Origin of the sequence: Dysgonomonas sp., assembly GCF_035323175.1 — a bacterium.
Classification (GTDB): Bacteria; Bacteroidota; Bacteroidia; order Bacteroidales; family Dysgonomonadaceae; genus Dysgonomonas.
The window spans coordinates 230686-346028 of sequence record NZ_DAOKYH010000002.1 but is presented as its reverse complement, the minus strand read 5'-3'; the positions used below and the strand labels follow the sequence as shown (position 1 = coordinate 346028).

The window sequence follows — 115343 nt, the reverse complement described above, 5'->3', positions numbered from 1 at the left end:
AATAAAGTTTTACTGTTGTTTCCATAATTATAGTAAATTAAAGTATATGTAATTATTTATTTTATTCGTTGTCCTTTTCCGGATACCTGAGCCGGAATAAATATAAGTTTATGTAAAATAATGAGGAGTGTTATTTTATCTTACTGGCATTCTCTATATTGGTGTTAACGAATACAATACTAAAAATAATTATTGAAACGAACAAATATTATAATATCTTTTCACTTTTAGGCATAATGATTATAGTATCAGCGTAAAAATAGAAATTAATAATCAAACCTTCTATAATATCTGATAAAATATTTTTTCTTCTCGAAGCTTAATGCATAGATATTGTAGTATATCTATTTTAACTTATGGCGCGAGACGCTCAACTTCCCAAACCCCATCTTCAAGCACATATTGTATTCTGTCGTGCAGTCTGTTGCTGCGTCCTTGCCAGAATTCTATAAGATAAGGTTTAACAATATATCCTCCCCAGTTTTGAGGACGTACTATATTTTTGTCTTTAAACTTAGATTCATATTCTTTTATCAGTCCTTCCAAGTATTTTCTGTCGGGTATCGCACGGCTTTGGGGTGATGCCCAAGCTCCCAACTTGCTCTTTGCCGGACGGACTTCGAAGTAAGAGTCTGATTCTGCATCTGAAGTTTTTTCAACAATACCTTCTATTCTTACTTGTCTTTCCAATTCATTCCAAACAAAAGTTAAGGCACAGTACTTGTTTAGTGTAATTTGATAAGCTTTCTTGCTATCATAATTAGTAAAAAAAACGAATCCTTGTGGTTTAATCTGCTTGAGTAGTATCATACGCGAAGATGGTTTCCCATCGGGAGTAGCTGTTGCCAGATTCATCGCATTTGGTTCAAGGGCTTTCGCTATAATAGCTTCGTTAAGCCATTGTTCGAACATATCCATTGGGTCGGATAGGACATCGCTCTCGTCTAGTGTTTTTAAAGTAAAATCTCTTCGTATATTAAATAAATCTGTCATAAATTATGGTTAAAATAGTAGTGAGTTTATTATTGTATATATAACATAACAAAAAAGCAGTCTTTTTGTTGTTTTTTATTTCTTTTTGGTTGTTAAGGTTGTGATATATAATTTATTACATTTTTATTTTGCTCTTTGTTTATCATCTTTTTTTTGTTAAAAGGTGACAAAAGTGACACATTTTACTTCCCTTTATCTTGTCACTTTTTCTACTTCAGTATTCGTAAATATTATTTGCGGAAAGCTTGTGTATAATAAGATAATAGTTGTGTATAAAAATGAAAAATCCTCACTGACATCACGTCTGCGAGGATCTAGATCAACTAAAAAAACTATCCAATAGAAAAGTTATGCCAAACAAAGTGTATTAATATTTTTCTTTTGTCTCTTGCTGTATCTGTTGCATTGTTCACAGACACTATATCCTAATAATATTCCTAATATAAAATCTTCTTCAGGTGTTAATAAGTTCAAGGGTTTGTCTCCACATATTGCGTTGGCTACTAAGAGGCATTCCTCTTTGCCGAAAAAGACATTTATATTACCGTTTTTCAGATGGCTTATTTTATAATTAATCGAGTTTTTTCCCAATTTCCATCTGACTTTATCTTCATATTCTCCGGGTAGTGTACAGAGTACCAAGCTGCGCACCCCTTTTTTGTATTCGTAAATCAGGTGAAAGAAAACACGCATATTGATTTACTTTGTTAAATTGCTTTTTTAAGGTCTTCTGTCCAAATTGCAATGCGTTGATCTGTAAGGTTCGACTCGTTGTCGTTATCGATGAGCAAACCAAGAAATTCGCCGTCAACAACAGATTCAGAACTGTCGAAGGTATATCCCTCTGTGCTTACCTTACCGATTAGCTCGCAACCTTTACCCTTTATTACGCTGTATATTTTTGATAGGGCGTCGCCAAATGTATCGCTATATGAAGATGAATCACCACATCCAAACAGAGCTACTTTTTTACCATTCAGATCGGCAGCCTTTACTTTGTCGATATAGTATTCCCAATCGTCTTGAAGGTCACCCAATCCTAATGTTGAAGAACCGAATAATATTACATCGTAAGCTGAAAAGTCTGTATTTGCCTTTGATACATCATGTAAGTCAGCCTTGCTTACTTCCAGTTTTTTTGCTATTTCTTCCGCTACTTCTTGTGTGTTGCCGGTTGTTGAGCCGTAGTATATTCCTATTTTTGACATTCTGATAAATTTAAAATGATTAAATATCTAATTTTCTGTTTACAAAGTAATGACAACCAAGAAATGTATACAATACCAAGTAATAATGATATTTATGTCACTTTTTCACTATTTATAAGTAGGAATCATCGGTTGATGTAAGATTATCAGTTATATAAACAAAAAAAGCAGCCTGATTATCAGACTGCTTTCTCTATGTTTTAAACTTGTTTCTTAAGCTTCTGCTTTAGGAAGTACAGAAACAAATGATCTGTCGTTTCTTTTTTTGCGGAAAACCACTGTACCATCTACAAGAGCAAATAATGTATGGTCTTTACCAATACCTACATTTTCTCCCGGATGATGAGTTGTTCCTCTCTGACGAACTATGATGTTTCCTGCTTTTACAACTTCTCCACCAAATGCTTTAACGCCCAATCGTTTACTTTCCGATTCACGGCCGTTTTTCGAACTACCTACACCTTTCTTGTGTGCCATTGTCTTCTGTTTTTAACTGATTAAGCAATAATTTCTTTTACTATAACTTCTGAAAATTGTTGACGGTGACCGTTTAGTTTACGGTGTCCTTTTCTTCTTTTCTTGTGGAAAATAAGAACTTTATCCCCTTTTGCTTGAGAAACAACCTCAAGAACTACTTTTGCACCATTTACAGTCGGTGTACCTACTGTTACTGTGCCGCCGTTGTCAACTAATAATACTTTATCGAACTCAACTGTTGAGCCATTTTCTGCATTGATTCTATGAACAAACAACTTTTGGTCTTTTTCAACTTTCATTTGTTGTCCTTGAATGTCTACAATTACGTACATCTGTTTTGTTATTTACAGGTTATGTGCCTGAGGCGAACCGTTTTATATACAGTTTCTTGTTAGCCTATTAGCAATCGGGTGGCAAAGATAATCAATCGCTACTAAAAATTCAAATATTTGTGGAAAAGATTATCGTATTTCTTTGATTTTTAATTCACCTGTCAGGTCATTAGGGATTGTTGCGGGGTCTACTCCCATAATGGTAACGATGTTTCTAATGTCTTGTGAGGTTACCTTACGGTAAGTAGTGAGGGTGTTAGGCGTTATAAGGTATTTACTAGCCGCAGTGCCTCCATGCAATGAACTTTGTATAAATATGGAGTCTCCTTTAGCTTCATATGCGTCGGTAGACTCACTGATAAGTCCGTCAGAGCCCGAAGATCCTTTTTTTCTGATCGTAGTTTTTACATTTAATTCAGTAAAAGCTCTGGTTGTTTGATTTTCTTTTAAGTCCAGACTGAAAACAGTATTTAGCATATTGTCAAAGCTGGAATCGGATGTTTTTATTGTCTGCTCGCGCATTAGCCATTCGCCCTGTAAGGTTACGGCTTCCTCCTCGTTGTCTCCGCATGATGTCATCAAAGTGCAGGCGGTTAGTAAAATTGTAAAGGATAGGATGAAATTCTTCATTGTAATGTGTTCGTTATGCAAATATTTGTGGTGCAAATATATACATATTTTACTTAATTATATATAGCTCACGCTTTTTATAAGATTTTAAAACCGAAATTAACAAAAGTGTTTAGTTTGTTGTATTTTTAGTTTTGTTATCATAATGAGATTTAATAGTGTTTTTTATTAACAAAAAGTCTTATTTATTTTTTATTTACGAATAAAATGATATAAATTTGCCAGACTGTTCAAATTTTAAACAAAACAGGTGATAAATATATGTGTGGATTTGTAGGAGCTTTTGATTTAATACAAGATATAAGCGTTTTGCGGGGGCAGGTTCTTCGCATGGCAAAAAAAATCCGTCACCGCGGTCCGGATTGGTCGGGAATATATTGTGGTGAGAAATCTATTCTTGCTCACGAAAGATTGTCTATTGTAGGAGTAGACTCTGGTAAACAACCTCTTTATAGTAAAGATGGTAATTTGGTTTTGGCTGTCAATGGTGAGATCTACAATCACAAAGAAATAAGAAGTCGCTATCCCGACTACGAATTTCTTACACACTCAGACTGCGAAGTAATCTTGGCTTTGTATAAAGATAAAGGGGTTGATCTCTTTGAGGATTTAAATGGCATCTTTGCTTTTGCGCTTTATGATGTTGAAAATGATATTTGTCTTATTGGGCGTGATCATATGGGTATAATTCCTCTTTATATGGGGTATGACGATCACGGACAATTTTATGTGGCAAGCGAATTAAAGGCTTTGGAAGGTGTTTGTCCCAATGTGCAGGAATTCTTACCCGGTTATTATATGTGTAGTGCCGAGGGGAATGAATTGAAACGTTGGTATAAACGTGACTGGATGGAGTATGATAATGTAAAAGATAATGAATCTGATGAAAATGAGTTGAGAGTAGCTTTGGAGAGCGCTGTGCATCGCCAATTGATGTCGGATGTTCCTTATGGTGTTTTACTTTCAGGAGGATTGGATTCGTCTATAATATCAGCTATCGCAAAACGATATGCAGCTCGCAGAATAGAGGATGATAACCAGACCGAAGCTTGGTGGCCTCAATTGCATTCATTTGCTGTTGGGTTGAAAGATTCTCCGGACTTGGTGGCCTCAAAAAAGGTGGCAGAGTATATCGGAACAGTACATCATGAAATAAATTTCACGGTCGAAGAGGCTCTTGATGCCCTCAGTGATGTGATTTATCATATCGAAACCTATGATGTTACTACCGTTCGTGCATCTACCCCTATGTATTTGTTGGCTCGTTTTATAAAATCGATGGGAGTGAAGATGGTGCTTTCCGGCGAAGGTGCAGATGAGTTGTTTGGTGGTTACTTATATTTTCATAAGGCTCCCGATGCAAAAGCTTTTCATGAAGAAACCGTACGGAAGTTGGATAGATTGCATTTGTATGATTGCTTGCGTGCGAATAAGTCGTTAGCTGCATGGGGTGTAGAGGGGCGTGTGCCTTTTCTCGATAAAGAATTTATGGATGTTGCTATGCGTTTAAATCCTCAGGATAAAATGTGTGGTAATGGTAAAATAGAAAAATATATATTAAGAAAAACATTTCAGGATTATTTGCCTGAAAGTGTTGCTTGGAGGCAAAAAGAGCAATTTTCAGACGGAGTTGGCTATAATTGGATAGACTCGTTGAAGGAAATGGCTGAAAAGAAAGTCTCAGATAAGCAGATGATGCATGCTTCGGAGCGTTTTCCGATCAATCCTCCAATGTCAAAGGAAGAGTATTGGTATCGCACAATGTTTGAAGAACATTTCCCATCAGCTTCGGCTGCTCATACCGTTCCGTCCGTTCCGTCCGTCGCCTGCAGTACGGCTGTGGCGCTGGAGTGGGATGCGTCTTTCAAGAATAGAGTTGATCCGTCAGGTAGGGCGGTGAAGGCTGTTCATGCAGAAGCATATGATAAATAGTATATTTTAAGGAGGCAGTTGCCTCCTTTTTGTTTTATTGCTATCGGTAAAATAAGAGAAATGAAAAACAATTGATTATCGTGATTGTTTTTATTTCGAAATTAAGTTTTGATTCGAGAGGAATAATGGCATATAGTTGAAAAGGATGTTGTGTGAGAAGTATTTTGTTGCAGAATTTTTGTAAAGAGCATTAAAGAGACGTGATATTAAATATAAACCTATCATTTGTAAATCAATTAAACCTTCATAATGTCTTTATGTTTTGTTTTTAAGTTGAAAATAAAACAAAAAGATTTTTTTGTTTTATTAAAGATGAAAAAATGTTATGGATTTCTTGCAAAAACGAATAATTTGTATGAAATTTGTCCCTTGAAAAGATAAAGTAAAAAAAGACGAAATATAGAGAATGAAGAAGTTGAAATTCACCAAAATGCACGGCGCGGGCAATGATTATATCTATATGAACGGATTTGTTCAGGAGATAGAAAATCCTTCAGCATTAGCAATCCGCCTTAGCAATCGTAATTTTGGTATTGGCTCGGATGGTTTAGTGCTTATATTGCCATCTGAGAATTCAGATTTTAGAATGCAGATGTTCAATTCCGATGGTTCTGAAGCCGAGATGTGTGGTAATGCTTCTCGTTGTGTAGGGAAATATGTATACGACAACGGATTGACAACAAAAAAGGAAATTGCGCTGGAAACAAAAGCCGGCGTTAAATATATAACTTTACTGGAGGGAGACGAAAAAGCTCGTAAGGTGACAGTGGATATGGGTGAGCCGATCCTTGATCCTGTACAAATTCCGGTGAAGGTGGATAAAGAGCCTGTACTTAATTTCCCGTTGGATATCGATGGCAAAATATGGGAAATATCTTGCGTGTCGATGGGGAACCCTCATGCGGTTGTTTTTACAACAGGAATAAAAGAGCTTGATTTGCCTGTAATAGGACCTAAGTTTGAAAAACATCCGATATTCCCTCGAAAAACAAATACTGAGTTCATTGAAGTCGTTGATCGCAAAACGTTGAATATGCGTGTGTGGGAACGTGGAGCAGGAGAGACTCTGGCTTGTGGCACAGGAGCCTGTGCTGCGGCTGTTGCTGCCATACTGAACGGATATTGCGACCGTAAAATAACAATTCACCTGATAGGCGGAGATCTCGAGATAGAATGGGATGAGCAAAATAATCACGTGTATATGACCGGTGAGGCTGTGACAGTTTTTGAAGGAGAGATTTTTTAATACTGCGGCCATATAATAGAAGAACCCGAAATTATTAATATATAAAAATGGCATTCATAAACGAAAATTATACTAAACTACCGGGAAGTTACTTGTTCTCGGATATTGCAAAAAAAGTAAATGAATTTAAGGCCGCCCATCCTGAAGCCAATGTTATTCGTTTGGGAATCGGTGATGTTACAAAACCTCTACCTTCGGCGATAATAAACGCAATGCATGCCGCTGTAGATGAAATGGCGAATGCATCTACTTTTAGAGGATACGGACCTGAACAAGGGTACGACTTTTTGGTAAATACAATTGTAGAAAATGATTATAAAGCACGTGGCTTGGATATTTCTGCTGACGAAATATATGTAAGTGATGGCTCTAAAAGTGATACAGGTAATATCGGCGATATTCTTGGACTTGATAATATTGTTGCTGTTACAGACCCTGTTTATCCTGTTTACGTAGATACAAACGTAATGGCTGGCCGTGCAGGAGAATTGCAGGCAAATGGCAAATGGAATAAGCTTGTTTATATTCCATGTACATCGGAGAATGACTTTATTCCGTCATTGCCGACAGAGAAAGTAGACATCGTTTACTTGTGTTATCCTAACAATCCTACAGGTACTACATTGACGAAAGATCAATTGAAAGTATGGGTTGATTATGCTCTCCAAAATAAGGTACTTATCCTATTTGATGGCGCTTACAAAGAATTTATTACCGAAAGTGATGTTCCTCATAGTATATACGAGATAGAGGGAGCACGAGAAGTGGCTATCGAGTTTCGTAGTTTTTCTAAAACTGCCGGATTTACAGGTACTCGTTGTGCTTATACCGTTGTGCCTAAAACTGTGATGGGATACACCAAAACCGGAGAAAAGATTTCTTATAATAAATTGTGGAACAGACGCCATACTACTAAGTTTAACGGTGTTCCATATATTATTCAGCGTGCAGCTGAGGCTTGTTTTTCAGCTGAAGGTAAAAAGCAGATAAAAGATATCATCGACTATTATATGAATAATGCAAAGATCATTCGTGAGGGTCTCGCTTCCGAAGGATTGCAAGTATATGGTGGTGTAAACTCTCCTTATATTTGGGTAAAAACTCCAAAAGGAATGACATCTTGGGGATTCTTCGATTATCTATTGAATGATTTGCATGTTGTAGGAACTCCAGGTGTAGGTTTTGGCCCTAGTGGAGAAGGTTATTTAAGGTTAACGGCATTTGGTACTTTAGAAAATACCAAAGAGGCTGTTGGTCGATTAAAAAAGATTTCTATTTGATAAATCCTATATAAACTCAATAAAAGTAAATTTATGACAAAGTTACGTTTTAAAGCAGTAGCACTGGCCTCAGAGCGAAAGCCTCTTGAGGTAGAGAAACCTAAAAGTAAAACTTCAGAGTATTACGGGGAAAAGGTGTTCAATCGTAAAGCTATGACCAAATATCTTTCGAAAGAAACTTTTAAAGCGCTTAATGATGCAATTGAAAAAGGACAATCTGTAAATCGTAATCTGGCAGAGCATGTTGCAGCCGGAATGCGTATGTGGGCTCTGGAAAATGGTGTAACACACTATACTCACTGGTTTCATCCGTTGACAGACGGTACTGCCGAAAAGCATGATGCTTTTGTTGAACATGATGGTAATGGTGGACTCATTGAAGAATTTGAAGGAAAGCTTCTTGCTCAGCAAGAGCCTGATGCTTCAAGTTTTCCGTCGGGAGGTCTTCGTAATACATTCGAAGCACGTGGTTATTCTGCTTGGGATCCATCATCTCCTGCATTTATTGTAGGCGAAACATTGTGTATTCCTACTATCTTTATCTCATATACAGGTGAGGCTCTTGATTATAAGACTCCTCTGTTGAAAGCTCTTGCTGCGGTAGATAAGGCTGCAACAGGTGTCGTTCAGTATTTTAATGAAGATGTAACAAAGGTAATATCTAACCTTGGATGGGAACAAGAATATTTCCTTGTTGACGAAGACTTGTTTATGGCTCGTCCAGACTTAGCTTTGACAGGAAGAACGCTGATGAGTCACGAAAGTGCAAAAAATCAGCAGTTGGAAGACCACTACTTTGGTTCAATCCCTGAACGTGTTCAGCGTTTTATGAAAGAGCTTGAGTACGAATCGTATGCTTTGGGCATTCCTGTAAAAACTCGTCACAACGAAGTAGCTCCAAATCAGTTTGAGCTGGCTCCTATATATGAAGAATGTAATCTTGCTGTAGACCACAACCTTTTGGTTATGTCTGTAATGGATAAGGTGGCGCGCAAGCACTCTTTCCGTATCCTATTCCACGAAAAACCATTCAAGGGAATCAACGGTTCGGGTAAGCATAACAACTGGTCTCTTGCTACAAATACAGGAATCAACCTTCTTTCTCCGGGTAAGGATAAAGTTGAAAACCTTCGTTTTATCACATTTGTGGTGAATATCTTGGCTGCTGTTTATAAGAATAACGGCCTGTTGAAAGCTTCAATATCTTCAGCTACAAATGCTCACCGTCTTGGTGCAAACGAAGCTCCTCCTGCTATCATATCAGTATTCTTGGGTACTCAGGTTAGCGATATTCTTGATAAGTTTGAGAAGAGCTCTGTAAAAGATGCTATCGTTGTTGACAACAAGAAGCAGATTAGTTTAGGTGTAGGTCAAATTCCTGAAATCCTTTTGGATAATACAGACCGTAACCGTACTTCTCCATTTGCATTTACTGGAAACCGTTTCGAGTTCCGTGCTGTGGGTTCTTCTGCTAACTGTGCTTCTGCTATGACAGCCTTGAATGCTTCTGTTGCAGAACAGCTAAGAGTGTTTAAAGACGAAGTTGATGCGCTAATCAGTAAAGGCAAATCGAAAGAAGAGGCTCTTTACGAAGTATTGAAGAAGTATATCAAAGAATCTCGTTCTATCCGTTTCAATGGTAATGGATATAGCGAAGAATGGAAAGCAGAAGCTAAAAAACGTAAATTGGATTGCGAAACAAGCGTTCCTGTTATCTATGATAGCTATACTTCAAAACAAAGCATCAAAACATTTGCCGGTATTTTATCTGAAGTAGAGCTTCATGCTCGTAACGAGGTGAAGTGGGAAATGTATACAAAGAAAATCCAGATAGAATCGCGTGTATTAGGTGATTTGGCTTTAAATCATATCATTCCTGTAGCGATTTCATACCAATCTATATTGTTGACAAATGTTTCTAAGCTAAAAGACATCTCTGATGACTACAAGACTCTTGGTGCAGAACAAATCCGTTTGATAGAAAAAGTATCTACGCATGTGAATGCCGTGAACGCAAAAGTTCATGAAATGATAGATGCTCGTAAAGCGGCTAATAACATTGAGAGTGAACGTGAGAAAGCTGTTGCTTATCATGATAATGTAGCTCCGTATTTGGACGAAATCCGCTATCATATCGACAAGCTTGAATTGATTGTTGATAATGAAATGTGGCCATTGGCTAAATATAGAGAATTATTGTTTATACGATAATTAAACATTATAAAGAAAAGAAGTCCCGATCTCTAACGAGTCGGGATTTCTTTTTTTATACAGGGCTTTGATCTTGCGGGTATAAATATGAAATAAAACAGGCTGAATTATTTATTTCGGGGTCTTTAATTTGCTTCTTTTTATGTTCTTTTGTTAAATAAAATCGATTAAATATAGATTTTTTATTAAAAAGGTGCATTTTTAAATCAAAAAGAAAATTTATTAAAGCGAAATTCGTACATTTGTCATTGTAAATAAATTAGGATAGAACCCGAAAATTCTTTCATTCACATATCAACTATTGACTATGCAAGATTTAAGATCAGCAATACAGCACGGACTATATGACCCAAACTACGAACACGATGCGTGTGGGGTAGGTATGGTGTTGCATATGAAGGGTGCAAAATCACATGCTATCGTTGAAAATGGTCTCCGTGTATTGGAGAACATGACTCACCGTGGAGCAGAAAACGCCGATAATAAAACCGGTGATGGTGCCGGTATTATGTTACAAATACCGCACGAGTTTATACTTCTACAGGGGATACCTGTCCCCGAGAAAGGGCACTACGGAACCGGATTGGTCTTCTTACCGAAGGGTGAGGCTGAGATGGAATCGTGTATGATAACTCTCACGCAATATATCGATAAGGAAGGCTTGAAGCTTTTGGCTGTTCGCGATGTACCTGTCAATAGTGAAATATTGGGAGAGATGGCAAAGTCGAATGAGCCTCATATAAAACAAATATTTGTGCTCGGAGAAGAAGGTCTTTCTCAGGATGAATTAGAGCACAAACTCTATTTACTTCGTAAGAAAATAGAAAAAGAAATATTCAACTCTAAAATATTTTCATTAGAGACTAAGCGAGCTTTCTATATTGTCAGTTTATCTACAAAGCGCCTTATATATAAAGGTATGTTGTCGTCTGAGCAACTTCGGCATTATTATCCTGATTTGCTGAATCCGCATCTGACAAGTGCGATCGCTTTGGTACACTCACGTTTCAGTACCAACACGTTCCCTACATGGGATTTGGCACACCCATTCCGTATGGTGGCTCATAATGGTGAGATCAATACGATAAAGGGTAATCGTTTGTGGATGGAAGCCCGTGAGAGCATATTGAAATCAGATTTGCTAGGGAATATCAACGACTTGTGGCCAATTGTTCAACCATTTATGAGTGATAGTGCGTCATTTGATAATGTGTTGGAATTCCTTGTTATGTCAGGGAAATCACTACCTCATGCAATGGCAATGATGGTTCCCGAATCGTGGAACGATCAGAATCCGATATCTGATGACTTGAAAGCTTTCTATGAATACCATAGCTTGTTTATGGAGCCTTGGGATGGACCGGCTACACTATTGTTCTCGGATGGACGTTATGCCGGAGGATTGTTAGACCGTAATGGTCTGCGCCCTGCCCGTTATTTGATAACTCATAATGACGTTATGGTTGTTGCTTCCGAAATGGGGGTATTGCCATTTGAGCCTTCTGAAATAAAAGAAAAAGGTCGCCTTCGTCCCGGTAAAATACTAATGGTAGATACCGAAAAAGGAACAATACAATATGATGCAGAGCTGAAGGAAAATCTTGCAAAAGCATACCCGTATCGTGAATGGCTATCTAAGAACCGTATTTCATTAGATGACATATCTTCGGGGCGTGCACCAAAATATAGCGTGGATAACTACGATAAGCTGCTGAAAGTTTTTGGATACTACAAAGAAGATATAGAAAAGATAATGACGCCAATGGCTGTGGAAGGCAAAGAGCCTACTGCATCTATGGGAAACGATGCGCCTGTAGCTGTTTTATCTAACAAGCCACAGCGTTTATTTACATATTTCCGCCAATTATTTGCTCAGGTAACAAACCCGCCTATCGACCCTATTCGTGAAGAGCTGGTAATGTCTCTTGCCGGATATATTGGTTCACTTCATAAAAATATACTCGAACCAATGCCGGAGCATACCAAGATGGTTGGGCTATCGAATCCTTTCTTATCAAACAGGGAGCTAGATTTGCTAGTGCATCTTGGTTATAAGGGCTTTAAGGCGGAAATCATTCCAATGCTGTTTGATCCGAAACAAGGTGGAGCCGGACTGGAAAAAGCGATAGAACAAATGTGTCGCAATGCAGAAAAAGCTGTAGATAGCGGTAGTAACTATATAGTACTTAGCGATAGAGGGGTAAATCCGGATAATGCTGCCATTCCTTCATTATTGGCTGTTTCGGCAGTCCATCATTATCTGATCGAACGCCGCAAGCGCATGCAAATAGATATAGTGGTAGAATCGGCAGAACCACGTGAGGTGATGCACTTCGCTTTATTGTTTGGTTATGGAGCTAATGCCGTGAATCCATATTTGGCATTAGCGGTGATAGAAGATCTTGTTAAAAAAGGAGATATTCACTTAGATTTTCATACAGCCATGAAGAACTATGTGAAGTCTATAAATAAAGGCTTGTTGAAGACCATGTCGAAAATGGGTATCTCTACACTGAAAAGCTATATTGGCGCTCAGATATTCGAAGCTGTGGGTATCAGTACCGGAGTTATCGATAAATACTTTAAAGGGACTACATCTAAGATTGAAGGTATTGATATCAATGATATAGCAAGCGATACAATCGAGGCCTTTTATGAGGCTTTTGAGAGTGACTTTATCGACCCGTCATTAGTAAGTCAGGGTATATACGCATGGCGCCGCAATGGTGAATATCACGCATGGAACCCTGAAACGATAATGAATCTTCAGATGGCTACACGTTTGGGTAGTTATAAGAAATTTAAAGAATATACCGACTCTATTGATAAAAAAACGGAAAAGATATTTTTGCGTGATTTCTTAGATTTTGATCCTTCTAAGAATCCGATTGATGTTTCTGAAGTAGAACCTGTGTCAGCTATTACAAAACGCTTTGTGACAGGAGCCATGTCTTTTGGTTCTATCAGTCGTGAAGCTCATGAAGCAATGGCTGTAGCAATGAACGCTATCGGTGGTAAAAGCAATACCGGAGAGGGTGGTGAGTTACCTGAACGTTTTGCTACCAATGCCCGTTCTTCTATTAAGCAAGTTGCTTCCGGTCGCTTTGGTGTAACAACAGAGTATTTGGTTAATGCAGATGAATTACAAATAAAAATAGCTCAGGGTGCAAAACCCGGAGAAGGAGGACAGTTACCGGGCTTTAAGGTTGATAAGATTATTGCTAAGACTCGTCACTCAATCCCCGGAATCTCTCTGATTTCGCCTCCTCCTCATCATGATATATATTCAATTGAGGATTTGGCTCAGTTGATATTTGACCTCAAAAATGTAAATCCTGCTGCTCAGATTAGTGTAAAATTAGTATCTGAAAGTGGCGTGGGAACAATTGCTGCCGGTGTTGCCAAAGCTAAAGCGGATCGTATCGTCATCAGCGGATGTGAAGGTGGTACGGGTGCAAGTCCCGCAAGTTCGATTAAGCATGCCGGTCTTCCTTTAGAAATTGGTTTAGCGGAGGTTCAACAAACGTTAGTACTGAATGGGCTTCGCGGTCAGGTATACTTACAAACAGACGGTCAGCTAAAAACCGGACATGATATCATTGTTGCGGCAATGCTTGGGGCTGAAGAGTTTGGATTTGCTACAAGCGCATTGATTGTATTGGGATGTATAATGATGCGTAAGTGTCACTTAAATACATGTCCTGTAGGTGTTGCTACACAAAACGAAGAGCTTAGGAAGAAGTTTATGGGACGCAGCGAGTATCTTATCAACTATTTCAATTTCTTAGCAGAAGAAGTACGTGAGCATTTAGCTGCTTTAGGGGTGAAATCACTTGATGAAGTAGTAGGGCGTGCCGATTTGTTGAAATATATGAAGAGTGACGCAAATAAGAAAGTTGAAAAACTAGATTTGTCTCGTTTGATGTATTTTCCTGTAGAAGCAAAAGAAAATGCGATTCATCGTATAAAAGATCAGGAACATAAGTTGGATGATGCGCTCGATATTTCATTGATCACTACATCTCGTATGGCTATCGATAAAGCCATGCCAACGGTAATGACCAAAACAATAAAGAATACGAACCGTACTGTGGGAGCTATGCTTTCGGGTGAGATAGCAAAGAAATATGGCAATGCGGGTCTTCCTGAAGATACTATACAATTTACATTCACAGGTTCGGCCGGACAAAGTTTTGGTGCATTTCTTGCGCATGGTGTAACCTTCAAGTTGGAAGGTGATGCAAATGACTATGTGGGTAAGGGTTTGTCGGGTGGTAAGATTATTATCGTGCCGCCAACAACATCGACATTTAAGCCTGAGGAGAATATTATTGCAGGTAATACATTGCTATATGGTGCTACATCGGGCGAAATATACATCAATGGACGAGTAGGAGAACGCTTCTGCGTACGTAATAGTGGCGCTGTCGCAGTTGTTGAAGGTGCAGGAGACCACTGTTGTGAATATATGACAGGAGGTCGTACTGTAGTGCTTGGCAAAACAGGACGTAACTTTGCTGCCGGTATGAGTGGCGGCGTGGCTTATGTATATAATATAGATGAAGATTTTGATTACTATTGCAATATGCAAATGGTAGAGTTGACACTGATAGAAGATACTTACGATAGCCGTGAACTTCGTCAGTTGATAACCAATCATTATAACTATACAAATAGTCCTCTGGCTAAATATATTCTTGATAACTGGAATACGGAAGTGGAGAAATTTATGAAAGTGACTCCGATCGAGTATAAGAAAGTGTTGCAAGATGAGAAATTGGAAGCTATTAAGAAAAAAATAGCACAAGTAGAATTTGATTATTAAAAGGAGGAGTACGAATCATGGGAAATCCAAAAGCATTTTTAACAGTAAAAAGAAAAGACGCAGGGTATCGTCCTGCTCAGGAGCGTATTCTCGACTTTGGTGAAGTAGAACAAACACTAAATAGCGAAGATCGACGTGAACAAGCGTCACGCTGTATGGACTGTGGCATTCCTTTTTGCCACTGGGGATGTCCACTGGGAAATAAGATGCCTGAATGGCAAGAATATATATATAAGGGAAATTGGAAGTTGGCAGCAGAAGTATTGATGCAGACAAATGACTTTCCTGAGTTTACAGGACGTATTTGTCCCGCACCATGTGAAAAATCGTGTGTGCTTTCTATACACCGAGCACCTGTAACTATCCGCGAAAATGAAGCATCGGCTCTTGAGCACGCTTTTGGGGAAGGATTTATTCAACCTAAAGTTCCGGCTCATCGTACGGGTAAAAAAGTAGCCGTGATAGGCTCCGGTCCCTCAGGTCTTGCTGTTGCTAATCAGCTAAATCAGAAAGGACATGAAGTAACAGTGTATGAGAAGAGCTCTCATATCGGAGGTTTGCTTCGTTTCGGTATTCCTGACTTTAAGCTGAATAAAAATATTATCGATCGCCGATTGAAGCTAATGGAGGCTGAGGGGGTTAAGTTTGTAGTAAATACAGAGATTGGTAAAGAAGTGAAAGGTAAAGACATCTTGAAAGATTATGATGCTGTATGTGTGGCTATAGGCTCGCAAGTGCCTCGTAATCTTCCTGTCGAAGGACGTGAGTTGAAAGGTGTTTACTATGCTATGGAATACCTTACAGCGCAGAATAAGCTGATCGCAAAAGAGTCTGTTCCGGCCGATCAGGTGATTGATGCCAAAGGTAAGAATGTGCTTGTTATTGGTGGTGGTGATACGGGTTCAGACTGTATCGGGACCGCAAATCGTCAGGGCGCAGCGAATATATTGCAAATAGAAATATTACCTAAACCGGCAAAGCTGGAAGAAATAGAAAATCCTTGGCCTAATCCATTTCCGGTAGTACTGAAGACTTCTTCCTCTCACATGGAGGGTTGCGAGCGTCGCTGGGCGTTAAATACTAAACGCTTTATTGGAGAGGATGGTAAATTGACAGCCGTAGAACTTGTAGAAGTGGCTTGGGGGAAAGACGAGAATGGTCGCCATGTTATGAAAGAAGTTGGGCAGTCAGAGATTCATAAAGTAGATCTTGTGTTTCTTGCCCTTGGATTTGTTCATCCTATACAAGAAGGCTTACTGCAAGAATTGGATATAAAAACCGATGATGTTCGCCGTAATGTAATGACAGATAAGAATCGGGCTACAAATGTATCAAAGGTCTTTGGAGCAGGAGATTGCGTAAGCGGTCAATCATTAGTGGTAACAAGCATCGCATCGGGACGTAAGACAGCTCAACATATTGATGAGTTCTTGAGTTCAAAATAGGCATTGTTAATAATCGTTTAAAGTTAGGGGCGCATGTCTTTTTTTGTTAAAAATGAGGGTAGGACTCTATAAGTAATCTTACCTTTATGTCAACAAAATATAGACATGACACAAATTAACTCTATTATTAATTAAAATTCCTAATTATGAACAAAAAACTTATTTGCTTATTGATGTTTGTTTTTTCATTAAGTCTTGCTTTTACAGCTTGTAGCGATGATGACGATGATAAAGTAGATTATGCTAAGGAAGTAGCTGGTACTTATACTGGCTCATTAACATTGAAAATACCTGTGATGGAGATTGATGAAACTATTGCAGATAAAAAAATAGAATTGACGAGAATTTCCGACAATAAGGTAAATCTTAAACTTAAGGAATTTTCATATGGTACATTAACTTTAGGAGATATTCCTGTTGATGAAATTACTGTAACAAAGGATGGAAGTACTTATAAACTCGCAGATACATCAAAAAACATTGATTTGTTAGGAGGTCTTATGACCGCAACTGTTGCGATTTCTTCATCTACAGTAAAAGATGGTAAGCTAAATATGACCATTAAAGTAAACAATGTTAAGCAGGGTGGAAATGACATGCAATTAGGTGATATGAATATTGCATATTCAGGTTCAAAATAAAATAGAATCTTGTTAATTAATCTTTTTATTATATTTAGAAGGCGGTTTCTGGAGACAGAAATCGCTTTTGTTTTTAATAATTTTCTATCTTTATGTCAAGAACTTATTAATGTTATGTTTAGAGTAGTTGGCAGATGTGTTCCTGTCTTTATATTACTGGTTATCTTATTATCTTCCTGTGGTACACAAAAACCACAAGGCAAACTTTTATACGATCCTCGTGAGGTGGCTGAGCTTTCCTCTAAACTGGGTATTGGATTAAGTAATATTGATAAAGATGATGATCGTAATATGCCTCTTTATGCCGAAGTTTCGCAGTGGCTGGGCGTTCCTTATCGTTATGCAGGGTTGTCGAGAAGAGGGCTAGACTGTTCCGGTTTTGCTTATCTTATTTATCAGAAAGTATATCGGAAATCAATACCTCGTTCTACGACAGATCAGTCGAAAATGAAAATGCATAATGTATCTAAAGGAGGTTTAGAGGCGGGCGACTTCGTTTTCTTTGCCACCTCGGGTAGAAATAAAATAAGCCATGTCGGTATTTATTTAAAAGATGGACGTTTTGTTCATGCCTCTACGTCCAATGGTGTAATAGTAAGCCATCTGGATGAGGAATATTATAAACGCACATGGAAGAAAGGCGGCAGATTAAAAAAATAGCTCACTAGAACTTAAAATTCTATAAAACTTTTGCAAAGTTCCTGTTTTATTAGACTGATTTTCCTATTTTTATTCGGCTAAAAAATAAAACAGCATGTCAATTTCGAAACGGATACTAGGAATATCAACATTTTTGTTAATGTGCTCCATGGCTTTTACGCCGGTTTCTGCTGTTACACCAAAGAAATCAAAAGCAGGGAAAAAGAAATCAAAAACGAGTGTATCTCATACTCCCAAATCGGTGAAAGTGGTACAGTCTTCACAAAATATGTCTGTAACAACAAATACTGGGGATAAGGTTTCCTTACCGGTATTTGATAAAATATTTGAGAATTCTAAATATAATGTGCCAAGCTCAGACGCTTTGTTAGCTGATGCAGGTGCTAGTGCTGCAGTCTCTATGGAAGTAATGAGACGCAGAATGATAGAACAAAAAGAAATGCAAGAGCTTTCTTCTCAATTGGGAATATCGATTAAAAATCCTGACAATTTAGATTTGTATCGTGAGGTAGCAGATTGGCTCGGTACACGTTATCGTAGAGGCGGCATGAGCCGCAAAGCTGTAGACTGTTCCGGTTTTACAAATATTATATATAAAACTGTATTTGGACAGCAGTTGGATAGAGTTAGTACAACAATAGCAAAGAATGTAAAAGAAACAATCACCAATAAAGAGGATTTAGAACCGGGCGATATGGTGTTTTTTTCTACTTTCAAAAAGAAATATATTAATCATGTAGGAGTATATATCGGCGATGGTAAATTCATTCATGCGTCGATAAAAAAAGGAGTAATAGTAAGCTCTTTGCGCGAAGGATATTATAGTACTGCATGGCGTAAAGGTGGAAGAAACTGATAGAAATAACAATAAAGAATAATATAGAGGGGATACGCAAGTATCCCCTTTTGTTGTTTTTATAAGTTTAATTGTATCGTTATAGAAATGCAACATAAATATTGTATCTTTGAAATAATGATTACATATAACTATCGACAAATATGAGAAAGAGACTAACAATAGCCCTGGTGGCACATGATCACCGCAAAGCGGATATGGTAGAATGGTGTTATTATAATTCTGATTTCTTGTCAAAACATCAATTGGTTTGCACCGGAACAACAGGAACTCTTATTAAAGAGGCTTTTGAAGAAAAAGGAATAAAAGCAGATATCACACGTATGAACTCGGGTCCATTGGGTGGTGATGCTGAGATTGCTGCCATGGTAGTGCGCCATGAAGTGGATTTGGCTATTTTCTTGATAGATGATTTAAATCCTCAACCCCATGAAGCCGATATAATGATGTTGCTTCGCCAATGCCGTGTTCATAATGTGCCAATTGCTTGTAATCGCTATAGTGCAGATCTAATGATCACAAGTACATTGTGGGACGATGATGATTATACACCTACTTTGCCTCGATACGAAATTTTTGATCGAAGTAAATTTGATGCAAGTTTCAGAAGGAAAAAAGACTAAAAATAGAAAAAGGTAAGCTTATAAAGACTTACCTTATTTTTTATCTGCGAATCGGAGGGTTTCCACTTTTTCTAGTCTGCTTACTAATTCGTCGTATTGAGCTTTTCTTATCTGTAGTATCATGCTACAGTTCATATCGAAATCTTGATGTAAAATTTTAGGTTCCATATCTTTTACCAGTCGCATCACATCATTCATATATGGATACTCGAAAGTGAATGCTATTTCCAAGTCTACTGTTTTTTCTATAATCTCTGCCTCGGCAATAGCTTCTGCCGCTGCTTCTCTGTAGGCGACAATGAGCCCGCTTGTACCTAGTTTTATTCCGCCAAAGTAACGGACTACAGCAATTAAGATATTTGTAAGATCATTCGAGTTTATCTGCCCTAGTATTGGCTTACCTGCTGTTCCGGATGGTTCTCCGTCGTCATTCGATCTGAATTCCTTCCGATCGGCTCCTAGCATATATGCCCAGCAAACATGTCGAGCGTCATAATATTCTTTACGAAGCTTATCTATTTCATTTTTGGCTTCTTCTGCAGATTGCACAGGAATGGCATAAGCAATAAATTTACTCCTTTTGTCAGTGTATATTGCTTTCGATAATTCCGTTATTGTTCTGAAAGTATCTTCCATAGACTACAAAGATACAAATTATGAAATAAAGCATTCTTTAGACAAAGTAATAATTAATGACAGAATTTCCGAGCAGAATGATATCTGATGCTCTAAAGATTTCAGATTGTATAAAATGAGGTGAAAGATAGGTAATGCTTAAAAGTGGGACATTTTGATTGATAATCAAGGATAAATATTTTAGAAACCGGTATAAAATAGGAATGGTTGTCTCACGACAACCAATCTTCACTCCTAACCATAAATCTAATACCATGAAAAATACTTTACAAAAGTATGTATAATTTTTCATAAAACAAACTTAATGATATGAAAAATATAATTTTAACATTAATATAATTTTATTGTTTCGTTTTTAGAATCAAAATGTAATATATTTGTTTCCGTAAATAGTTAGTCTAAATTATAACTATCTGAGTCTTTGGCTCGAAGAATCGCATAAGAGATATTAACTATTTATATGGAATTTAAACATCGGGTTTTTATGAGTAAAACCTTACAAATATTTATATTTGTTATTAGTATGCTTGATTGATAAATAGATCTTATTATTCATTAGATACTTAATTAGCTCTCTAATTCTATAGTATAAATTTAGATTGTAATTGTTACAAAGCTGACACAGAGAGGTTAAGTTGTAATTAAAAGATTGTCCGCTTCAAGATTTTTTTTATCATTTAAAGAATAAATTTAGCAAGTATCTAAAAAACATTATGGCATAGTTTTTGTTTCAATATTATAAATAGGTATTTTATTTTAATCTAAAAGGCTATTAGAAATAAAGCTTATATTTGCAACATACGCAAAGAACATCAAATAAGACGGTTATGGAAAATAATTTTTCACAGAGAGTTCGCAAAATCATGGGGTATAGCCGTGAGGAGGCCGGACGTCTTCAAACCAATTATCTGGCACCCGAACATTTGATGCTTGGTATACTTCGTAATGCAGAAGGATTGGCCATACAGGCATTAAAGGATTTTGGAATAGATTTGGTTGAATTAAAAGATAGTATTGATAATAATATATTAAAGCAGCAGGAAGATGCATATCCAAACAGTGAAGTCGTATTAAGTAAAAGTACTGAAAAGATTTTAAAGATGAGTATACTTGAAGCCAGGCTTACAAAAAGTCAGGAAACTGACTCCGAGCACTTACTTCTTGCCATTCTTAAAGATCATGACAATATAGCGGCGATGCTGTTGGAAGAATATCATATGGATTATAACGGAGCTTTCACTTATATAAAAAGTATGGGTGATATAATGCATGAAAATAAAAAGCAGTCGCCTCGTATGGGCGCCGACTTTACAGATGATGACGATGAGGATGATGAACCAATAAGCAGTGGAAACTCGAACGTTGGCACACAACAACCTCGTCAGGCTACAGATACACCTGTACTCGATAATTTCGGTATAGACATGACGAAGTCGGCTTTGGAAAATAAGCTAGACCCAATTGTAGGCCGTGAAAAAGAAATTGAACGTTTAGCTCAGATTCTCAGCCGTCGTAAGAAAAACAATCCTATATTAATAGGAGAACCGGGGGTTGGTAAGTCTGCCATCGTTGAAGGTTTGGCATTACGAATCGTACAGAAAAAAGTATCTCGAGTATTGTTCGATAAGCGTGTTATTGCCCTTGATATGGCTTCGGTTGTAGCCGGGACCAAATATCGTGGACAATTTGAAGAACGAATAAAAGCTATTTTGAACGAGCTATCAAAGAATCCTAATATTATATTGTTTATTGATGAGATACATACTATAGTCGGAGCGGGTGGAGCTACAGGCTCACTGGATGCTGCTAATATGTTGAAACCGGCTTTGGCCAGAGGCGAAATACAATGTATTGGTGCAACTACTCTCGATGAATATCGTAAGAATATAGAAAAAGATGGAGCTTTAGAACGTCGTTTCCAAAAGGTGATGGTAGATCCTACTACAGCAGAAGAAACACTACAGATATTGCATAATATCAAAGAGCGTTACGAAGAGCATCACAATGTGAAATATACTGAAGGTGCACTTGAGGCTTGTGTAAAACTCACCGATAGATATATTACAGATCGTAATTTCCCCGATAAAGCTATCGATGCTTTGGATGAAGCGGGTTCACGTATGCATATTGCAAATATACAGGTGCCTGTAGAAATTGAAGAAATCGAGAGCGAACTCAAAAATGTGATAGAGCAAAAAGGGGAAGCAGTAAAAGCCCAGAAATATGAGTTAGCTGCGAGTTTCCGAGATACACAACGTCAATTGATGGCTAAGCTTGACAAGGCTGAAGTAGACTGGAAAGCATCGTTGAAAGAGAAACCCGAAACAGTAGACGCCGAAATGGTGGCTGAGGTGGTTTCTATGATGTCGGGAGTTCCTGTTCAACGTATTGGTGAATCGGAAGGCTTGAAGCTTGTAGGTATGAAAGATAGCCTCAAAGCTGCTGTAATTGGGCAAGATGAGGCTGTAAGTAAAATCGTAAAAGCTATTCAGCGTAACCGTATAGGTCTTAAAGACCCTAACCGTCCGATTGGTTCATTTATGTTCCTTGGGCCTACTGGTGTAGGTAAGACTCACTTAGCTAAGAAGATTGCAGAACAATTGTTTGACTCTGCTGATGCCCTTATCCGTATAGACATGAGTGAATACATGGAGAAATTCAATGTATCGCGTTTGGTCGGAGCACCTCCGGGATATGTGGGATACGAAGAAGGCGGATTGTTGAGCGAGAAAGTACGTCGCAAACCTTATTCTGTAGTACTGCTTGATGAGATAGAAAAGGCACATCCAGATGTGTATAATATCTTGTTACAGGTGATGGACGAAGGTCACTTGACAGACAGTATGGGACGTAAGATAGACTTCAAGAATACGATACTGATTATGACCTCCAATGTAGGTACACGCCAGTTGAAAGATTTTGGAGGAGGTATCGGTTTTAATAAGCAATCTGCGGCCAACAAAGAATTCTCCAGAGGTGTGCTTCAAAAGGCATTGAATAAGTCTTTTTCTCCCGAGTTCTTGAATCGTGTAGATGATATAATAACATTCGATCAGTTAGATAAGTCTTCTATCGAGAAGATCATCGATATAGAACTAAAAGGTTTCTATAAACGTATGTCGGAGCTAGGATATACTATCGATCTAAGTCAGGAAGCGAAGGATTTCCTTACAGACAAGGGGTATGATGTGCAATTTGGCGCTCGTCCGTTGAAACGTGCTATTCAGAACTACGTGGAAGATGAGATTGCTGAGTTAATCCTTTCGGGTGGAGTAGCAGAATACGGGACTATAACTTTTGAAGTAGATAAAGAAAAAGATAAATTGAAAGCAATAGCAAAATAAATTTTCTTAAATATTTTTTGAAAGGGGAGTGGATATATCCACTCCTCTTCTTTTATACAATATATAATCTTATATTTGGATATATTAAAGAATTACTATAATGAATCGGATAAATATTATTACACTGGGAGTAAAAGATGTAAAAGCCTCTTGTGCGTTTTATAAGAAGCTTGGTTTTGCAACTCCCAATACAGAAGACAATCCTGCAATTGTCTTTTTTAATAACGGCGGGACAAAATTAGCGCTTTACCCTTTGAAAATGTTAGCTGAGGATATCGACAGTTCAGCTACACCTCAGCTAAATACAGGGTTTTCGGGATTTACATTGGCATATAATGCAAAATCGAAGGAAGAAGTAGATACTATCTTTGCCGATGTAGAGAGTTTTGGCGGTAAGGTAATAAAAAATCCCCAAGCTGTTTTTTGGGGAGGTTATAGCGGATATTTCCGAGACTTAGACGGATATTATTGGGAGGTTGCTTATGCTGAATCTTGGCAGTTCGATGAAAATGATATGCTCCTTATAACAGAGTAACTTATTATAAGTTTCGAGCATGTCGCATCAACTCTTCTCTTATAATAGTGAGCTTTAAGTTTACTATACGATCCGCTTTTTGAAATTCTTCGCTGTCGTCAAGCTTTTTGTAGCGGCGAACAAACTCGTCCAGGCTATCGGTGTCTGAATATCCTTCGAAAATGATATCCTTAGCATCTTTTGCCTTTCGGATTGTTTCTGCGGTCTCTTTCAATGGAGGGATCAACAGCAATGTATCCAATACTATATTGAGATAAGAGAAGTCTAATGACAGCCCGAAGTCTTTATCTTCAATAAGTCTTAGCCATTGATATATCAAACTGATATTCTCTTTAGTTACTCCCTCTATAAGTGTATAGTTCTTGTCGAAAAGATCTTCCCTAATAGCCGATACTGTTCTGTTGAAATCGTACTTTTCTGCTTCATAATACTTATTAGCCATTTCTTCGTCACAGCCGGTAAGAGATTGGATTTCCTTTATCGATTTAGCTTTGAATAGGTAGACACATTTTTCTACATCATTATCATTATCTTTCAGCATTTGTATGGCTTCACCCATTGGTATGGGAAGTATTTTTCTAAGCTCTATGATCTTTTCTTTCATCTGTTTGTTTTTTACCCAACAAAGATAAAAAGCTATTGTTATCTTTACAAATAATAAAAAAGTAAGGATATGAACACGCGATTTGATATGCTGTCAGCAATATACAACGACACGAAGAATGAAAAGTACGATTATGCAGTGCAGCCATGGGGTGCTACCGAACCTCATAATTATCATTTACCTTATATGACAGATTGCTATCTGGCTCACGATTTGTCAGTAGATGCGGTCATTAAGGCATACGAAAAACAAAACGTGAAAGGCATGGTATTACCTGTAATACATCTTGGCTCGCAGAATCCGGGGCAAAGAGAACTACCTTTTTGTTTGCATGCCGGTTATGACACGCAAAAAGCCATACTATCAGATATCGTCTCTTCGCTGAACTATCAAGGCATACATAAGCTCATTATTGTAAACGGACATGGTGGAAATAGCTTTAAGAATATGATACGAGATCTGGCTGTTCAATATCCTGATTTTTTGATTGTGATAAGTAATCTGTTCGCCATTGTTCCTCAGACCGGATATTTTGAAGAAAAAGACGACCATGCCGGCGAAATGGAAACCTCAATGATGATGCATTACCATCCGGAGTTGGTGAACCTATCTGTTGCAGGAGACGGAGCGTCTAAGACTTTTAGTGCTGAATCTCTTAGAGACGGTACTGGCTGGACACCAAGAAATTGGGCGAAGGTATCTCATGATACAGGGATTGGAAACCCTAAAAAGTCAACAGCAGAGAAAGGTAGGAAATATGCCGATGCTGTCAGCTGGAAACTGTCTGAACTGTTTATCGATGTAGCTAAAGAGAGTATTTATTGATACAGTAAAGAGGTAGGAATAATTGCTGTTGTTTTCTTTGTCATGTTGAACGAAGTGAAACTTCTCGTGTATTGAAGGTGGAGATTCTTCGTTACACTCAGAATGACAAAAATAGAACAATAACAATTATCCCACCTTCATCTTATGTTATCTTTTTGCATCGTAATCGAACCAATCAAAATAGGCTTTGGCTTTACTTGGCTTCCCATTCGAAGAGGTGTAGAGCCCTATCATTACCCCTGTAAAACCACCTGCAACCTCAGTACTTAGGTATCGGGTATCTAGCCTTCCCAATTCATTGAAGTTGTCGCTATCGGCTTCTGCGCAATAAAAAGCGTATTGTGAAGGTGTACCTTCAATCTTCAACTTCAGTTTATTACTTTTAACTTGTTTTTCTCCTGCAATGTAAGAAAGTGATCCCACTTTTACACGTAATTGCATTATATACTGACTGCCCGACTTTTTCAATAACAAGTCGTAGTGATGCGTATTATTTTGTATCAAAGTCATTCCCGCTTCCTCGTTATTAGCAGATGAATTGAACTCTAAAAGAGTCTCAGCCCTGAAATCATGCTCTGTTTGTCGGCGGCAGATCATTGATATTGCCTCAGTTTCGTCTAATGTATATGGAGATGTACTGATTCTTATCCATCCTTTCTTTTCTGTCAACGAATAGTTTTCTCTGACAGGATTACGTATATATTGCCACTCGAATCCTAGTTTATCAGTATCAAAGTCTGTACGTATAGCTGCTTTTTCTACCGGATGGAGTGGGAGTGTAGGAACGTCCATATTTAGCGATACAGTTCCGTTTCCGTTCACTTGTGGCCAGCCACCTTTAGGCCAGTCTACAGGAGCTAAGAATGTTTCACGTCCCAGTACATGATAATATGCCCATTGATGCGTTACTCTGAATCCTAGAAATACCATCCACCAAGAACCGTCTTTTGCCTGTACAAGATCTGCATGTCCTACACCCTGTATAGTATTGCTTTGCCCTTTTCTGTTGGCATGAGTCAGTATCGGATTTAAAAGACATGATTCGTAAGGGCCGAATATATTCTTGCTGCGTCCTATCGTGGCGCTGTGCATATATTCTGTTCCTCCTTCACCCAGCAAAAGGTAATAGAAACCATCTTTTTTGTAAATGTGGGGAGCTTCAGGGAAACGACCTCCTATGCCGCCCCAAACGAGACGTTCGGGAGATAATACCTTACCTGTCTTAATATCGATTTCTGTAATTCGGATACCTTCGTCACCTTGAGTTACAAAATATGTTTTACCATCTTCATCCCAGAAGATATCAGGATCTATGCTTTTTATATCTACCCAGATAGGGTCGCTCCAAGGTCCTGCCGGATCGGTAGCCGTACAATAAAAATTACCTTTATCCGATACGTTTGTACAAATGACATAAAATAATCCATCGTGGTAACGTATAGACGGAGCATATAGTCCTCCGGATGCTGAAACTTTGTGTAATGACAATTGCGAATCTCTCGTTAGGCAATGTCCTATCTGTTTCCAGTTTATAAGATCCTTGCTATGATAGATAGGTAGCCCCGGAAAATATTCGAATGATGAAGTTACAAGATAGAAATCGTCTCCTACTCTGCAAACACTCGGATCGGGATTGAACCCCGGTATTATAGGATTTTTGTATCCCGTTTGCGAAAAAGCCTGACTGATCAACAAAGTAGTGAGGCAAAAGAGAAAGAATGCTCTAAAAATGCTTTTCATGGTCTTCTGTTATATGATTGTTTTTCAATTTAATATAATAAAAAGGTGACAAGAGTGACACTTTTTTTAAAGATTCTGTTTGTCACCTTTCCATTTCTGTCAGGTTCCTATATAAAGATAATTTTACTTCACATTTATTGTTACAGAGCTTTTTACATCGGCAGATGATGCAGCACAATGCAATGTGAACTTATCCGATTCTACGACCCATTCGTGTGCTTTGTCATTGAAGAAAGCAAGGTCTTTGACCGGTATTGACAGTTCTACATTTTTAGTCTCTCCGGCTTTTAGGAAAACTTTTTTGAATGCTTTCAATTCTTTAGCAGGGCGTTCCATCGAAGGTTTTTGCTGTGATGCATATATCTGTACCGATTCTGCACCGTCAACGTTTCCTTTGTTAGTAAGAGTTAGGCTTATTTTAATTTCGTCATTTTTAGTGTACTCTTTCTTGTCTGTAGAAGCTTTACCATACTCGAATGTGGTATATGACAATCCATAACCGAAAGGAAATAATGCCGGAATTTTCTTTGTATCGTGCCAACGGTAACCAACCAAGATATCTTCTTTGTATATCTGTTTGATGCTATCTCCCGGATAGGAAATTGTACCGAAAGACATGGCACCGTTATCTTCTAACTTCTTCGGAATACTGAATGGTAACTTTCCGGAAGGATTGATGTCACCTGCAATTACATTCGCTGTAGCATTACCTGCTTCCGAACCAAGGTACCATGATTGCATCAAAGCTGGTACTTTATCCAACCACGGCATAGCTACGGCATTTCCACTCACGATAACGATTCCCATGTTCTTATTTACTTTCAACAAGTCTTCGATCAGTTCGTTCTGACCAAATGGCAGGTCGTAAGAAGTACGGTCTCCGCCTTCGCAGTCTTGTTGATAGTTCTTGTTTAACCCGCCGAAGAATAAAACAACGTCTGCATCTTTAACCAAAGCCAAAGCTTCTCGCTTCAATGAATCCGCATTGTATGGAGACGGAATAAAATGATCGTATACGCTAGGTCCTGAACCGTACCCCATCGTATAGAATACTTTATCAGCACCATATTTAATTTTTAATCCTTCGAGAGGAGAAACTTCTTTCTTTACTTTCAGTTCAGACGATCCTCCACCTACGGTTAAAGAACGGGTTGCATTTTCTCCGATTACAACAATTCTCTTGTAGCGGTCTTTAGCTATCGGGAAAAAGTTATTTGTATTTTTCATCAATACAATACCTTGCTCAGCCACTTCACGGCTTACAGTTGCATGTTCGGGTGTCGCAAAACTTCCGTATGGACGGTTTCTGTCCATATTGGTTCTAAAGTTTAGACGTAATACTCTACGAACCTTATCATCGAGGGTAGACATCGGTAATTCGCCCTTTTCCAACATCTTCAGATATGGTTTTGCCAGATAGTAATTGTCGTAAGCAAAACTTTGGCCCCATGTGAGCCCGTTAGTCCAAGTACCCATTTCTATATCAAGACCGTACAACGCTGCTTCACGTGTGTTGTGGGCACTTCCCCAATCTGTAACTACCACACCGTCATATTTCCATTCTCCTTTTAGTATCTGATTGATAAGTCTTTCGTGATGGCTGCAATACTGGCCTCTGTATTTGTTATAAGAACCCATTATCGCCCATACCTTGCCTTCTTCTACTCCGGCTTTGAATGCCGGTAGGTATATTTCATATAACGCTCTGTCGCTCACTTCCACATCGATATGTCCGCGCCATAGTTCTTGGTTATTTAGGGCAAAGTGTTTCATCGTTGCAGCTACTCCGTTTTGTTGTACCCCTTTAACGAAAGGAACAACCATCTTAGAGGCTAAGTAAGGGTCTTCACCCATATATTCAAAGTTACGGCCATTCATCGGCGTGCGATAAATATTGACACCGGGCCCAAGAATCATTTCTTTTTTTCTGAAACGAGCTTCTTCTCCCAGTGCATTTCCGTATTTCAGAGAAAGCTCGGGGTTGAATGTCGCAGCTAAACATGTTAATGCAGGGAAAGCAGTACATGAGTCGTTTGTCCATCCTGCATGGTTCCATGTATCCCAGTCTATTTCCATGCGTACCCCATGAGGGCCGTCGCTCATCCATATTTCAGGAATACCCAGACGAGGAACTCCGGGGGTACTAAATTTAGATTGAGCATGTATCATCGCAATCTTTTCTTCCAAAGTCATTCTTGATAGAGCATCTTCTATTCTGACTTCCATAGGTTTACTATCGTCAAGGTAGACCGGAATCTGTTTTGTTTGTCCGTTTGCTTGCAATAAGAGTAAGCCGAATAATACATAAAAAAATAGTTTCTTCATGTTTTCTGTAATTGTTTAATATTTATTTGTTTAACGTAATTTCAATTTTATTCCCCTTATTCAATGTCAGGTATAATCTATTACCTTCTATTTTATAGTTCTTTGTTCCTGCAATCAAAGGCCTTCCGCTAGGTAGTTTAATCACAAACTGATTGTTTGCAGTTGCCGTGATATGTATATATTGGATCTTGTTATCTTTCCATTTAAAGGAAATTTCTGCACCCCCTCTTACTTTCATGCCTCTCACTTCTCCGTTCTTCCACCCGTCGGGTATAGCAGGCAGTAGTTCTATAAAACCTTCATGGCTTTGTAGAAGCATTTCCCCTATTCCGGCTGATCCGCCAAAGTTGCCATCTATTTGCATCGGAGGGTGTGCACTGAACAGATTTGGATAGGTGCCCCAGTTATTTTCAGCCGGTTTCAACAGGTCTCCAATCAGTTTATAAGCTTTGTTTCCGTCTTTGAGCCGTGCCCAGAAATTAATTTTCCATGCCATAGACCATCCTGTAGACTGATCTCCTCGTCTTGTCAAAGTGACTTTAGCGGCTTCCATCAGTTCGGGAGTTTTTTCATACGTAAGTTCATTTCCCGGATGTAGTCCATATAGTTGTGATACATGGCGATGGTGGATTTCACTCTCTTCATAATCTTCGAGCCATTCCATTACCTGTCCGTATTTTCCGATTGAAGTAGGTGCTAGTCGATCTTTTTTCGCTGAAATATCTTGGATCCACTCATTATCTACCTCTAATATTTTTGCAGCGTTCGCCACGTTTGTAAATAATTCGCGAATAATCTGATTGTCCATCGCTGAGCCTGCACAGATACTTACCACGTCTCCCGATGGTGTTATGTAAGCGTTCTCAGGAGAAGTAGTCGGAGCAGTAACCAAATAACCGTTGTTAGGGTCTTCGATCAGCATGTCCTCAAAGAATAAAGCCGCACCTTTCATTGTCGGATATACAGATTTTAGATATTCTTTGTCCTGAGTGTATAAGTAGTGTTCCCAGAGATGCTGGCACATCCATGCGCCGGCCGTGTTGGTTGCTCCCCATGAAGGGTGTTCTCCGGGAGAAGTGAAGCCCCATACATTACTCAAAATATGAACGACCCATCCACGGCTGTTATAATATATTTTTGCTGTTTTTTCTCCCGGCTCTACCAACGATTTCACAAACTCGATAGTAGGTTTGTGGAGCTCAGAAAGATTAAACATTTCAGCTCCCCAAAGATTCATCTGTAGATTGATATTCAAATGATAATCAGCATTCCAAGGAGTGTTTATTTGTGGAGCCCACAGCCCTTGCAGGTTAGGAGGGAGGCTTCCCTCTCGGGTAGATGATATCAATAGATAACGACCGTACTGCATATATAAGGCAGCCAGATCGTAATCTGTTTTGTCTGTTGCAAATGCTTCCAGTCGCTTATCTATTGCTAGTGAGGAATTCTTATTTTTTTCTAAAGTGAGATCTATACGATTAAAAAGAGCCTGATATTTTGTAATATGTTTCTTTTTTAGTTTCTCGTAATTGACTCCGGCATTGTTCAATAGCTCAGAAGCTACTTTTTCATGATTTGTACCGTTGTAGTTGGTCGCTAATGAAACATATAGGGTGATTTCATTCGCATTCTTGATATCTATCACCTTGTCTGTCGCGGATAATTCTCCACCCTTGTTTATCACCTTCACCATTCCCAGATATTTCATCCCCGAATGGTTTTCTCCTGCTTCCAATTGTCCAAAAATATAAAGAGTGTTGCCGCTCGCATAAGTTTTAAAACTCTCATCACGTTGCAATGATATTTTTAGGCTTAATGCTCCCGGCTTACTTGCCCTATATTTTACTAATCCGATATCATCAGAAAAAGACGTAAAGTATTCTCGTTTGTATTCTACATCATTTTTAGAGAAAGAAACAGTAGATAGAGCATTATTCATGTCCAGCACTCTTTTATACTGTGTCGCTTCAGATTTGTCAGGGTATATAAAGTCTACATACAGGTTCGCAAAAATCTGAAATTTACCATATTCCAAACCTGCACTTCCTTTGCCTTTGCAGGTGAAGGTTTTGTACATTAATTCCTGAGCCTCTTTATTCTTTTTCTCAAATAGAAGTCTTCTTATTTCACCCAGATATTTATAAGCTTCGGGATTATCAGCATCCTGCTTGTTGCCCGACCATAGAGAAATTTCATTTAATACGACTCGTTCCTTTTCTATTCCACCCCAAGGCATCATCCCGATTCTGCCATTTCCTAATGGGATTGATTCTTCCCATATGGATGCCGGCTTATCGAAATAGTATTGCCATTCGTTTTGTTTATTTTGAGCAGAAAGTCCACTCCATGAAAAAATAAATAATAATAAAAATAGTTTGTAGAACTTCATTTTTTACTTGTTTATCCTATAATGCACACCTTGTATTTGTCCTTTTTCCAGCTGATAATTACTACCCGATTTTGTAAGAATAATATCTGTTAGTTTATTGTCAGACGGAAGACAAACGAATCCGGTCGCTTTTTCTTTGTCTCCATAAACTTTGAGTTCTATATCAGACCAATTGATTTTATCTGTAGATTGAGCAAGTTGGGCGTGCGGGATAACAGCACCCTCGCGCACCAGAATGATAGCAGGAATTTTGCCTGCTTCTATCACATTCCATCCTTGTTGATATGTTTTTCCACTTTGATAATCGATCCAGTTGTCTTTCGGTAGATATACATTTCGTTCCGTTCCGGCTTCCATCATCGGAGCTACTAATATGTCAGCCCCAAAGAGATACTGATCTTCTACAAGCCATGCTCCGGGATCGTCGGGATATTCCACAAACAAAGCCCGAACCATAGGCAACCCTTTTTCGGTACATAATTTAGCTTGTGCATAAATATACGGCATTAATTTGTATTTCATTTCGGCCGATTCTCGAAAAGCTTTTACAAAGTTATCGTTATATAACCAAGGCTCTTTTGGTGGTGCTCCATGTGCACGGCTATGCGATGTCAAAAATCCGAAAGGTAACCAACGTCGGTACAGATTCTCGGGAGCAGCAACCACAAATCCTCCTATGTCGTGACTCCAGAAAGAGAAGCCGCTTAGCCCGAATGAGAGACCTCCGCGTAATGTCGCATCCATACCGATATCTGTATTCGCAGCATCGCCACCCCAATGGAGAGGATAGCGTTGGCTTCCTGCCCAAGCACTGCGAGCCCAGATAATATTTTCATTGTTGACTTCTTTGGTGATGTCTGCAACAGCTTTGTTGTAACGCAGCGGATACAGATTGTGTTCGTACCATCCACCGCGCCCTGACGCATAAAATCCTTCCATTGGTGCGGCTTCCCCGAAATCTACTTTTATTGCACCAACTCCCATTTTTAGTAATCCTGCAAGTTTGTCCTGATACCATTTTACAGTCTCAAGGTTGGAAAAGTCTAAAACTGCATCTTCATAAGGCATTTCTCCTTTTGAGTTTTTTACATGCAAGTTTTTCTCTATTATTTCATTGAAAAATTTATTTTTAGGTGTAAAATAAGTCAGTTGCCACAGCGAGATATGGAATCCATCTTTCTTCAGATCGTCAATCATTTTCTGAGGATTGAAAAACCTCGATGGCGCAAATTTATAGTCGCATTGCCAGTCTGTTTCGAACCATCCTGTATCGAAGTGAATAACATCGGACGGGATTTTATATGAGCGTAGTTTGGCTGCGACATCATAACCCTCGCTTTGCTCAAAGTAAGTGATTCGGCTCATCCATGTGCCAAACGACCAGAGTGGAGGCATAGATGGCTTCCCTACTATTTCGGTATATTCATTCAGTATGTCTTTCGGTTCGCCGATAAATATGAACAGGTCGAGTGCTTCATCTCCCATGAACAGCTTGTTTGCACCTACATAGGTATTCCCGAAATCGCAAGTGACAGGGGCTGATGTGTGCATGAACATACCGTAACCTCGATTACTCATAAAGAAAGGAACAGGTTTGTACATTTGATCTGTTTCGGGGCCTTGCGGATCGGTAACAAAAAGATTAACCTTTTGACCTCTCTTGTCTAACTTGGTTACAGATTCGCCGCAACCAAATATTTTTTCTCCCGGAGACAATGAAAATACTGGGTTTATTGCTCGGCTATTATCCAATCCCCGTTTGATGAAGTTGAAAGGAATAACCTTTACTTGCGAAGAATCATTGTCGCACCAACGCCATGTATCGGTCAATCGTTTTCCTTTTTCGTCTTTCAACGTGATACGGAATGGATTTTCTTCAATTTCTATACTGCCGTAATTGCTTTTGTAAGTATGGGTATTTCCTGTTTTAGAATATTTCCACGAACTGTTTTTGCCCGGTTCTTTGACTAACATAGGAGAGTCGAACGGTTTAGGTTGGACAGGGGTTGTCAACATTCTTATTCGCAATGTGCGTGGTGTCACAAAATCTACCGAGAAGTCTAATTCAGGGTTTTGTTCATAGGCTTCGCCCGGAAAATCTAACATTTTCAAATCTTGTGGCAAGATTGTATTTACATTAAAAGCCTGGCGAGTGTACAACGATGTGCGTTTCCATGAGATTTTCCCTTTCCCTTCTGCTCCGTTAAATGAAGCCACTTTGTCGGCAAAGAAAAATGTATTGTGAAAATCTTTAAAGTCGATACTCATGTCGACAGGTTCGCCTAATATGCGTTTTTGTTGGGCCGCAAGCTGCGTGCTGAAGCAAATGATGAGGCAAAGAATAATTCGTATTTTCATAGGTCTTAGGTTGGTTATTTTAGTTGTATTTCTTTTGTCAGCCTGATATCTTCCGAAGATGATCCTATCAAGATATTCACTGTTCCGGGTTCTATTACAAACGAGTCTTTATCGTTGTCCCAATATGCAAGATCTTCGGCACTTAGGGTGAATTCAAAAGTTTTATTTTTTCCTTTTTTGACCATCGAGCGATCGAAGCCTTTTAGCTGTTTGATTGGTCGTACAACTTTTGACTGAGGAAATGATACATATAGCTGAGCGACTTCTTCTCCATCCACATCTCCTGTATTTTTTACATTTATGGATAATTTTAGATCTTTTCCTTTAGAAAGAGTAGAAGAAGATAAAGCCATATCGGAGTAGGTGAAATTTGTGTAGCTAAGACCATATCCGAAAGGGTATAGCGGCTTTTCTTTTGCATACATGTATGTGCGGCCGTTCCGTATATCATAATCCATCATCGGGGGTAGGTCGGCAATGGATTTTACCCAAGTCTGATTTGTTCTGCCCGCAGGATTATAATCGCCGAAGATTACGTCAGCCAGACCGTTTCCGAGTTCCTGACTGTTGTTTGTGATATGCAGTATCGCCGGTATATTTTCTTGCGACCAGTTTATAGCAAAAGGGAAGCTGCTGACCACTACCATTAGGGTATTTGGGTTCGCTTTGTGTACAATCTTTACTAAGTCTTCTTGTTCGAGTGATAAAGCTTTACGATCCACAGCCTCACGTCCGTCGCTCGGCACGGGTGAATATTTCCATTTAGGATCAGTACCATATACATGATTTCCAACGCATACTATGGCTATATCTGCTTTCTGTGCGGCAAGATAGGCTTTGTCCATTTCATTGGAAGGCTCGTATATAACTTCGACATTGTTACCGGCTGCATTTTTTATACCTTGTAGTATGGAAACTGTATAAGGCGGAGTGCCGCTATACCAGTCTAGTAATACTTCGTTGGCTCGTGGACCAATAACTGCAATCCTCTTGATGTTTCCCTTATTTAAAGGCAATAGTTTTTTCTCATTTTTTAGTAGCACGACAGATTTTGCAGTAACCAGACGTACAAAATCTTGTATCTCTTTATTTCTCCATACCGAAACTGTATCGGTAACTCCTATATGAGCATAAGGTAGTTTTGTCTGATCTCCATCTAGTAGGCCTAGCTTCAATGCGATATAGAAATTTCCCCGTATAGCCTTGTCTATATCTGCTTCTGTCAGCATCCCTTTTTCTAAGGCTTCGTATATGTATGGACGAAAATTATCAAGGAATTGTCCTACACCGGCTTTTACGATGGCGGCACTACCTTCTGTGTGAGTTGGGAATGTCTTATGTGCTTTTATCAACAGATCAAGAGCTCCTCCGTCGGTACAGATTATTCCTTTAAAGTTCCAGTCTTTACGGATGTCTTTCAAAATAGGGTGGATTGTCATGGGTATTCCGTTCCAGCTATTATAAGCTGCCATGAAAGCCTGAGAGCCGCCCTTTTCTATACCTTTTCGGAAAGGATATGAATAATACTCGTGAAACAGTCGATTATCAAAATTAGAGGATGTCGAATCGCGCCCATCTTCATTACTGTTTGCAAGGAAATGTTTCATTAAGGATGCCGATTTCCAGTATCGGGGATTGTCTCCTTGTAGTCCTTTTATAAAGGCTACCGCCATCTCCGATACCAGAAAAGGGTCTTCTCCAAAACTCTCCTCCGTGCGTCCCCAACGTGCGTCCCGGGCTAAGTCTGCATTGGGGGCACGCATCACCAAACCTCCTTTTGTATATCTTTCGTTTTGTGTGTAATATCTTATTTCTGTGGCTTCTATGTCAGCTACTTTTTTTATCAGTTCTGTATCCCATGTCTCACCTAGCCCATAGGCCTGAGGAAATGTAGTTGTAGGATATACATCCGGCACACGCTGATAATTTACCATTGTGAAACCACCCCAGTTACCCGGGCCTCCCAGTGCCATCCCGTGCAATCCTTCAGAATGTCCTGTGTTTCTAATTCCTAAGCGAGGAACGCCTAAGTTTGTGGATAGTGCATTCATTTTCTCGTCAATTGTCATTATAGACAGTAGATTGTCGAGGCGTTTTTCGTCGCTTAAGCTTGTGTTTTGGAACGGATAGACATATTGTGCAAATACCTCGGTATTCGCAAACAAAATAGATAGCAGAATAAGTAATAGTTTTTTCATGGAATAGATTTTAACCGTACAATACAAAAATATTACATCTTTAGCTTTAAATCTATTCCGTATGTTTCATAAAGGGGGGTAATATGTTTACTGGATCATTTCGATACGTTTTTTTTATACTCATTGGGGGTTACACCAAATTCCTCTTTAAAATACTTGCGGAAATATTTGGGATCATTAAATCCTACCTGAAAGGCAATTTCATTGACAAACATCTGGCTTTTTTCCAATAAATCAGCTGCTCTCTTTAAACGAATAAAGCGGATAAACTCAGAAGGGGTCTTGTCTGTCAGAGCCAATATTTTTTTGTAAAAATAGACCCGGCTCATACCCATCTCTTTGCAAAGATCTTCTACAAGAAATTCAGGATTTCCAATGTTTTCTTCCACAATAGAGATTGTTTTTTGTACAAATTTTTCGTCCATAGATGTTATCTCTATTTCGCTCAGGGAGATATCTATTTTCTTCTTGAAGTTGCTATGTATTTTTTTCTGCCTCTCGATGATCTTGGCTATTTTTAGTTTCAGCATGTCAATGTTGAAAGGCTTGGATATATAATCGTCTGCTCCTGCCTCAATACCCGAATATTTGCTTTCTTCCGACGATTTGGCCGTAAGTAGTATGATCGGAATATGTGAGGTTCGTATATCACCTTTTACATGCCTGCAAAACTCATAGCCATCCATTTTAGGCATCATAACATCGCATAATATAATATCTGGTAGTTGATCGAGTACAATGCTGTATCCTTCTTCTCCATCATTTGCTATAACGGTGCGATAATCGTCTATAAACAAGCTGGTGATAAATTCACAAAAGTCTTCATTGTCGTCAACTATTAGTAGAAGCGGAAGATGTGCCCGTTGCGCCGACTTTAAATCGAGCTCGGCTCCTTCTTTTATTTCGCTAATAGAAATATCTCCCGAATGTATAATGTCTTGGTTGCTTAACTCCTTATATGTCGAATTTTGTATAGGCAGTAATATTGTGAAAGTAGAACCCTTTCCTTCTGTACTTTCCACTTGTATTTCGCCTCCATGTAATTTTACATATTCACTGGCTAAATGGAGTCCAACGCCGGTTCCCGATTGATTGTTTTTTCCTGCTTTTTCTATTCTGAAGAAGCGTTCAAATATTTTCTCGAGGTATTCTTTCTCTATGCCGACGCCTGTATCAGAAACTTTTAGGCATAGCTGTTTGGTTGGTGTATCTGTTTGTAGCAGTTCGGAAATGCCAATACTGACATCTATCTGTCCATCTTCTGTATATTTGAATGCATTGGAAATCAGATTGGATATGATTTTATGCATCTTTTCTTTATCAAACTCCATCTGCAGTTCTTGCAGATACGTTGTGAATGTAAGTTTTATTGATTTCTCTCCTGCCAATGCCGAGAACGACTGACATATTTCTTTTGTAAATTCTATAATATTCCCTCGTGAAATATTCAGAGTCATCTTGTTTTGGTCAAACTTCCTGAAATCAAGTATTTCGTTCACCATGTTCAGCAAGTTTTTAGCATTCTTGTGCATGATGCTCATCGTTGCTTTTTGCTCGTCCGATACAGATGATTTCATAAGTTTCTCCAACGGTGTAAGAATGAGCGTGAGCGGAGTTTTGAATTCATGGCTTATATTGGTAAAGAATTTAAATTTTAATTCGTCTACTTCATGTATTTTCTGGGCTTCCAGTATTTTTTGAGCCTGTTCGTATTCTTCTTTTTGTTTATTCAACTTATATTTTATGAAAAACCTTAAGACCGTGATCGTGATGAGTATGTATATAATGGTTGCCCACCATGATAGCCAAAATGGGGGTTTTACTACGATTGTCAAAACAATAGGCTCACTGCTCCATACATTATCGTCATTGCTGGCGTAAACAATAAGTTTGTATGTGCCGGCATTAAGGTTGGAATATGATGCCGAGCCGATTCCGGTGCTTGTTTCAGTCCATTTGTTATCCAATCCTTCCAACATGTATTTATATCGATTCTTCTCGGGATGGATGTAATTTAGGGATGAAAATTGTATTGTAAAATTGGTTTCACCGTAATGTAAAACAATCTCATCCAGATCTGTTATTGACTTTTCGAGAATAACACGTCCATTGTATTTTGTATTCGGTTTAATCACCTGATTGGTAATAAGAAGATCTGTGAAGTGCGGTTTAGGTACATTTTTATTAAACACTATTTTTCTTGGATCGAAAGATGTATATCCTTTAGTGCTGCCTATGTAGATAATTCCGTCTTTGTCTTTAAATATAGCATTCGTATTAAATACCGAACCCGGCAGTCCGTCGTTAACATCGAAAGATGCGATTGTATACGTCAGTTTCTGATTGTCATACTTACAGTAGAAACATACCAATCCATTTCGGGTTCCTGCCCATATATTGCCATCATTATCTTCTATGAGTGATACAACTTCATCACCCGGTAGCCCTTCGTTGGTTGTAATGTATTCAAATCGTTGTTTTGTAGGATAATATACATTGATCCCTTTGTCCGTAGCAATCCATAAAAGACCTCTTGAATCTACAATCAGATTGTTTATGACAATACTGGTAAGGGAATCGAGAAATGTATTGTCCGGAAAGTATTTTCTTACTTCTTTTTTACTTTCGTCTAATACGCATATTCCTCTGTCGGTACTTAGAAATATATTCTTCTGAGTATCTACAAACATAGATACAATATAATTGGATAAAAGATTTTTACTGTTACTCATATTGTGATGAGTAAACGTATCCCTTGCTGGATTTAATTGATCTATACCGCCCCCAAGAGTTGCTATCCATAAATTATGGTCGTTGTCTTCGGTAAGGCTATACACACTTTTGCTCGAAAGAGAGTTTAAGTTAGTCTCATTCAATTGGAATTTCTTGAAACTTTTACCGTCAAAGGAGTTCAGCCCTCCCATGAAAGTTCCAATCCAAAGTGTTTGTGTGTGATCTTCGTATATTGATGTGATAATATCAGACGAGATGCTTCCCGCATCGTTAGGATTGTTACGAAAACGTTCTACTTTCTCCGTGCTTTGATCGTATTTGATAAGACCGGTTCCATTTGTTCCTATCCAAAGATTATTACTCTTGTCTTTGTATAAACTATTGCAGTCGAATATCTCTGCATTTTTGTTGAACATATAAAAGAGAGGTGATTTCCTAAATTTGAAAAGATTTGGATGATAATAAGATGCACCACTTTTGTATGTCCCTACCCATACTGTTCCGTTAGGTTCACTATAGAAACTGATGATAGAGTTCTGACTGATAGAATTATGATTGTATATATCATTTTTAAGAACCGTTATCTTTTGATTCTTTTTGTCCAGAATGCTTATTCCACCGTGATCTGTTCCTATCCATATCAGTCCGTTAATATCCTGTCCCACACATCTGACAAAGCTACTCGATAATGCAACCTTACTATTGGTGTCCAGTAAAGTCCATTGCCCTTTTTTTGTATTTAGATATATCACGCCTTTATCCGCTATACTTGGATAAACCCAAATGTCATTATCAGAATCTATAAATAAGGATTTCTGTATTGTAGAGTTTTGGTTGTTGTCTTTAAAGAACGTATTTCGCATGTCCACTCTGTTTGTCTGCATGTTTACACGTTCCAAAAGTCCGTCGTTGTGAAGAACCCAAATGTAGCTATCTTTTATTTTTATATCGGAGATATCAGACAGAGCCAGATCGTTTGTATTCTTCGATTGCTTGTAGATTGTTATTTTGTTAGTAGTTGCATCGTATTTGTGAATACCCTTTCCCGGATATGAAATGTATAAATCTTTCTTCTTGTCAATTTCTATAATAGCTGGTGCTGGAGGCAACCCTATATCGCTTAGCAGTGAATCTATATTGTTTATAAAAGATTCCGATTTCCAGTCATATAGCATATAAACCCCTGCACTCGACTGCAACCATAGGTTTCCCTTTATATCTTCTTGTATTCCTGTAAAACGGTCGTAAGATGGACTTTTGCTGTCATTCTTTATATTCTTATATGTTTTAAAGTTTATCCCGTCGTACCTGTTGAGCCCCATATTTGTACCAAACCATATAAAACCACGGCTGTCTTTCAAGATTGCTTCAACCTGATTGTTTGATAAGCCGTTTGTATTATTCAAATGAGAGAATTCAAATTGCTGGGCTTTTATGATAAAAGAGAATAAGAAGAATAGAAGGGTGTATAATGGTTTTTTCATTGCTAGGTATTCAGGTTCGATGGATACAAATTTATATAAATAAAGCGATTCCTAATGTTTTGTTAGCATTTTAATCCCTAAATGGAAACATTTAAACCCCTGTAGAGAATCTTTAACGGTCGCATTAAAAACATTTAAGAATGCCTCTCTGCATATTCAGGGATATTTTTGTATCAATGAAACTTAAACCATAATAACCATGAAAAAAAATCAACTGCTTTTGGTCGGTTTGTTGTCGATGGCTCTATTCATCGGCTGTAAAAGCGGACCATATCAGAGAACGAGTGACGGAATAATTGTAAACCTGAAAACGGACAATGCTTTAGCTACAAAGAACATCAGATTGCAAGTTGTCAATGATGATGTAATTCATGTTTCGGCTACTCCCGGCTATAAGTTTTCTGACAAAAAAAGTCTTATCACCATATATGATAAAACACAAACAACAGGATGGGATGCTAAAGAGGAAAACGGAAATGTTGTTCTTAAAACAGCATCTACCATTGCTACGGTATCTTTGACTACAGGAGAGGTTACTTTCTCTGATATAAATGGTAATGTGCTTCTAGCTGAAAATAAAGGAGGAGGTAAATCATTTTCTGATATTGAAGTCGAAGGAACAAAAGCATATACTATGCAGCAAGTGTTTGAATCTCCTGCCGATGAGGCTTTTTATGGACTTGGACAACATCAGGCTGATGAGTTTAACTACAAGGGAAAGAATGAGGTTCTTTTCCAATATAATACAAAAGTGTCTGTTCCGTTTGTTTTATCGAGCAAAAACTATGGGATACTTTGGGATAACTACTCACTGACTAAATTCGGTGATTCTCGTGATTATCTCGACTTGGATCAATTTAAGCTATATGACAAAACAGGAAAAGAAGGTGGGCTGACCGCTACTTATATGGTAAATGCGGATCCAAATAAAGTTTTTGTAGAAAGAGCCGAATCACAGATTGATTACGAAAATCTGGAAACAATAAAGAAGTTTCCTCAAGACTTTCCGTTCTTTAATTCTCGCATCACATGGGAAGGAGATATAGAAGCAAAGGAAACAGGTAAATATCATTTTATACTTTATTATGCAGGTTATACAACTATATCATTAGATAATGAGGTAATAGTGCCTGAAAGATGGCGTACGGCATGGAATCCGAATAGCTATAAATTCACAGTGGATATGAAAGCCGGAGAAAAACGTAAAATAAAACTCGATTGGAAACCTGATGGTGGTATTTCATATATAGGACTTAAAGCTTTGAGCCCGAAATCTCAGGAAGAACAAAACAAGTTGGCTCTTTGGTCAGAGATGGGCGATCAGATCGACTATTATTTTATTCGTGGAAACAGTGCCGATGATGTGATCAAAGGATATAGGACTGTTACAGGAAAATCGCAAATTATGCCTAAATGGGCAATGGGATTCTGGCAAAGCCGCGAAAGATACAAAACTCAGACAGAATTGCTTGGCGTTGTAGATGAATACCGCAAGAGAAATATACCACTAGATAACATAATATTAGATTGGTCGTATTGGCCAAAAGATGCATGGGGAAGCCATGATTTTGATACCGAGCGTTTCCCTGATGCAAAAGGAATGATGGATAGCGTACATGCAAAAGATGCGCATATTATGATTTCTGTATGGCCTAAGTTTTATTATACGACAGATAATTACAAGGCTTTTGACGAAAAAGGATGGATGTTTAACCGTGCTGTGAAAGATAGTATTCGCGATTGGATTAGCCCGGGTTACATTGGAGGATTTTATGATGCTTACAGCGAAGGTGCTCGCAAACTATTTTGGGATCAGTTGAACGAAAAGCTATATTCTAAAGGTATTGATGCTTGGTGGATGGATGCTTCCGAGCCGGATATTTTATCAAATGCAAGTATGCAGTACCGTAAAGAGCTAATGACTCCTACAGCTTTAGGCCCATCAGTTGAGTACTTTAACGCTTACGCCCTTGTTAATGCACAGGGTATTTATGAAGGTCAGCGTTCTACTAATCCTAACAACCGTGTCTTCTTGCTTACCCGTTCTGGTTTTGCCGGACTACAACGTTACTCTACAGCTACATGGAGTGGCGATATCGGTACTCGTTGGGAAGATATGAAAGCTCAGATTTCAGCCGGACTTAACTTTGCTATGTCGGGTATTCCTTATTGGACAATGGATATCGGTGGTTTCTGTGTCGAAAAACGTTATGAAAATGCGAAAGAAGGCTCAGAAGATATGAAAGAATGGAGAGAGCTGAATGCTCGTTGGTTCCAGTTTGGTGCATTCTGTCCGCTATTCCGTAGTCATGGACAATATCCTTATCGTGAGATCTACAATATTGCTCCTGAAGGTCATCCTGCATATAATAGCATGGTTCATTACACCAAACTTCGTTATCAGATGATGCCATACATCTATTCATTGGCCGGAATGACATACTTCAATGATTATACTATTATGCGTGCTTTGGTAATGGATTTCGGAAAAGATGCAGCTACTCATAATATAAGCGATCAATATATGTTTGGGCCGAACCTGATGGTTTGTCCGGTATATCAATACAAAGCAATATCCCGTGATGTATATTTCCCTGCCGGTACAAATTGGTACAACTATGATACAGGAGAATATGTTACCGGAGGAAAAAGCATAAAAGTATCTGCACCCTACGAACGTATGCCTCTCTTTGTACAAGAAGGTTCGATTTTGCCTATGGGGAATGATATTCAGACTACCAAAGAAGCTCAAACAGATCTCACCATAAAAGTATATACAGGTAAAAACGGAGAGTTTACTTTATACGAAGACGAAGGGGTAAACTACAACTATGAGAATGGGGCATATTCGACTATTAAGTTCAGTTATGATGAAGCCTCTCAGCAGCTTACTGTCGATGATATTAAAGGCGAATATGCGGGTATGGCTAAGGATAGAATATTGAAAGTAGAATGGATTACCAAAGGAAAGAAAAACACAATATCTGAAGTGAAATACTCAGGAAAGAAGATCTCTGTAAAAAGGGCAGAATAAAGCAGAATTATTGTTATTACATAAATCACTTTTAGTTCAGATTCACTAATACTATTAAAAAACCATGAATGAGAAAATGACTAGATTTTTTCGGCAAACAAGTTGTATTTGTTTGCGGAGGGTATATCTGATGCTTATTATCAGCTTACTCTCAGTTGCTGGGCTTTATGCACAGTCAGTACGTGGAATATCGGGAACCGTAACCTCAGATGGCGAACCTCTTATTGGAGCCTCTGTTGTAGAAAAAGGTACAACAAATGGTACCTTGACTGATGTTGACGGAAAGTTTACCTTAAGTGTGAAAGAAAATGCAACGATCGAAGTGTCCTATATTGGATTCACTTCTAAAACGTTTGCAGTTGGGCAACAAACAGTATTCAACGTAGAGTTGAAAGAAGAAGCCAATGTGTTGAATGAAGTTGTAGCCATAGGTTATGGAGTTCAGAAGAAAAAGCTGAATACAGGTGCTACGTTACAAGTAAAAGGCGATGAGGTAGCTAAATTAAACACTACCAATCCCCTTCAGGCTCTTCAGGGGCAAGCCCCGGGAGTACAGATTTCTTCTACGTCCGGACAACCGGGTGCAGATATGAAAGTTACTATACGTGGACTTGGTACAATAGCGAATTCAGGGCCACTTTATATTATCGATGGAATTGAAGGAGATATCAGTGTATTGAATGCCGCAGATATTCAATCTATCGATGTTTTGAAAGATGCTGCTTCTGCTGCCATATATGGTGCTCAGGCTGCAAATGGTGTTATTTTAGTAACTACAAAACAAGGATCGAAAGGAAAAGGACAAGTTTCTTTTGATGCATATTATGGGGTGCAGAAAGTTGCACGTAAAGCCAAAATGCTCAACGCCAATGAATATATGGCAATAATGAATGAGCAAGCATTAAATTCGGGATCGGCTTTATTTGACTTTGATTCGATGGGCACTCTTGCCAATACAAACTGGATTAACCAAATGTTTAAAGATGATGCTAAAACTGAAAACTATTCGTTGAATGTGAATGGTGGTTCAGAGGCTTCTCGATATGCCCTTTCATTGAATTATACGTCTCAAGAAGGTGTCGTTGGAGGTAAAGATGTCTCTAATTATGAACGTTATGGTTTCCGTATCAATACAGAGCATAAGTTATATAAGGAGATATTGACGGTGGGGCAGCACTTAAACTTTAACTATATCAAAAATAGAGGTATAAATGTTGGAAACCAATATAATAATACTTTGCGTGGAGCTTTTATTACATCTCCTTTGTCACCTGTATATAGTGATAATAATATCTATGACAGCCCTTATAATGATACGAGCAACTCGCCATGGTATAAAGGTGATAGTAATCCATACGGTCTAATGATGACTAACTCTAACAATAAGAATGATTCTCAACGATTGATGGCTGATGTATATGCAGAATTAGAGCCAGTTAAAAACCTTAAGTTAAGATCAGTATTCGGTATTAATTATTATGCATCCGAATATCGCAGTTTCGAGCCATTCTACCAGTTCTCTATATATACTTATAATAAAGATCATACGACTACATTACAGAATATGAGTAAAGGTCATACACTGACTTGGACTAATACCGCAGGTTATGATTTTACTTTGGCCGATGACCATGCCATCAATGCTTTAGTAGGTATGGAGGCAACACGTTATCAGGGAACATTCCTTTCTGGATCTAACAGGGATTTGTTATCTCAGTTTAATGATTTCTCCCATGCATACTTGGATAATACAACAGGACAGGCCCATTTAGATAGTGATGGCAATGTTGTAGAAACAAGAAGTGTAGGTGGTAGGCCTGAACACGATTATCGTCGTGTGTCTTATTTCGGACGTGTTGGCTACAACTATAAAGAGAAGTACATGTTCAATGCAACTTTGCGAGCTGATGGTTCATCCAAGTTTGCAAAAGGTAACAGATGGGGATACTTCCCTTCGTTCTCTGCGGGATGGGTGATTACAAATGAAGACTTTATGCAAAGTGTTGTGGAGAGCAGAACCCTAGATTTTTTGAAACTTCGTTTAAGTTGGGGACAGGTTGGTAACCAAAATATAGATGATGATCAATATCTTGCACCAATAAATACTTCTACAGCTTATACAAGTAGCGATCCCGCTGCATATTATAACTTCGGAACAAACAAAACAAACGTTGCCGGTGCTTATCAAAGTCGTTTATCTAACCAAAGTGTTAAGTGGGAGACTTCAGAACAGCTCAATATTGGGTTTGATGCCTATATGCTAAGAAATAGATTAGGGATCAATGCTGATTTTTACACAAAGAAAACAAAAGATTGGCTGGTTGTGGCTCCTATATTGGCTACAGCGGGAGCCGGAGCACCATATATAAATGGTGGTGATGTAAAAAATACAGGGATTGAACTTGGCTTAACATGGAGAGACAATATTGGTCAAGTAAACTATAATATAGGTGTAAATGGATCTTACGATAAGAATAAAGTAGGTAATATCCCTACGGATGATGGCATAATTCATGGTCTCACAGGAATGCTTTATGATAACTCTGAGGAGTTTTACAGAGCTCAAAATGGTTATTCAATTGGCTACTTCTGGGGGTATAAAACCGCTGGGGTATTCCAAAGTGAGGAAGATATCGAGGCTTGGAAAGCTGCCGGTAATGGTATTTTACAGGCTGACGTAAAACCGGGAGATGTTAAGTATGTTGATCGCGATAAAAATGGGAAAATAGACGCTACAGACAAAACCGATTTGGGAAATGGTATGCCAGATTTCTCTTTTGGATTTAACCTCGGATTCGAATATAAAGGATTTGATTTTAATCTGAATGCGAATGGAGTAATGGGCAATAAGATTGTTCAATCGTATCGTAACCATACCAACAAACAGTCCAACTATACAACTGCAATCCTTAATCGTTGGACAGGTGAAGGTACTTCAAACAAAATTCCTCGTGTAACAGAGACAAATATAAACTGGCAATTCTCTGACCTGTATCTGCAAGATGGTGATTTCTTACGTATAAGCAATATAAGTATTGGTTATGATTTTGCGAAACTAATCAACCTGAAATGCATCAGCCAGTGTCGTCTGTATGCATCAGTACAAAATGCATTCACATTTACTAAATATGATGGAATGGATCCGGAGATCGGTTATGGTACATCAAACTGGGTGTCAGGGATAGACTTAGGTTATTATCCTCGCCCGAGGACTTATTTATTCGGTGTGAACCTTAAATTTTAACCATTAAACGAGAATAAACTATGAATAAGTTTAAACATATATTAGTAGCAGTAGCTGTAAGTATGGGACTATTCTCCTGTTCTGATAGTTATCTTGATACAGAATCTAAAACAAATCTGACTGATGGCAGTTTTTATAAGACTGTCGCAGATATGGAAATGGCCTTGATCGGTTGCTATGACGGATACCAGCGTACTACTTCTGATGGAGGGGTTGCGCATTATGTTACCTCAGAACTTCTATCTGATAATTGTTTTGGCGGAACCGGTAATACTGACGGACGTGCTTATCAGGCTTTAGACCGCTTCGATATTACACAATCGCCTTCTGATAATAATATATTCAACCAGACTTGGATAAGCTATTATGCAGGCATTTTTCGTTGCAATACGTTATTGACTAAGATGGAGGCTTCAGATTGGAGCGATCAGGCAGCAACAGTAAACCGCATCGCAGGCGAAGCTCGCTTCATTAGAGCTCTTTTGTATTTCGATCTTGTTCGTTTGTTTGAACGTGTTCCTCTTCTTACTGCACCAACAACCGATAATGTACCTCAGGCTGATCCTACCGATACATACAAGTTGATCGTTGAAGATCTGAAATTTGCTGCAGCTAATATTCCTGCCGATGCTTACCCTAAAGCTAAAGCTAGTGAGAATGATGGTCGTGTAACCAGTTTTGCTGCAAAAGCTTTATTGGCTCGTGTATATTTATTCTATACAGGTTATTATGCTAAAGATGATTTGGGTGTAACCAAGGCTGAGGTATTAGCCGGATTGGAAGATATTGTTGATAGTGGAGAGTTTGATCTATTGCCCACATATAAAGAAATGTGGCCTGCAGCAAGCTATATACCGAATGTTGACGATAATAAATTAGATAAATCGGGGTATGCAGGAGCAGGAAATGTAGAGGTAATTTTTGCAGAAAAATTCAATAATACATCCGACTATAACGGTATGGTAGATGGAAACCGTTGGTTGGTTATGTTGGGAATGCGTAATACAAACTGGTCGCCTTATGGCAAGGGCTGGGGAGCGTGTACTGTAAATCCTAAATTAGTGAATGCGTTTGCTGCTAACGACCAAAGAAAGACAGCATCAATAATTGACATAGCTAAAGAAGGAATTGAAGCTAAGTATGATAAGAAAGACCAACGCGAGTATACCGGATATTCAAATAAGAAATATACGCCAACAGCTTTGCCTGATGGTACTTCTGATACCGGAGGTGATAATGACTTTCAGATTTCTCAAGATCAGGATTATATTATTATACGCTATGCGGATGTGCTATTAATGGCTGCCGAATTGGGGTCAAGTAATGCACAAAATTATTATGACCAAGTGCGTAAGCGTGCAGGACTTACAACTAAGACAGTCTCTCAGGCTAACATTCTGGAAGAGCGTCGTTTCGAATTTGCATTCGAAGGCCTTCGTTATTGGGACTTACTTCGTCAGGGGCTTGATGTTGCTGCTTCTACTATCGCCCAGTCACAAAAAGTATTGAGTGGCAATGCAGAAGATGAAGTTGTAATCACTGCTGAGAATATTAAGAAAACAAGAGGTTTCATGCAGATACCGAATACTCAGATTACATTATCGAAGAATGTTCTTACTCAAAATGCAGGTTGGTAACAAACAAAAACTAATAATTATGAAGAAACTGATTAATATATTTACATTATTCGCTCTTTTCGCGATGATGTTTGTTTCTTGCTCTCCTGATGATTATAGTTTAGGAAGTAAGAATGTAAAAGCAGAAGATTTGGTTGAAGGTATAGCCTTCAAGATTGAACACGATGCTTCAAACCCCAATATTATTTATCTGACAAGTTTGATGGGAAATGGTTATACTCCACTATGGAATCATCCTCAGGGACGTAGCCAGAAACAAAAAGTGACATTGAAAATGCCTTTCCCAGGTACTTACAATGTAACATTCGGGGTAGAAACACCCGGAGGAATTGTATATGGAGAACCTGTTACTTTTACGGTTGATGATTTTTATGCAGACTTTGTAAATGACGATGTGTGGACTATGATCTCGGGAGGAGTAGGTAAATCCAAAACATGGTACCTTGATCTTGATGCTGAAGGTGTTAGTCGTCATTTCTTAGCTCCGATGTATTTCTTCACAGGTACATATAACTGGGATGCCCTTCACACAGCTTCAGGAGATAATTATCTTGATGCAGATGCATGGGATTGGAAAAAAGCTATCACACCTCTTGCCGGAGACGATGGTAATGCTTTATGGTATTGGCTTGCAGACTGGCCGGGTAATAAATGGATGTGTGATGCAGCTGACTTTGGAACAATGACATTCGACCTGATTGGCGGTGCAAATATCAAGGTAGATCAACAGACCTATGGCTTAGGGTCTTACAATGGTTCGTATATGGTTAATGTAGATGAACATACTATTGCCTTTACCGATGCTTATCCTGTAAATGTAACAGGTCGAAATGGAGAGGTATTGGCAGCTACCGAATTCAGGATATTATATTTGTCGGAAGACTTTATGCAGATTATGCTTGTTCCGTCGGGTACATGTTTCAACTATATTTCTAAGGAATATAAAGATAATTGGGTTGCAGGAGATCCGGAACCTCCATATAACGGAAATGCAAATGATGATTTAACATCGACATTTACAAAGAAATGGAAGTTGTCTGTTAATACTCCATATAACTGGACTGGTCTGGATGGTACATTCCTGAATAATTGGAGTTCGCCGGCTGACTATTCTGTTGCAGGCTATCCATACAATAAGAGTATGATTGATAATATTTCTTTATCGATGACAAAAACAGGAGAAAAAACCGGAAGCTATATACTTACCGATGGCACAGCTAAAGAAATGAAAGGTACATATAAGACTGATGCTAATAACAATATAATTTTTGATACAGACATAAGTTTTGCTATTTCTGGGTCACAGATGTTATCTACAACAGGGGATAAAGCTTTAAGAATTATTCGTTCAGAAAAAGATGAATCAGGAGAATTATCAGGCTTATGGTTAGGTAGACGTGACAATACCGATGCTAAATACATGGTATATCATTTTGAACTAATGAAAGCTGCATCTGAAGATGAGGGTACTAGTATGACTATTGATCAATCTAAGATAGTTCATGGGGATCTTGAGTCTAACGGGAATCTAAGGATTGAAATTTATAATGCATACGGAAGTACTGCAGCCAGTCCTCCTGTGAAGCCTTCGGATTTTATTTTTGATAAGAGTATTTCTGTTACTTTCACGCTTGGTGGAGTTACCTTAAAAGCAGGAGCAATTGGAAGTTACAAAGCTGCTTTGTCTTTTGCCGATGGTGATTGGTCTGCTCAATACTGGGGTGGGGGATCAGGTGATACGAATGTTTCTGGAAATGGGACGTATACTGTATGGTGTGCTCCCGGAGTATCTGATGGACTGATGGTTTTCACTGTTGATGTGAAAGATTTGGCTAACGATATTGTCGACTTAAGTGCTGTTACTGTTAAAGTTGATAAAATAACAATAAAATAAATATCTAAGGATCTGGATAATACAAAATATTGTCCAGATTCTTATTATTATTAAAACAGGGAATTAGGCTGATCATTATTGATAGCTTATTTTCTATTATAAAAAAAGTATGAAAAAGTATATTATTTTATTATTGTTATGTCTAGGTGTGAGTATAGCTAACTGGAGTTGTTCCGGCGACGAAGATAAACCCGATCCGGAGTTAATTGTTTCAACAGATAATCTGACTTTCACAAAAGATGGTGGAGATAATACCATACATATAAAGACAAACCAAAAATGGACTGTAGCTAGTTCTGAGTCTTGGTGTACTGTTTCGCCTGCATCCGGAGAAGAAACAGGGACCATAAAACTCACAGTATCAGCTCAGGCTAATACTACAACAGATATTCGTAATGCGACCTTGACAATAACTGCCGGGAATATAAAAAAAGAAGTAGCCGTTACACAGGCTCTGACAAATCTACTTGTTGTAAAGAAGAATATATATGATGTAAAATCAGAAGGAGAAAATATAACTGTCGAGCTACAAACATCAGGCTCTCACGAAATAGTAATAAATGGAGATTGGATTACAAAATCCTCAACGAAAGCAGTTTCGGACGTTTCCGAAGTTTTTGTTATTGCTCCTAACAAGAATATTTTTGAAAGAGAAGGTACTATTGTGTTTAAAGTAGGTAATTTGTCAGAGACAGTTACAATTGTTCAAGCAGCAACAAGTCTGAATATTGTGGCTGATAAGACAGGAATGAATAACGACGCTCCGGCTCTTGCTGCAAAAATGGGACTTGGGTGGAATTTAGGCAATACGCTCGAAGCGACAGATGGAACTACTGCCGGAGAAACAACATGGGGCAACCCAAAGGCGTCTAAAACTTTGATAGATGGAGTAAAAGCAGCCGGATTTAATACCGTGCGTATACCATGCGCATGGAATGCATATATCGAGGATCAGACTACATATAAAATATCGGATGCAAGACTTGCCCGTGTGAAAGAAGTTGTAGACTATTGTATTGATAACAATATGTATGCAATAATTAATATCCATTGGGATGGTGGCTGGCTTGAAGAAAATCCAACCTACGACAAACAGGTCGAAGTAAATAAAAAGCAAAAGGCATTGTGGGAACAAATTGCTGTTTATTTCCGTGACTATGACGAACACCTTCTTTTTGCAGGGACAAACGAAGTTCATGCCAATTATAATACCCCATCGGCAGAAAATATAGAAGTACAGCAGTCATACAACCAGACATTTATTAATGCAGTGCGTTCTACCGGAGGAAAAAATACTTGGCGTAACCTTATCGTTCAGTCATACAATACGAATATAGACTATGCAGTAAACTATATGAAAATGCCTACAGATCCTACAGCCAATCGTATCATGGCGGAAGTTCATTACTATGACCCTTACGATTTTACACTAGCTGAAGAAAATACAATTTTCCTCTGGGGTAAAGATTTTTCAGGAGCCGGAGTTTCCACATGGGGACAAGAAGATTGGGCTGATACGCAATTTGGAAAAATTAAAACAAATTTTGTAGATAAGGGAATCCCTGTAATCTTAGGTGAATATGCTGCAACATTAAGAGCATCGTTGAGTACTGCCGATTATGCAAATCATGTAAAGGCTCGTAATTACTATCTGAATTATATAACTAAAGTGGCAGTTCAGAATGGACTGGTTCCTGTTTACTGGGATAATGGTCCTACGGGTGATAAAGCATCAGGTCTGTTCAATAGAACTACCGGAGAGCAAGTACATATAGATGCTATTAATGCTATTATTAGCGCAGGGAAATAAAGTGTAGAAAAAGATTGTGAAATCTTTATTGGTTTTTATGGGTTTTTTAAGGTTGAAATTGATAGAGGTCGGATATGTATCTTCCGACCTTTATTTCTAAATTTAAGGATTATAATATCAGACATGAAAAAACATTATCTATTTCTTTTTATTTGTACAGTTCTCTTTTCGTGCTCTTCGTCAAAGAAAGTAAGAGAAAATGTAGACTTTACCGAAGGTTGGAAATTCTATCTGGGAGATGATTCTATAGCATATAATGCTCAATATGACGATGCAAAGTGGAGAATTCTTGATCTTCCTCACGACTGGAGTATAGAAGCAGATTTCTCACTAAAGAATCCGGCTACTCCCGGAGGTGGAGCATTACCGGGTGGTATAGGTTGGTATCGTAAAGACTTTGTAGTAGATAAATCCGATAAAGGAAAGAATATATATATCGATTTTGATGGTATCTATTGGAACAGTAAAGTATGGATAAACGGACATCTTTTGGGAGAGCGTCCCAATGGATATATTTCGTTTCGTTACGACCTGACTCCATATATTAAAGTCGGAGAAAGGAATGTTATTGCTGTTCGTGTAGACAACTCGAAACAGCCGAATTCACGGTGGTATTCGGGTTCGGGCATTTATCGTAATGTGAGGTTAGTAACTACAAATGCTTTACATGTTGATCTTTGGGGTACTTATGTAACTACACCTACAGTAACAAAAGATAATGCCGAGATTAAGATAGAAACGAATATAAAAAATTCATCAGATGTTAGTCGAACATTTGAACTATACTCTATCCTGATAGATAAAGATGGAAAAGAGATTGCTGGAATAAATAATTCAGAAAGTGTTGGTATTGGAGAAAATATTTCTATGGACCAAAGTTTGAAAGTCTCAAATCCAATCTTATGGTCGATAGACAATCCATATCTCTATAAAATAGTAACCCGTATAGAGCAAAATGGGAAAGTTGTAGATGAGTATGAAACTCCGTTAGGTATTCGCTATTTTTCTTTCGATCCGAATAAAGGATTCTTTCTTAATGGCGAATCTATAAAGATAAAAGGAGTGTGCAATCACCACGATTTAGGATTCTTAGGAGCAGCCGTTAATACCAGGGCTATTGAACGTCAGCTCGAAATACTGAAAGAGATGGGATGTAATGGTATTCGTACCTCTCATAATCCACCTGCCCCAGAATTGCTTGACTTGTGCGACAAAATGGGATTCATCGTTATGGATGAGGCTTTCGATATGTGGCGAAAGAAGAAATCACCGTACGATTATTCTCAATATTTCCCCGAATGGCACGAACGGGATTTGACCGATCTAATTCTTCGTGATCGCAATCATCCTTCTATCTTCATGTGGAGTATAGGAAATGAAATTCTCGAACAATGGTCTCATATAAATGCCGATACATTAGATTTGCAACAGGCTAACATGGTCTTAAATTTTGCCAATACATTAAACAAAAAAGATATTGACGCAAAAGAGCTTCACGTAAATTCTCTTTTGACTATAAAGCTGGCTGATATTGCCAAAAAGCTTGATCCTACACGACCGATTACAACAGGAAATAATGAAACAGAACCATCCAATCATATCTTCCGATCGGGTGCGATGGATATTATCGGTTTCAATTACCATAAAAATAATTGGGTGAATTTTCATGAGAAATTTCCGAATCAAAAGCTGATTATTACAGAGTCTACATCGGGACTAATGTCTCGTGGATATTACGAAATGCCTTCCGATAGTATGAACATTTGGCCCGAGAGATGGGATAAGCCTTTCGAACGTCCTGTGCATCATTGTTCATCATATGATAATTGTCATGTACCTTGGGGGAGCACTCACGAAGATACATGGAGACTCGTGAAAAACTATGATCATATTTCGGGTGTCTATCTGTGGACAGGTTTCGACTATTTGGGTGAGCCTACTCCATTCTGGTGGCCGTCTCGCAGTTCCTATTTCGGAGTAATTGACCTTGCTGGATTTCCTAAAGATATATATTATATGTATCAGAGTGAATGGACAAATAAGGATGTTCTTCATATCTTTCCGCATTGGAATTGGAAAGAGGGGCAAACTGTAGATATATGGGCATATTTCAATAATGCTGATGAGGTAGAATTGTTTTTGAACGGTTTGTCTCTCGGCAAGAAAGCCAAAGAAAAAGATGTATATCATGTCTTTTGGCGTGTTCCTTTCCAAAAAGGTACTCTGAAAGCTGTTTCTTATAAAGATGGAAAAGAGGTGCTGACAAGGGAAGTTAAAACAACAGGTGATCCTATTTCCATAAAGCTTACAGCAGATAGGCAGACAATAAAAGCTGATGGGAAAGATTTATCTTTTATTACGGTTGAGGCTTTGGATGCAGAAGGTAATTCTGTTCCTGTAGCTGATAATCTTATAAACTTTACGATAGAAGGAGATGGTTTTATAGCCGGAACTGATAATGGAGATCCTACTGATCCGAATTCTTTGAAAAGGCCTTCAAGAAAACTGTTTAGTGGAAAAGCTTTGGCTGTTGTGCAGTCTCATAAAAAGGCAGGGAAGATAATATTAAAAGCGACCTCTTCTAATTTGAAGCAAGCTTCTATAGAGATAAATAGCAAATAATATACTTTTTTATTTAAACATCTTATTGTGGTAATTAACATATAGGCTTTCGGGCTTATATGTTAATTTGTTTTTGTGTAACGTATTTATTAATAGGTGTTTATTAATGTGTAAATTACAATATCTACCTTATTCTTATTGTATTGTGTATGATATGTAATCAATTGTAATACAAATATTTAACTAAAAATTAGTGTGGTATTGTTGCTGTGTTTTAAAATGAAGTTATATATTTGTACTTAGTACAATAAGTTTTATAGCCGGATTACCATGAAAATAAACTTCATTCACACTTATGTCTCTGTCGATTGCGTTGTGTTCGGATTCGAGAACGACAAGTTGAATATATTATTGGTACAGCGTAACACTGATAAAAGAAGGAAAAAAGACCTGAAACTTCCCGGAAGCCTTATATATGACCAAGAAGATGTAGATGATGCTGCAAATCGTGTATTATTTGAGCTTACAGGGATAAAGAGGATGTCGTTAAAGCAATTTCGTTGTTTTGCTTCACCTGGCAGATCCAATAACCCGGACGATAGAAAGTGGCTCGACACAGCTTATCAGCCAAATATCAATCGCCTGATTACTGTTGCGTATTTATCTCTTTGTAAGGTGGATCGGAAATTGAATAATGTTTCGAAATATAAGCAAACAGAATGGTGTCCGATTGATAAAATACCACAAATGCCATTTGACCATAATCAGATCGTGAAAGAATCACTCGTAGAGATCTGCCGATGGATAGAATACAATCCTGTTATAGTTTTTGAGCTCTTACCTCAGAAGTTTACGATAAGTCAGTTGCATAAACTGTATGAAGCAATATATAATAAGAAAATTGATATACGCAATTTCCATAAGAAGGTAGCAGCTATGAGTTATGTTATTCCTTTGGAGGAGAAACAAAAAGATGTATCTCATCGTGCAGCCCGTTATTATAAATTTGACAAAAAGGCTTATAATAAGTTGAAAACAAGTATATAATCGATTTAAAAAACATAAAAACACTCATCTATCATGTATTTATTAGGATATGATATTGGTAGCTCTTCGGTAAAAGCTTGTCTGGTAAATGCCAGCACAGGTAAAATTGTTGCTTCAGACTTTTTTCCGAAAGAGGAAATGAAAATTACAGCTGTAAAATCGGGGTGGGCAGAACAAGAACCTGCCGACTGGTGGGCAAACCTGAAACTTGCACATCAATCTGTGATGCAAAAGTCGGGGGCAAAAGGAGACGATATACAAGCTATCGGTATTACCTGGCAAATGCATGGGTTGGTGCTCGTAGATAAAGATAAGAACGTACTCCGTCCCTCTATAATATGGTGCGACAGCCGTGCTGTACCTTATGGCGAAAAGGCATTTAAAGCCATCGGTGAGGAAAAATGTCTGAGTCATTTGCTCAACTCTCCGGGTAATTTTACTGCATCTAAACTAGCATGGGTAAAGGAAAATGAACCTCATATCTATGAAAAAATAGATAAACTGATGCTACCGGGTGATTATATCGGGATGAAATTAACAAATGATATTGTTGTTACTATCGAGGGAATGTCAGAAGGTATCTTCTGGGATTTTAAGACAAATACGTTATCCGAAGATGTACTGAATCACTATGGAATACCGAAGAGCTTTTTCCCTGAGATAAAACCTATTTTTGGTATACAAGGCTATGTTTCATCTTCGGCAGCCAAAGAGCTTGGATTAAAAGAAGGTATCCCGGTTTCTTATCGGGCAGGCGATCAGCCTAACAATGCTCTTTCTCTCAATGTATTTGAGCCGGGCGAAATAGCTTCTACAGCCGGAACATCGGGTGTTGTATATGGAGTGTTGGATCAGCTGAACTATGATAAACTATCGCGTGTAAATACTTTTGCGCATGTTAATTATACGCCGGAACAAATCAGGCTTGGAGTGCTGCTTTGTATCAACGGAACAGGTATTCTTAACTCATGGCTGAAACGAAATTTGGCTCTTGAAGGCTTATCGTACAGCGATATGAACGCTCTGGCTGCTCAATCACCTATTGGAGCGAAAGGTATTAGTATTATTCCTTTTGGAAATGGAGCTGAGCGTGTATTGGAAAATAAAGATGTTAATTGCTCGATACATGGAATCAATTTTAACATCCATGACAAGAAGGATATTCTTCGTGCAGCACAAGAAGGTATTGTGTTCTCTTACGAATATGGTATGGAAATTATGCGCGAGATGGGTATGAATATTTCTACAGTGAAAGCCGGATATGCGAACATGTTTCTAAGCCCGATTTTCTCGCAAACACTAGCCAGTGTGAGTGATGTGACTATCGAGTTGTATAATACAGATGGCGCTGCCGGAGCAGCAAAAGGAGCCGGTATTGGTATAGGGCTTTATGCCACACCTCAGGAAGCTTTTGCTTCTCTCGAAAAATTAGCAGTCATAGAACCTGAGAAAGATAAGAGAGATCAATATAGGGAGGCATATCAACAATGGCGTAATCTTGTAACTAAAAAATAAAATTATTAATCATTTAAAATAAAAACTATAATCATGGAAATTTTAAAAGGAACAAAAGAATTTTTTCCGGGTATTGGAAAAATCAAATTTGAAGGAAAAGAAAGTAAAAATCCGTTAGCATTTCGTTTTTATGACGAAAACAAAGTGGTAATGGGAAAGACAATGAAAGATTGGACTCGTTTTGCAATGGCATATTGGCATACACTATGTGCTAATGGTGGTGATCCATTTGGTGGAGCAACTATTCATCACCCGTGGAATATCGGAGACGATGCTATCAGCCGTGCAAAATATAAAATGGATGCAGCTTTCGAATTCATGACCAAAATGGGAATCAACTATTATTGCTTCCATGATGTAGACTTGGTAGATGCAGGGAATTCTTGGACAGAATATGAAAAGAACTTGCATACAATAGTAGACTATGCAAAAGAAAAACAAGCAGCTTCGGGAGTAAAACTTCTTTGGGGTACAGCAAATGTTTTCAGCCACGAACGTTATATGAATGGTGCTGCAACAAACCCTGATTTTAATGTAGTTGCAAGTGCGGGAACTCAAATAAAGAATGCTATTGATGCTACTATCGCTCTTGGCGGATCTAATTATGTGTTCTGGGGAGGTCGTGAAGGTTATATGAGCTTGTTGAATACCGACATGAAGCGTGAAAAGGATCACTTGGCTCAAATGTTGACAATGGCTCGTGACTATGCTCGCAAACAAGGCTTCAAAGGTACATTCCTTATCGAACCTAAACCAATGGAACCTACTAAACACCAATATGACTTCGATACAGAAACTGTTATCGGCTTCCTTCGTCACTATGGTTTAGACAAAGATTTCAAAGTGAATATTGAGGTTAACCACGCTACTCTTGCAGGTCACACATTCGAACACGAATTGCAGGCTGCTGCTGATGCGGGTCTATTGGGTAGTATCGATGCTAACCGCGGAGATTACCAGAATGGTTGGGATACAGACCAGTTCCCTCTCGATATCTATGATTTTGCTCATGCATGGTTGGTATTGTTACCGTACGGCGGATTAGGAAATGGTGGTGTGAACTTCGATGCTAAAATACGTCGTAATTCTACAGATATGGACGATTTGTTTATTGCTCATATCTCAGGTATGGATGTGTTTGCTCGTGGCTTATTGGTTGCTGCTGATATTCTTCAAAGCTCAGATTACAACAAATTACGTAAAGAGCGTTATGCTTCATTCGATGGTGGAGAAGGTAAAGCTTTTGAAGATGGCAAGTTAACTCTTGAAGATCTACGCACAATTGCACATAAAGTTGGCGAACCTAAGCAAATAAGCGGTAAGCAAGAGCTTTATGAGGCTATTGTAAATATGTATATCTAAACATATAACTAGGGATTGTTTTTAAAAGTAATAGCATTCTTATCAAAAGTTCCTCACTTTTGTCATTCTGAGTGTAACGAAGATTTTTCAATTCACTTCGTTCGATATGACAACTAGAAAATATAAATTGCTTTTAAAACAATCCCTTTGTTCCTTAAATAATTATTGACCAATGAAAAATGAAGCGAGTAAATCATATACGCTAAAACTGACACTGATTGCCACACTGGGTGGATTGCTGTTCGGTTACGACACGGCAGTTATCTCAGGTACGGTAGAGTCGCTCCGTCACTTTTTTATAGAGCCGATGGGATTATCATTGAACGAGGCCAATGCAATGGAAGGCTTCGTGATAAGTAGTGCTCTGATTGGCTGTATCTTTGGTGCGGCTATGGCAGGTTGGGTAAGTCAGACTTTTGGACGTAAAAAAGCATTGTTTGCTGCGGCTATTTTGTTTCTATTAGCAGCAATAGGGTCTGCATGGCCCGAAATAGGTTTCCAGATGCCTAGTGCAGGAGATCACTCTTTTGTATATCATTTTGTTTTTTATCGTATAATCGGTGGTGTAGGAGTTGGTATAGCTTCGATGGTCTCTCCTATGTACATCGCAGAAATAGCACCTCCCAGCAAGAGAGGTAGCCTTGTAGGACTCAATCAGTTTGCCATAATATTTGGTATGCTGGTCGTATATTTTGTAAATTATTTTATAGCAAAACAAGGAGATACAGAGTGGCTTCATACAACAGGATGGAGATGGATGTTTGCTTCGCTAGCTATTCCATCAGTCATATTCTTCTTGTTATTGTTTATTGCACCCGAAACACCAAGATGGCTTGTGATGAAAGGGCACACCGCAAAGGCAGAAGGTATTCTTACCAAGCTTGTAGGTAGCACAATGGCTAAGCAGGAAATGGTAGAGATAAGACAAAGTTTTGATAATGAAGAAACAGCATCATTAAAACCATATTATCGTTTTATGATGACATGGCTTATCTTATTTGTTGTGGGTCTTATTTCGCTATCGTTGGTCGGAGTTTCAAGTGCATTGGAAATCTCTATGATAGCCAGTTTTGTAATAGCATTGTATGTTCCTGTTAAATCTTACGGATTCCTGATTATAATGACAGGTGTATTGTTATCTGCATTTCAGCAATTTGTGGGTATCAATGTTGTGTTATACTACGCTCCCGAAATATTTAAGAGTATGGGATCGGGTACAGATTCGGCTCTGTTACAAACTATCATAGTAGGTATTATCAATCTGTCGTTTACAGTATTGGCTATTATGACTGTTGATAAATTCGGACGTAAGCCGCTGTTGATTACAGGAGCTTTAGTGATGGCAGTATCTATGCTTGGCTTAGGAACATCTTTTTCTCAAGGATTACCCGGTACATTGAAACTTGTGTTTATGCTTACATATACAGCCGGTTTCGCTATGTCATGGGGACCTGTTTGTTGGGTTATGCTCGCAGAGATATTCCCTAACTCGGTGCGTTCGAGTGTGATGTCTATTGCTGTAGCTGCACAATGGGTATCAAACTTCTTAATCTCTTGGACATTCCCTATCATGGACAAGAACGATACATTAGTAAATATGTTCAATCACGGATTTGCATACTGGGTATATGGCTCACTTGCCGTTATTGCTGCACTATTTGTATGGAAACGTTTACCTGAAACAAAAGGTAAGACGTTAGAAGATATGGAAAAATTATGGAAAAAATAGAATAACATTTTGAATGTTAAAATAGGTTGATAAAGTAGGAGGTTTGTTGAGATAATAAGCCTCCTACTACTTTTTTAGTTTGTTTTTTTATAACTGATAATAGCCCAAGTATTGAAAAAAACTACAAATCCCAGCAATGCAAACATCTGTGTGGTTAAGTCCATAAATACACTACCCTTGAGATAAACCATTCGCATCACTTGTATGAAATACTTCAAAGGATTGAAGATCGTAACAATCTTCGCCCATTCGGGCATACTGCTTATTGGAGTAAACAGACCACTCATCAATATCAGAATCATTATAAAGAAGAACATCACGAACATAGCTTGCTGCATGGTATTTGAATAGTTGGAGATAACCAGTCCGAATCCGGATACCACCAGAATATAAATTCCCGAAAAAAGATAGATTGTCAACAGGCTGCCAACGGGTAATATATTATAGACAAATGCTGCAAACCCAAAACAGATAGTAAGTACCGTGAATCCGATAACCCAGTATGGAATAAGCTTTGCTAAAATGAATGTAAATTTATTTACGGGAGTTACGTTCATCTGCTCTATTGTACCCATTTCTTTTTCGCTTACAATGTTTAGTGCCGGTAGAAAGCCGGTTAGCAGTGTAAGTAGTATTACCATCAATGCCGGAACCATAAATACTTTATAATCCAAATTAGGATTGAATTTGTACTGAGGTACAACGTTGATAAGGGGTAATGCTGCACCCTCTCTTTTGGGAGACCATTCTTCTCTGATATCCGATGAAAAATCGGATAGTATAGCACCCATATATGAAGAGCTTAGTGAGCCTTTCACTCCATTGACCGTGTTTGCTGATATCATAACATTAGCCACTCCTGTTTTTACGAGGTTTTTCTCAAAATCGGGTTGTATTTCGAGTATAACATCTGCTTTACCCGACTCGATACTATGCAAAGCTTTATCACCCGATAGAGAGACATCCTTAAGATGAAAATATCCGGATGAGGTTGCCTTGCGGACTAATCTTTCGGAATAAGTGCTGTGATCATTATCAACAATACTTAGCTTAATATTTTTTATCTCCTGATTGGCAGCCCAAGGCATAATGAGCATCATCATAATTGGCATGCCTATGATTAATCTCGGAAGAAATGAGTTCCGCATAATCTGTTTAAACTCTTTTTCGATTAAAAACTTTATCATGATAATCAGCCTAATCTAACTTTAAACTTTTTCAAACTTATTGTAATCAGTAATATGAACATAGATATGAGAATAGCCATATCTTTTAATATAAATTCGACGCCTACGCCCTGTATCATCAGTTTTTTTATGGCATCGATATACCATTTAGCAGGAATAATATTTGATATCCACTGTAGTATTTCCGGCATACTTTCTATCGGATATATCATGCCCGATAACAACATGACGGGCATCATAAAACCCATTCCCGAAATCAGCATCGCTGTTACTTGCGTATTTGCAATAGTAGAAACAAACAGTCCCAGCGAAAGTGCTACCGCAATAAATATGAATGATATTGTAGCAAGCCAAAACAAGCTTCCGGCTACAGGTACTTTGAGGACGAAATATGATAATAACAATATCGAAGTGAGATTCACTACCGATAGTGTAAAATATGGTACTGCTTTAGCCAGAATGATATAAATAGGCTTTATCGGCGAAGCGAGCAAAACTTCCATTGTGCCCATTTCTTTTTCGCGTACAATGGCTATAGATGTCATCATGGCACATATCAACATGAGAATAAGTCCCATAACCCCCGGTACGAAATTGTATGCGCCTTTTAACTGAGGGTTATACAGCATTTTTACTTCGGGTACTATGCGGAAAGGAACGTTATACTCACGCATCAATTCTTGTTGATATGACGATATTATATTTGTAGCATACCCTGTTTGCATAAGCGATTGATTGGGGTCTGTAGCATCGGCTATGAGTTGTATAGAGGCATCTCCTGTATGTAATAAGTTGCTGTTGAAGTTTTCACTGAATACAACTACCATGTTTACTTTTCCTTGCCTGAAAACCTGTTCAATATCATCGGGGCTGTTCAAAACTTGCGAGACTGTAAAGTATTCGCTTGCTTCAAGCTGTTCGATGATGCGCTGTGTTGAAATATCCTTCGAGAGGTCGAATACTGCAATCTCTGTATTTTTGAGCTCTGTGGTTATAGCAAAGCCAAATATAATGATTTGCACAATGGGCATTCCCAGCAAGATCAGCATAGTGCGCTTATCGCGGAATATATGGTAGAATTCTTTTTTTACAAAAGAGAGAAATTGTTTCATAATATCAATTATCAGAGCGTTTTGCTTTTCGCGCTAGTTGTTGGAAAACGTCATCCATATTTTTGGCATTGAACTGGTCGCGCAGATTCTTTGGTGTATCCAACGCTTCTATTTTGCCATCTACCATAATTGAAATCCGATTGCAATACTCGGCTTCGTCCATATAGTGGGTTGTAACAAATACGGTAATTCCTCTGTCGGCAGCCTGATATATCAGTTCCCAAAATTGCCTGCGGGTAGCGGGATCTACTCCACCTGTGGGTTCGTCCAGAAATACAATTTTGGGTTCATGGAATATAGACACAGAGAAGGCAAGCTTTTGTTTCCAACCCAACGGTAATTCCTTTACCAGTGTATTCCGTTCTTTGGCAAAGCCCAGTTCGTCGAGCGTTTGGGCGGTTTTAGTTTCAATAGCTTTTTCTTTCATTCCGTATATTCCTCCAAATAGCCTGATGTTTTCCCATACTTTCAGGTCTTCGTACAAGGAAAATTTTTGACTCATATAGCCGATGCTCTTCTTTACAGCTTCTTGTTGCTTCGATATGTCGTATCCGGCAACGAAGCCTTTCCCCGAACTTGGATAGCTTAATCCGCAAAGCATACGCATGGCTGTGGTTTTGCCTGCACCATTAGCTCCTAAGAATCCAAATATTTCACCTTTTTCTACACTAAAAGATATATTATCTACAGCTGTGAAATTTCCGAATTTCTTTGTCAGTTTTTCTGTATGTATAACCGTTTCGTTCATTGTTTTTCGTTTTGAGCCAATAGCATATAACAATCTTCTATAGTTGGTTTTATCTCGTGTATGTCAATGCCTGTATGTCCGCTGTTTGCCAGATATTCATTCAGTTCATTTATCGAAAAATCTTTATTTACTGTGATATGGTGTACTTCTCCAAACGCAAAACATGTTTTTATCATACTATGATTTCTGAGGTCTTTTAGGAGTTTATACATATCATCAGACTGTACAGACCATAATATCTCGGGATATCGTTTTATTATATTCTGTGGTGTTTCTACATCGAGGAAAGACCCGTTTTGAATAAGAGCTATGCGATCACAGAGCTTAGCTTCGTCCATATATGGAGTGGATACAAGTATCGTAATATTTTGCTCCTTTAACATCTTAAGCATATCCCAAAATTCTTTCCGCGACACAGGGTCTACTCCTGTAGTGGGTTCGTCCAAAAATAGGACGGCAGGCTTATGTATCAATGCGCAGCACAATGCCAACTTTTGTTTCATACCGCCGGATAGTTTTCCTGCTTTTCGATCCTTAAAAGGCTCTATTTGTTGGTATATATCTTTTATCAGGTGATAATTTTCCTGTATGGTTGTATTAAATACCGTAGCAAAAAACTCTAAATTCTCTTCCACGCTTAAATCCTGATAGAGCGAGAATCTTCCCGGCATATAGCCTATTCTGTTCCGTATTTCTTTATAGTCTTTCACAATGTCCAAACCATCTACCTTTGCATTGCCACTATCTGCAAGCAGCAAGGTAGTAAGTATCCTGAAAAGGCTTGTTTTGCCCGCGCCATCGGGTCCTATAATGCCATATATCTCTCCTTGCTCTACATCGAAGCTTATGTCGTTGAGAGCCTGTACAGATTTATAGCTTTTTTTTATATTTTGAACTGAAACAGCTTTCATATTTTATGTATTCAATTCAATGTATAAGTCATCATCTTTCTCCACATAGTTGATCTTGTTTTCTTTAGATAACCATCCAAGAGCCAGATAAATATACATTTCTCTATAGCCTGTTATTACCTCGAGATCATGTATCGTAAGTATCCCTTTTTCGGCAAGCGCATCACAAATAAGTTTGGTGTCACTATTTATCAGCTCTTTCAACATAGCTTTGTGTTTTAATTCAATTTTAATTCTCCGTACATTCCATACTTTAGGTATCCATCGTTCTTTACAGCTACTTTTACGGCATATACCAAGTTGGCTCGTTCGTCACGAGTCTGTATTGTTTTAGGCGTAAACTCTGATTTATCCGATATCCAGGTTATAGTCCCTGAATATTCTTTCATTTCTTTCTCTCCAAAATCTGCATATACTTTTACGGCTTGTCCTATTTTCACTTGTGTCAACTGGCTTGCAGTAATGTATGCCCGAAGGAACATGTGTTCGATGTCTGCTACTTTAAATAAAGCTCTTCCCTGTGTTGCAAGTTCTCCTTGTTCTGCATATTTAGACAGGATAGTCCCATTGATAGGGCTACTGATAATAGATTTCTGTATCTGATCATTTATTTGAGCTACCTGCACTTCCAGCCCGGAGCTTTGTTCCGATATGTTTTTGTTCGAATTTTCTAATAATTCCGTTTGTGCAGTTAACTGCCTTTCAAGAACAAGTATCTGTGCATTTATATCATCTAATTGCTTTTGGTTTGCAGCGTTTGCCTTTACCAAGTTCTCGAATCGTTTCTGCTCGTTTTTCTGGGTTGCAATTTGTTGCTTTATAGCTGCTATCTGTCTGGGTATATCTACACGCCCGCTCTTTACTGCACTAGTATTAGTTAGTAATTGCATCTTTTTTAGATATAATTGTACGGTGTCTATATACCCGAGAGGCTTTCCTTGTTCTACTTGTTGCCCTTCAATGAAATTGAGCTGCATAATCTTTCCGTTTGCTTCGGCTGATACAATTACCTCAGTAGTCTCAAAAACGCCGGATGCATCATAGTCTCCATTTCCTTTTCCACAAGCTGTAAGCAAGAGTATGATGCTTGCATAAACTATATTTTTTGTTGTTTTCATATATTATTTTTCATTTGATGTAGAGAAAAGAGTATATCATTGTTTCTTACGCTTTTTGTTCAATTGTTTGTTGTATATTTTAAGTTGTAAATAGCTTGGAGCAATTCTATCTCATGTTGTATTCTGTCTTGCTTTGCAAGATCTTCTGCATTTACATCACGCATGAGGTCAATGATGGTTGATGTTCCGTTTGCAACCTTTGCTTCAGTTGCTCGCTTTACATTGTTGCGAAGGATGACTATATCGTCATCATATTTTAGCAAGTCTTTATTCTTGTTTATTTCGTTTTGTTCTTGAGAGCTTTCTAAACTTGTATTGAAAAGGAATGTTTCTCGTGAAGTTGTAATATTATCTTGATTCGTTTCTATTAGTTTTTTATCGTTTTTTTGTGTGTACAAGCTTCCAAAGTTCCAAGACAAACGTATTCCTCCGATGTAATATGCCGAGAAATCATTATTGAGCATATTCAGTGCGGGTTTTCCATACCCACCTGTGAGAAATAGTCCCAATTTGGGCATGTAACCGGCTTTTATTGCTTTCTTCTGCGTTTCTAGATTTACTAATTGTGCGTCGAACAACTCCAGCTCAGGTCGTTTTACTTGCGATGATATGGTCAAATTGTCCGCATTCGGTTTTGGCAAGATGATGTTTTCGTTTAGCTTTTGCCCGATAAGAATACCTAGCATGTCCAAGTATGCTTTTTTATTGGAAACGATCTGCGCCTTATTTTGTACAGTTTTCAGTTGCTCCACTTTTATCGCATCCAAGTCTGATTGATTCGCTATTCCGTTGGTTATATAGCTTGATATCAAGTCAAAATTTCGTTGTAACTCTTCTTGCAAAAGAGCGTTCTGCTTCAACCTTGCATCGAGGAGTAAGATGCCAAAGTACATTTGATTTACCTGATAGACTATCTTATACATATCAACGTCCAGCTGTTTTTGTTCAGCATAGGATGATGCTTTTGTGATATCTTTTTTGCTGCTTATTACGCCTCCGTCCCATATCGTTTGGGTAACATCTATTGTAGCAGAATACTGATCTTTGCTCAGCCCTTTGATATCTATGCCCTGAATATCAATAGGAATTTTTGTCACTTCCGATTGATAAGAGGCTTTACCCGATAATGAGAATTGAGGTAAATAGCCTTTTCCGGCATTTGAGAGATTATACTCTTTCGACCGCTCAATCAACCCGTACCGTTTTATAAGCGGATAATTTTCTTTTGCCATTTGCTGACATTGCTCTATGGTAAGTGTGCTTTGAGCAAAAGCCATAGCAGAAAAGAAAAGCGAATATGTGATGATGATTAATGATTTTTTCATAGTGATTCTATTATTCATCTATTTGAAGCATCATTTTTATCCATTGTGGAATTAATGCTTTTCGTTCTTCTATAAATATTTCATACTCTTTTTCTCCGAAAGGAGCATGCAGGTTCATTAATAAAGGCTTTCCTACGATAGGAAAAATGGACATGGATACTATATTTATAAAAATCTGAAGCGGGGTTACTCCTTTTATCTCTTTTTTGTCTATTTGTTCTTGTATCTGTTTAAATAGGAAATTATTTGCGATAGATTTTCCTTTAAGTCCCACATTTTCTATTATTTTGTGAGGATTGGCTTGTATTTCACTTAGTACAAATAGGGGTAAATTCGGATTCTTTGAGATAGAGTCTATATAGCGTGCGACAATCATGTCTATCTTATCAGAAAGATTAATATCTTCTGCATTTACAAGATTTACTATTAGTCCAAACATTTCTTGTAAGCTTTCTTTCATAATTATATCAAAGAGCTTTTCCTTACTCCTGAAATAATAATTGAGCAGGGCAAGGTTTATTCCCGCTTCTTCTGCTATGTCGCGTGTTCGGGCTTGCCCATATCCTTTTTCATGAAATACTTTTCGGGCTGCATTTTTTATTTTTTCTTCTGTCGAAATATCTTTTTCCATTTTGTGATGTATTCCTTTTACTTCTTAATCGAGCTGCAAACATAAATTAAAATATTGATTTAATCAAATGATTAAATATTATTTTTAAATGCTCTAATCAAATTCTTTTAATTCGTCGGTTGTAATGTTTTTATAAATAAATTTGTCTTATATAAGTAAGTCGCTTATAAAAAAGTAACAGAAAAGTGACAAGTAAAAAGAGTGAAATATGTGTCACTTTTGTCACCTTTTTATTTTTAATTTCTTTGTATGCTATTGTATATGTGTTTGTTATGTTGATTTTTTGGCAAGGTGATAATTGAGGCGTTTTTGGTGATATAATTAAAATGTTACTTTTTATGTTACAAATTTCAGTGTGGTTCGTTATCTAGATACATGGAGTTAGAAAAGTTCAAATCGGATGTTGTACCTCTACGCAACAAGCTGCAGAATGTTGCAAAGAATATGCTGGCTAATGAGGTAGATGCTGAGGATGCTGTTCAGGAAACCTTTTTGAGGTTATGGAATCAGCGATCTCAGTTGAGCAATCATCCTAATGTTGGTGGATTTGCAATGCAGACGTTGAAAAATATATGTATTGATAAGTTGAGGGCGGAGAGGCATAATGTTTCGCTCGATGGTATATCCATTGCCGGAAATTCGATAACTCCATATACATTTACTGAACAACAAGACAGTGTGTTGATCATCAGGAATATTATCGACTCTTTGCCCGAAACTCAACGCCAAATTATAACATTGCGAGATGTAGATGGATATGAATTGGGCGAAATCGCAGCAATTATAGGCTCTGAGGAAAGTACAGTAAGGGTAAACCTTTCGAGGGCACGTAAGGCTGTTAGAGACAAATTTTTGAGTATGAATAATGTAATACGAAAATAGGATGAGTGATATAGATTTGCTTTTAGAAAAATACTTTGAGGGGCAAACTACCCTGGAAGAGGAAAGTATCTTACGAAATTATTTTCGTCAGTCCGAGATCGAAGATCGGCATAAGGTATATGCACCTATGTTCAACTATTTTTCAGCAGAAAGAAAAGAGGTTGCCGTAGAAAAGAAAAAGAAGAAAATACCTTTTTATCTATGGATAAGTGTTGCCGCAAGTATATTATTGATAATCGGCATCAGATCATTCAATTCAGTATCGGTTGGCAATGATATGGGCGGAACATTTGTATATGTTGATGGTAAGAAAGTTACGGATGAGGCAGAGGTCAGTGTTGCTGCACTCAATTCTATTCGCGTTGTATCAGAAGTCGATAATGATGTAGTGAGCAGCCAAATCGGGATTTTGGATTCTTTTACTGAATAAATTAGAAAATTATGAAATATAAAGTGTTGATGTTATATTGTTTATTGCAGATTGTATCCATGTCTGCTTTAGCACAAGATCACCTGAATATAAAAAGCATATTTGACAAATATGGCAAACAAGAGGGATCAGTGCTCGTACAACTATCGTCCGACATACTTTCACAGGGCAGTAATATTACTTTTTACAAAAGCCTCATTATGAATAATGATGTAGCCAAAGAAAGAGATGTTCTCAATCTCCTGAAACTTGATATCGATAAAAATGTGATAGTATCGGAGGTTAAGAAAAATGGAAAAGTGGAGTCGGGGACATATTATGTCGGCAAAGACAAATTGGGCAAAACAGGTGAATATATTTTGTATAAGAATAAACCTGATAAGATAACAATCGTTTATCTGAAAGGGAACTTCCCACCCGCAAGGCTCGATTTGGAGCTAAAAAAATTGAAAGATCTTTTTATTTATGTGAATGATAAACGTTTAAAAATACAATAGTAATATGAAAAAAATAGTTGCGTTCTTAGCTTTTTGTTTTGTTGTAATATCCGCAAATGCCGATGAGATTGTATTGCAGGATACGATAGTAAAAACAGTACAGATCATAAAGGAGATAAATAGGAATACAGGGGATACCGTTATTGTTTCTACGACAGAAACTCAGGAGTTAATACCGAAGGAAGATAACGAGAGCAGTGTTCTTTACAATGGATCGACCTACAATTTTATCTTTTCGTGGAATAAACGAAAAAGCTTGAGTTCTCACTGGACAGGATTTGGTATGGGATTTATGAACTATAGTGACAAAGATATTCCTTTCGGAAAATTAAAAATGAGTAGCTCTCATAATTTCACAGTCAACCTTTTCGACTTTCATAAGCAGATAGGGAAAACCAATTGGTTATTTGTCAGTGGAATAGGAACAGAATGGTCTCGTTATCATTTTGATGATAATGCAGCATTGACTCAAGTGAATGGCGTTACGTCTTTTGTTCCTGCTCCGGAGGGTGTTAATTATAAATCGACAAAGCTATTGGCATATTACATAACTATTCCTCTCTTGTTGGAATATCAGGTATCAGATTTTCATATATCCGGTGGGGTAGTGGGCTTCTTCAAATACTATTCCAAATCGCAAGTTAAATATTATGAAAACGATAAGAAGCAAGTCGTGAATATGGGGCGCGATCTGAATATACGTCCTATAGATATGAGATTGAGGTTGCAAGTTGGGATAAGAGATGTTAGTGTATATGGTTACTATGCTCCATTCTCGATGTTTGAGAAAGATAAAGGGCCTGATCTGAATACTTACACTATTGGCGTTATGCTAGGTATATAATAGAGATTGATTGTTTAGTCATTCCTAATGAAAAAAGAGCCCTTTAACCTAATAACCTAGGTCGGGGGCTCTTCTCTTCATTCAAAAAAATTGGACTTATTTATTATCTTCACCAAAGATGCTGCCGTAACGATGGTATTCGTAAGCAATACTTTGTTCTTTCAGATAGTGCAACAGTTCGATACGCCCTTCAATTAATGGCTTGTCGGATGCAATATGCTTTCCTAATTTTGCCACTTTCCGATAGATTGCATCAGAAAGGTCTGGAGTACAAGTGCGGACACGTTCGTACGAATCCATTTCTTCTACAAACTTTTCTTCGTCTTGTATCTTGATGTGGACACCGGACAGCATGCTTGAAGCTTTTTCTATAGCCTCTAATTTTTCGTCGCTACCCGAAATGCTAACTACAACAGGAGTTCCCGATCTGTTGGAAGCTAACAAGATTAACAGGATATCGCACAAAGAGTCAGATTCTTGTATGCGCAAACCTATACTCTTGAGAGGTAAATAGCGGAAGAAGTTTTCTTCACCATAAAGATTATTAACATCTCTAGCTTTCGAAAATTCATTTAGCCACGCTTTTGAATAACTGTCGTAAGCAAAGTTTAGGCGAGCCTTTTCTTTTATGTCTGCCAGAAGATCACCTATATTGTATTTATATTCAGATCCACCCGTTACATCTTTCTCTGTGAATTCGACAAAGCATGATACATAATTAGGACCTCCTGCTTTGATACCTCCGCCAAAGGCAGAACGTTTCATTCCTCCAAATGGTTGACGGTTTACGATGGCTCCAGTTATGCCTCTGTTGATGTATAGATTTCCGGCTTCAATGCTATTTTTCCAGAGATCGTGCTCTGCTTCATCCAGACTTTGCAATCCGGCAGTAAGACCATACTCTGATGAATTGGCATAATCTATTCCTTCTTTCAATCCGTCTATGCATACAACAGATAATAGAGGGGCAAACAACTCATTCTTAAACGTAAAGCTACCCGGTTTAACACCCCATTTTACAGTAGGCTTGAGTATATATTTCTTATCATCCAAAAACTCCGGAGCAACGAGCCACGATTCGCCCGGTTCGAGATTGTTGATGGCATGCATTAACTTATCGTTGTCGTTAGTTATCATTGGGCCTACCATATTCATCGTATCCCATACACTACCTGTACGCAGGCTTGTTACAGCATCTCGAAGTTTCGATTTGAAGTTCTCGTCATTGTATATTGTTTTGTCTACCAGGAATAGAGAACATGCGGAGCATTTTTGTCCTGCATTTCCGAAGGCCGATGACACCACATTTTGTATGGCATGATCCTGATCACCATTCGCCGTGAGTATGATTGCGTTCTTACCGCCTGTTTCTGCCGATAATGGAGTCTTAGGGCTGTTTTCCAATAGTCGGAATGCTGTATCAGTACCTCCGGTAAGTATTATATGTTTTACAGAAGGGTGAGCGGTCAGATAGTCTAACGAAGAGCGATCTGCACTGCATACAACTTGTAGTGCATCTTTAGGTACACCCGCATCCCAGAAGCATTTTGCAAACTCCCATGCTATTGGTAGTGCTACTGTAGCAGGCTTTAGGATGACTGTATTTCCTCCGGCTAAAGCAGCCGCAACGCCACCTACAGGGATTGCAAGGGGGAAGTTCCAAGGTGGAATCACCAAGATGATACCCTTCGGTTTGTACTCAACAGTACTTAGTACTGCAAAATGCTTCATCGTAATCGGATAAAAACGGCAGAAGTCGATAGCTTCAGATACTTCTACGTCTCCCTCGCCGAATGTCTTTCCGGTGATAGCTGCCATACATCCGATAAGGTCTCCTCGCTTCGCACTTAAATTTTCGGCTACTTGGTGGAGTATCTCATTTCTTTTGTTTACATCCGTCTTTCTCCAGTCCGATTTGTCTTCTTCGGCAATACTTATTATTTCTTTTATCTGATCGAGTGACGATAGATTTGCTTCGCAGAAACAAACCTGATCATTTCGGCTGCGATCATAGTACTTCTTTTTGTGTTCGGTAATAACTTCTTTATCTCCTATCTGAACAGGTACAACAAAGTTTTTGTCGTCTACAAGCGTACCCCATTTGCACAGTGCTTCTAATGCCCATTCTCTATTTGCACCTAAGTCAAGATCGGTGTCGGATTCGTTATGGAATACATTTATATCTACAGGGATAGGTTTTTCTTTCCTATTCTGTGTCCTGAATGATTTTGGAACTATACTATCTTTCAACTTATATGCTTCGAGGAACTGATTGGTTAGGAAGTTCCATTGAGGACTATCAAGCTTCAAGTTGAATGAATAGCTAAGGAAGTTGTCTTTTCCTGTATTTTCATCCAGACGCCGAACGAGATAGGAAATAGCGTTAAGGAAGTGTGCCTTTTTAACTACAGGTGTGTACAGAATGATTTGTTTATTCAAACCTCTTATTACTCGCGGAAGATTGTTTGCCATTCCCTCTAGCATCTCGAATGTGACACAATCGCCAACGCCATTCTTTTCACTGAGCAGATAGGCATAAGCAATACTAAAGAAATTGTGCGATGCCACACCTACATGTAATGCTTTTGCATTTTCGGGCTCTAAAGCGATGTCGAGAATGTGCATATAGTTGGCATCTACTTCTACCTTTGTGGGTAGTATTGGGTTAGGCCAGCCTTTTAGTGAAGATACAATACTTTCCATCTGAAGGTTTGCTCCTTTTACCAAGCGCATTTTTAATGGAGAGCCTCCTTCGGCCACACGCTTTTTCGCAAACTTCAATAAGCGTTCCTGAAATAATCCCGCATCGGGTAAATAGGCTTGTATTACAATACCTGCCATGTAATTCTTGAATTGAGGCATGCTCAATACTTCTTCGAATACATCGAGCGTAAGGTGTGTATCTTTATATTCTTCCATATCCAGATTCACAAATTTAGGTCGGGTTACTCCGTCCTGATCTGTATATGGATAATCTATTGCCTGCTGGTAAATTGTTGCGACTAATTCGCAAAGCTCTTTTTTGTTTTGCTCGTAGCTCAGCGAATGTATTTGAGCATATATGCCTGATAGCTTGATTGAAATATAATTTATATCCGGTTCTTTCAACGCTTCCAGGTAATGTTCGTATCTGTTCCTTGCTTCGCCATCGCCAAGAACAACTTCACCTAATAAATTAACATTCTGTCCTATTTTGGAATTCCATCTGCCTGATAAATGACCTGTAAGTGTAGGGCGTTCTTCCGCTATGATTATTTTATTAGTCTCCTCACGCAATCTTCTATTAAATAAAGGAACTGCTATTCCCGGAGCCAGAGAGCCAAAGTTCATAAAAAGTTTTAGCTGGAGCCGATCGAATGAGCTAAAGAAATCAGGAACGCCATATTCGTTGATAAGCTCTTTCATTCGCTTAACAACAAGTTTTTTATCTCTTATCTGTGACGATTCGTCGAGCATTTTAGATAAGACAGTTTTATTAGAAGGGGTTTGAATGAGTGAAGCAAACTTTTTTTGTTCTTTGACTTCCTCGGGGGTTAACTCTTTTTCTGCTCTTACGAGAAAGTCTTTTGCCCATTCAAGGACTTCTTTAGTCGTGATTTTTTCCATAGGTGTATATGCTGTTAACAAGGTTTTATTTAGAAACCTAAAGTTATATCAAAAGCTTGATAAAATGACTCTGATAAGTGAAAAAATATCACAATTTTAAGAGTGGTGGCTATAAAACAATAGAAGGCTCTTAATTAAATAATTAAGAGCCTTCTGCGCGGTTGTGTAGATAAATTATTTACTCCATATTCTGTATCCTATCCTGAGCACGGGTGAGATATCCATATTGGGGATATTGTATTGTACCTGATCAAAATCAAGACTTTTATCTTTTCTCAAATATATATGTATGGCCGGTTGTATATAAAGGTTGCGCCATATAAAAAATTGGTAACCAATCCCGCCTCCAAAATCAAAGCTTCTCATATCCTTTTTAACACCTGTACCTTTTTGCTCAATTTCAAACTTATGAGCCTCTATAAATGTATATATATCGAGGTTCTTCCATATATTATATCCTAAGAATAAACCCGGAGCGGTTTTGTAATATCTTTTAAAGTCGTCGGCTGAATTGTTTATCCCCGCTCTCTCAGCATTGTACGATCCACCATTAATAACGCTAACTCTTACTCTCCATCTTTCATATCTATACCCTAAGGCAAAATGATAACCTCCGGTAAGAAACATGGGAAATAAACTTTCTGCTTCAAAAGCTTGTTTTACTTCATGGCTTTGCTTGTTTTTCTGGGGTATTGTTTCTTGTGCAGATATACTAACTGCCAATCCAAAAAGAATGAATACTATTAATTGCTTTTTCATATTCTGATATTTTAATAATTATGACAAATATCCGGATAGAAAAGCAATTGATTACTCCGCATTTGTTACCAAATTACTCTTTCTTGAAATTCGTATTTCTTATACGGCTTAATGACTTAGGTGCAATTCCGAGGTAATTAGCAATATAGTGCAGGGGAATTCTTTGAAATATTTCAGGATAATTACGGAATAGCTTTAAATATCTTTCTTTTGCAGATAGAGTTTGTAGATCGATACTCATTTGAGTCATTTTTATAAAAGCTTGTTCTGTAAGTATTCTCCCAAAACGTTCGAGAGAAGGTATTTTTTGATAAAGATAAGGCAGATCTTTTTCTTTTATTATCCAGAGATCACAATCTTCAATAGCTTTTATATTAAGATGAGAAGGGAGTCTTTTGAGGCGGCTATAATTATCAGTTACCCACTCTCCTTCAAAAGCCATATCTGTGGTCATCCCATTTCCATTCTCCAGTTCTTTGCAGTATATCAATACACCTTTATTAATGAAGGCTATAAAATTGCAGATCACACCCTCATACAAGAGATATTCATTCTTTTTCAGAATTTTATATTCAATATGGGTACTCAATATTTCCCATTCTTCTTCTGAGAGGGAAATGATAGTTTCGATATAGTTTTTTATTTTTTCGGTATCCATCGATTCATCTATCTCAATATGAGCAAAGGTAAGCAATCGTAGATAATTTATTTTGAATCTTTTGGTTGAAATTCATTATATGCTAACTTTTATAACTAAATAACATACGTTTTTTTGCTATTTCATCAGAACATTTCATTAATTTTGGAAAACATCGCCTCAAAATGGAGGCAATTTGGTAAAAGGAATAATATTAACCATGTAAAAAACATTTAGCCATGAGAACTTACCAAACACAAGAAATCAAGAACATCGCAATTCTTGGTAGTTCGGGAGCGGGCAAAACCACTCTCGCCGAAGCCATGCTCTTTGAAGCCGGCGTCATTAAACGCAGAGGAAGTGTTAAAGATGGAAATACTGTCTCGGACTATTTCCCTGTGGAAAAAGAATATGGATATTCCGTTTTTTCCAGCATTTTCTCTGTGGAATGGATGAACCGAAAATTGAATTTTATTGATTGTCCGGGATCTGATGATTTTGTCGGAAATGTTGTTACATCACTCAATGTAACAGACACTGCACTTATGGTACTTAATGCACAGTATGGCATGGAAGTGGGTACTATAAATCAATTGAGATATACTCAAAAACTTCAAAAGCCTGTTATTTTCATCGTTAATCAACTTGATCATCCTAAGGCTGACTTTGATAACGTTGTCGCTCAACTCAAAGCTGAGTATGGCGAAAAGGCAGTACAAATACAATACCCTATCAATTGTGGCGAAGGTTTTAATGCTGTGATTGATATATTAAAATATAAAATGCTCAGATGGAAACCCGAAGGTGGAGCTCCTGAGGTGCTTGATATTCCGGATGAAGAACTGGAAAAAGCAAGAGAATTAAAACAGAAATTAGTAGAAGCCGCAGCAGAAAATGAAGAGTCTCTGATGGAAAAATTCTTTGATCAGGGAACACTCACCGAAGATGAGATGCGTATGGGAATCCGTTGGGGATTAGTGCATCGTGATTTATATCCGATTTTCTGTGTGTCGGCCGAAAAAGATATGTGTGTGCGTCGTACAATGGAGTTTTTAGGAAATGTAGTTCCTTACGTACGCGATTTACCGGCTCCGGTAAATACAGAAGGAGAAGAAATAAAACCGGATTCGGAAGCTCCAACCAGCTTGTTCTTCTTTAAAACAACCGTTGAGCCTCATGTAGGTGAAGTGTCATACTTTAAAGTAATGAGCGGAAAGGTACATGAAGGCGATGATCTTATCAATACAAATAGGGGCTCTAAAGAACGTATGGGGCAAATATTCGCTCCTGCAGGACAACAACGTACAAAAATAGAAGAGCTTGTTGCGGGCGACATCGGTGCGGCAGTTAAGCTCAAAGATGTTCGTACGGGGAATACACTGAATGCAAAAGGCGTTGATAATAAATTCGACTTTATAAAATATCCTGATCCTAAATATCGTCGTGCAATAAAAGCTGAAAACGAAAAAGATACTGAAAAAATGAATGAAGTATTGCAGCGTATGCGCGAAGAAGATCCTACATGGTTGATAGAAAATTCGAAAGAGCTAAAACAGTTGATCGTATCAGGACAAGGAGAGTTCCATCTTAAAACGTTGAAATGGAGAATTGAAAATAATGATAAGATTCCAATTGTTTTCTCTGAACCTAGGATTCCTTATCGTGAAACAATTACCAAAGCAGCTCGTGCAGACTACCGTCATAAAAAACAATCGGGGGGAGCCGGACAATTTGGAGAGGTGCATCTGGTTGTAGAGCCATATACAGAAGGTATGCCTGCACCTGATGTATATAGATTTAATGGTCAGGAATTTAAAGTGCAGGCACGTGATACCCAAACGTATAATTTGGATTGGGGGGGCAAACTTGTATTTGTGAATAGTATTGTAGGAGGTGCAATTGATGCTCGCTTCCTTCCTGCCATCCTCAAAGGTATTATGTCTCGCTTAGAACAAGGACCGCTAACAGGTTCTTATGCACGTGACGTTCGTGTAGTTGTATATGATGGTAAAATGCACCCGGTAGATTCGAATGAAATATCGTTTATGCTTGCGGGGCGCAATGCCTTTAGTGAAGCATTTAAAAATGCAGGACCTAAAATTCTTGAACCTATATATGATATATCTGTATTTGTCCCTTCGGACAAAATGGGGGATGTGATGAGTGACCTGCAAGGGCGTCGAGCTATGATTATGGGCATGGAAAGCGAACGAGGAATAGAAGTTTTGAAGGCAAAAGTTCCTTTGAAAGAAATGTCTAATTATTCTATTTCACTCAGCTCCTTAACAGGAGGCCGTGCTTCATTTACGATGAAGTTTGCCAGCTATGAACTCGTACCTTCAGATGTTCAGGATAAGCTGTTGAAAGAATATGCAGAAAGCCAGAAAGACGAAGATTAATAGAAAGAAGTTTTTTGTCGAAATAAGAAAAGGAGTGAAAAAACATTTTCACTCCTTTTCCATTTTCTAAAGGGAGGTGTTATTTCACACCCGTCATATTTTCCGGATTTAATATTCTATCCAAATCATCTTTAGATAATATATTCTTCTTCAGTACGAGATTATACACATTCGCTCCTGTTTCCAAAGCTTCTTTTGCTATAGCCGTGCTATTCTCATAGCCTATATACGGATTCAATGCAGTGACGAGTCCGATACTGTTCATAACAAGACTTTTGCAATGTTCTTCATTAGCAGTAATACCCTCAATACAGTTTTTCCTGAGGCAAACCATCGCATTATTAAGCAGGTTTTGCGATTCTAATAAAGTATACGTTATAATAGGTTCCATAACATTCAGTTGTAGCTGACCTGCTTCAGCAGCCATTGTAACCGCAAAATCATTTGCCAATACTCTAAAGCATGTTTGAGAAACAACTTCAGGAATAACCGGATTTACTTTCCCTGGCATAATAGAAGAACCTGCTTGCATCGGCGGAAGATTTATTTCGTGTACTCCGCAGCGTGGCCCTGATGCCAGTATTCTAAGATCGTTACATATTTTGGAGAGCTTTGTCGCTAGCTTTTTCAATGCAGAAGAATAGGCTACAAAACTACCTGTATTTGATGTGGCTTCTACCAGATTCTTTGCAGAGGTAAAATTGAATCGAGTGAGACGTGTCAGGTTTTTAGCACATAATGCGTCATAACCCGGAATAGCATTCAGTCCTGTACCTACAGCTGTTGCTCCCATATTTATTTCGAGGCACAAATTTACGCTTTGTCTCAGAGAAGTCTTCTCCTTCTCTAGAGTCGCAGCGTATGCGTCAAATTGTTGTCCCAATGTCATTGGTATGGCATCTTGCAGATGAGTACGCCCCATTGTTATCACATGCTTCAATTCCTGTCCTTTTTGCTTGAGGGCTGTTATTAGCTCAATCAAGGTGTCTTCTATCATTTCATTGTAAAAGAGAATTCCTAGCTTTACGCCTGTCGGATAAGCATCGTTTGTCGACTGAGAAAGATTTACGTGGTCGTAAGGAGAACAGTATTGATATTCACCTTTTTTGTGCCCCATAATCTCTAAGGCAATATTTGCTACTACCTCGTTGATATTCATGTTGGTTGAGGTTCCTGCACCTCCTTGTAGCATATCACTCGGAAACTGGCCGTTGTAATCTCCTTCTATAACTTTTTTACAGGCTTCTATTATTGCATCGTGAATGTCTTTATCCAAGACCCCAAGTTCATAATTCGCTTCGGCTGCTGCCCATTTTACATAAGCTAAAGCTTTAATGAACTGAGGATAATGTGACAACTTTATTCCTGAAATGTTAAAATTGTTGATTGCCCTTTGAGTGTGTATTCCATAATAAGCATTATCAGGAACAGGCAGGCTGCTAATAAGGTCATTTTCTATTCTACTCATGATGTGATATTTTGAAAGTTATTAAATGGGTATTCGGTTAACAATCGCTCACTAAGTTATATATTTATTCTTAATTAAAATATTTATTCTATTAAAATGTCATATTTTATTAGTTCTAAAGTTATTCGTTATTTTTTTGTGTAAAGAAACGAGAGCTTCTTTACTTAAGTTTTGTATCTTTGTCGTATGAGACATATGAGATTGATCGCTTTGACTCTAACTCTGATGGCTAGCATGTTTATGTTAGCTCATGCTATTATGCCTCATTCGCATCATGATGGTGTTATCTGTTTTTCTCTTGAGGAAATTATGCATCGACATCATTGCTCCGATCAGCAAGACGATACCCATAACTGTTGTGAACAACACAAAAAAGGATGTCATCATCAGACGCATACAGAAGATTGTAATCTTCAGGAATTAATACTTCGTCAACAAGATAATACGCATGATGACATATTGCCATGTGCAAACTGTCTTTCTTTTGCCTATATATTATACTCACTCAATGAGTTTTATTTAGAAGCTCCACAATTTGGGGAACGCTTCAGGCAAAAGCCTTATTTAGTAAGCTATACGCCACCTTTTGTAGGCTCCATAAAAAGCCTGCGTGCACCTCCTGTATCTTATTTCTTAGCATAATTTCTCAAATAGAGAAGTTTGAATTTTTATAGTGACAGTTTCCAAAACTGCCTATAATTGTTTTTTGTTTATTCAAGTTTAAGAAATAAGAATATGAAAAAATATATAATATATATCGCTTGTTTGCTTGCGATGCTTTGGGGGTGCAACTCTAAACAAAAAGCAGACACTCATACAGAACAAAATAAAGAATCTCACGCAGGACATAATCATTCTGAAGAAGAAGGAGCTCACTCTCACGCAGAAGGCGAGGAGTGTGACCACGATCATGCCGAAGAAGAAGATTCTCATGATAAAGAAGCCCATGGAGAAGAAATCGTATTCTCTCCCGAGCAGGCTAAAAAGGCAGGATTGGAAATCGTGAATGTTCAACCTTCTGCATTTCATCAGGTAATAAAAACGAGTGGACAAATTTTATCTGCACAGGGTGACGAGGTTACAATCTCTGCAACTGCCAATGGGATAGTGTCATTTAATAAGGCTTCGTTGAATGAAGGACTAGCCGTACGTGGTGGAGAATCGCTTCTAAGTATTTCTTCTAAAAATATAGTGGATGGAGACCCTATAGCAAAAGCGAAGTCTGCATACGAGATTGCTCAGAAGGAATATCAGAGAGCTGAATCTTTGATCGGAAATAAGCTTATTGCCGAAAAAGAATATAACGAGATCAAGCTGAACTACGAAAATGCTAAGGTTGCTTATCATACTATCGGGCAGAAAACTACAGCTAAGGGCGTGGGAGTCTCAACACCAATAACTGGATTTATAAAGACTAAATTGGTTAACGAAGGTCAATACGTGGAAGTAGGTCAAGCCTTAATGACCGTTACGCAAAATAGACGACTGCAACTGAGAGCTGACGTTTCGGAACGTTATTTTAAAGATTTAGGAGCTGTAATATCCGCAAATTTCAAAACGCCTTACGATAAGACGGTTTATACCCTTTCCGCTCTAAATGGAAGGCTGGTATCGTACGGTAAGTCATCGTCGAATCAAGAATATTATGTGCCGGTCAATTTTGAATTTGATAATATTGGTCAAATAATTTCCGGTTCTTATGTCGAGGTTTATCTCTTAGGACAACCGCGTAGCAATGTTATTTCTATACCTGTATCTTCTTTAATCGAAGAACAAGGCCTGTATTTCGTTTATTTGCAATCTCACGATGATGCTTATAGCAAACAAGAAGTTACTTTGGGAGCAAATGACGGCAATCATGTTGAAATCTTGTCGGGTCTGAAGAAAGGTGACAAAGTAGTAAGTAAAGGAGCATATCATGTCAAGTTAGCTTCTACAGCATCAGCAATCCCTCATGTTCATGAACATTAAATTGAGGAGGAATAGATATGCTGAATAAAATAATACAATTTTCGTTGAACAATCGTTTGATTGTTCTTATCAGTGCTGTTCTCCTATTGGTTGGCGGGCTTTATACTGCTAAGAATATGGAGATAGATGTATTTCCTGATCTCAATGCCCCTACCGTAGTGATAATGACAGAGGCGAATGGAATGGCTTCGGAAGAGGTGGAACGCTTAGTCTCTTTTCCTATCGAAACAGCAGTGAATGGTGCTACAGATGTGCGGCGGGTACGTTCGTCATCTACCACAGGTTTCTCTGTTGTATGGGTCGAGTTCGATTGGGGTACAGATATTTATAAAGCTCGGCAGATAGTAACCGAAAAACTGGCTACTCTAGGTGATGCTTTACCCGAGAATATCGGGCAACCCACATTGGGACCACAATCTTCGATATTGGGAGAAGTGATGATTATCGGACTGACTGCTGACTCTACATCTTTATTAGATCTTCGCACTATTGCCGATTGGACGATTCGCCCACGCTTACTATCTACAGGAGGAGTGGCTCAGGTGACAGTTATAGGTGGTGATATCAAAGAATATCAGATATTACTCGATCCGGGGCGTATGAAACATTACGGTGTTACACTGGATGAAGTGTTGCAAGTGACCCGTAATATGAATCAGAATGCATCGGGAGGTGTGTTGTATGAGTACGGTAATGAATATATAGTAAGAGGTGTTCTGCAAAGTGCCGATGTAAAAGAAATAGGCAAAGCTGTTATAAAGAAAGTCGGCGAAAGCCCTATTCTGATCAGCGATGTTGCAGATGTAAAGATAGGAGCAAAAACACCGAAATTAGGTGTCGCTTCCGAAAAAACAAAATCTGCCGTATTGCTTACTATAACCAAGCAACCGAATACGAATACAATCGAGCTGAGTGAAAAGCTGGATGCTTCTATCGCTGACTTGAAAAAGGGACTTCCTGCGGATGTGAAAATATCAACAGATATTTTCCGGCAGGAACGTTTTATTAATAACTCTATTAATAATGTGCAGAAATCCCTTTATGAAGGTTCTATTTTTGTGGTCATCGTGCTGTTCTTGTTTTTAATGAATGGTCGTACGACTTTCATTTCTTTAATGGCTTTACCACTTTCTTTATTAACCTCTATTCTTGCTCTAAAGCTGATGGGCTTAACGATCAATACGATGAGTTTAGGGGGGATGGCTATTGCTATCGGTTCGCTGGTAGACGATGCTATCATAGATGTTGAAAATGTATTTAAGCACTTGAGAGAGAATCGGAAAAAGCCAAAGGAGGAACAACAAAGCGTGCTTACTATTGTATTCGAAGCATCAAAAGAAGTCCGTATGCCGATTTTGAATTCAACATTAATTATTGTCGCAAGTTTTACTCCTTTATTTTTCCTTAGCGGTATGGAAGGGCGTATGCTTGTTCCTCTGGGGATAGCTTTTATCGTTGCTCTTTTTGCATCTACAATTATAGCTCTTACAGTAACTCCTGTTTTGTGTAGCTATTTGCTTGCAAATAATAAGAAAGATAAGGGAGAAAAAGAATCTGTATTTGTAGTAAAGCTTAAAGCTATCTATGAAAAAAGCTTGCATTGGGCATTAGAGAAACAGAAGATAGTATTGGGAATAACAGGCTTATTGTTGATTTCGGCTATAGCTATTTCTTTCTCGTTTGGGCGTAATTTTTTACCGCCATTTAATGAAGGGTCTTTTACTGTAACTGTAAATACCTTACCGGGAATATCATTAGAGGAATCAGATAAGGTAGGAGCAATGGCAGAACAGGCCATTCTTAGCGTTCCTGAAATACAAACGGTAGGACGTAAAACGGGGCGTGCCGAATTGGATGAGCATTCTTTTGGTGTGAATACTTCTGAGATTGAAGCACCTTTTGTATTGAGAGATCGTCCTCAAAAAGAGGTGTTAGCCGATCTCAGAAATAAGCTGAATGCCATACCGGGAATTAGTGTGGAAATAGGTCAACCGATATCGCATCGTATCGATCATATGCTTTCGGGCACCAAAGCCAATATTGCCATAAAGATTTTTGGAACAGACCTGAATAAATTATTCTCTCTCGGAAATGAGATCAAGTCGAAGATAGAGGGCATAGACGGTGTTGCCGACTTGAATGTAGAGCAGCAGGTAGAGCGTCCCCAATTAAAGATTGTCCCTAAGCGCGAACTGTTGTCAAAATATGGTATCACCTTACCCGAATTTACTGAGTTTGTAACTACAATGCTTTCAGGTGAAGTTGTTTCTCAGGTTTATGATGCAGGTAAAAGTTTTGACTTGACACTAAAAGTTGACGAGAACTATAAAGATCAAGCCGAGAAGATCAGAAATCTGATGATAGATGCTAACGGGCTTAAAGTCCCATTTGCTTATATTGCAGATATATCATCCTCTACGGGTCCTAATACAATCAACAGGGAGAATGCTCAACGTAAGATTGTCGTGTCGGCAAACGTTGCCGGACGAGATTTGCGAAGTGTTGTAAATGAGATTCAGGATAACTTGGATAACAATATTCAGTTGCCTGAAGGATATCATATTGAATATGGAGGACAGTTTGAAAGTGAACAGGCAGCATCGCAGATATTGCTGATCGCTTCTGTTTTTGCGATTCTTATTATCTTTCTATTGCTTTTCAATCAGTTTAGAAGTGTTACACAATCGGCTGTAATTCTTCTTAATCTTCCTCTGGCTCTTATTGGTGGAGTGTATGCTATTCTGTTTACATCCGGAGAGATCAGTATTCCGGCCATTATCGGATTTATATCCTTGTTTGGTATTGCTACGCGAAACGGAATTTTGCTGATGGCTCATTATAACGATTTGGGAAACAAAGGATATTCTGTTAATAAGAGTATATTGCAAGGATCGCTCGATCGTTTGAATCCTATTTTGATGACAGCTTTGTCTTCGGGACTGGCTTTGATACCTCTGGCTGTACAAGGAAGTTTGCCTGGTAATGAAATTCAAAGTCCTATGGCTAAGGTTATTTTGGGCGGACTGCTAACTTCAACCATGTTGAATATGTACATTGTGCCGATTATATACAGAATGCTGAAAAATAGAAAGGCTGTAAAAGAAGAGATTATTTAATAAAAGAGTTATAATTTATGAAACCAATAATATATATTCTTTTGTCGGTGCTGGCTCTCAGTGTACAGGCGCAAGGCTCGTTCGATAATGTATTGAAAGAGATAGAAATGAATAATACAACGCTGAAAGCGTATCGCGAGAAAGCTAATGCCGATAAGATAGGGAACAAAACAGGCATAAATATGGCTAATCCCGAAGTGGAATTCGGTTATCTGTGGGGAAGTCCCTCCGGAGAAGGTAACCGTGTAGACCTTAATGTAACCCAGTCGTTTGATTTTCCTACAGCATATCGCTATAAGACACAATTGTCTGATGGAAAAAACCAACAGGTAGATATGATTTATGATCAACAGAAAGTGGAGATCTTGCAACAGGCTCGCTTAATCTGTGTAGAACTGGTTTATCAAACGAAGATGAACAAGATATTATCGGATCGACTGAAACAAGCCAGAGAACTTTCTGATGCGTATCAGAAGAGTTTTGATCAGGGAAATATCGATGTTTTGGAGCGTAATAAAACGAAGTTGAACTTACTAAATGCTGAGAAAGCGTTGCAGATCAATGAAGTTGATTTGAATTTATCCAAATCTGAGTTGCAACGATTGAACGGAGGGTTGGATATCACAGAATTTAATCGTTATCCAGATTTTACTTTCCCTCTCAATTTTATAGAATGGTTTGCAATAGTAAAGGCTAATAATCCTTCTTTGCGAGTAGCGGAACAAGAAGTTGCCTTAAGTAGAAAGCAGGAACAGCTTACAAGGGCTTTGAATCTGCCTAAGATAACAGCCGGATATGCTAGCGAAAGAGTATCGGGTACAATATTTCAGGGTGTTTCGGTTGGCGTATCCATTCCTTTGTGGGAAGGTAAAAATACAGTGAAGCATCAGAAAGCCCAAACGGTAGCATTGCAGATGCAGCATGAGGATTCTGAGTTACAGTTCAGGAATACCTTGAAGAATCAGTATGATAAAGCAAAGAAATTATCTCTGTTGTTAAAAGAGTATGAAGATGCTTTGAGTGTTACCAGTAGTCAGGATTTGCTTAAAATGGCATTGGATAAGGGACAATTATCCCTTATTAATTACCTATTAGAGTTGTCAGTGTATTATGAAACAGTGGATAAGTATCTGGAAACAGAACGAGATTATCAGCTTGCTGTAGCTGAGTTACAGCAGTGGGAGAGATAAGATATCATTCTTTTTATTTTTGACGGAGTGAAGAATCTATAATTTATTATTCTTCACTTCGTTCTGTATAATGGCTATTAATTTAGCTTAGGGTTGATGCTCCCAGTATAGCAACATCGTCTACTTTAGATGTATATATCTTCAAATTCTTTACTGTTTCGGGATAAGGAAAGCTATCAAGGCTATCCATCATGGCAGGAGCAAAATATTCGTAAGCGTTGGCTATACTTCCGCCTAAAATAATCACTCGAGGGTCGTAAGCAAAAAGAATAACTTTCATCAGGTCGCCTACATGGTGTCCAAATTGGTTCCATAGAATAATGGAGTCAACGTCTTCATTGGCTTTAGCCTTTTCAAAAGCGTCCTTGCCGGAGATGCCATGTACACGAGTGAAATAAGAACTACTGCAATAAGATTCATAGTCATATTCCAGATAAGGAATACATCCGACCTCGCCGGCTCCTGTATTTCCTCCATTGTATAATTTGCCATCGATAATAATCCCTGAGCCTACACCTGTTCCTAAAGCAACAGCTACTAAATCTTTAGATCCGGCTCCTTCTCCAAAATGATATTCACCCAGAGCAAAACAATTACAGTCATTATTAACAAAGACCGGGATATTGAATTCTTTTTCTAGTATTTCTTTCAGATGTACTTCTTTCCAAGAGGGGATATTCATTACATTATATACGATGCCTTTTTCTGCATCAACCACCGAAGGTACACCTATACCTATACTTTCTATTTCAGGCGATATGATTTGATGAAGCATGTCTGTCAATTGCTTTATAACGATGTCTTCAGGCTGGTCTGCTTTGCATCGCTCCGATATTTTTTTTACAATGACACCATTATTAACAACACCCATTCTAACATTGGTTCCTCCTAGGTCTATCCCGATTTTCATGATTTTCTGATATTAATTTTTTATTGCATACAAATATAACTTATGAACTTCTAAAGGCAAAACGATTGAAGACATTATATTGACATCCATCTGAAAACAAAATCCATAAAAAAGTAGTATTTTTGATGTCTTAAATAAGAAAGCTCTTTGTAAATTCAACCTGAATGAATAATTTAATGAAATATATCTTTTTATTATTCCTAACCTTCCTTCCTTTCATTTCAATTTCGGCAAATAAACCACATGTTATCAACCTCTCCAAGAACATGTATAGAGCCGATAATAAAAACTGGTCGATAGCGCAAGACGAAAAAGGAATAATGTATTTTGGTAACGACATAGGCTTGTTGGAGTTCGACGGTGTCGAATGGAAGCTAAACCGTATACCTAATTCTCTAATAGCACGTTCGGTGGCAGTTCTTTCGCATCAAACAATTTTTACGGGAAGCTATGAGGAGTTTGGTAGATGGGATAGGGATATCTCAGGGAAATTAGTCTACACTTCTTTAAGTGATCAACTGGATAAAGCTCTTTTTAAAAATGATGATTTCTGGAAGATATGGATTGCCGAAGATTGCGTTTATTTCCAATCTTTTTCGTCCATCTATATGTACGACTATAAAACAGTGAAACATGTACCTTTCAATGGAGGCTTCTTATTATTATCTAAGGTGAGAAATGAATTCTTGGTGCAGCAAATGTTTGGAGCATTGTATCGCCTGAAAGGTGCTACATTAACAAAGATAGAAGGGAGTGAAATCTTTACGAATACAGATGTTAGGGTTATATTGCCATATTCAACAGATAAATATCTCATAGGTACATCCACAAAAGGAATGTATATTTATGATGGGAGCACATTTAAACAATGGAACTCTGCCATATCGTCTGTATTAAGTTCTGCAGAGCTTAATTGCGGTATATTGTCTTCGAAGGGTGTTTATTTTTTCGGAACTATATTAGATGGTATTTATCAGGTTGACGAAGCTGGTAATATATTAGATCATCTATCTACTATAAATACCCTCCAGAATAATACGGTGCTATCCCTCTATGAAGATAATATAGGCAATGTCTGGGCTGCTCTGGATAAAGGTATCTCTTATATACAGCATATAGAGAATATGGACTGCTATATAGATAAAGGAGGGAAAACTGGTGCTGTATATGGTGGTGCTCTGTGGAATGATAAATTGTTTGTTGCTACCAATCAGGGTGTGTTTTACATAGCTGCTGAAGACCTTAAAAAGCCGGAAGCTCTGTCTAACATGAAACTGATAAATGGAACACAAGGACAAGTCTGGACATTAAAAGTTGTGAATGGAAAGCTATACTGTTGCCACAACAAAGGTCTAAAAATGATAAACAGTAACCTTTCGGTTTCAGATGTGTTTGATATACATACGGGTGTCTACAACATCATGGAAGCAAAATATAAAGAGAAAGACTTGCTTTTTCTTTCTACCTATCAGTCTCTAAAAATTGTAGATCCCGCTACAAATAAAGTCTATGTGCCGAAACAGATATCAGAGCCGATAATTAATGCTGATATTGATCATATCGGTAATATTTGGTTAGAACATGCTAATAGAGGGATTTATAGATGTAAACTCGGAGACGATCTCTCGGGCTTTGAAACATTCTCATATTACGGAGGAAGTAATAAAGATGGCTTCCCATACAAAATGAAAATGTTTAAGGTGGGGGGACGTATTGTTTTGCTTGGGAATAATGAGTTTTATACCTACGATGATATTTCAAATAAAATAGTGCCGAATACAATACTGAATGATTGCTTTAAAAATGTAAAGAACCTAAAGCAAATTGTACATATTCGTGGAAATCTATTTTGGGCACTTACAGATGCTTCGATTTATAAATTCTCGTATGATGGCTATGAGGCATCTATTCTCGAAAGCTACAACCTAGGAATGAACTTATCATTGGTAAACGCATACGAAAATGTGTCTATCCTGAATGATTCATTGAGCCTTGTCTGCTTGGATAATGGGTTTATGATATACAATAAAGAACATGTTGTAAAAAAAGACCTTCAAAATAAATTACCTCTTCCATATTTAAGGATGTTGGGAACAACAAATGGTTATGGTGATTACGAATATAAGAATCTTGCTCAATTAGCTAAGATATCATATAACTATAATACTGTAACCTTTGGCTTTTCGGCAGAAAATGCATTTTCATCTAATTTCTCATTTCAGTATATGTTGCAGGGGGTAGATAATGACTGGTCTCTACCTCAAAAGGTGAATGGTGCTCAGTATGCTCGTCTACCTGAGGGTAAGTATGTCTTTATGGTACGTACGGTAGATAATCTCGGACATTATTCCGAATCTATATCTTATGAGTTTGAAATATTGCCGCCTTGGTATCAGACTATTTGGGCGTATATGTTTTATATTCTTGCTTTTTTCTTTGTTATGTATATCATCTGGATGCTTATATTAAGACGATATAGAAACTTGCATCTTCAAAAGATCAGACATAGAGAAACCCGACGCTTGAAAATGTTGGCCGGGGAGTTGCAGCAAGAAGTGGAACAAAAGAGTGCCGAACTTCTTACTCAAACATCTTTTATTATTCAGAAAAATGAACTCATTTTGAAAGTAAAAGATATCATAGATGATTTTTATTCAAAGAATAGAAACAATGCATTGATTCCGTTATCTCAAAAAATAAATGCCTTGCTCAATAGCAATATGAATACGGAAGATGATTGGAAAACATTTTTATTAAAATTTGAAGAAAAACATACAGGCTTTTTCAGAAAGATGAAAACTCTATACCCTCAGTTAACCAATAATGATCTTAGGCTTTGTGCTTGTTTAAAACTAAATTTGGAAACAAAGGAGATTGCTTCTTTAATGAATTTATCTATTAGAGCCGTTGAAAATAGTCGTTATAGACTAAGAAAAAAGTTAAATATTCTTCCTTCCCAGAACTTAAATGAGTTTTTTCTGAATATAGATTAACTATTGTAATTTATTGTTTGTTATATTATTATGATTGTTTGAGAGGTAAAAGTGAGGTGGTGGTATTGTTAAAAGAGGAGAGGGTGTATTCACGGTGTATTAACTTTTAGAAACACTCTGTCTATAAACTCTAATTTTGACACAAATCTAATATCATACGCACAGAAAGAACAATCATAACTTAGCCGTTACTGGAAAATACGATCACTTTTTAGTTCTTCTTTTCTGTCGTTCATAGTAGATTTTATTTGAAAATATGTGTTTAAATAAAAAGTAAGACTATGAAAATTAAACCTAAAAAAATGAAAAGTTCAGCTGCTCTCATGCGGAGAATTTTTTTCTTCACTTGTTTTCTTTTGGCAAGCGTGACGACTATTTATGCGCAGACCAAAACAATCTCGGGTAAGGTTGTGGATCAAGCGAATGAGCCTCTAATCGGAGTTAGTGTTCTGGTACAAGGTACAACAAACGGAACAATAACAGATATAGATGGTATGTATTCTCTTTCTGCAAAACAAGGAGATGTTCTTGTGTTTTCTTATTTGGGAATGAAATCTCAATCAGTTACTGTAGGTGCCCAGAATGCGATAAACGTAGTATTGGAAGATGACGCCAAAATGCTAACGGAAACAGTCGTGATTGGTTATGGTACAGCAAAGAAAAGAGACTTGACCGGGTCCATAGCTAGTATTAAAGCTGAGGATATAGCAAACCGTCCATCTGCAAACCCATTAGCTTCTTTGCAAGGAAAAGTAGCAGGGGTACAGGTCGTAAATACAGGTATTGCCGGACAAGATCCCGAAATTCGTATTCGTGGAACAAATTCAATTAACGGATATAAGCCGCTATATGTAGTTGATGGATTATTCAACGATAACATTAGCTTCTTGAATGCTGCCGACATTGAATCAATGGAAATCTTAAAAGATCCTTCATCATTGGCTATCTTTGGTGTACGTGGTGCAAATGGTGTTATTATTGTTACTACTAAAAAAGCGAAAGAAGGTCAGACATTGGTAAATATCAATACTTCTTTTGGTTTTAAATCAGTAGTAGATAAAGTCAAAATGGTGAATGCTGCACAGTTTAAAGAACTTTATTCAGAGCAGTTAGCAAACCAAGGAGCAAGTCCTTTCGATTATACAAATTGGACTGCTGATACAGATTGGCAAGATGAAATATTCCAAACAGGATTTATTACCAATAACAATATTAGTATAACATCTTCTAGCGAAAGGAATAAGTTCTATATGGGTGTTGGGTATACTTCAGAAGAAGGAACTTTGAAACACGAACAATTCAGTAAGGTAACTATCAATCTGAGCAGTGATTACACTATCACTAAAGCATTTAAAGTTGGATTCCAATTTAATGGTGCCCGTTCAACGCCTCTTAATACTTCTACCAGCTTATATACAGATGTTGTGAAAAGAGCTTTATATGCAGCACCTATCGGATCTCCTTATAATGAAAAAGAAGGGTTGTATAATACATTACCTAGTTTCCAAAAAAATGAAGTGTCAAATCCGATGACTATTGTAGAATTGCAAAAGGATATGAACAAAGTAATAGACTATAGAGCATCCGGTAATGTATATGGAGATCTTACTTTCTTGAAGAACTTCAATTTCCGTGTAATGTATTCATTAGATTACAAATCTTATGATAGCAGATTGTATACTCCTAAGAGAACTATATTCGATGTTGATACTCAACAGCCTGTAGTTATGGGCGATGGGAAAACTGCTGTACAACAACAAAAAACAAATGAAACAAAGGTTCAAAGCGATTATTTGTTGACTTATACAAATAGCTTTAATAATCATAATATTACAGCTACAGCCGGTTTTACAACATACTATAACAATTTATCCAGCCTTACCGGAAGACGTGGCGAAGGAAACGGACTGCCTATTGCAAATGATCCTGATAAATGGTTTGTAAGCATCGGTGATGCAAATGCAGCATCTGCTGAAAGTACACAATGGGAACGCTCAACCGTTTCATTCTTGGCAAGGGGATTGTATAATTATAAAAACAAATATTTGTTCAACGGATCTTTCCGTCGTGATGGATCTTCAGGATTTTTCTATACTGGGAACGAATGGCAAAATTTCTACTCTTTAGGAGCTGGTTGGGTAATAACAGAAGAGGATTTTATGAAAGATTTCACTTTTCTTGATTACTTGAAGCTTAAAGGATCATGGGGTACTCTAGGAAACCAAAATATGGATAGAGTTTATCCTGCAGAACCAGTACTTCTAAACACTTCTAATGCGGTTTTTGCTGATAATATAATACCGGGATATGAAATAGCATATCTTCCAAATCCAAACTTGAGATGGGAAAAAATTGAGGCTTGGGAAGCTGGACTTGAAGCTTATTTCTTGAAAAACAGATTGAATTTCGAAGGTGTTTATTATAAGAAGAAAACTAAAGATCTTTTAGCTGAAATTCCTGGTATTGCAGGTACAAGACCAGGTCTTGGTAATCTAGGTTCAATGGAAAATAAAGGGGTTGAATTAACTTTATCATGGAATGATAAAATCGGTTCAGAATGGAGATATGGAGTTAGTGGTAATTTAACTACAATCAAGAATAAAGTCTTGTATTTATATCAAGAAGGATACAACATTACTACCGGAACTTCTGGTCTTCCTGAAATGTCTTATACACAGGCAGGATATCCTATCGGATATTTCTATGGATATAAAGTGGAGGGTATATATCAAAATCAAGCAGAAATTGATGCCGCTAAGAATACACTAGGAGCTAAACCCGGAGATTTGAAATTCAAAGATGTGAACGGAGACGGTCAAATAACCACTGCCGATAGAACAATGATAGGTAACCCTACTCCTGATTTTACATATGGACTTTCAGTAAATGTAGGATACAAAAATTTTGACCTGTCTGTTGACATGATGGGTGTATATGGTAATGAAATTTATCGCACATGGAATCTTTATGCTTGGTCTCAATTTAACTACCTAGAGGCTAGAATGGATAGATGGCACGGCGAAGGAACTTCTAATACAGAGCCAATAATGGCTAACAATAGAAATATTAATAGAGGTTCTACTCCATCAGATTACTTTATCGAAGATGGCAGCTTCTTCCGTATCAGAAATATTCAATTAGGTTATACTTTCGGTGCAGATATGTTGAAAAAATTAAGAATGAGATCTTTGAGAGTATATATAAATGCTCAAAATCCTAAAACATGGAAAAATAATACAGGCTATTCTCCAGAAATAGGAGGTTCAGCTATAGCCTTCGGTATTGATGCTAATCCGTATCCAATACCTGCGGTTTATACATTTGGTTTAAATCTTACATTTTAATAGATAAAAACAATATATTATGAAACGAATATTTAATAAATATATATATGCCGCTATAATTGCTGCTTTAGCATTATCGGTTATCAGCTGTAATGATTTTCTTGACAAAAGTCCTCAAGGAAGTTTTACTGAGGATGACGATACTAGTGGTGGTGTAGAAGCAAAAATTTTTGGTGTTTACTCAAAAATGAGAAGTTATAATATAACTGCCGGGATTCCTGCATTTGCAGTCCATATGTTCCGTTCCGAAGATTCTGAAAAAGGAAGTACTGAGAATGATGGACCGGATAACGCCAGATTTTGGGATGATTTTGAATACACAGCTTCTAATGGTATATTAGGAACTTACTGGAATCATAATTATTCGATAATTCATGACTGTAACTCTACTATAGATACTATACAGAAATTAAATAACAGTGACCTTAGAAGTTTGGAAGCAGAAGCTAAATTCTTTAGAGCTTATTGTTATTTCAACTTGGTGAGAGCATGGGGTGAAGTTCCCAAAATAGACTTTAAAATAAAAGATGCATCACAGGCGAATATCCCGAAAAGCTCTGCTGCTGAGATTTATGCATTAATTGATGCGGACCTTACTTTTGCTGAAGCAAATTTACCTCAATCTTGGCAAGCTAAATATACAGGACGTTTAACATGGGGTGCTGCCAAATCGTTACATGCCAGAACGTATATGATGCGTAACGACTGGGGAAATATGCTTGCTGCATCTAAAGAAGTTATCAATTCAGGAATCTATAATCTGAATACATCTGTTGATCAGGTGTTTACCGATGCTGGAGAAAACTGTGGCGAATCAATTTTTGAACTGCAATGTACAGCTACTGCGGCAATGCCAGCAAGTACAGCTATCGGTAGCCAATTTTGTCAGGTGCAAGGCGTGAGAGGTTCCGCACAATGGAATCTTGGCTGGGGTTGGCATATGGCAACAAAAGAGTTAGGTACAGCTTTCGAGCCGGGAGATCCACGTAAAGATGCTACTCTTCTGTATTTCAGAAAACCGGGTGCAGCTATCACTCCTGAAAATACAAACAAGCCATATGGCGAGTCTCCTGAATCATCTGCAATGGGTGCATACTTTAATAAAAAAGCATACACAAATCCTGCGATGAGAGCTAAATATACGAGAGAAGGATTCTGGGTTAATATACGCATTATCCGTTATCCGGATGTTATTCTTATGGCTGCAGAAGCCGCAAATGAATTAGATCAGACTGAAGATGCTTTGAAATATTTGGAAATGGTAAGATCTCATGCGAGAGGAGCTAGTACCAGTATATTGCCAAAGGTTACTACAGAAGATAAAGTGGAATTGAGAAAAGCTATTCAGCGTGAAAGAAGAGTAGAATTAGCTTTAGAACCAGACCGTTTTTATGACTTAGTACGTTGGGGTACTGCTAAAGAAGTGTTACATGCAGCAGGTAAAACAAATTATCAAGATAAGCATGCATTACTTCCGGTTCCTCAATCGGAAATCGATAAATCAAATGGCGTTTTGAAACAAAACCCCAACTATCAATAAGGTTTATTAGGTTATCACATTTTTAATAGTAAGGGCTAGACAATTAGCCCTTACTAGTTTTAGGCAAGAAATAATTAGAGTTAAGGTATAACTGAAATTTAAGGTAAAATGACTGTAAGACAATTATTATTGGTCTTCTTGGCCTTCTTTGCTATCTCGGGCAATATATTGGCACAAGGGAAAGATCCAAAGATGGATAAGTTTATCAATGATTTAATGAGTAAGATGACGCTGGAAGAGAAAATCGGACAGCTTAATCTGCCTAGTTCCGGAGATATAACTACCGGACAGGCTAAAAGCAGTAATATAGCTGAAAAAATTAAGAAAGGACAAGTTGGTGGGTTATTCAATATAAAAGGTGTTGAAAAAATAAAAGAAGTTCAACGCATTGCAGTAGAACAGAGTCGTCTGAAAATTCCATTAATATTTGGAATGGACGTAATTCACGGATACGAAACTGTATTTCCAATTCCTTTGGGGATGGCTGCTACATGGAATATGGCTGCTGTAGAGCAATCTGCACGTATCGCTGCAATAGAAGCAAGTGCCGATGGTATTTGCTGGACATTCAGTCCAATGGTTGATATTTCAAGAGATCCTCGTTGGGGACGTTTTTCGGAAGGAAATGGAGAAGATCCTTTTCTTGGAGGACAAATCGCAAAAGCGATGGTTCGCGGATATCAGGGAGTAGGAGAGAACATGTATAAGTCTAACTCCAATATTATGGCTTGTGTTAAGCACTATGCACTGTATGGTGCAGGTGAAGCAGGTCGCGACTATAATACTGTAGACATGAGCCGTATACGTATGTTTAATGAATATATGTACCCTTATCAGGCTGCAGTAGAGGCAGGTGTGGGGAGCGTAATGGCTTCGTTTAATGAAGTGGACGGAGTTCCGGCTACAGCTAACAAATGGTTGATGACAGATGTATTGCGTAAGCAATGGGGGTTTAACGGGTTTGTAGTTACAGACTATACCGGAATAAGTGAAATGATAGATCACGGAATTGGTGATTTGCAAACCGTTTCGGCTCGTGCCTTAAAGGCCGGAATCGATATGGATATGGTAAGTGAAGGCTTGGCTACAGTTGGCAAGTCTCTGAAAGAAGGAAAAGTTACGCAAGCCGAAATAGATCAGGCTTGTCGCCGTGTGTTGGAAGCTAAATATAAATTGGGATTATTTGCAGATCCATATAAATATTGCGATGTAAATCGTGCAAAAAAAGAAATATACACAGCCGAAAATCGTGCTGTTGCTCGTAAGATAGCTTCAGAAAGTTTTGTTTTACTTAAAAATGCAAATAATACATTGCCTTTGAAAAAAGGTGGAACTATAGCAGTGGTTGGCCCTTTGGCAAACACACGCTCTAATATGCCCGGAACATGGAGTGTTGCTGTAGACCTGACTAAACCCGCAACCGTAGTTGAAGGTATCCAGGAGGTAGCCGGAAGCAATGCTAAGGTTGTGTATGCAAAGGGTAGCCATCTGATAAATGATGCAAAATATGAACAAAATGCAACTATGTTTGGTCGTACATTACATAGAGATCAGGAAACTCGCAGTAATGAAGAAATGCTACAAGAAGCATTACAAATATCAAAGGATGCAGATGTAATCGTTGCAGCATTGGGAGAATCGTCTGAGATGAGTGGAGAATCTAGTTCTCGTACCGAAATTGGTATACCTGATGTACAGAAAGAATTGTTAAGAGAATTATTGAAAACCGGAAAACCTGTCGTCTTGGTGTTGTTTACAGGTCGTCCATTGACTTTGACTTGGGAAAATGAAAACGTACCAGCCATTCTTAATGTTTGGTTTGGTGGTTCAGAGGCTGCACACGCTATTGGAGATGTTTTGTTTGGAGACGTTAATCCAAGCGGAAAACTTGTTGCTACTTTCCCTCAGAATGTAGGACAGATACCGCTATTCTACAATCATAAAAATACAGGTCGTCCGTTGCACGAAGGACGATGGTTTGAGAAATTCCGTAGCAACTATTTAGATGTAAGTAACGATCCGTTATATCCGTTTGGATACGGATTAAGCTATACTACATTTAGTTATAGCGACGTTAAATTGAGCTCTACAACACTTGATGCAAAAGGAGAATTAACAGCTTCCGTCACTGTTACAAATACAGGAAAATATGATGGAGCTGAGGTTGTTCAACTTTATATTCGTGACTTGGTCGGTAGTGTGACACGTCCGGTGAAAGAATTGAAAGGCTTTGAAAAAACATTTATAAAAGCAGGGGAAAGTAAAAATGTTAGTTTTAAGATAACTCCTGAGTTATTGAAATTCTACAATTACAACCTCGAATATGTATTTGAAAAAGGTGATTTTGATGTGATGATAGGAGGTAATAATAGTGATGTTAAATCTGCGAGATTTACATTGAATTAAATGCTCTGAGTCTTGAAAAAGAGACTATGTAATCTTAGTCTCTTTTTCTTGTTTATTATTAAAACAGATAATATGAAAAAAATATATATACCATTCATTTCTATAATGCTTGTTCTAGTGGCTATTAGTTGTAAGGATAAATCCAATAAAGATACTGATGATAGCTCCACAGAGCCAATTGCTATTACAGATGAGGCTCTATTGGATAGTGTTCAGCGCAGGACATTCAATTATTTTTGGGATGGAGCTGAACCTACGAGTGGAATGGCTCGCGAACGCTTTCATGTAGATGGAGTATATCCTCAAAATGATAAAAATGTAGTGACCTCCGGAGGTAGTGGCTTTGGAATAATGGCTATTGTTGCCGGAATAGACAGAGGGTATATAACTCGTGAACAAGGTTTAGAACGGTTTGCAAAGATTCTAAACTTTCTCGAAAAAGCAGATTCTTTTCATGGTGTATTTCCACATTGGTGGAATGGTGAGACAGGTGAAGTAAAAGGATTTAGTGATAAGGATAATGGAGGAGACTTAGTTGAAACCTCATTCCTTCTACAAGGTTTATTGACCCTTCATCAGTATTATATAAATGGGTCTGATGCAGAAAAAGCTTTAGCTGTCCGTATTGACAACCTTTGGAAAAATGTGGACTGGAACTGGCATCGTAACGGTCAAAATGTATTGTATTGGCATTGGAGCCCTAACCATTCATGGGAAATGAATTTTCCTATTCGTGGATATAATGAATGTCTCATTACTTATGTACTGGCTGCATGTTCTCCTACTCATGGTACTCCGGCTGAGGTCTATCATGAAGGTTGGGCAGAAAACGGAAAAATTATTGCTCCTCATCAATTGGAAGGATATAACCTAAATATGCGTTATCAAAGCAATAGCGGAGCAGGCCCTTTATTCTGGGCTCACTACTCATTCTTAGGATTAAATCCTACCGGGCTAAAAGATAAGTATGCTGATTATTATCAGGAAATGAAAAATTATACACTGATAAATAGAGCGTATTGCTTGCGTAACCCAAAAGGTTTTAAAGGTTATGGAGAAGATTGCTGGGGCTTGACTGCTAGTTATTCAGTAAAAGGGTATAGCGCTCACGAGCCAACAGAAGAAGGAGACCTCGGTGTAATAACTCCTACGGCCGCTTTGTCTTCTATTGTGTATACTCCCGAGGAATCAATGAAAGTAATGCGCAAGCTATATCGCATGGGCGATAAGGTTTGGGGGCAATATGGTTTTTATGACGCATTTAGTGAAACAGATAACTGGTATCCACAGCGTTATTTAGCAATAGACCAAGGTACAATAGCTGTGATGATCGAGAACTATCGTTCGCAGTTGCTTTGGAATCTATTTATGAGTCACCCTGATGTTCAAAAGGGGCTTAAGAAACTAGGTTTTGAATCTCCTTCATTGAATTAAAGAGTAATAGAATCAAAAGCAAATAGCATGACAACTCACATGAAGTAAGATGTATTATCGTTATCTTTAATGTCAGTTATTTTAAAATTAAGGTTATGAAAAAAGGTGTTTTATCTTTCATTTTTCTAATTTGTTCTTTATTCAGTTTCGCTCAGTTCAAGAATGCCTCATTCATGTTTGACGGGCATACATTGCCATATCAGATAATGTATCCTGAAAACTATGATGAGTCGAAGCAATATCCATTGGTCGTATTTCTTCATGGAGCAGGAGAGCGAGGTAATGATAATCAGAAGCAATTGACTCATGGTAAGCAGTTCCTTATTGATAATTTTCAGTCTGTTTATCCAGCTATCGTTATAGCACCTCAATGCCCAGCCGATAGTTATTGGGCTAATGTCGTTCGTCACCAGATTGATGATAAAATGACATTGACATTCGGTCTTTCTGATGGAATTACAGAGCCAATGAGTACACTGATTGCTTTGGTGCAAAATTGGCTGACCTCAGGGAAAGTAGACTCCAACCAAGTATATGTAGGTGGTTTGTCAATGGGGGGTATGGGTACATTGGAATTGTTGTGGCGATTGCCTGATACTTTCTCCGCGGCGTTCCCTATTTGTGGAGGCGCAGATTTGAGTAAGCTGCCTTTGTATGCCCACAATACAGCTGTTTGGGTTTTTCATGGGAGTGCCGACTCTGTCGTTCCTGTAGAAAATTCGAGAAATATATATAAGCGTCTCAAAGAATTGGGGTGTGATGCGGAATATACCGAATATGAAGGAGTTAATCATAATAGCTGGGACAATGCCTTTAAAGAAGAAGGACTTGCCTCATGGCTGTTTAAACATAAAAAATAAAAGCTGAATTCAAGGTCTGTTTGGTGTTAGGCTAACTATGGTTGGTAATTGGTGTTATAAGGAGTAGAGACTGCATTAGTATTGTATGACTTTTGCAGTCTCTTTTTATATTCTATTTGTCAGCTATATTCGCTCTTACTTTTGTAAGGAAACTTAGCATTGCTGCACTGTCTTTTTTCTCGATGATCTCTAAAAGATGCTTTAATTCACCTCGTATACTCTCCACCTGAGCAGGAGTATAAGGGTTGAAGAGAATCTCGGTCAACAAATAATCATCTTCTGACAGAAGCCCTTTTGCAATATTCATGTGACGCTTAAATGTTGTTCCCGGAGCATCTTGATGCTTCATTACCGAAGCAAATACAAGTGTAGACGCAAATGGAATAGAAAGGGAATATGCAATCGTTTCGTCATGCTTTTCGAATGTATACTCGAAAACGTTCAACTTAAGACTGTTATACAAGTCTTTGAAAAATATTTTTCCCCAATGGTTCGATTCCGAAATTACAATTGCACTCTGTGTACTAAGATCTGTTAAGTTGGCAAATGTAGGGCCAAACATAGGATGGGTAGATGCAAACGGTCTGCCTGTTTTTTTATAAAACTCTTTTAGTCCCGTCTTTACAGATGCAATATCCGACAATATACAATCTTCATCCAGATATGGCAGTACCATTTCAAATGCCTGAATCGTATATTTCACTGTTGCTGCATTAATAACAATTTCAGGTTTGAAGTCCCTTATCTCTTCCGGATTGCTCATTCTGACTACATTATAAACAAATCGTAGCCGTTTGGGATCAATGTCAAATATAGCAACTTCGTGATCGAAACTTAATACATCAGTAAAGAAGGAGCCCATTTTTCCGGCTCCTAATATTAATATCTTCATATACGGTTACTTGTTTAATATCTCAACCTGTTGTCTTACAGATTCTTCGTGTATTGCTTCCAGAACCACACGCATAAAGTCAGGATTCATACTCATAGATGTAGCCTGAGCAATTCGTTTCTGTAGAATTTCGTCATAACGGTCTGTTTGAACAACGGTTAGGTTGTGCTCTTTCTTGAATGTACCTATTTCGCATGATATTCGCATACGTTTTGCAAGTAATTCCAGCAACTGATCGTCCAGTTCGTCTATTTGTCTGCGAAGGTCAGAAAGGTCTTCTGTCGATTGCTTACCATCACGAATAATAAGTGTTGTCAGTATTTCTTTTAGTCTTACCGGCGTTACCTGTTGAGAAGCATCGCTCCAAGCATTTTCAGGGTCGCAATGAGTTTCTATAATCAATCCGTCATAGTTTAAGTCCATTGCTTGCTGGCATAGCGGCTGTATAAGGTCACGTTTTCCTCCGATATGACTTGGGTCACAAATAACAGGCAGATCAGGAAAACGACGTTTCAGTTCGATCGGTATATGCCATTGAGGCAGGTTTCTGTATATTTTCTTGTCGTATGAACTAAATCCACGGTGTATTGCTCCTATCTTGGTCAGACCTACATTGCTGAGGCGTTCAAGAGCACCGATCCATAACTCTAAATCGGGATTAACAGGGTTCTTAACTAATACCGGGATATCAACACCCTGTAGCGCTTCTGCTATTTCCTGAACTGCGAACGGATTTGCTGTTGTACGGGCACCGATCCATAACATGTCTATCCCATATTTAAGGGCTTCATAAACGTGTTTCTGTGTTGCAACTTCAGTAGAAACGTACATTCCAGTTTCTTGTTTCACTTTTTTGAGCCAAGCAAGACCTTCGCTGCCAACTCCTTCAAATCCACCCGGTTTAGTGCGAGGTTTCCATATTCCGGCACGAAGGATTTTTATACCGTCTGCTGCTAGTTGCTTTGCAGTATTCATTACTTGTTCTTCGGTCTCGGCACTGCATGGACCGGCTATTACAAGAGGACGTTTCGGGTCAACTCCCGGAAGTAAAATTGAGTCTAGTTTCATATTTATTTTAATTTGTTTTTTAATTATTCTATATTTTAGCTAAAAAGTGACAAAGGTGACAACTTTTATTCTGTTTTTATCTGTTACCTTTTATTTACTGTCTATAATTTAATACTCTATAATAGATAAATTTAGGCTATCCTGATAAATGGTATTGTGGCAATCATTAATTTGTTACCTTCTTTATTCTTTCCAAGGCCTCTTTCAGCATGTCTTCATTGCAGCACAAAGAGATACGTATATATCCTTCTCCTTTGTTCCCGAAAATGAATCCCGGGGTTAAGAAAACATTCGCTTCGTATAAAATTTTGTCAGCCAATTCTTCGCTGCTTTTGTATTCTGCCGGAATCTTTCCCCAAAGAAACATTCCCGATTGTTTTTTATCAAAAGTGCAACCTAGCTCTTTCATAATAGCTTCTGCATATTGACGGCGATTAGCGTATAATTTGATATTGTTTTCTTTGTGCCATTCGTCCGAATTGTTCAGAGCGGCAATGGCTGCCAACTGTATAGGTTTTAGTATTCCACTCTCGATGTTGGTCAGAACCTTTAGCACCCATTGTATAAATTGTGCATTTGAAGCCAATGTCCCAATTCTCCATCCGGGCATATTGTGCGATTTACTCATCGAATTGAGTTCGATACATATATCTTTCGCTCCTTCTACTTGTAGTATGCTTAACGGCTTTTCGTTAAGAATAAGACTGTAAGGATTATCATGAGCTATGATTATGCCATGTTTCTTTCCAAAAGCAACTATTTTTTCAAATAATTCGACCGTAGCATTTGCTCCTGTAGGCATGTTAGGATAATTAATCCACATTAGCTTTACATTCGATAAGTCTAGCTTTTCCAAAGCATCGAAATCCGGTTGCCAATTGTTATTCTCATCCAAGTCGTAAGAGACAATATTTGCCCCAACAAGCTTGCTCACAGAGCTATATGTCGGATACCCCGGATTAGGTACTAATACTCCGTCTCCCGGATTGAGAAAAGCCAGAGAGATATGTAAGATCCCTTCTTTCGAGCCTATCAAAGGTTGTATCTCATTTGCAAAGTCCAGATTTACATTATAAGTTCTTTTATACCAATCAGCAAAAGCCTTACGCAGCTCGGCAATACCCACATGTGGTTGATAGCCATGTACATCTTTTTTTATTACAGATTCACACAGGGCTTTTGTGGTTTCTTCGGAAGGAGGGAGATCCGGGCTTCCCACTCCGAGACTAATCACATTTTTTCCCATTGCGTTCATTTCGGCTACTTCTCTTAGTTTTTTCGAAAAGTAGTATTCACTTACTGTATTAAGGCGGTCTGCCGGTACTATTGTTCTCATATTGTTATTAGCAGTTTGCTATTGTTAAATCGTGTTTTTTTATAATTCGCTTTGTTTTCCGTTTGGATATTCTCCCAAAAGCTTTAGTTCACTCGTTAAAGGGCGAATTGCCTGTAGCGATTGCTTGTATCGGGTAAGATCAGAAAATGTGAGGTCTACATAGAACTGATATTCCCATTCTCTGCCTATTATTGGTAGAGATTGTATCTTAGTCAAGTTGATGCCGTAGAAAGAAAATACGGATAAAACTTTCGATAAGCTGCCTTCGCTATGTGGAGTTGTGAATACAATAGACGATTTATTCAGCACTTCTCCTTTTTGAAGTTCGTCTACCACCCATGGATTCGCTATAATAAGAAAGCGAGTAAAATTGTGCTTATTTGTCTCAATTCCCCTCGCTAAGATGTTTAGTTCATAAATTTCGGCCGCTTTGGTGCTGCATATCGCAGCAGTGGTCGATAGATGTTTCTCTGCTACATCTTTTGCAGCCAAAGCCGTATCTTCATGCTCTATAATCCTAACACCCGGTAGCGTATCCAGGAATTCTGTACATTGCATGAGTGCAATCGGATGCGATTCCACTTCTTTTATATCATGAATTGTTTGTCCGGGCAATGCCGCCAGACAATGAGAGATGCGTTGTTTGTATTCTCCTGCTATAGGGAGTTTATTTTCTTTTAGCAGATCGTAGTTGCCCAGAAGGCTACCGGCGATAGTGTTCTCTATGGCTATAATCCCGATTGTATTCGGTTCTTTTTTGATTGTTGTGAAAATATCACGAAAAGTAATGCATGGAACAATTTCGACTTCTTCTCCGAAAAAATTCTCTGCGGCTATCCCATGATATGCACCTAATCCTCCTTGTATCGCAACTCTTTTCATAAAATGTTATCAAAAAAAAATCCCGTCATATTTGACAGGATTCCATATATTCTTGTTGTTTTAATTCACTCCAAATTTCTCATACAAAATCCTGTTCTACTTTCTAAAGTAAAAGTAAAAAAAGAAAAAGTATGTATAAGAAAAAATATTCATTCTAACGCTTGTTGTTTTAAATGTGATTACAAAAGTAATATTTTTTTGAATATTGCAAGCATTTCATTCTTTTTTTATTCAGAAAATTGTAAAAATGAGGATTTCTAGTTGTTATTACCACTTTCCGTTTACGATTGTTTCACTTTTAAGTAGTGACGGATCAACTTTTACATATTTAATTTTTTCTCTGCGCCACGTGTATACTATGTGTATCATACCGTCTTCCCCTTCTATAACCGATGGGTAGGAATATTCCTTTATTGGAGAGTCTTCGAGAATGAGTGATGCTTTCCAGCTAATTCCATCGTCAGATAGAGCGACATTCAGTGGAGTACGAGCTTTATCCTTATATGCACTCTCCGATGCTGCTACATGATTGTACACCATTAGTTGGCGTCCGTCTTTGAGTGTTACGGCATCCGTCCCCGAGTTGTTATTGGGTAAGTAGAGAGCTATAGGATCGCTCCATGTTTCTCCTTTATCTTTCGAAAAAGCGGATATGATATGTTCATTCTGAGAGCGACATACGATTTGCAATACATTATTGTTTAACGTTAATATACTTGGTTGAATAATATTCCAAGGCTTGCTGTTGATCGGAGATGTTTTTCTCCAAGTTTTTCCTCTGTCTTCGGTAAACTCCATGTGAACTTGCCATCCGTCGTTCTCGGTACTTGATGCGCAAATTAGTTTGTTGTCAATCAGGATCGGTTTATTCTTTATTGGGCCCAGAAATCCTTCTGGCAGTGCTTCGGGTTTTGTCCATGTTTGTCCGTCATCGTATGAGCGGATTAGGTAACCTGTCCAATCTTGCACATTCTTTCCTATTTTATAAAACAATAGCAATTCGCCATCGGGATATTGAAATAAGACCGGGTTATAGCAGGCCTTCCTCAAAGTATCGCTCACGATGCCATCCGCTACCTTCACAGGCGGAGTCCATCCTGTTGCAGTATGACGAGAAGTATATATATTGACTTCGGGGTGTCCCTCGTATTTTCCGCCAAAAAATGCAGTAATCAAACCCGACGGGGTTTCAGCAATTGTAGCTGCATGAACCGAGGGGAATTCAGCAGAATCATAAATGAATTCATCCACTAGGATACCTTCTTTCCATTTATGATTATCTGCACTTTGGGCTAAACAAGGGATACTGAGTATACTTATTGTTGCGATGAGTATATTATAAGCTCTGAGATAGAATTTGTCCATTTATATTTCTTGAAATGTTATTGTTTTTAGATTGTTATTACAATAATATACTTGCTATCTCAGACAGCTTACTTCTTTCTCCTTTTATCAGATTGACATGTGCGAAAATATCTTGTCCTGTCATTTTATCTATCATGTAAGCCAACCCATTCGACTGAGCATCAAGATAAGGAGAGTCGATCTGTTGTAAATCTCCAGCAAAAATCATTTTCGTTCCTTCACCTGCACGGGTTATAATGGTTTTTATTTCGTGAGGTGTCAGGTTTTGAGCTTCATCGATAATACAGATCATCTCTGATAAACTTCGTCCACGGATATAAGCCAATGCTTCTATCTCAAGCTTCTTACTTGCCTGCATCGCTTCTATATTCTTGTACTCAGCACCACCGTAAGGAATGTGATTTTTTATTACAGATAAATTGTCGAAAAGAGGCTGCATATAAGGTGTTATTTTTTGTTTTTCGTCACCGGGTAAGAATCCCAATTCTTTGTTCCCTAATGCAACGATCGGGCGGGCGAGGAGTATCTGGTCAAAGTTCTCACTTTGTTTCAAAGCTGAAGCTAAGGCGAGTAACGTTTTTCCTGTTCCCGCTTTTCCTGTAAGCGCTACTAATTTTATTTCGGGATCGGTCAGCACCTCCATTGCAAATGTTTGTTCCGCATTTCGAGGTTGTATGCCGTAACAAATCTGCTTGTCTATTTTCTTTATCTTTTTAGTAAACGGATTGTATCTGGAAAGCACACTTTTTTTACCATTCTTCATCACGAAACACTCATTCGCATTAACCGAAGTTTCCAGATTAAACTGATCGAGATCAACGCCGTTCGGATTTGCATATAGTTCATCGATAACCGAAGACTCCATATCCTTGAATGTTTTGTGCTGTCTTTCAAATAAAAAGATATCAGGAACTTTGTCATTTATATAATCTTCTGCCAGAAGCCCGATTGCGCGAGCCTTCATTCGCAGGTTTATATCTTTGGTTACCAGTATGGTTTTTGTTTTGCTGTCGCGCTCCGAGATGTCAAGAACAGATGATAATATACGATGGTCGGGTATTCTCTCCGGAAATATCTCAGTTATCCTTTCTTGAGATTTTATACTTGTATCAATAAAGAGATTGCCTAAACCGTTGCCTAAAGATATTCCTTTCGTAAATAAGTTGTCGTCTGTTATTGCATCGAGCTGGCGGAGAAATTCGCGGGCATTATAATTAATCTGATCATTCCCTTTTTTGAACTTGTCCAGTTCTTCCAAAACTACAATGGGAATATATATGTCATTTTCTTCAAAATTATCTAAGCACCTGAAATCATGTAGTATTACATTTGTATCCAATACAAAGTTTTTCTTTTTGGCTTTTCCCATAATTATCATGTTTTTTTATATAACAATAAAAATAGCTTAATTCCTTTAATATTGCTAATAAATAATATCAATGACAAACCTAAAATTTCTGAAAATGGCAGAATGTTTGTACCTTTGAAGACTATTTTATCTAGTAATCAAACAAATAAAAAATGAATATAGAGAACTTAAAAAATGATAATTTTTTCTTGCTGGCAGGACCATGTGTTATCGAGGGAGAAGAAATGGCATTTCGTATTGCAGAAAAAGTTAAAACTATAACAGATAGACTAAATATTCCCTATGTATTTAAGGGTTCCTATAAGAAAGCAAATCGATCTCGTGTAGATTCTTTCACCGGAATTGGAGACGAAAAGGCTTTAAAGATACTTCGTAAGGTAGGTGAGACTTTTGGTATTCCTACCGTAACGGATATTCACGAAACTCATGAGGCTGCAATGGCCGCAGAATATGTTGATGTTTTGCAGATTCCGGCATTTCTTTGCCGTCAGACTGACTTGCTCATCGCAGCTGCCAAGACAGGTAAAATAGTAAACATAAAGAAAGGTCAGTTTCTGGCTCCGAATGGAATGCAGTTTGCAGCGCAGAAAGTATTGGATTCGGGAAATAAGAATGTAATCCTTACCGATCGTGGTACATCTTTTGGCTATTCTGATCTTGTGGTAGACTTTCGAGGAATACCTGAAATGAAAGAATTTGGTTTTCCTGTCGTATTGGATGCAACACACTGCCTGCAAAAGCCGAATCAGGCTTCAGGTGTAACAGGGGGGCAACCAAAATTGATAGAAACAATGTGTAAAGCGGGTATTGCTACAGGGGTAGATGGATTATTTATAGAAACACACTTCGATACAGCAAATGCATTGTCGGACGGAGCTAATATGCTTCCGCTAGACCAGCTTGAAGGACTTATGGAGAAATTAGTAAGAATAAAAGCTGCGCTATAGATGAAAGTTGATGTTTGTTTTTCTCCTGCTTTGTATCCTTACTATGCCGACAGCAATAACTATATTGTAGTAGTGGTTGATATATTCAGGGCTACTACAACCATGTTTGCTGCCCTGAAAAATGGAGCTAAGTGTATTATTCCGGTAGCTTCTATCGAAGAAGCTCAACAATATAAAGCTAAAGGATACTTGGTTGGTGCAGAGCGGAATGTGAAACGTTGTGATTTTGCTGACTTTGGAAACTCACCGTTTGACTATACAGAGGACAAGGTAGAGGGTAAAGAAATTGTGTTTACAACGACAAACGGAACTCAGGCAATCGAAGCCGCTGCAAATGCAGATATTTTGACTATCGGAGCTTTTTCGAATATAAGTGCATTGACTGATTTTTGCATACAAAAGCAAAAATATGTAATGATACTCTGTGCGGGGTGGAACAATCGTTTTAATATTGAAGATACATTATTTGGCGGAGCTTTAGCCGATAGGTTGATGGCAAAAGGATATACGTCTGCTTCAGATGCCACGCAGGTTGCTTTATCGATGTGGCAAGAGGCAAAGTCTGATTTAAGAGGCTATATAAATCGTACCGAACATATCAAGCGGCTTGAAGCGAATAACTTGCAAGATTCTGTTGAATACTGCTTAACTGTGGATACGGCAAATCTCGTTCCTTTGTATGATAATGTAAATAAAGTTTTAAAGCTTTAAGTAGTCTATGGCTGAGCATAATGATCTTGGGAAAAAAGGTGAGGAGGCAGCAGTTAATCTTCTTAAACAAAAGGGGTACAAGATCATTGAGCAAAATTGGACTTATGAGAAATACGAAATAGATATTATTGCTCGAAACGAAGAGTTTATTATTTTTGTAGAAGTAAAGACAAGAAGTAGTAATTATTGGGGACATCCCGAAGACGCAGTATCGAAACGGAAAATAAAAAGGATTGTAGAGGCGGCAGATTTCTATTTGAAGGAGTTTAATATAGATTTACCGGCCCGCTTTGATGTTATTGCAGCAATTTGGACAGGACAAAAGTTCGAAATAGACCATATAGATGATGCATTTTTTGCGCCTATAAACTGATACCTCATTATTTGCGATCATCTGTATAAATTTAAGAAAATCTTATTTGAAGAACAAGATCTAATAAATCAGAAAATGAATATAGAAGAAGCGCGCGAAGCCTGTATTGCTATAAAAGGAGCGACAGAGACATTTCCTTTTGGGGAGGATGTCTTAGTTTACAAGATCATGGATAAGATGTATGCTTATATGGCGTTGGATAGTAAAGATGGAGAATTTTGGCTTAACCTCAAGTGTGATCCGGAGAAAGCTATCGAGCTGCGTGAACAGTATACGGGAATAAAACCCGGATTTCATTCTAATAAAAAATATTGGAATACAATTGTTCTTGATAGCGATGTGCCTGATAAACTTATTAAAGAATTGATTCTTCACTCAGTAGACGAAGTAATAAAGAAACTCCCCAAAGTAAAACAAACAGAATATAATAACTTACCAAATAGTTGAAGACTGTGCCTGAGATAATTCACATTAGTGAGACTAACTCGACTAATAATTATTTAAAAGAACTACTCCAGACACAGAATGTTGATGAAGGTACTGTCGTTTGGGCAGATTTTCAGTCGGCAGGGAAAGGTCAGCGAGGGAATGGCTGGGAGTCTGAAGCGGGAAAAAATATTCTTTTTAGTATTGTCTTGTTCCCTGGCTTTATAAAAGCGGGAGAGCAATTTATACTATCACAGATTGTATCTCTAGCCGTAGCAAATTGTCTGCAAGAATATACAGAGGGTATATCTATAAAATGGCCTAACGATATCTATTGGAATGAAAAGAAAATATGTGGTATCCTATTAGAAAACACTATTCTCGAAGATAATATAGGTCATTCTGTTGCGGGTATTGGCATTAATATCAATCAGGAAAATTTCAGAAGCGAAGCTCCGAATCCTGTATCTCTGAAACAGATAACTAACAGACACTATAATCTTGAGGAAATACTAAAGACTGTTGTTGATAATATCAATGCGTACTACCAGCAAATAAAAATTGGCAAGACCGATTCTCTGATAAAACAATATAAAGAATCTCTTTTCAGGAAAGATGGTTATCATCTATACAATGATGGACTATCGAATTTCCTTGCCCGAATACAAGATGTTGATTCTTCGGGAATCCTTATTTTAAAAACGAAAGAAGGTGAAGAAAGACATTTTGCCTTTAAAGAAGTTAAATATATCATATAAGAACACATATACTTATGAATTATTTTAAATTAAGCATTATTGCTCTCTTTCTATTTCAAACAATAAGTGCTCAACAAGCGTATAAGTACAAAAATCCAAAGCTGTCAAGCGAAGAGCGTACTGTCGATCTTATCAGTCACATGACTTTGGAGGAAAAAGTAGGTCAATTGCTTTGTCCTCTCGGGTGGGAGATGTATGAACGGAACGGAGATCAGGTGACACACTCTAAAAAGTTTGAAGAGTATGTTCAACAGCGTCATATAGGTATGCTCTGGGCTACTTTTAGGGCAGACCCATGGACTAAAAAAACATTAGAAAACGGATTGAGTCCGAAGTTGGCAGCTAAAGCGGGTAATGCTTTACAGCGCTATATAATGGAGAATACACGCTTGGGCATTCCTATTTTCCTAGCTGAAGAGTGTCCTCATGGGCATATGGCGATTGGTACTACTGTTTTCCCTACAGCAATAGGACAAGCGGCAACATGGAACCCTAGTCTTATCCAACAAATGAGTGCGGTAATATCCAAAGAAGCACGTTCTCAGGGTTCGCATATCGGATATGGTCCCGTGTTAGATTTGGCAAGAGAAGCCAGATGGTCTCGTGTGGAAGAAACGTATGGAGAAGATCCTGTATTGATCTCTAAAATGGGAGAAGCCTTTGTGACAGGTTTTGGTAGTGGAGATTTGAGCAAACCATACAGTTTAATCTCTACTTTAAAGCATTTTGTAGCTTATGGAATCCCCGATGGTGGACATAATGGTAATAGCAATAGTGTGGGAATGCGCGACTTGAAAGAAAACTATTTACCTCCATTCGAAAAAGCTGTCAAAGCAGGCGCTTTGTCTGTGATGACTGCTTACAACTCTGTAGATGGTATTCCTTGTACATCGAATGAATATTTGCTAAAGGATGTACTATGCAAAGATTGGGGTTTTAAAGGCTTTACTGTGTCAGATTTGGGTAGTATCGAAGGATTGAGAGGTAGTCATTATGTTGTATCAACGATACAGGAAGCTGCTATATTATCCTTAACGTCAGGACTTGATTGCGACTTGGGAGGTAATGCTTTCTTTACATTATCTGACGCCGTAAAAAAAGGCATGGTTAGTGAAACTCAGATTGACTTGGCTGTATATAAAATACTGAAATTGAAATTCGATATGGGACTTTTCGAAAATCCATATGTCGATGAAAACAATGCACAACAGGTTGTTAGAACACAAGAAAATATGGCATTGGCAAGGCAAGTAGCAAGAGAGTCGATTGTATTACTCGAAAACAAAAATAATGTCTTACCTCTTAATAAGAGTAAAATAAAGAAAATTGCTGTGATAGGTCCTAATGCTGATAATGTATACAATCAGTTAGGCGATTATACAGCACCACAGGATGATAGCAATGTTAAGACTGTTTTGGATGGCATCAGATCTAAACTCAAACAATCGCAAATAGAATATGTGAAAGGCTGTGCTATCAGAGATACACTGAATACTGAGATAGATAAGGCTGTGCAAGCCGCCCTAAGATCAGATGTGGCTGTAGTTGTGGTTGGAGGTTCTAGTGCACGTGATTTTAAAACAAAATATATAGAAACAGGTGCTGCTGTTGCTGATGAGCATAGTATAAGCGATATGGAGAGTGGCGAAGGCTTTGATAGAGTTAGTTTAGACCTTATGGGAAAACAATTAGAGCTATTAAAGGCTATAAAAGCCATCGGCAAACCTTTTGTCGTGGTGTATATTCAAGGGCGTCCGCTGAATATGAACTGGGCGTCAGAAAATGCAGATGCGTTACTATCTGCTTGGTATCCCGGACAAGAAGGCGGCAATGCGATAGCTGATGTTCTGTTTGGTGAATATAACCCTGCGGGACGCTTACCAATGTCGGTAGCCAAATCGGTAGGGCAATTGCCTGTATATTATAATCACAGGAATCCGACAAGCCATGATTATGTGGAGATGACTAGCAAGCCATTGTATAGTTTCGGTTATGGGCTTAGCTTTACCAGTTTCGAATACAGCAATTTGAAGATTAATAAGAGCAATTCAGGTGTTGAAGTTACGCTAGAACTTCGAAATTCCGGAAATTTTGACGGTGACGAAGTTGTTCAGCTATACCTCAGAAATAATAGGGCTTCTGTTGTGCAGCCCATTATGCAGTTGAAAGCCTTTGAAAGAGTCAATTTGAAGAAAGGTGAAACTAAAACGATTAAACTTATATTGACAAAGGACGACTTTTCTATTATAGATAAGAAAATGAATAGAGTTGTTGAGTCGAACGGAGACTTTACTTTTATGGTAGGTAGTTCTTCTGATAATATTAAATTACAAGAGAAAATATCATTATAAAGATAAGTTTCTAAGATATAAAGCATAGCAAATCAAATTTGATGAAGACTGTAGTATATTGCTACAGTCTTTTTTATTTATATATTTTATACATTAAAAATTTCAAATATGCAATATAATGTATATTTTTGCATCTTGTTTGTATATTTATACATGTATGACTAAAAGATTCAGACACAAAATAATAAAAGAAGTGCTTCAGACTAATGAAATAAATAGTCAGGATATGCTGCTTAAGATACTTACAGAAAAGGGCTTTGAGCTTACTCAGGCTACGCTATCGCGCGATATCAAAGAATTGAAAATAGTTAAAGCACCGACATCGAAAGGTAAATATACATATCAGTTATCAGAAGCGAAGGTTACGACTACGGAAGAATCTCCGCTTTCATCCTTTGGGTTTGTAGGGATAGAATTCTCAGGACAACTGGCTATAATCAAAACCCGCCCCGGATATGCAATGGCGATAGCAGGTGAAATAGACAATAAAGCTTCAAAATATATTTTGGGTACAGTGGCCGGTGATGATACCATCCTGATTATACCAAAAGAAAATGTGAGCCGAGAGGAAGTGATAGCTTCACTATCTACCTTTATTCCAAACATTGAATAGATCAACTAAAATGAACAATATAGAAGAACTTGTGTTAGACAAAAAAATGGAGGCGCAACAACAACTCACCATACAAATAGCCGGAGAAGAGCATCTTGGCTATGTGCAAACAATATTAGATACTATAGAAGCTGCTGCAAAAGTTCGTGGTACAGGAATTGCAAAACGCTCACCTGAATATTTGGAACTTAAAATAAAAGAAGGCAAAGCAATTATAGCCCTTATCGGGCAAGAATTTGCAGGTTTCTGTTATATCGAATCGTGGGGAAATAAACAATATGTTGCTAACTCGGGACTTATTGTTGTTGAGAAATTCAGACAACATGGCTTAGCTAAAAAAATCAAGCAACATGCTTTTTCGCTGGCCAGAGCGATGTTTCCTGATGCAAAGGTATTTGGTTTGACCTCGGGAGCAGCAGTAATGAAAATAAATACCGAACTTGGTTATGTGCCTGTGTCATTTGCTCAGCTGACGGATGATGACGCTTTCTGGCGTGGTTGTCAAGGTTGTGTAAATTACGATGTGCTTACTCGTACCGAGCGTAAATACTGTATTTGTACAGCGATGCTTTTCGATCCGGAGAAGCAAAAGGACAAGAAAGAAATAAAAACAATCATAAAAGACCTAAAAAAGCAATTGAAGAAATGAAAAAGAAAGTCGTTTTAGCATTCAGTGGGGGATTAGATACATCGTTTTGCGCTAAATATTTATCTGCTGATCTTGGATATGAGGTATATACAGCAATTGCAAACACGGGTGGATTTACTGCTGACGAACTTAAGGTTATAGAGCAAAAGGCTTATAAACTAGGTGCTGCAAAACATGTTAGTCTTGATATAACACAAGAGTATTATGAGAAGAGCATCAAATATATGATCTTTGGCAATGTGTTGCGTAATGGTACATACCCTATATCTGTTAGTTCGGAGCGTATTTTTCAGGCAATTGCTATTATTAACTATGCAAAAGAAATAGGTGCTGACGCTGTCGCTCATGGAAGTACTGGTGCCGGTAATGATCAGGTTCGTTTCGACTTGACTTTTGATGTGCTTGCACCGGGTATCGAAATAATTACTCCAACTCGTGACCTCTTATTGACCCGTGAATATGAAATCAATTATCTGAAAGAGCATGGGTATGAAGCTGACTTCACAAAAATGGAGTATTCTATCAACAAAGGTCTTTGGGGTACAAGTATCGGTGGGAAAGAAACATTGAAATCGAATCAAACTCTTCCAGAGGAAGCATATCCTTCTCAATTGAAAAAGCAAGACTCGGAAATGCTGACTATTGACTTTGAAGAAGGTGAAATAGCTGCTGTTAACGGTGAAAAATATACTGATAAAGTAAAGGCGATACAGAAAATTGAAGAAATTGCTTCCGCTTACGCTATAGGTCGCGATATGCATATAGGTGATACTATTATAGGTATTAAGGGACGTGTGGGTTTTGAAGCCGCTGCACCTATTGTTATCATCAATGCTCATAAAATGCTGGAAAAACATACGCTAACCAAGTGGCAACAATATTGGAAAGATCAGGTAGGTAATTGGTATGGAATGTTTTTACATGAAGCGCAATACCTAGAGCCTGTGATGCGAGATATAGAAGCTATGCTCGAAAGTTCGCAGCGCAATGTCTCAGGTCGTGTTATCATAGAACTGAAACCTTATCATTATACGCTTGTAGGGGTTGAAAGTGATTTTGACTTGATGAAGGCTGACTTTGGTGAATATGGCGAAATGAATAAAGCATGGACTTCCGACGATGCCAAAGGATTTACCAAAATATACGCTATGACAAATAAAATATATCATAGTGTGCAGAAGAAAAACGGAAAATAAATTAGTATTAAACACAGAGTAAAAAGAGTAGAAAAGAGTTTTATGTTTAAAGAGCAGGAATTAACAGGTAAAATATTGAAATGTGCATATAATGTGCACTCTACTTTAGGACCTGGATTGCTCGAAAGAGTATATGAAGAATGTCTCTTTTATGAAATGATAGAAAGCAATTTACTCGTAACACGTCAGGAAGAAATGCCAATAGAATATAAAGGCATTGAAATAGAGGCTGGATACAGAATAGATTTGCTTGTTGAAAATAAAATTATTATAGAATTGAAGGCTGTTGCAGAGTTACAGCCGATTCATACTGCTCAATTATTTACATATTTGAAACTATCAGGATGTAAAATCGGATATTTGATTAATTTTAATGTTAAATCTTTGAGAGACGGAATAAAACGATATTCAATATAAACTCTTTTCTACTCTTTTTACTCTGTGTTTCAATAAAAATAGAACAATGATAAAAGCAGGAATAATAGGTGGAGCAGGCTATACAGCCGGAGAACTGATAAGGATATTACTCAATCATCCACAGGTAGAACTTGTATTCGTAAATAGTACAAGTAATGCAGGGAATAAGCTGACAGATGTACATGGAGGTCTGTTGGGAGAAACAGATATGAGTTTCACCGATCAATTACCCTATAACAAGATTGATGTTTTATTCTTCTGCACAGCACATGGCGATACTAAGAAGTTCTTGGATGCGAATGATATCCCCGATCACCTGAAAATAATTGACCTTTCTACAGATTATCGACATAAAGCAGTAGGAAATAAGTTTATTTATGGTCTTCCTGAGTTGAATAAAGAAGAAATCAAGCAGTCTTCCTATGTGGCTAATCCGGGATGTTTTGCAACAGCTATACAGTTAGGATTGTTACCTTTGGCAAAAGCAAATAAGCTGACTGCTGAGATTCATGTGAATGCTATTACAGGATCTACCGGGGCAGGGGTGAAGCCTTCTGCTACATCTCATTTCAGTTGGCGTGAAAACAATATATCAGTTTATAAAGCTTTCGAACATCAGCATCTGACGGAAATCAAACAGTCGCTAAATCAGTTACAGGTAAATTTTGGTGAAGATATTAATTTTATCCCTGTGCGTGGAAACTTCACGAGAGGTATTTTTGTATCTACCTATATCAATTACGACGGTACAATAGAGGATGCAGAGAAATTGTATAAAGATTATTACAAGGATAGCCCGTTTACGATTATATCGGATAAGAATATCGATTTAAAACAAGTTGTAAATACAAATAAATGTGTTTTACATCTTGAGAAACATGGTAATAAACTGCTTATTCTTTCATGTATCGACAATTTAGTAAAAGGAGCTTCCGGTCAGGCAGTGCATAATATGAATCTGATTTTTGGTTTGGAAGAAACTATAGGGTTGAATTTGAAAGCATCTGCTTTTTAGTTAAGATTCTTTTCCTTGTCAAGCTTAGTTTTTAACGAAGCATATCCTATTATAACTAAAAAGAGATTCTTTTGAATAATATCTTTATCTTTACTTAAAAGAAAGAGTTATGAACATAACCTATGTAACAAACTTTCCATCCACAGACATAAAGCATTGGTCGGGCACTGTGCATTTTATGGCAACAAATCTAGCTAAATACTCCAATCTGGATTATATAACAGGTTTGCAGGAAGATTGGACATTCTCGCTGAAGGTGAAGAATAAGTTATATGGGCAAAACAAAATATATC

Annotated in this window: 83 protein-coding genes and 1 pseudogene (2 of these 84 only partly in view); 50 read left to right on the top strand and 34 right to left on the bottom strand. The window is 38.0% G+C overall.

Annotated features, from left to right (window positions below; all coding sequences use genetic code 11):
- The 7 genes from PKC55_RS04465 to PKC55_RS04435 all read right to left on the bottom strand — a co-directional run.
- On the bottom strand, nucleotides 1-25 hold the 5' end (the start) of the coding sequence (locus tag PKC55_RS04465; RefSeq protein WP_291129190.1) for an ECF transporter S component. The gene continues 485 nt to the left of window position 1, outside the view; only the first 25 of its 510 coding nucleotides appear in the window; its start codon is at nucleotides 23-25; its stop codon lies beyond the left edge, outside the window.
- Between the two features lie 329 nt (nucleotides 26-354).
- Nucleotides 355-993, bottom strand: coding sequence for a pyridoxamine 5'-phosphate oxidase (gene pdxH / locus PKC55_RS04460; RefSeq protein ID WP_291029496.1), 639 nt, complete (start codon nucleotides 991-993; stop codon nucleotides 355-357).
- Nucleotides 994-1341: 348 nt separating this feature from the next.
- Nucleotides 1342-1686, bottom strand: coding sequence for a DUF2023 family protein (locus PKC55_RS04455; protein ID WP_291129187.1), 345 nt, complete (start codon nucleotides 1684-1686; stop codon nucleotides 1342-1344).
- 14 nt (nucleotides 1687-1700) lie between these two features.
- Entirely contained in the window at nucleotides 1701-2201 is a 501-nt protein-coding gene (fldA, locus tag PKC55_RS04450; RefSeq protein ID WP_135103842.1) for a flavodoxin FldA, read from the bottom strand.
- Nucleotides 2202-2414: 213 nt separating this feature from the next.
- Nucleotides 2415-2678, bottom strand: coding sequence for a 50S ribosomal protein L27 (gene rpmA / locus PKC55_RS04445; RefSeq protein ID WP_006842455.1), 264 nt, complete (start codon nucleotides 2676-2678; stop codon nucleotides 2415-2417).
- Nucleotides 2679-2698: 20 nt separating this feature from the next.
- Complete coding sequence (rplU, locus tag PKC55_RS04440; protein ID WP_252637731.1) at nucleotides 2699-3010, bottom strand: 50S ribosomal protein L21; 312 nt, start codon at nucleotides 3008-3010, stop codon at nucleotides 2699-2701.
- Between the two features lie 129 nt (nucleotides 3011-3139).
- Complete coding sequence (locus PKC55_RS04435) at nucleotides 3140-3640, bottom strand: hypothetical protein (RefSeq protein WP_324372035.1); 501 nt, start codon at nucleotides 3638-3640, stop codon at nucleotides 3140-3142.
- A 261-nt stretch (nucleotides 3641-3901) separates the two neighbouring features.
- Here PKC55_RS04435 and asnB point away from each other — a divergent pair, with 261 nt between their 5' ends.
- From asnB to PKC55_RS04385, 10 genes are all read left to right on the top strand, one after another.
- Nucleotides 3902-5572 (top strand): asparagine synthase B, encoded by a 1671-nt coding sequence (asnB, locus tag PKC55_RS04430; RefSeq protein ID WP_303887992.1) that lies wholly within the window; start codon nucleotides 3902-3904, stop codon nucleotides 5570-5572.
- Between the two features lie 406 nt (nucleotides 5573-5978).
- A complete protein-coding gene (gene dapF, locus PKC55_RS04425; protein ID WP_291128685.1) occupies nucleotides 5979-6818 on the top strand; it encodes a diaminopimelate epimerase in 840 nt (279 codons plus the stop codon).
- A gap of 47 nt (nucleotides 6819-6865) precedes the next feature.
- Entirely contained in the window at nucleotides 6866-8098 is a 1233-nt protein-coding gene (locus PKC55_RS04420) for an LL-diaminopimelate aminotransferase (RefSeq protein WP_291128684.1), read from the top strand.
- Nucleotides 8099-8131: 33 nt separating this feature from the next.
- Nucleotides 8132-10309: a glutamine synthetase III family protein gene (locus PKC55_RS04415; RefSeq protein ID WP_135103848.1), complete on the top strand. Its 2178-nt coding sequence runs from the start codon at nucleotides 8132-8134 to the stop codon at nucleotides 10307-10309.
- Between the two features lie 307 nt (nucleotides 10310-10616).
- A complete protein-coding gene (gene gltB, locus PKC55_RS04410; protein ID WP_291029506.1) occupies nucleotides 10617-15134 on the top strand; it encodes a glutamate synthase large subunit in 4518 nt (1505 codons plus the stop codon).
- A gap of 17 nt (nucleotides 15135-15151) precedes the next feature.
- Nucleotides 15152-16579, top strand: coding sequence for a glutamate synthase subunit beta (gene gltD, locus PKC55_RS04405; RefSeq protein WP_291126122.1), 1428 nt, complete (start codon nucleotides 15152-15154; stop codon nucleotides 16577-16579).
- 146 nt (nucleotides 16580-16725) lie between these two features.
- Nucleotides 16726-17220, top strand: a complete 495-nt coding sequence (locus PKC55_RS04400; protein WP_135103851.1) for a calycin-like domain-containing protein — start codon at nucleotides 16726-16728, stop codon at nucleotides 17218-17220.
- A 114-nt stretch (nucleotides 17221-17334) separates the two neighbouring features.
- Nucleotides 17335-17880 carry a C40 family peptidase gene (locus tag PKC55_RS04395; protein WP_283686305.1) on the top strand — a complete coding sequence of 182 codons (546 nt, stop codon included), beginning with the start codon at nucleotides 17335-17337 and terminating at the stop codon, nucleotides 17878-17880.
- A gap of 94 nt (nucleotides 17881-17974) precedes the next feature.
- Entirely contained in the window at nucleotides 17975-18736 is a 762-nt protein-coding gene (locus PKC55_RS04390; protein ID WP_135103853.1) for a C40 family peptidase, read from the top strand.
- Between the two features lie 143 nt (nucleotides 18737-18879).
- A complete protein-coding gene (locus PKC55_RS04385; protein ID WP_006842469.1) occupies nucleotides 18880-19359 on the top strand; it encodes a methylglyoxal synthase in 480 nt (159 codons plus the stop codon).
- Nucleotides 19360-19392: 33 nt separating this feature from the next.
- On the opposite strand, the gene PKC55_RS04380 is transcribed toward PKC55_RS04385, so the two are convergent.
- The gene (locus PKC55_RS04380; protein ID WP_291123943.1) at nucleotides 19393-19995 is read right to left on the bottom strand and encodes an IMPACT family protein; all 603 of its coding nucleotides are present in this window, start codon (nucleotides 19993-19995) and stop codon (nucleotides 19393-19395) included.
- 827 nt (nucleotides 19996-20822) lie between these two features.
- Between PKC55_RS04380 and PKC55_RS04375 the strand changes: the two genes are divergently transcribed.
- Nucleotides 20823-23339 carry an ATP-dependent Clp protease ATP-binding subunit gene (locus PKC55_RS04375; protein WP_291123944.1) on the top strand — a complete coding sequence of 839 codons (2517 nt, stop codon included), beginning with the start codon at nucleotides 20823-20825 and terminating at the stop codon, nucleotides 23337-23339.
- 100 nt (nucleotides 23340-23439) lie between these two features.
- Nucleotides 23440-23874 (top strand): VOC family protein, encoded by a 435-nt coding sequence (locus PKC55_RS04370; protein ID WP_291123946.1) that lies wholly within the window; start codon nucleotides 23440-23442, stop codon nucleotides 23872-23874.
- Between the two features lie 4 nt (nucleotides 23875-23878).
- Here the strand turns inward: PKC55_RS04370 and PKC55_RS04365 are convergent, their stop codons facing one another.
- Nucleotides 23879-24478, bottom strand: a complete 600-nt coding sequence (locus tag PKC55_RS04365) for a hypothetical protein (protein ID WP_283686309.1) — start codon at nucleotides 24476-24478, stop codon at nucleotides 23879-23881.
- A gap of 69 nt (nucleotides 24479-24547) precedes the next feature.
- Here PKC55_RS04365 and PKC55_RS04360 point away from each other — a divergent pair, with 69 nt between their 5' ends.
- Nucleotides 24548-25303, top strand: a complete 756-nt coding sequence (locus PKC55_RS04360; RefSeq protein ID WP_291123948.1) for a creatininase family protein — start codon at nucleotides 24548-24550, stop codon at nucleotides 25301-25303.
- 147 nt (nucleotides 25304-25450) lie between these two features.
- Here the strand turns inward: PKC55_RS04360 and PKC55_RS04355 are convergent, their stop codons facing one another.
- From PKC55_RS04355 to PKC55_RS04330, 6 genes are all read right to left on the bottom strand, one after another.
- Nucleotides 25451-27043 carry a glycoside hydrolase family 43 protein gene (locus PKC55_RS04355; RefSeq protein WP_291123950.1) on the bottom strand — a complete coding sequence of 531 codons (1593 nt, stop codon included), beginning with the start codon at nucleotides 27041-27043 and terminating at the stop codon, nucleotides 25451-25453.
- Nucleotides 27044-27166: 123 nt separating this feature from the next.
- Nucleotides 27167-29368, bottom strand: coding sequence for a beta-glucosidase (locus tag PKC55_RS04350; protein WP_291123952.1), 2202 nt, complete (start codon nucleotides 29366-29368; stop codon nucleotides 27167-27169).
- A gap of 22 nt (nucleotides 29369-29390) precedes the next feature.
- Nucleotides 29391-31757, bottom strand: coding sequence for a glycoside hydrolase family 95 protein (locus tag PKC55_RS04345; protein ID WP_291123953.1), 2367 nt, complete (start codon nucleotides 31755-31757; stop codon nucleotides 29391-29393).
- 3 nt (nucleotides 31758-31760) lie between these two features.
- Entirely contained in the window at nucleotides 31761-34115 is a 2355-nt protein-coding gene (locus PKC55_RS04340) for a glycoside hydrolase family 31 protein (protein ID WP_524536935.1), read from the bottom strand.
- 14 nt (nucleotides 34116-34129) lie between these two features.
- Nucleotides 34130-36313 carry a glycoside hydrolase family 3 C-terminal domain-containing protein gene (locus tag PKC55_RS04335; RefSeq protein ID WP_291130839.1) on the bottom strand — a complete coding sequence of 728 codons (2184 nt, stop codon included), beginning with the start codon at nucleotides 36311-36313 and terminating at the stop codon, nucleotides 34130-34132.
- Nucleotides 36314-36408: 95 nt separating this feature from the next.
- Entirely contained in the window at nucleotides 36409-40530 is a 4122-nt protein-coding gene (locus PKC55_RS04330) for a hybrid sensor histidine kinase/response regulator transcription factor (protein WP_324372018.1), read from the bottom strand.
- A gap of 199 nt (nucleotides 40531-40729) precedes the next feature.
- On the opposite strand from PKC55_RS04330, the gene PKC55_RS04325 reads away from it, so the two are divergent.
- The 10 genes from PKC55_RS04325 (at nucleotide 40730) to xylE (ending at nucleotide 60364) form a co-directional block, all read left to right on the top strand.
- The gene (locus PKC55_RS04325) at nucleotides 40730-43564 is read left to right on the top strand and encodes a TIM-barrel domain-containing protein (RefSeq protein WP_524536934.1); all 2835 of its coding nucleotides are present in this window, start codon (nucleotides 40730-40732) and stop codon (nucleotides 43562-43564) included.
- Nucleotides 43565-43640: 76 nt separating this feature from the next.
- Complete coding sequence (locus PKC55_RS04320; RefSeq protein ID WP_291128406.1) at nucleotides 43641-46808, top strand: SusC/RagA family TonB-linked outer membrane protein; 3168 nt, start codon at nucleotides 43641-43643, stop codon at nucleotides 46806-46808.
- Between the two features lie 20 nt (nucleotides 46809-46828).
- Nucleotides 46829-48445, top strand: a complete 1617-nt coding sequence (locus PKC55_RS04315; RefSeq protein ID WP_291128407.1) for a RagB/SusD family nutrient uptake outer membrane protein — start codon at nucleotides 46829-46831, stop codon at nucleotides 48443-48445.
- 19 nt (nucleotides 48446-48464) lie between these two features.
- Nucleotides 48465-50339, top strand: coding sequence for a hypothetical protein (locus PKC55_RS04310; RefSeq protein WP_324372015.1), 1875 nt, complete (start codon nucleotides 48465-48467; stop codon nucleotides 50337-50339).
- Between the two features lie 109 nt (nucleotides 50340-50448).
- A complete protein-coding gene (locus PKC55_RS04305) occupies nucleotides 50449-52149 on the top strand; it encodes a cellulase family glycosylhydrolase (RefSeq protein WP_324372013.1) in 1701 nt (566 codons plus the stop codon).
- A gap of 123 nt (nucleotides 52150-52272) precedes the next feature.
- A complete protein-coding gene (locus tag PKC55_RS04300; RefSeq protein ID WP_291128413.1) occupies nucleotides 52273-54771 on the top strand; it encodes a glycoside hydrolase family 2 TIM barrel-domain containing protein in 2499 nt (832 codons plus the stop codon).
- A gap of 270 nt (nucleotides 54772-55041) precedes the next feature.
- Nucleotides 55042-55758: an NUDIX hydrolase gene (locus PKC55_RS04295; protein WP_135103868.1), complete on the top strand. Its 717-nt coding sequence runs from the start codon at nucleotides 55042-55044 to the stop codon at nucleotides 55756-55758.
- A 33-nt stretch (nucleotides 55759-55791) separates the two neighbouring features.
- Nucleotides 55792-57273 carry a xylulokinase gene (locus PKC55_RS04290; protein WP_324372009.1) on the top strand — a complete coding sequence of 494 codons (1482 nt, stop codon included), beginning with the start codon at nucleotides 55792-55794 and terminating at the stop codon, nucleotides 57271-57273.
- Between the two features lie 33 nt (nucleotides 57274-57306).
- Nucleotides 57307-58635, top strand: coding sequence for a xylose isomerase (gene xylA, locus PKC55_RS04285; RefSeq protein WP_135103870.1), 1329 nt, complete (start codon nucleotides 57307-57309; stop codon nucleotides 58633-58635).
- A 172-nt stretch (nucleotides 58636-58807) separates the two neighbouring features.
- Entirely contained in the window at nucleotides 58808-60364 is a 1557-nt protein-coding gene (gene xylE, locus PKC55_RS04280) for a D-xylose transporter XylE (RefSeq protein WP_291125613.1), read from the top strand.
- A gap of 74 nt (nucleotides 60365-60438) precedes the next feature.
- Here the strand turns inward: xylE and PKC55_RS04275 are convergent, their stop codons facing one another.
- The 8 genes and pseudogenes from PKC55_RS04275 to PKC55_RS04240 all read right to left on the bottom strand — a co-directional run bounded on the left by PKC55_RS04275 (nucleotide 60439) and on the right by PKC55_RS04240 (nucleotide 67396).
- Nucleotides 60439-61551 (bottom strand): ABC transporter permease, encoded by a 1113-nt coding sequence (locus PKC55_RS04275; RefSeq protein WP_291125610.1) that lies wholly within the window; start codon nucleotides 61549-61551, stop codon nucleotides 60439-60441.
- A 5-nt stretch (nucleotides 61552-61556) separates the two neighbouring features.
- Complete coding sequence (locus PKC55_RS04270) at nucleotides 61557-62663, bottom strand: ABC transporter permease (protein ID WP_324372006.1); 1107 nt, start codon at nucleotides 62661-62663, stop codon at nucleotides 61557-61559.
- Between the two features lie 4 nt (nucleotides 62664-62667).
- Nucleotides 62668-63399: pseudogene (locus PKC55_RS04265) on the bottom strand (ATP-binding cassette domain-containing protein); the annotation flags it as partial.
- Nucleotides 63400-63407: 8 nt separating this feature from the next.
- Entirely contained in the window at nucleotides 63408-64322 is a 915-nt protein-coding gene (locus PKC55_RS04260; protein WP_291125603.1) for an ABC transporter ATP-binding protein, read from the bottom strand.
- A 3-nt stretch (nucleotides 64323-64325) separates the two neighbouring features.
- Nucleotides 64326-64529, bottom strand: coding sequence for a winged helix-turn-helix domain-containing protein (locus tag PKC55_RS04255; RefSeq protein WP_291125601.1), 204 nt, complete (start codon nucleotides 64527-64529; stop codon nucleotides 64326-64328).
- Nucleotides 64530-64540: 11 nt separating this feature from the next.
- A complete protein-coding gene (locus tag PKC55_RS04250) occupies nucleotides 64541-65440 on the bottom strand; it encodes an HlyD family secretion protein (RefSeq protein WP_291125599.1) in 900 nt (299 codons plus the stop codon).
- A 59-nt stretch (nucleotides 65441-65499) separates the two neighbouring features.
- On the bottom strand, nucleotides 65500-66765 hold the full coding sequence (locus tag PKC55_RS04245) for a TolC family protein (protein ID WP_291125597.1): 1266 nt from the start codon (nucleotides 66763-66765) through the stop codon (nucleotides 65500-65502).
- Nucleotides 66766-66775: 10 nt separating this feature from the next.
- On the bottom strand, nucleotides 66776-67396 hold the full coding sequence (locus PKC55_RS04240) for a TetR/AcrR family transcriptional regulator (RefSeq protein WP_291125595.1): 621 nt from the start codon (nucleotides 67394-67396) through the stop codon (nucleotides 66776-66778).
- 375 nt (nucleotides 67397-67771) lie between these two features.
- Here PKC55_RS04240 and PKC55_RS04235 point away from each other — a divergent pair, with 375 nt between their 5' ends.
- The 4 genes from PKC55_RS04235 to PKC55_RS04220 are packed head-to-tail and all read left to right on the top strand — an operon-like array spanning nucleotide 67772 to nucleotide 70049.
- A complete protein-coding gene (locus PKC55_RS04235; RefSeq protein ID WP_291126478.1) occupies nucleotides 67772-68278 on the top strand; it encodes a GFO_1088 family ECF-type sigma factor in 507 nt (168 codons plus the stop codon).
- Nucleotide 68279: 1 nt separating this feature from the next.
- Entirely contained in the window at nucleotides 68280-68708 is a 429-nt protein-coding gene (locus PKC55_RS04230; RefSeq protein ID WP_291126480.1) for a PG0215 family putative anti-sigma factor, read from the top strand.
- Between the two features lie 11 nt (nucleotides 68709-68719).
- Nucleotides 68720-69205 carry a DUF6108 family protein gene (locus PKC55_RS04225; protein ID WP_291126481.1) on the top strand — a complete coding sequence of 162 codons (486 nt, stop codon included), beginning with the start codon at nucleotides 68720-68722 and terminating at the stop codon, nucleotides 69203-69205.
- A 4-nt stretch (nucleotides 69206-69209) separates the two neighbouring features.
- A complete protein-coding gene (locus tag PKC55_RS04220) occupies nucleotides 69210-70049 on the top strand; it encodes a hypothetical protein (protein WP_291126483.1) in 840 nt (279 codons plus the stop codon).
- Nucleotides 70050-70145: 96 nt separating this feature from the next.
- Here PKC55_RS04220 and PKC55_RS04215 read toward each other — a convergent pair whose 3' ends face one another.
- The 3 genes from PKC55_RS04215 to PKC55_RS04205 form a co-directional block, all read right to left on the bottom strand.
- Nucleotides 70146-73655, bottom strand: a complete 3510-nt coding sequence (locus PKC55_RS04215) for a bifunctional proline dehydrogenase/L-glutamate gamma-semialdehyde dehydrogenase (protein ID WP_324371998.1) — start codon at nucleotides 73653-73655, stop codon at nucleotides 70146-70148.
- A 174-nt stretch (nucleotides 73656-73829) separates the two neighbouring features.
- Nucleotides 73830-74414, bottom strand: a complete 585-nt coding sequence (locus PKC55_RS04210) for a hypothetical protein (protein ID WP_291126033.1) — start codon at nucleotides 74412-74414, stop codon at nucleotides 73830-73832.
- A gap of 73 nt (nucleotides 74415-74487) precedes the next feature.
- Nucleotides 74488-75108 (bottom strand): Crp/Fnr family transcriptional regulator, encoded by a 621-nt coding sequence (locus PKC55_RS04205; RefSeq protein ID WP_291126031.1) that lies wholly within the window; start codon nucleotides 75106-75108, stop codon nucleotides 74488-74490.
- Nucleotides 75109-75290: 182 nt separating this feature from the next.
- Between PKC55_RS04205 and fusA2 the strand changes: the two genes are divergently transcribed.
- Nucleotides 75291-77450 carry an elongation factor G2 gene (fusA2, locus tag PKC55_RS04200; RefSeq protein ID WP_291029584.1) on the top strand — a complete coding sequence of 720 codons (2160 nt, stop codon included), beginning with the start codon at nucleotides 75291-75293 and terminating at the stop codon, nucleotides 77448-77450.
- 79 nt (nucleotides 77451-77529) lie between these two features.
- Here the strand turns inward: fusA2 and PKC55_RS04195 are convergent, their stop codons facing one another.
- A complete protein-coding gene (locus tag PKC55_RS04195; protein ID WP_291126029.1) occupies nucleotides 77530-78918 on the bottom strand; it encodes an aspartate ammonia-lyase in 1389 nt (462 codons plus the stop codon).
- A gap of 186 nt (nucleotides 78919-79104) precedes the next feature.
- Between PKC55_RS04195 and PKC55_RS04190 the strand changes: the two genes are divergently transcribed.
- From PKC55_RS04190 to PKC55_RS04175, 4 genes are all read left to right on the top strand, one after another.
- Entirely contained in the window at nucleotides 79105-79560 is a 456-nt protein-coding gene (locus tag PKC55_RS04190; protein WP_291126027.1) for a DUF6769 family protein, read from the top strand.
- 93 nt (nucleotides 79561-79653) lie between these two features.
- Nucleotides 79654-80889, top strand: a complete 1236-nt coding sequence (locus PKC55_RS04185; protein ID WP_324371990.1) for an efflux RND transporter periplasmic adaptor subunit — start codon at nucleotides 79654-79656, stop codon at nucleotides 80887-80889.
- Nucleotides 80890-80906: 17 nt separating this feature from the next.
- On the top strand, nucleotides 80907-84005 hold the full coding sequence (locus tag PKC55_RS04180; protein WP_324371988.1) for an efflux RND transporter permease subunit: 3099 nt from the start codon (nucleotides 80907-80909) through the stop codon (nucleotides 84003-84005).
- A 17-nt stretch (nucleotides 84006-84022) separates the two neighbouring features.
- A complete protein-coding gene (locus PKC55_RS04175; RefSeq protein ID WP_283686342.1) occupies nucleotides 84023-85195 on the top strand; it encodes a TolC family protein in 1173 nt (390 codons plus the stop codon).
- Between the two features lie 82 nt (nucleotides 85196-85277).
- Here PKC55_RS04175 and PKC55_RS04170 read toward each other — a convergent pair whose 3' ends face one another.
- Nucleotides 85278-86105, bottom strand: coding sequence for an ROK family protein (locus PKC55_RS04170; protein ID WP_303891701.1), 828 nt, complete (start codon nucleotides 86103-86105; stop codon nucleotides 85278-85280).
- A 164-nt stretch (nucleotides 86106-86269) separates the two neighbouring features.
- Between PKC55_RS04170 and PKC55_RS04165 the strand changes: the two genes are divergently transcribed.
- The 6 genes from PKC55_RS04165 (at nucleotide 86270) to PKC55_RS04140 (ending at nucleotide 98682) form a co-directional block, all read left to right on the top strand.
- On the top strand, nucleotides 86270-89098 hold the full coding sequence (locus PKC55_RS04165; RefSeq protein ID WP_414647309.1) for a triple tyrosine motif-containing protein: 2829 nt from the start codon (nucleotides 86270-86272) through the stop codon (nucleotides 89096-89098).
- Between the two features lie 281 nt (nucleotides 89099-89379).
- Nucleotides 89380-92442 (top strand): SusC/RagA family TonB-linked outer membrane protein, encoded by a 3063-nt coding sequence (locus PKC55_RS04160; RefSeq protein ID WP_524536933.1) that lies wholly within the window; start codon nucleotides 89380-89382, stop codon nucleotides 92440-92442.
- 19 nt (nucleotides 92443-92461) lie between these two features.
- Nucleotides 92462-93982 (top strand): RagB/SusD family nutrient uptake outer membrane protein, encoded by a 1521-nt coding sequence (locus tag PKC55_RS04155; protein WP_291128214.1) that lies wholly within the window; start codon nucleotides 92462-92464, stop codon nucleotides 93980-93982.
- A 108-nt stretch (nucleotides 93983-94090) separates the two neighbouring features.
- Nucleotides 94091-96388: a beta-glucosidase BglX gene (gene bglX, locus PKC55_RS04150; protein ID WP_283686346.1), complete on the top strand. Its 2298-nt coding sequence runs from the start codon at nucleotides 94091-94093 to the stop codon at nucleotides 96386-96388.
- Nucleotides 96389-96460: 72 nt separating this feature from the next.
- Complete coding sequence (locus PKC55_RS04145) at nucleotides 96461-97822, top strand: glucoamylase family protein (protein ID WP_283686347.1); 1362 nt, start codon at nucleotides 96461-96463, stop codon at nucleotides 97820-97822.
- Nucleotides 97823-97917: 95 nt separating this feature from the next.
- Nucleotides 97918-98682 carry a carboxylesterase family protein gene (locus tag PKC55_RS04140; RefSeq protein ID WP_283686348.1) on the top strand — a complete coding sequence of 255 codons (765 nt, stop codon included), beginning with the start codon at nucleotides 97918-97920 and terminating at the stop codon, nucleotides 98680-98682.
- Between the two features lie 112 nt (nucleotides 98683-98794).
- Here PKC55_RS04140 and PKC55_RS04135 read toward each other — a convergent pair whose 3' ends face one another.
- The 6 genes from PKC55_RS04135 to PKC55_RS04110 all read right to left on the bottom strand — a co-directional run bounded on the left by PKC55_RS04135 (nucleotide 98795) and on the right by PKC55_RS04110 (nucleotide 105594).
- The gene (locus PKC55_RS04135; RefSeq protein ID WP_291128220.1) at nucleotides 98795-99574 is read right to left on the bottom strand and encodes a prephenate dehydrogenase/arogenate dehydrogenase family protein; all 780 of its coding nucleotides are present in this window, start codon (nucleotides 99572-99574) and stop codon (nucleotides 98795-98797) included.
- A gap of 6 nt (nucleotides 99575-99580) precedes the next feature.
- A complete protein-coding gene (locus PKC55_RS04130; RefSeq protein WP_291128223.1) occupies nucleotides 99581-100642 on the bottom strand; it encodes a bifunctional 3-deoxy-7-phosphoheptulonate synthase/chorismate mutase type II in 1062 nt (353 codons plus the stop codon).
- A gap of 166 nt (nucleotides 100643-100808) precedes the next feature.
- Nucleotides 100809-101978 carry a pyridoxal phosphate-dependent aminotransferase gene (locus PKC55_RS04125; protein ID WP_291130229.1) on the bottom strand — a complete coding sequence of 390 codons (1170 nt, stop codon included), beginning with the start codon at nucleotides 101976-101978 and terminating at the stop codon, nucleotides 100809-100811.
- Nucleotides 101979-102017: 39 nt separating this feature from the next.
- Nucleotides 102018-102860, bottom strand: coding sequence for a prephenate dehydratase (locus PKC55_RS04120; RefSeq protein ID WP_291130227.1), 843 nt, complete (start codon nucleotides 102858-102860; stop codon nucleotides 102018-102020).
- A gap of 267 nt (nucleotides 102861-103127) precedes the next feature.
- Nucleotides 103128-104225, bottom strand: a complete 1098-nt coding sequence (locus PKC55_RS04115; protein ID WP_291130224.1) for a sialidase family protein — start codon at nucleotides 104223-104225, stop codon at nucleotides 103128-103130.
- Between the two features lie 37 nt (nucleotides 104226-104262).
- Nucleotides 104263-105594 (bottom strand): PhoH family protein, encoded by a 1332-nt coding sequence (locus PKC55_RS04110; RefSeq protein WP_291130222.1) that lies wholly within the window; start codon nucleotides 105592-105594, stop codon nucleotides 104263-104265.
- 152 nt (nucleotides 105595-105746) lie between these two features.
- On the opposite strand from PKC55_RS04110, the gene kdsA reads away from it, so the two are divergent.
- From kdsA to PKC55_RS04050, 12 genes are all read left to right on the top strand, one after another.
- Complete coding sequence (gene kdsA / locus PKC55_RS04105; RefSeq protein WP_324371976.1) at nucleotides 105747-106541, top strand: 3-deoxy-8-phosphooctulonate synthase; 795 nt, start codon at nucleotides 105747-105749, stop codon at nucleotides 106539-106541.
- Nucleotides 106542-107252, top strand: a complete 711-nt coding sequence (locus PKC55_RS04100; protein WP_291126536.1) for a 2-phosphosulfolactate phosphatase — start codon at nucleotides 106542-106544, stop codon at nucleotides 107250-107252.
- A gap of 7 nt (nucleotides 107253-107259) precedes the next feature.
- The gene (locus tag PKC55_RS04095; RefSeq protein ID WP_135103906.1) at nucleotides 107260-107625 is read left to right on the top strand and encodes a YraN family protein; all 366 of its coding nucleotides are present in this window, start codon (nucleotides 107260-107262) and stop codon (nucleotides 107623-107625) included.
- Nucleotides 107626-107700: 75 nt separating this feature from the next.
- Nucleotides 107701-108072 (top strand): MmcQ/YjbR family DNA-binding protein, encoded by a 372-nt coding sequence (locus PKC55_RS04090; protein WP_283686353.1) that lies wholly within the window; start codon nucleotides 107701-107703, stop codon nucleotides 108070-108072.
- The gene (locus tag PKC55_RS04085) at nucleotides 108069-108809 is read left to right on the top strand and encodes a biotin--[acetyl-CoA-carboxylase] ligase (RefSeq protein WP_291126534.1); all 741 of its coding nucleotides are present in this window, start codon (nucleotides 108069-108071) and stop codon (nucleotides 108807-108809) included. The genes PKC55_RS04090 and PKC55_RS04085 overlap by 4 nt, the downstream gene beginning before the upstream one ends.
- A gap of 14 nt (nucleotides 108810-108823) precedes the next feature.
- On the top strand, nucleotides 108824-111160 hold the full coding sequence (locus tag PKC55_RS04080; protein ID WP_291126531.1) for a glycoside hydrolase family 3 N-terminal domain-containing protein: 2337 nt from the start codon (nucleotides 108824-108826) through the stop codon (nucleotides 111158-111160).
- A 157-nt stretch (nucleotides 111161-111317) separates the two neighbouring features.
- Nucleotides 111318-111773, top strand: coding sequence for an arginine repressor (gene argR, locus PKC55_RS04075; protein WP_291126529.1), 456 nt, complete (start codon nucleotides 111318-111320; stop codon nucleotides 111771-111773).
- 46 nt (nucleotides 111774-111819) lie between these two features.
- Nucleotides 111820-112422 (top strand): GNAT family N-acetyltransferase, encoded by a 603-nt coding sequence (locus PKC55_RS04070; RefSeq protein WP_291126540.1) that lies wholly within the window; start codon nucleotides 111820-111822, stop codon nucleotides 112420-112422.
- Nucleotides 112419-113618: an argininosuccinate synthase gene (locus PKC55_RS04065; RefSeq protein ID WP_135103912.1), complete on the top strand. Its 1200-nt coding sequence runs from the start codon at nucleotides 112419-112421 to the stop codon at nucleotides 113616-113618. Before PKC55_RS04070 ends, PKC55_RS04065 begins: the two co-directional genes overlap by 4 nt.
- A 42-nt stretch (nucleotides 113619-113660) precedes the next feature.
- The gene (locus PKC55_RS04060) at nucleotides 113661-114035 is read left to right on the top strand and encodes a GxxExxY protein (protein ID WP_283686359.1); all 375 of its coding nucleotides are present in this window, start codon (nucleotides 113661-113663) and stop codon (nucleotides 114033-114035) included.
- A gap of 46 nt (nucleotides 114036-114081) precedes the next feature.
- Nucleotides 114082-115050: an N-acetyl-gamma-glutamyl-phosphate reductase gene (gene argC / locus PKC55_RS04055; protein ID WP_291030508.1), complete on the top strand. Its 969-nt coding sequence runs from the start codon at nucleotides 114082-114084 to the stop codon at nucleotides 115048-115050.
- Nucleotides 115051-115159: 109 nt separating this feature from the next.
- A protein-coding gene (locus PKC55_RS04050) for a glycosyltransferase family 4 protein (RefSeq protein ID WP_283686361.1) crosses the window boundary here: on the top strand, nucleotides 115160-115343 show its 5' end (the start). Its footprint extends 947 nt past the window's final position; only the first 184 of its 1131 coding nucleotides appear in the window; its start codon is at nucleotides 115160-115162; its stop codon lies beyond the right edge, outside the window.

What these genes read in the sequence shown, in the direction of transcription:
- PKC55_RS04370 (WP_291123946.1), top strand. Translation starts at nt 23,440, where the DNA reads ATGAATCGGATAAATATTATTACACTGGGAGTAAAAGATGTAAAAGCC.
- PKC55_RS04415 (WP_135103848.1), top strand. Translation starts at nt 8,132, where the DNA reads ATGACAAAGTTACGTTTTAAAGCAGTAGCACTGGCCTCAGAGCGAAAG.
- PKC55_RS04070 (WP_291126540.1), top strand. Translation starts at nt 111,820, where the DNA reads ATGGAGGCGCAACAACAACTCACCATACAAATAGCCGGAGAAGAGCAT.
- PKC55_RS04195 (WP_291126029.1), bottom strand. Translation starts at nt 78,918, where the DNA reads ATGAGTAGAATAGAAAATGACCTTATTAGCAGCCTGCCTGTTCCTGAT.
- PKC55_RS04350 (WP_291123952.1), bottom strand. Translation starts at nt 29,368, where the DNA reads ATGAAGAAACTATTTTTTTATGTATTATTCGGCTTACTCTTATTGCAA.
- PKC55_RS04315 (WP_291128407.1), top strand. Translation starts at nt 46,829, where the DNA reads ATGAATAAGTTTAAACATATATTAGTAGCAGTAGCTGTAAGTATGGGA.
- PKC55_RS04225 (WP_291126481.1), top strand. Translation starts at nt 68,720, where the DNA reads ATGAAATATAAAGTGTTGATGTTATATTGTTTATTGCAGATTGTATCC.
- PKC55_RS04275 (WP_291125610.1), bottom strand. Translation starts at nt 61,551, where the DNA reads ATGATAAAGTTTTTAATCGAAAAAGAGTTTAAACAGATTATGCGGAAC.
- PKC55_RS04270 (WP_324372006.1), bottom strand. Translation starts at nt 62,663, where the DNA reads ATGAAACAATTTCTCTCTTTTGTAAAAAAAGAATTCTACCATATATTC.
- PKC55_RS04060 (WP_283686359.1), top strand. Translation starts at nt 113,661, where the DNA reads ATGTTTAAAGAGCAGGAATTAACAGGTAAAATATTGAAATGTGCATAT.
- PKC55_RS04170 (WP_303891701.1), bottom strand. Translation starts at nt 86,105, where the DNA reads ATGAAAATCGGGATAGACCTAGGAGGAACCAATGTTAGAATGGGTGTT.
- dapF (WP_291128685.1), top strand. Translation starts at nt 5,979, where the DNA reads ATGAAGAAGTTGAAATTCACCAAAATGCACGGCGCGGGCAATGATTAT.
- PKC55_RS04130 (WP_291128223.1), bottom strand. Translation starts at nt 100,642, where the DNA reads ATGAAACTAGACTCAATTTTACTTCCGGGAGTTGACCCGAAACGTCCT.
- rpmA (WP_006842455.1), bottom strand. Translation starts at nt 2,678, where the DNA reads ATGGCACACAAGAAAGGTGTAGGTAGTTCGAAAAACGGCCGTGAATCG.
- PKC55_RS04095 (WP_135103906.1), top strand. Translation starts at nt 107,260, where the DNA reads ATGGCTGAGCATAATGATCTTGGGAAAAAAGGTGAGGAGGCAGCAGTT.
- PKC55_RS04190 (WP_291126027.1), top strand. Translation starts at nt 79,105, where the DNA reads ATGAGACATATGAGATTGATCGCTTTGACTCTAACTCTGATGGCTAGC.
- argC (WP_291030508.1), top strand. Translation starts at nt 114,082, where the DNA reads ATGATAAAAGCAGGAATAATAGGTGGAGCAGGCTATACAGCCGGAGAA.
- PKC55_RS04065 (WP_135103912.1), top strand. Translation starts at nt 112,419, where the DNA reads ATGAAAAAGAAAGTCGTTTTAGCATTCAGTGGGGGATTAGATACATCG.
- gltB (WP_291029506.1), top strand. Translation starts at nt 10,617, where the DNA reads ATGCAAGATTTAAGATCAGCAATACAGCACGGACTATATGACCCAAAC.
- xylE (WP_291125613.1), top strand. Translation starts at nt 58,808, where the DNA reads ATGAAAAATGAAGCGAGTAAATCATATACGCTAAAACTGACACTGATT.
- PKC55_RS04320 (WP_291128406.1), top strand. Translation starts at nt 43,641, where the DNA reads ATGACTAGATTTTTTCGGCAAACAAGTTGTATTTGTTTGCGGAGGGTA.
- PKC55_RS04385 (WP_006842469.1), top strand. Translation starts at nt 18,880, where the DNA reads ATGAGAAAGAGACTAACAATAGCCCTGGTGGCACATGATCACCGCAAA.
- PKC55_RS04160 (WP_524536933.1), top strand. Translation starts at nt 89,380, where the DNA reads ATGAAAATTAAACCTAAAAAAATGAAAAGTTCAGCTGCTCTCATGCGG.
- PKC55_RS04395 (WP_283686305.1), top strand. Translation starts at nt 17,335, where the DNA reads ATGTTTAGAGTAGTTGGCAGATGTGTTCCTGTCTTTATATTACTGGTT.
- PKC55_RS04290 (WP_324372009.1), top strand. Translation starts at nt 55,792, where the DNA reads ATGTATTTATTAGGATATGATATTGGTAGCTCTTCGGTAAAAGCTTGT.
- PKC55_RS04365 (WP_283686309.1), bottom strand. Translation starts at nt 24,478, where the DNA reads ATGAAAGAAAAGATCATAGAGCTTAGAAAAATACTTCCCATACCAATG.
- PKC55_RS04300 (WP_291128413.1), top strand. Translation starts at nt 52,273, where the DNA reads ATGAAAAAACATTATCTATTTCTTTTTATTTGTACAGTTCTCTTTTCG.
- PKC55_RS04145 (WP_283686347.1), top strand. Translation starts at nt 96,461, where the DNA reads ATGAAAAAAATATATATACCATTCATTTCTATAATGCTTGTTCTAGTG.
- PKC55_RS04360 (WP_291123948.1), top strand. Translation starts at nt 24,548, where the DNA reads ATGAACACGCGATTTGATATGCTGTCAGCAATATACAACGACACGAAG.
- PKC55_RS04250 (WP_291125599.1), bottom strand. Translation starts at nt 65,440, where the DNA reads ATGAAAACAACAAAAAATATAGTTTATGCAAGCATCATACTCTTGCTT.
- kdsA (WP_324371976.1), top strand. Translation starts at nt 105,747, where the DNA reads ATGAATATAGAGAACTTAAAAAATGATAATTTTTTCTTGCTGGCAGGA.
- PKC55_RS04455 (WP_291129187.1), bottom strand. Translation starts at nt 1,686, where the DNA reads ATGCGTGTTTTCTTTCACCTGATTTACGAATACAAAAAAGGGGTGCGC.
- PKC55_RS04345 (WP_291123953.1), bottom strand. Translation starts at nt 31,757, where the DNA reads ATGAAGTTCTACAAACTATTTTTATTATTATTTATTTTTTCATGGAGT.
- bglX (WP_283686346.1), top strand. Translation starts at nt 94,091, where the DNA reads ATGACTGTAAGACAATTATTATTGGTCTTCTTGGCCTTCTTTGCTATC.
- PKC55_RS04100 (WP_291126536.1), top strand. Translation starts at nt 106,542, where the DNA reads ATGAAAGTTGATGTTTGTTTTTCTCCTGCTTTGTATCCTTACTATGCC.
- PKC55_RS04325 (WP_524536934.1), top strand. Translation starts at nt 40,730, where the DNA reads ATGAAAAAAAATCAACTGCTTTTGGTCGGTTTGTTGTCGATGGCTCTA.
- asnB (WP_303887992.1), top strand. Translation starts at nt 3,902, where the DNA reads ATGTGTGGATTTGTAGGAGCTTTTGATTTAATACAAGATATAAGCGTT.
- PKC55_RS04135 (WP_291128220.1), bottom strand. Translation starts at nt 99,574, where the DNA reads ATGAAGATATTAATATTAGGAGCCGGAAAAATGGGCTCCTTCTTTACT.
- PKC55_RS04175 (WP_283686342.1), top strand. Translation starts at nt 84,023, where the DNA reads ATGAAACCAATAATATATATTCTTTTGTCGGTGCTGGCTCTCAGTGTA.
- PKC55_RS04435 (WP_324372035.1), bottom strand. Translation starts at nt 3,640, where the DNA reads ATGAAGAATTTCATCCTATCCTTTACAATTTTACTAACCGCCTGCACT.
- PKC55_RS04125 (WP_291130229.1), bottom strand. Translation starts at nt 101,978, where the DNA reads ATGAGAACAATAGTACCGGCAGACCGCCTTAATACAGTAAGTGAATAC.
- PKC55_RS04400 (WP_135103851.1), top strand. Translation starts at nt 16,726, where the DNA reads ATGAACAAAAAACTTATTTGCTTATTGATGTTTGTTTTTTCATTAAGT.
- PKC55_RS04120 (WP_291130227.1), bottom strand. Translation starts at nt 102,860, where the DNA reads ATGAAAAGAGTTGCGATACAAGGAGGATTAGGTGCATATCATGGGATA.
- PKC55_RS04335 (WP_291130839.1), bottom strand. Translation starts at nt 36,313, where the DNA reads ATGAAAAAACTATTACTTATTCTGCTATCTATTTTGTTTGCGAATACC.
- PKC55_RS04090 (WP_283686353.1), top strand. Translation starts at nt 107,701, where the DNA reads ATGAATATAGAAGAAGCGCGCGAAGCCTGTATTGCTATAAAAGGAGCG.
- PKC55_RS04165 (WP_414647309.1), top strand. Translation starts at nt 86,270, where the DNA reads ATGAATAATTTAATGAAATATATCTTTTTATTATTCCTAACCTTCCTT.
- PKC55_RS04255 (WP_291125601.1), bottom strand. Translation starts at nt 64,529, where the DNA reads ATGTTGAAAGAGCTGATAAATAGTGACACCAAACTTATTTGTGATGCG.
- PKC55_RS04420 (WP_291128684.1), top strand. Translation starts at nt 6,866, where the DNA reads ATGGCATTCATAAACGAAAATTATACTAAACTACCGGGAAGTTACTTG.
- PKC55_RS04380 (WP_291123943.1), bottom strand. Translation starts at nt 19,995, where the DNA reads ATGGAAGATACTTTCAGAACAATAACGGAATTATCGAAAGCAATATAC.
- PKC55_RS04305 (WP_324372013.1), top strand. Translation starts at nt 50,449, where the DNA reads ATGAAAAAGTATATTATTTTATTATTGTTATGTCTAGGTGTGAGTATA.
- rplU (WP_252637731.1), bottom strand. Translation starts at nt 3,010, where the DNA reads ATGTACGTAATTGTAGACATTCAAGGACAACAAATGAAAGTTGAAAAA.
- PKC55_RS04235 (WP_291126478.1), top strand. Translation starts at nt 67,772, where the DNA reads ATGGAGTTAGAAAAGTTCAAATCGGATGTTGTACCTCTACGCAACAAG.
- fldA (WP_135103842.1), bottom strand. Translation starts at nt 2,201, where the DNA reads ATGTCAAAAATAGGAATATACTACGGCTCAACAACCGGCAACACACAA.
- PKC55_RS04180 (WP_324371988.1), top strand. Translation starts at nt 80,907, where the DNA reads ATGCTGAATAAAATAATACAATTTTCGTTGAACAATCGTTTGATTGTT.
- PKC55_RS04330 (WP_324372018.1), bottom strand. Translation starts at nt 40,530, where the DNA reads ATGAAAAAACCATTATACACCCTTCTATTCTTCTTATTCTCTTTTATC.
- PKC55_RS04245 (WP_291125597.1), bottom strand. Translation starts at nt 66,765, where the DNA reads ATGAAAAAATCATTAATCATCATCACATATTCGCTTTTCTTTTCTGCT.
- PKC55_RS04155 (WP_291128214.1), top strand. Translation starts at nt 92,462, where the DNA reads ATGAAACGAATATTTAATAAATATATATATGCCGCTATAATTGCTGCT.
- fusA2 (WP_291029584.1), top strand. Translation starts at nt 75,291, where the DNA reads ATGAGAACTTACCAAACACAAGAAATCAAGAACATCGCAATTCTTGGT.
- PKC55_RS04210 (WP_291126033.1), bottom strand. Translation starts at nt 74,414, where the DNA reads ATGAAAAAGCAATTAATAGTATTCATTCTTTTTGGATTGGCAGTTAGT.
- PKC55_RS04215 (WP_324371998.1), bottom strand. Translation starts at nt 73,655, where the DNA reads ATGGAAAAAATCACGACTAAAGAAGTCCTTGAATGGGCAAAAGACTTT.
- xylA (WP_135103870.1), top strand. Translation starts at nt 57,307, where the DNA reads ATGGAAATTTTAAAAGGAACAAAAGAATTTTTTCCGGGTATTGGAAAA.
- PKC55_RS04375 (WP_291123944.1), top strand. Translation starts at nt 20,823, where the DNA reads ATGGAAAATAATTTTTCACAGAGAGTTCGCAAAATCATGGGGTATAGC.
- PKC55_RS04340 (WP_524536935.1), bottom strand. Translation starts at nt 34,115, where the DNA reads ATGAAAATACGAATTATTCTTTGCCTCATCATTTGCTTCAGCACGCAG.
- gltD (WP_291126122.1), top strand. Translation starts at nt 15,152, where the DNA reads ATGGGAAATCCAAAAGCATTTTTAACAGTAAAAAGAAAAGACGCAGGG.
- PKC55_RS04115 (WP_291130224.1), bottom strand. Translation starts at nt 104,225, where the DNA reads ATGGACAAATTCTATCTCAGAGCTTATAATATACTCATCGCAACAATA.
- PKC55_RS04260 (WP_291125603.1), bottom strand. Translation starts at nt 64,322, where the DNA reads ATGAAAGCTGTTTCAGTTCAAAATATAAAAAAAAGCTATAAATCTGTA.
- PKC55_RS04110 (WP_291130222.1), bottom strand. Translation starts at nt 105,594, where the DNA reads ATGGGAAAAGCCAAAAAGAAAAACTTTGTATTGGATACAAATGTAATA.
- PKC55_RS04295 (WP_135103868.1), top strand. Translation starts at nt 55,042, where the DNA reads ATGAAAATAAACTTCATTCACACTTATGTCTCTGTCGATTGCGTTGTG.
- PKC55_RS04080 (WP_291126531.1), top strand. Translation starts at nt 108,824, where the DNA reads ATGAATTATTTTAAATTAAGCATTATTGCTCTCTTTCTATTTCAAACA.
- PKC55_RS04185 (WP_324371990.1), top strand. Translation starts at nt 79,654, where the DNA reads ATGAAAAAATATATAATATATATCGCTTGTTTGCTTGCGATGCTTTGG.
- PKC55_RS04230 (WP_291126480.1), top strand. Translation starts at nt 68,280, where the DNA reads ATGAGTGATATAGATTTGCTTTTAGAAAAATACTTTGAGGGGCAAACT.
- PKC55_RS04355 (WP_291123950.1), bottom strand. Translation starts at nt 27,043, where the DNA reads ATGAAAAGCATTTTTAGAGCATTCTTTCTCTTTTGCCTCACTACTTTG.
- PKC55_RS04240 (WP_291125595.1), bottom strand. Translation starts at nt 67,396, where the DNA reads ATGGAAAAAGATATTTCGACAGAAGAAAAAATAAAAAATGCAGCCCGA.
- PKC55_RS04220 (WP_291126483.1), top strand. Translation starts at nt 69,210, where the DNA reads ATGAAAAAAATAGTTGCGTTCTTAGCTTTTTGTTTTGTTGTAATATCC.
- PKC55_RS04140 (WP_283686348.1), top strand. Translation starts at nt 97,918, where the DNA reads ATGAAAAAAGGTGTTTTATCTTTCATTTTTCTAATTTGTTCTTTATTC.
- PKC55_RS04310 (WP_324372015.1), top strand. Translation starts at nt 48,465, where the DNA reads ATGAAGAAACTGATTAATATATTTACATTATTCGCTCTTTTCGCGATG.
- PKC55_RS04390 (WP_135103853.1), top strand. Translation starts at nt 17,975, where the DNA reads ATGTCAATTTCGAAACGGATACTAGGAATATCAACATTTTTGTTAATG.
- argR (WP_291126529.1), top strand. Translation starts at nt 111,318, where the DNA reads ATGACTAAAAGATTCAGACACAAAATAATAAAAGAAGTGCTTCAGACT.
- pdxH (WP_291029496.1), bottom strand. Translation starts at nt 993, where the DNA reads ATGACAGATTTATTTAATATACGAAGAGATTTTACTTTAAAAACACTA.